The 111770-nt window shown below is 64.0% G+C and carries 115 protein-coding genes and 1 pseudogene (2 of these 116 cut by a window edge); 57 read left to right on the top strand and 59 right to left on the bottom strand.

Features of this window, described 5'->3' with window-relative positions:
- A protein-coding gene (locus NLM27_RS16100) for an ABC-F family ATP-binding cassette domain-containing protein (protein WP_254144235.1) crosses the window boundary here: on the bottom strand, positions 1–1456 show its 5' portion. It extends 359 nt beyond the left edge of the window; 1456 of the gene's 1815 nt are visible here — the first part of the coding sequence; its start codon is at positions 1454–1456; its stop codon lies beyond the left edge, outside the window.
- A 2-nt stretch (positions 1457–1458) separates the two neighbouring features.
- A complete protein-coding gene (locus tag NLM27_RS16095) occupies positions 1459–1950 on the bottom strand; it encodes a YaiI/YqxD family protein (RefSeq protein ID WP_254144234.1) in 492 nt (163 codons plus the stop codon).
- Between the two features lie 119 nt (positions 1951–2069).
- On the opposite strand from NLM27_RS16095, the gene NLM27_RS16090 reads away from it, so the two are divergent.
- Positions 2070–2870 (top strand): hypothetical protein, encoded by an 801-nt coding sequence (locus NLM27_RS16090; protein WP_254144233.1) that lies wholly within the window; start codon positions 2070–2072, stop codon positions 2868–2870.
- Positions 2871–2997: 127 nt separating this feature from the next.
- Here the strand turns inward: NLM27_RS16090 and NLM27_RS16085 are convergent, their stop codons facing one another.
- The gene (locus tag NLM27_RS16085) at positions 2998–5370 is read right to left on the bottom strand and encodes a xanthine dehydrogenase family protein molybdopterin-binding subunit (RefSeq protein WP_254144232.1); all 2373 of its coding nucleotides are present in this window, start codon (positions 5368–5370) and stop codon (positions 2998–3000) included.
- Between the two features lie 209 nt (positions 5371–5579).
- On the opposite strand from NLM27_RS16085, the gene NLM27_RS16080 reads away from it, so the two are divergent.
- Both NLM27_RS16080 and NLM27_RS16075 read left to right on the top strand, forming a co-directional pair.
- Positions 5580–6650: a Ppx/GppA phosphatase family protein gene (locus NLM27_RS16080; RefSeq protein WP_254144231.1), complete on the top strand. Its 1071-nt coding sequence runs from the start codon at positions 5580–5582 to the stop codon at positions 6648–6650.
- 1 nt (position 6651) lies between these two features.
- A complete protein-coding gene (locus tag NLM27_RS16075; RefSeq protein ID WP_254144230.1) occupies positions 6652–7338 on the top strand; it encodes an RlmE family RNA methyltransferase in 687 nt (228 codons plus the stop codon).
- A gap of 102 nt (positions 7339–7440) precedes the next feature.
- Here the strand turns inward: NLM27_RS16075 and NLM27_RS16070 are convergent, their stop codons facing one another.
- Positions 7441–8931 carry an MFS transporter gene (locus NLM27_RS16070; RefSeq protein ID WP_254144229.1) on the bottom strand — a complete coding sequence of 497 codons (1491 nt, stop codon included), beginning with the start codon at positions 8929–8931 and terminating at the stop codon, positions 7441–7443.
- Between the two features lie 401 nt (positions 8932–9332).
- Here NLM27_RS16070 and guaB point away from each other — a divergent pair, with 401 nt between their 5' ends.
- From guaB to NLM27_RS16055, 3 genes are all read left to right on the top strand, one after another.
- Positions 9333–10826, top strand: a complete 1494-nt coding sequence (gene guaB, locus NLM27_RS16065; RefSeq protein ID WP_254144228.1) for an IMP dehydrogenase — start codon at positions 9333–9335, stop codon at positions 10824–10826.
- Between the two features lie 226 nt (positions 10827–11052).
- Complete coding sequence (locus NLM27_RS16060; protein ID WP_254144227.1) at positions 11053–12075, top strand: NADP-dependent oxidoreductase; 1023 nt, start codon at positions 11053–11055, stop codon at positions 12073–12075.
- Between the two features lie 195 nt (positions 12076–12270).
- Positions 12271–12570, top strand: a complete 300-nt coding sequence (locus tag NLM27_RS16055; RefSeq protein WP_254144226.1) for a hypothetical protein — start codon at positions 12271–12273, stop codon at positions 12568–12570.
- 6 nt (positions 12571–12576) lie between these two features.
- Here NLM27_RS16055 and NLM27_RS16050 read toward each other — a convergent pair whose 3' ends face one another.
- The 10 genes from NLM27_RS16050 to NLM27_RS16005 all read right to left on the bottom strand — a co-directional run bounded on the left by NLM27_RS16050 (position 12577) and on the right by NLM27_RS16005 (position 21028).
- The gene (locus tag NLM27_RS16050) at positions 12577–13641 is read right to left on the bottom strand and encodes a LacI family DNA-binding transcriptional regulator (RefSeq protein WP_254144225.1); all 1065 of its coding nucleotides are present in this window, start codon (positions 13639–13641) and stop codon (positions 12577–12579) included.
- A 41-nt stretch (positions 13642–13682) separates the two neighbouring features.
- Positions 13683–14711, bottom strand: a complete 1029-nt coding sequence (locus NLM27_RS16045) for a succinylglutamate desuccinylase/aspartoacylase family protein (protein ID WP_254144224.1) — start codon at positions 14709–14711, stop codon at positions 13683–13685.
- Between the two features lie 62 nt (positions 14712–14773).
- The gene (locus NLM27_RS16040) at positions 14774–15118 is read right to left on the bottom strand and encodes a RidA family protein (protein WP_254144223.1); all 345 of its coding nucleotides are present in this window, start codon (positions 15116–15118) and stop codon (positions 14774–14776) included.
- Positions 15119–15177: 59 nt separating this feature from the next.
- Entirely contained in the window at positions 15178–15975 is a 798-nt protein-coding gene (locus tag NLM27_RS16035) for a transporter substrate-binding domain-containing protein (protein ID WP_254144222.1), read from the bottom strand.
- 31 nt (positions 15976–16006) lie between these two features.
- The gene (locus tag NLM27_RS16030) at positions 16007–16735 is read right to left on the bottom strand and encodes an amino acid ABC transporter ATP-binding protein (RefSeq protein WP_254144221.1); all 729 of its coding nucleotides are present in this window, start codon (positions 16733–16735) and stop codon (positions 16007–16009) included.
- Positions 16722–17372: an amino acid ABC transporter permease gene (locus NLM27_RS16025; RefSeq protein ID WP_212436543.1), complete on the bottom strand. Its 651-nt coding sequence runs from the start codon at positions 17370–17372 to the stop codon at positions 16722–16724. The genes NLM27_RS16030 and NLM27_RS16025 overlap by 14 nt, the downstream gene beginning before the upstream one ends.
- A gap of 9 nt (positions 17373–17381) precedes the next feature.
- Complete coding sequence (locus NLM27_RS16020; RefSeq protein ID WP_254144220.1) at positions 17382–18041, bottom strand: amino acid ABC transporter permease; 660 nt, start codon at positions 18039–18041, stop codon at positions 17382–17384.
- 10 nt (positions 18042–18051) lie between these two features.
- Entirely contained in the window at positions 18052–19347 is a 1296-nt protein-coding gene (locus tag NLM27_RS16015) for an amino acid deaminase (RefSeq protein ID WP_254144219.1), read from the bottom strand.
- Positions 19348–19488: 141 nt separating this feature from the next.
- Entirely contained in the window at positions 19489–20331 is an 843-nt protein-coding gene (locus NLM27_RS16010) for a metallophosphoesterase (RefSeq protein WP_254144218.1), read from the bottom strand.
- 70 nt (positions 20332–20401) lie between these two features.
- Positions 20402–21028, bottom strand: a complete 627-nt coding sequence (locus NLM27_RS16005; RefSeq protein ID WP_254144217.1) for an acriflavin resistance protein — start codon at positions 21026–21028, stop codon at positions 20402–20404.
- Positions 21029–21182: 154 nt separating this feature from the next.
- Between NLM27_RS16005 and NLM27_RS16000 the strand changes: the two genes are divergently transcribed.
- Both NLM27_RS16000 and NLM27_RS15995 read left to right on the top strand, forming a co-directional pair.
- The gene (locus tag NLM27_RS16000) at positions 21183–21605 is read left to right on the top strand and encodes an MAPEG family protein (RefSeq protein WP_166816782.1); all 423 of its coding nucleotides are present in this window, start codon (positions 21183–21185) and stop codon (positions 21603–21605) included.
- Between the two features lie 56 nt (positions 21606–21661).
- On the top strand, positions 21662–22963 hold the full coding sequence (locus NLM27_RS15995; RefSeq protein ID WP_254144216.1) for an RsmB/NOP family class I SAM-dependent RNA methyltransferase: 1302 nt from the start codon (positions 21662–21664) through the stop codon (positions 22961–22963).
- A gap of 215 nt (positions 22964–23178) precedes the next feature.
- Here the strand turns inward: NLM27_RS15995 and NLM27_RS15990 are convergent, their stop codons facing one another.
- Positions 23179–23388, bottom strand: coding sequence for a cold-shock protein (locus tag NLM27_RS15990; RefSeq protein ID WP_008141931.1), 210 nt, complete (start codon positions 23386–23388; stop codon positions 23179–23181).
- Between the two features lie 266 nt (positions 23389–23654).
- A complete protein-coding gene (locus NLM27_RS15985) occupies positions 23655–23987 on the bottom strand; it encodes a DHCW motif cupin fold protein (protein ID WP_254144215.1) in 333 nt (110 codons plus the stop codon).
- Between the two features lie 339 nt (positions 23988–24326).
- Here NLM27_RS15985 and guaA point away from each other — a divergent pair, with 339 nt between their 5' ends.
- The 4 genes and pseudogenes from guaA to NLM27_RS15965 form a co-directional block, all read left to right on the top strand.
- Positions 24327–25925, top strand: a complete 1599-nt coding sequence (gene guaA, locus NLM27_RS15980; protein ID WP_254144214.1) for a glutamine-hydrolyzing GMP synthase — start codon at positions 24327–24329, stop codon at positions 25923–25925.
- Between the two features lie 61 nt (positions 25926–25986).
- Positions 25987–27366 carry an FRG domain-containing protein gene (locus NLM27_RS15975; RefSeq protein WP_254144213.1) on the top strand — a complete coding sequence of 460 codons (1380 nt, stop codon included), beginning with the start codon at positions 25987–25989 and terminating at the stop codon, positions 27364–27366.
- A 64-nt stretch (positions 27367–27430) separates the two neighbouring features.
- Positions 27431–28087: a Shedu anti-phage system protein SduA domain-containing protein gene (locus NLM27_RS15970; protein WP_254144212.1), complete on the top strand. Its 657-nt coding sequence runs from the start codon at positions 27431–27433 to the stop codon at positions 28085–28087.
- A gap of 54 nt (positions 28088–28141) precedes the next feature.
- Positions 28142–28570, top strand: a pseudogene (locus NLM27_RS15965) (6-aminohexanoate hydrolase); the annotation flags it as partial.
- A 74-nt stretch (positions 28571–28644) separates the two neighbouring features.
- Here the strand turns inward: NLM27_RS15965 and NLM27_RS15960 are convergent.
- Positions 28645–29199 (bottom strand): YdeI family protein, encoded by a 555-nt coding sequence (locus NLM27_RS15960; RefSeq protein ID WP_254148838.1) that lies wholly within the window; start codon positions 29197–29199, stop codon positions 28645–28647.
- 75 nt (positions 29200–29274) lie between these two features.
- Between NLM27_RS15960 and NLM27_RS15955 the strand changes: the two genes are divergently transcribed.
- From NLM27_RS15955 to NLM27_RS15945, 3 genes are all read left to right on the top strand, one after another.
- Positions 29275–30531, top strand: coding sequence for a serine hydrolase (locus tag NLM27_RS15955; RefSeq protein ID WP_254144211.1), 1257 nt, complete (start codon positions 29275–29277; stop codon positions 30529–30531).
- 65 nt (positions 30532–30596) lie between these two features.
- Positions 30597–30896: a hypothetical protein gene (locus NLM27_RS15950; protein ID WP_254144210.1), complete on the top strand. Its 300-nt coding sequence runs from the start codon at positions 30597–30599 to the stop codon at positions 30894–30896.
- The gene (locus NLM27_RS15945) at positions 30893–31327 is read left to right on the top strand and encodes a PIN domain-containing protein (protein WP_254148837.1); all 435 of its coding nucleotides are present in this window, start codon (positions 30893–30895) and stop codon (positions 31325–31327) included. Before NLM27_RS15950 ends, NLM27_RS15945 begins: the two co-directional genes overlap by 4 nt.
- 185 nt (positions 31328–31512) lie before the next feature.
- Here the strand turns inward: NLM27_RS15945 and NLM27_RS15940 are convergent, their stop codons facing one another.
- Entirely contained in the window at positions 31513–33063 is a 1551-nt protein-coding gene (locus NLM27_RS15940) for a carboxylesterase/lipase family protein (protein WP_254144209.1), read from the bottom strand.
- A 104-nt stretch (positions 33064–33167) separates the two neighbouring features.
- Here NLM27_RS15940 and NLM27_RS15935 point away from each other — a divergent pair, with 104 nt between their 5' ends.
- Positions 33168–33959: a helix-turn-helix domain-containing protein gene (locus tag NLM27_RS15935; protein ID WP_254144208.1), complete on the top strand. Its 792-nt coding sequence runs from the start codon at positions 33168–33170 to the stop codon at positions 33957–33959.
- Positions 33960–34042: 83 nt separating this feature from the next.
- Positions 34043–34924 carry a GyrI-like domain-containing protein gene (locus NLM27_RS15930; protein ID WP_254144207.1) on the top strand — a complete coding sequence of 294 codons (882 nt, stop codon included), beginning with the start codon at positions 34043–34045 and terminating at the stop codon, positions 34922–34924.
- 140 nt (positions 34925–35064) lie between these two features.
- On the opposite strand, the gene NLM27_RS43780 is transcribed toward NLM27_RS15930, so the two are convergent.
- Together NLM27_RS43780 and NLM27_RS15920 are read right to left on the bottom strand one after the other, a co-directional pair.
- The gene (locus NLM27_RS43780) at positions 35065–35457 is read right to left on the bottom strand and encodes a DUF3551 domain-containing protein (RefSeq protein WP_309144748.1); all 393 of its coding nucleotides are present in this window, start codon (positions 35455–35457) and stop codon (positions 35065–35067) included.
- 159 nt (positions 35458–35616) lie between these two features.
- Positions 35617–36117 (bottom strand): peptide deformylase, encoded by a 501-nt coding sequence (locus NLM27_RS15920; RefSeq protein ID WP_254144206.1) that lies wholly within the window; start codon positions 36115–36117, stop codon positions 35617–35619.
- A 77-nt stretch (positions 36118–36194) separates the two neighbouring features.
- Between NLM27_RS15920 and NLM27_RS15915 the strand changes: the two genes are divergently transcribed.
- From NLM27_RS15915 to NLM27_RS15885, 7 genes are all read left to right on the top strand, one after another.
- Complete coding sequence (locus tag NLM27_RS15915) at positions 36195–36779, top strand: TetR/AcrR family transcriptional regulator (RefSeq protein ID WP_254144205.1); 585 nt, start codon at positions 36195–36197, stop codon at positions 36777–36779.
- A gap of 93 nt (positions 36780–36872) precedes the next feature.
- Positions 36873–37454 (top strand): DUF308 domain-containing protein, encoded by a 582-nt coding sequence (locus NLM27_RS15910; protein ID WP_254144204.1) that lies wholly within the window; start codon positions 36873–36875, stop codon positions 37452–37454.
- 869 nt (positions 37455–38323) lie between these two features.
- Positions 38324–38590: a hypothetical protein gene (locus NLM27_RS15905; RefSeq protein WP_254144203.1), complete on the top strand. Its 267-nt coding sequence runs from the start codon at positions 38324–38326 to the stop codon at positions 38588–38590.
- Positions 38591–38802: 212 nt separating this feature from the next.
- The gene (locus tag NLM27_RS15900) at positions 38803–39315 is read left to right on the top strand and encodes a hypothetical protein (protein WP_254144202.1); all 513 of its coding nucleotides are present in this window, start codon (positions 38803–38805) and stop codon (positions 39313–39315) included.
- 320 nt (positions 39316–39635) lie between these two features.
- Positions 39636–40208, top strand: coding sequence for a hypothetical protein (locus NLM27_RS15895; RefSeq protein ID WP_254144201.1), 573 nt, complete (start codon positions 39636–39638; stop codon positions 40206–40208).
- Between the two features lie 509 nt (positions 40209–40717).
- A complete protein-coding gene (locus NLM27_RS15890) occupies positions 40718–41668 on the top strand; it encodes a transglycosylase SLT domain-containing protein (protein ID WP_254144200.1) in 951 nt (316 codons plus the stop codon).
- Positions 41669–42082: 414 nt separating this feature from the next.
- Positions 42083–43588 carry a CHASE3 domain-containing protein gene (locus tag NLM27_RS15885; RefSeq protein ID WP_254144199.1) on the top strand — a complete coding sequence of 502 codons (1506 nt, stop codon included), beginning with the start codon at positions 42083–42085 and terminating at the stop codon, positions 43586–43588.
- A gap of 170 nt (positions 43589–43758) precedes the next feature.
- Here NLM27_RS15885 and NLM27_RS15880 read toward each other — a convergent pair whose 3' ends face one another.
- The 3 genes from NLM27_RS15880 to NLM27_RS15875 all read right to left on the bottom strand — a co-directional run bounded on the left by NLM27_RS15880 (position 43759) and on the right by NLM27_RS15875 (position 46309).
- A complete protein-coding gene (locus tag NLM27_RS15880) occupies positions 43759–44256 on the bottom strand; it encodes a GNAT family N-acetyltransferase (RefSeq protein WP_254144198.1) in 498 nt (165 codons plus the stop codon).
- Between the two features lie 380 nt (positions 44257–44636).
- The gene (locus tag NLM27_RS43990; RefSeq protein WP_375142251.1) at positions 44637–45470 is read right to left on the bottom strand and encodes a dienelactone hydrolase family protein; all 834 of its coding nucleotides are present in this window, start codon (positions 45468–45470) and stop codon (positions 44637–44639) included.
- A gap of 191 nt (positions 45471–45661) precedes the next feature.
- Positions 45662–46309, bottom strand: coding sequence for a VOC family protein (locus tag NLM27_RS15875; protein WP_254144197.1), 648 nt, complete (start codon positions 46307–46309; stop codon positions 45662–45664).
- Between the two features lie 488 nt (positions 46310–46797).
- On the opposite strand from NLM27_RS15875, the gene NLM27_RS15870 reads away from it, so the two are divergent.
- On the top strand, positions 46798–47655 hold the full coding sequence (locus NLM27_RS15870) for an HD domain-containing protein (RefSeq protein ID WP_254144196.1): 858 nt from the start codon (positions 46798–46800) through the stop codon (positions 47653–47655).
- Between the two features lie 65 nt (positions 47656–47720).
- On the opposite strand, the gene NLM27_RS15865 is transcribed toward NLM27_RS15870, so the two are convergent.
- The gene (locus tag NLM27_RS15865) at positions 47721–48179 is read right to left on the bottom strand and encodes a cupin domain-containing protein (RefSeq protein WP_254144195.1); all 459 of its coding nucleotides are present in this window, start codon (positions 48177–48179) and stop codon (positions 47721–47723) included.
- 419 nt (positions 48180–48598) lie between these two features.
- On the opposite strand from NLM27_RS15865, the gene NLM27_RS15860 reads away from it, so the two are divergent.
- Positions 48599–49819: an MFS transporter gene (locus tag NLM27_RS15860; RefSeq protein ID WP_254144194.1), complete on the top strand. Its 1221-nt coding sequence runs from the start codon at positions 48599–48601 to the stop codon at positions 49817–49819.
- A 21-nt stretch (positions 49820–49840) separates the two neighbouring features.
- Here NLM27_RS15860 and NLM27_RS15855 read toward each other — a convergent pair whose 3' ends face one another.
- From NLM27_RS15855 to NLM27_RS15840, 4 genes are all read right to left on the bottom strand, one after another.
- On the bottom strand, positions 49841–50227 hold the full coding sequence (locus NLM27_RS15855; protein WP_254144193.1) for an ester cyclase: 387 nt from the start codon (positions 50225–50227) through the stop codon (positions 49841–49843).
- Positions 50228–50284: 57 nt separating this feature from the next.
- On the bottom strand, positions 50285–51157 hold the full coding sequence (locus NLM27_RS15850; RefSeq protein WP_254144192.1) for a bifunctional helix-turn-helix transcriptional regulator/GNAT family N-acetyltransferase: 873 nt from the start codon (positions 51155–51157) through the stop codon (positions 50285–50287).
- 51 nt (positions 51158–51208) lie between these two features.
- Positions 51209–51622: a cupin domain-containing protein gene (locus NLM27_RS15845; RefSeq protein ID WP_254144191.1), complete on the bottom strand. Its 414-nt coding sequence runs from the start codon at positions 51620–51622 to the stop codon at positions 51209–51211.
- Positions 51623–51697: 75 nt separating this feature from the next.
- Positions 51698–52099: an Ohr family peroxiredoxin gene (locus NLM27_RS15840; RefSeq protein ID WP_254144190.1), complete on the bottom strand. Its 402-nt coding sequence runs from the start codon at positions 52097–52099 to the stop codon at positions 51698–51700.
- Between the two features lie 98 nt (positions 52100–52197).
- Between NLM27_RS15840 and NLM27_RS15835 the strand changes: the two genes are divergently transcribed.
- Positions 52198–52713, top strand: coding sequence for a MarR family winged helix-turn-helix transcriptional regulator (locus NLM27_RS15835; RefSeq protein WP_375142250.1), 516 nt, complete (start codon positions 52198–52200; stop codon positions 52711–52713).
- 74 nt (positions 52714–52787) lie between these two features.
- On the opposite strand, the gene NLM27_RS15830 is transcribed toward NLM27_RS15835, so the two are convergent.
- The 7 genes from NLM27_RS15830 to NLM27_RS15800 form a co-directional block, all read right to left on the bottom strand.
- Positions 52788–52937, bottom strand: a complete 150-nt coding sequence (locus NLM27_RS15830; protein ID WP_254144188.1) for a hypothetical protein — start codon at positions 52935–52937, stop codon at positions 52788–52790.
- A 118-nt stretch (positions 52938–53055) separates the two neighbouring features.
- Positions 53056–54237 carry a VWA domain-containing protein gene (locus NLM27_RS15825; RefSeq protein ID WP_254144187.1) on the bottom strand — a complete coding sequence of 394 codons (1182 nt, stop codon included), beginning with the start codon at positions 54235–54237 and terminating at the stop codon, positions 53056–53058.
- Positions 54234–56459: a DUF5682 family protein gene (locus NLM27_RS15820; RefSeq protein WP_254144186.1), complete on the bottom strand. Its 2226-nt coding sequence runs from the start codon at positions 56457–56459 to the stop codon at positions 54234–54236. Before NLM27_RS15820 ends, NLM27_RS15825 begins: the two co-directional genes overlap by 4 nt.
- 12 nt (positions 56460–56471) lie before the next feature.
- Complete coding sequence (locus NLM27_RS15815) at positions 56472–57548, bottom strand: AAA family ATPase (protein ID WP_254144185.1); 1077 nt, start codon at positions 57546–57548, stop codon at positions 56472–56474.
- On the bottom strand, positions 57545–58975 hold the full coding sequence (locus NLM27_RS15810) for a DUF5691 domain-containing protein (RefSeq protein WP_254144184.1): 1431 nt from the start codon (positions 58973–58975) through the stop codon (positions 57545–57547). Before NLM27_RS15810 ends, NLM27_RS15815 begins: the two co-directional genes overlap by 4 nt.
- Positions 58968–60353, bottom strand: coding sequence for an SWIM zinc finger family protein (locus NLM27_RS15805; RefSeq protein ID WP_254144183.1), 1386 nt, complete (start codon positions 60351–60353; stop codon positions 58968–58970). Before NLM27_RS15805 ends, NLM27_RS15810 begins: the two co-directional genes overlap by 8 nt.
- A gap of 55 nt (positions 60354–60408) precedes the next feature.
- A complete protein-coding gene (locus NLM27_RS15800; protein WP_254144182.1) occupies positions 60409–60825 on the bottom strand; it encodes an MmcQ/YjbR family DNA-binding protein in 417 nt (138 codons plus the stop codon).
- 69 nt (positions 60826–60894) lie between these two features.
- Between NLM27_RS15800 and NLM27_RS15795 the strand changes: the two genes are divergently transcribed.
- From NLM27_RS15795 to NLM27_RS15745, 11 genes are all read left to right on the top strand, one after another.
- A complete protein-coding gene (locus NLM27_RS15795) occupies positions 60895–61446 on the top strand; it encodes a carboxymuconolactone decarboxylase family protein (protein WP_254144181.1) in 552 nt (183 codons plus the stop codon).
- Positions 61447–61717: 271 nt separating this feature from the next.
- Complete coding sequence (locus NLM27_RS15790; RefSeq protein WP_254144180.1) at positions 61718–62341, top strand: PadR family transcriptional regulator; 624 nt, start codon at positions 61718–61720, stop codon at positions 62339–62341.
- An 18-nt stretch (positions 62342–62359) separates the two neighbouring features.
- The gene (locus NLM27_RS15785) at positions 62360–63004 is read left to right on the top strand and encodes an O-methyltransferase (protein WP_254144179.1); all 645 of its coding nucleotides are present in this window, start codon (positions 62360–62362) and stop codon (positions 63002–63004) included.
- A 264-nt stretch (positions 63005–63268) separates the two neighbouring features.
- Positions 63269–64924, top strand: a complete 1656-nt coding sequence (locus NLM27_RS15780; protein ID WP_254144178.1) for an acetolactate synthase large subunit — start codon at positions 63269–63271, stop codon at positions 64922–64924.
- Positions 64925–65032: 108 nt separating this feature from the next.
- A complete protein-coding gene (locus tag NLM27_RS15775; RefSeq protein WP_254144177.1) occupies positions 65033–66859 on the top strand; it encodes a chloride channel protein in 1827 nt (608 codons plus the stop codon).
- A gap of 25 nt (positions 66860–66884) precedes the next feature.
- Positions 66885–67232 carry a Lin0512 family protein gene (locus tag NLM27_RS15770; RefSeq protein WP_254144176.1) on the top strand — a complete coding sequence of 116 codons (348 nt, stop codon included), beginning with the start codon at positions 66885–66887 and terminating at the stop codon, positions 67230–67232.
- Between the two features lie 4 nt (positions 67233–67236).
- Positions 67237–67929 (top strand): GNAT family N-acetyltransferase, encoded by a 693-nt coding sequence (locus NLM27_RS15765; RefSeq protein WP_254144175.1) that lies wholly within the window; start codon positions 67237–67239, stop codon positions 67927–67929.
- Positions 67930–67998: 69 nt separating this feature from the next.
- Entirely contained in the window at positions 67999–69198 is a 1200-nt protein-coding gene (locus NLM27_RS15760; RefSeq protein WP_254144174.1) for a serine hydrolase, read from the top strand.
- 23 nt (positions 69199–69221) lie between these two features.
- On the top strand, positions 69222–69887 hold the full coding sequence (locus tag NLM27_RS15755; protein ID WP_254144173.1) for a DUF429 domain-containing protein: 666 nt from the start codon (positions 69222–69224) through the stop codon (positions 69885–69887).
- Between the two features lie 209 nt (positions 69888–70096).
- Entirely contained in the window at positions 70097–70243 is a 147-nt protein-coding gene (locus NLM27_RS15750) for a hypothetical protein (RefSeq protein WP_254144172.1), read from the top strand.
- Positions 70244–70333: 90 nt separating this feature from the next.
- Positions 70334–71038 (top strand): glutathione S-transferase family protein, encoded by a 705-nt coding sequence (locus tag NLM27_RS15745; RefSeq protein WP_254144171.1) that lies wholly within the window; start codon positions 70334–70336, stop codon positions 71036–71038.
- 2 nt (positions 71039–71040) lie between these two features.
- On the opposite strand, the gene NLM27_RS15740 is transcribed toward NLM27_RS15745, so the two are convergent.
- The 3 genes from NLM27_RS15740 to NLM27_RS15730 all read right to left on the bottom strand — a co-directional run bounded on the left by NLM27_RS15740 (position 71041) and on the right by NLM27_RS15730 (position 73034).
- Positions 71041–71823 (bottom strand): sulfite exporter TauE/SafE family protein, encoded by a 783-nt coding sequence (locus tag NLM27_RS15740; protein ID WP_254144170.1) that lies wholly within the window; start codon positions 71821–71823, stop codon positions 71041–71043.
- Positions 71824–71826: 3 nt separating this feature from the next.
- Positions 71827–72459, bottom strand: coding sequence for a TetR/AcrR family transcriptional regulator (locus tag NLM27_RS15735; protein WP_254144169.1), 633 nt, complete (start codon positions 72457–72459; stop codon positions 71827–71829).
- A gap of 203 nt (positions 72460–72662) precedes the next feature.
- Positions 72663–73034: a tRNA-binding protein gene (locus tag NLM27_RS15730; protein WP_254144168.1), complete on the bottom strand. Its 372-nt coding sequence runs from the start codon at positions 73032–73034 to the stop codon at positions 72663–72665.
- A 123-nt stretch (positions 73035–73157) separates the two neighbouring features.
- Here NLM27_RS15730 and NLM27_RS15725 point away from each other — a divergent pair, with 123 nt between their 5' ends.
- Positions 73158–73517, top strand: coding sequence for an ArsC family reductase (locus tag NLM27_RS15725; RefSeq protein WP_254144167.1), 360 nt, complete (start codon positions 73158–73160; stop codon positions 73515–73517).
- Here NLM27_RS15725 and NLM27_RS15720 read toward each other — a convergent pair.
- Positions 73514–74194: a hypothetical protein gene (locus NLM27_RS15720; protein ID WP_254144166.1), complete on the bottom strand. Its 681-nt coding sequence runs from the start codon at positions 74192–74194 to the stop codon at positions 73514–73516. The two genes, NLM27_RS15725 and NLM27_RS15720, sit on opposite strands and share 4 nt — an antisense overlap.
- A 321-nt stretch (positions 74195–74515) precedes the next feature.
- On the opposite strand from NLM27_RS15720, the gene NLM27_RS15715 reads away from it, so the two are divergent.
- From NLM27_RS15715 to NLM27_RS15685, 7 genes are all read left to right on the top strand, one after another.
- A complete protein-coding gene (locus NLM27_RS15715; RefSeq protein ID WP_008551999.1) occupies positions 74516–75271 on the top strand; it encodes an ABC transporter ATP-binding protein in 756 nt (251 codons plus the stop codon).
- Entirely contained in the window at positions 75264–76010 is a 747-nt protein-coding gene (locus NLM27_RS15710) for an ABC transporter ATP-binding protein (protein WP_254144165.1), read from the top strand. The genes NLM27_RS15715 and NLM27_RS15710 overlap by 8 nt, the downstream gene beginning before the upstream one ends.
- A 35-nt stretch (positions 76011–76045) precedes the next feature.
- Positions 76046–77269: an ABC transporter substrate-binding protein gene (locus NLM27_RS15705; RefSeq protein WP_254144164.1), complete on the top strand. Its 1224-nt coding sequence runs from the start codon at positions 76046–76048 to the stop codon at positions 77267–77269.
- A 72-nt stretch (positions 77270–77341) separates the two neighbouring features.
- Complete coding sequence (locus NLM27_RS15700; protein WP_254144163.1) at positions 77342–78205, top strand: branched-chain amino acid ABC transporter permease; 864 nt, start codon at positions 77342–77344, stop codon at positions 78203–78205.
- A gap of 2 nt (positions 78206–78207) precedes the next feature.
- A complete protein-coding gene (locus NLM27_RS15695) occupies positions 78208–79176 on the top strand; it encodes a branched-chain amino acid ABC transporter permease (protein ID WP_254144162.1) in 969 nt (322 codons plus the stop codon).
- A gap of 157 nt (positions 79177–79333) precedes the next feature.
- Positions 79334–79978 carry a DUF47 domain-containing protein gene (locus NLM27_RS15690; RefSeq protein ID WP_254144161.1) on the top strand — a complete coding sequence of 215 codons (645 nt, stop codon included), beginning with the start codon at positions 79334–79336 and terminating at the stop codon, positions 79976–79978.
- Between the two features lie 12 nt (positions 79979–79990).
- Complete coding sequence (locus tag NLM27_RS15685) at positions 79991–80995, top strand: inorganic phosphate transporter (RefSeq protein ID WP_254144160.1); 1005 nt, start codon at positions 79991–79993, stop codon at positions 80993–80995.
- Here NLM27_RS15685 and sugE read toward each other — a convergent pair.
- On the bottom strand, positions 80988–81302 hold the full coding sequence (sugE, locus tag NLM27_RS15680) for a quaternary ammonium compound efflux SMR transporter SugE (protein ID WP_254144159.1): 315 nt from the start codon (positions 81300–81302) through the stop codon (positions 80988–80990). The genes NLM27_RS15685 and sugE overlap by 8 nt on opposite strands.
- Positions 81303–81478: 176 nt before the next feature.
- Here sugE and NLM27_RS15675 point away from each other — a divergent pair, with 176 nt between their 5' ends.
- The 8 genes from NLM27_RS15675 to NLM27_RS15640 all read left to right on the top strand — a co-directional run bounded on the left by NLM27_RS15675 (position 81479) and on the right by NLM27_RS15640 (position 90380).
- On the top strand, positions 81479–83101 hold the full coding sequence (locus tag NLM27_RS15675) for a peptide chain release factor 3 (protein WP_254144158.1): 1623 nt from the start codon (positions 81479–81481) through the stop codon (positions 83099–83101).
- 305 nt (positions 83102–83406) lie between these two features.
- Positions 83407–83982: a hypothetical protein gene (locus tag NLM27_RS15670; protein WP_254144157.1), complete on the top strand. Its 576-nt coding sequence runs from the start codon at positions 83407–83409 to the stop codon at positions 83980–83982.
- A 69-nt stretch (positions 83983–84051) separates the two neighbouring features.
- Positions 84052–84636 (top strand): NnrU family protein, encoded by a 585-nt coding sequence (locus NLM27_RS15665; protein WP_254144156.1) that lies wholly within the window; start codon positions 84052–84054, stop codon positions 84634–84636.
- Between the two features lie 73 nt (positions 84637–84709).
- On the top strand, positions 84710–86302 hold the full coding sequence (locus NLM27_RS15660) for a class I adenylate-forming enzyme family protein (RefSeq protein WP_254144155.1): 1593 nt from the start codon (positions 84710–84712) through the stop codon (positions 86300–86302).
- Between the two features lie 163 nt (positions 86303–86465).
- The gene (locus NLM27_RS15655) at positions 86466–87119 is read left to right on the top strand and encodes a tetratricopeptide repeat protein (RefSeq protein WP_254144154.1); all 654 of its coding nucleotides are present in this window, start codon (positions 86466–86468) and stop codon (positions 87117–87119) included.
- Positions 87120–87148: 29 nt separating this feature from the next.
- Positions 87149–87694 carry a hypothetical protein gene (locus tag NLM27_RS15650; protein WP_254144153.1) on the top strand — a complete coding sequence of 182 codons (546 nt, stop codon included), beginning with the start codon at positions 87149–87151 and terminating at the stop codon, positions 87692–87694.
- Positions 87695–87744: 50 nt separating this feature from the next.
- Positions 87745–89127, top strand: coding sequence for a ribosome biogenesis GTPase Der (gene der / locus NLM27_RS15645; RefSeq protein WP_254144152.1), 1383 nt, complete (start codon positions 87745–87747; stop codon positions 89125–89127).
- Entirely contained in the window at positions 89124–90380 is a 1257-nt protein-coding gene (locus NLM27_RS15640) for a TCR/Tet family MFS transporter (protein WP_254144151.1), read from the top strand. Before der ends, NLM27_RS15640 begins: the two co-directional genes overlap by 4 nt.
- A gap of 147 nt (positions 90381–90527) precedes the next feature.
- Here the strand turns inward: NLM27_RS15640 and NLM27_RS15635 are convergent, their stop codons facing one another.
- The 16 genes from NLM27_RS15635 to NLM27_RS15560 all read right to left on the bottom strand — a co-directional run bounded on the left by NLM27_RS15635 (position 90528) and on the right by NLM27_RS15560 (position 106503).
- Complete coding sequence (locus NLM27_RS15635) at positions 90528–91754, bottom strand: ABC transporter substrate-binding protein (RefSeq protein WP_254144150.1); 1227 nt, start codon at positions 91752–91754, stop codon at positions 90528–90530.
- 168 nt (positions 91755–91922) lie between these two features.
- Positions 91923–93071, bottom strand: coding sequence for a hypothetical protein (locus NLM27_RS15630; RefSeq protein WP_254144149.1), 1149 nt, complete (start codon positions 93069–93071; stop codon positions 91923–91925).
- A gap of 81 nt (positions 93072–93152) precedes the next feature.
- Positions 93153–93893 carry an SDR family NAD(P)-dependent oxidoreductase gene (locus NLM27_RS15625; protein WP_254144148.1) on the bottom strand — a complete coding sequence of 247 codons (741 nt, stop codon included), beginning with the start codon at positions 93891–93893 and terminating at the stop codon, positions 93153–93155.
- A 136-nt stretch (positions 93894–94029) separates the two neighbouring features.
- Positions 94030–95553 (bottom strand): amidophosphoribosyltransferase, encoded by a 1524-nt coding sequence (gene purF, locus NLM27_RS15620; protein ID WP_254144147.1) that lies wholly within the window; start codon positions 95551–95553, stop codon positions 94030–94032.
- Between the two features lie 27 nt (positions 95554–95580).
- A complete protein-coding gene (locus NLM27_RS15615; RefSeq protein WP_254148836.1) occupies positions 95581–96210 on the bottom strand; it encodes a CvpA family protein in 630 nt (209 codons plus the stop codon).
- Between the two features lie 167 nt (positions 96211–96377).
- Positions 96378–97823 carry a DNA repair protein RadA gene (gene radA, locus NLM27_RS15610; protein WP_254144146.1) on the bottom strand — a complete coding sequence of 482 codons (1446 nt, stop codon included), beginning with the start codon at positions 97821–97823 and terminating at the stop codon, positions 96378–96380.
- Between the two features lie 16 nt (positions 97824–97839).
- The gene (locus NLM27_RS15605) at positions 97840–98568 is read right to left on the bottom strand and encodes a sulfite exporter TauE/SafE family protein (protein ID WP_254144145.1); all 729 of its coding nucleotides are present in this window, start codon (positions 98566–98568) and stop codon (positions 97840–97842) included.
- A gap of 382 nt (positions 98569–98950) precedes the next feature.
- Positions 98951–99397 (bottom strand): ribose 5-phosphate isomerase B, encoded by a 447-nt coding sequence (gene rpiB / locus NLM27_RS15600; protein WP_254144144.1) that lies wholly within the window; start codon positions 99395–99397, stop codon positions 98951–98953.
- A 66-nt stretch (positions 99398–99463) separates the two neighbouring features.
- Positions 99464–100258, bottom strand: a complete 795-nt coding sequence (locus tag NLM27_RS15595) for a transporter substrate-binding domain-containing protein (RefSeq protein ID WP_254144143.1) — start codon at positions 100256–100258, stop codon at positions 99464–99466.
- 19 nt (positions 100259–100277) lie between these two features.
- Positions 100278–101036 (bottom strand): amino acid ABC transporter ATP-binding protein, encoded by a 759-nt coding sequence (locus NLM27_RS15590; protein ID WP_254148835.1) that lies wholly within the window; start codon positions 101034–101036, stop codon positions 100278–100280.
- 1 nt (position 101037) lies between these two features.
- Entirely contained in the window at positions 101038–101706 is a 669-nt protein-coding gene (locus NLM27_RS15585; RefSeq protein WP_254144142.1) for an amino acid ABC transporter permease, read from the bottom strand.
- Positions 101707–101713: 7 nt separating this feature from the next.
- Entirely contained in the window at positions 101714–102397 is a 684-nt protein-coding gene (locus tag NLM27_RS15580) for an amino acid ABC transporter permease (RefSeq protein ID WP_254144141.1), read from the bottom strand.
- Positions 102398–102407: 10 nt separating this feature from the next.
- Positions 102408–103454: an NAD(P)-dependent oxidoreductase gene (locus tag NLM27_RS15575; RefSeq protein ID WP_256569977.1), complete on the bottom strand. Its 1047-nt coding sequence runs from the start codon at positions 103452–103454 to the stop codon at positions 102408–102410.
- A complete protein-coding gene (locus NLM27_RS15570; protein WP_254144139.1) occupies positions 103363–104103 on the bottom strand; it encodes a FadR/GntR family transcriptional regulator in 741 nt (246 codons plus the stop codon). The genes NLM27_RS15575 and NLM27_RS15570 overlap by 92 nt, the downstream gene beginning before the upstream one ends.
- A 237-nt stretch (positions 104104–104340) precedes the next feature.
- A protein-coding gene (locus NLM27_RS15565; RefSeq protein ID WP_254144138.1) for an IS5 family transposase occupies positions 104341–105101 on the bottom strand; the annotation gives its coding sequence in 2 pieces (ribosomal slippage) (positions 104341–104561 and positions 104561–105101; 762 coding nt in all).
- A 226-nt stretch (positions 105102–105327) separates the two neighbouring features.
- Positions 105328–106503: a succinylglutamate desuccinylase/aspartoacylase family protein gene (locus NLM27_RS15560; protein WP_254144137.1), complete on the bottom strand. Its 1176-nt coding sequence runs from the start codon at positions 106501–106503 to the stop codon at positions 105328–105330.
- A gap of 666 nt (positions 106504–107169) precedes the next feature.
- On the opposite strand from NLM27_RS15560, the gene NLM27_RS15555 reads away from it, so the two are divergent.
- The gene (locus NLM27_RS15555) at positions 107170–107946 is read left to right on the top strand and encodes a potassium channel family protein (protein ID WP_254144136.1); all 777 of its coding nucleotides are present in this window, start codon (positions 107170–107172) and stop codon (positions 107944–107946) included.
- Between the two features lie 231 nt (positions 107947–108177).
- Positions 108178–108546 (top strand): GFA family protein, encoded by a 369-nt coding sequence (locus NLM27_RS15550; protein ID WP_254144135.1) that lies wholly within the window; start codon positions 108178–108180, stop codon positions 108544–108546.
- Between the two features lie 4 nt (positions 108547–108550).
- On the opposite strand, the gene NLM27_RS15545 is transcribed toward NLM27_RS15550, so the two are convergent.
- On the bottom strand, positions 108551–109321 hold the full coding sequence (locus NLM27_RS15545; RefSeq protein ID WP_254144134.1) for an exodeoxyribonuclease III: 771 nt from the start codon (positions 109319–109321) through the stop codon (positions 108551–108553).
- Positions 109322–109360: 39 nt separating this feature from the next.
- Here NLM27_RS15545 and NLM27_RS15540 point away from each other — a divergent pair, with 39 nt between their 5' ends.
- Positions 109361–109579: a cysteine rich repeat-containing protein gene (locus NLM27_RS15540; protein WP_254144133.1), complete on the top strand. Its 219-nt coding sequence runs from the start codon at positions 109361–109363 to the stop codon at positions 109577–109579.
- Positions 109580–109591: 12 nt separating this feature from the next.
- Here NLM27_RS15540 and alr read toward each other — a convergent pair whose 3' ends face one another.
- Together alr and NLM27_RS15530 are read right to left on the bottom strand one after the other, a co-directional pair.
- Positions 109592–110869, bottom strand: coding sequence for an alanine racemase (gene alr / locus NLM27_RS15535; protein ID WP_254148834.1), 1278 nt, complete (start codon positions 110867–110869; stop codon positions 109592–109594).
- 46 nt (positions 110870–110915) lie between these two features.
- A protein-coding gene (locus NLM27_RS15530) for a replicative DNA helicase (RefSeq protein ID WP_254144132.1) crosses the window boundary here: on the bottom strand, positions 110916–111770 show its 3' portion. 657 nt of this gene lie beyond the right edge of the window; only the last 855 of its 1512 coding nucleotides appear in the window; its start codon lies off the right edge, out of view — the gene reads right to left on this strand; the stop codon is at positions 110916–110918.

Below are 111770 nucleotides of genomic sequence, written 5' to 3'. Positions count from 1 at the left end.
CGCCGGCATATTCGATCCACTTGCCGTTGCCCTCAGGCGCGATCACGGAGGTGACGACGCGGTCGAGGAAGTCGCGGTCGTGGCTGATCAGGATGACCGTGCCGTCGTAGTCGCCGAGCATCTCCTCGAGCACGTCGAGGGTTTCGAGATCGAGGTCGTTGGTCGGCTCGTCCAGCACCAGCAGGTTCGAGGGCTTTGCCAGCGCGCGCGCCAGCATCAGCCGGCCGCGCTCGCCGCCGGAGAGCACCTCCAGCGGGGTGCCACGCTGCTCCTGCGCGAATAGAAAGTCTTTCATGTAGCCGACGACGTGCTTCGGCTTGCCACCGACCATGATGTGGTCGCCGCGGCCGCCGGTGAGCGCTTCCGCGAGTGTCGCTTTGGGATCGAGGCTCTCGCGGTGCTGATCGAGGGTCGCCATCTCCAGATTGGCCCCAAGCCGTACCGTGCCGGAATCCGGCTCCATCCCGCCGGTCAGCAGGTTCACCAGCGTGGTCTTGCCGGCGCCGTTCGGTCCGATGATGCCGAGCCGGTCGCCGCGCTGGATGCGGGTGGAAAAATTCTCGACGATCTGGCGCTCGCCATAGGCCTTCGTGATGCCCTTCGCTTCGATGACAAGCTTGCCGGACTGTTCTGCTTCCGCCGCCGCAAGACTGGCGCTGCCGGCCGTGCCGCGATAGTTGCGGCGCTGGTCGCGCAGCGTATGCAGATTGGCGAGGCGTTTGACGTTGCGCTTGCGGCGGCCGGACACGCCGTGGCGCAGCCAGTGCTCCTCGTCGACGATCTTGCGATCGAGCTTGTGCTGGTCGCGCTCTTCCTCTGCCAGCACCTCGTCGCGCCAACTCTCGAAGGAGGCAAAGCCACGGTCGATCTGCTTGATCTTGCCGCGGTCGAGCCAGGCGGTCGAACGCGAGAGATTGGTGAGGAAGCGGCGGTCGTGGCTGATGATCACCAGCGCGCTGCGGCGGCTGTCGAGCTCCTGTTCCAGCCATTCGATGGTAGCGAGATCGAGATGGTTGGTCGGCTCGTCCAGCAGCAATATGTCGGGCGAGGGCGCCAGCACATAGGCCAGCGCCGTGCGGCGGGCCTCGCCGCCGGAGAGATTGTGCGGGTTCTCGTCGCCCGTGAGACCGAGCTGTTCCAGCAGATAACGCGCCTGGTGCTGATCGTCGCCCGGCGCTAGCCCCGCCTCGACATAGGCGAGCGTGGTCTTGTGGTCGCCGAAATCCGGCTCCTGCGGCAGATAGCGCACGGTCGCGCCGGGCTGCACGAAGCGCGTGCCGCCGTCGGGCTCGACGAGGCCGGCGGCGATCTTCAGCAGCGTCGATTTGCCGGAGCCGTTGCGGCCGATCAGGCAGACGCGCTCGGATGGCGCGACGTTGAGCTCGACGCCTGATAGCAGCGGCGTACCGCCAAAGGTCAGCCTGATGTCTTTCAATTGGATCAGCGGCGGCGCCATGATCAGCCCTGACCCATGGCGGTCTGGTCGGCGCGGCGGCGCTGGATCCGGCGCAGCGTCTGGTCGAGCGCCGAAAGGAAGGCGGAGCGGTCGCGCGGCGCGAACGAGCGCGGACCGCCAGTGACTTCGCCGGCCGAGCGCAGATCCGTCATCAGATTGCGCACCGCCAGCGTCATGCCGATCGACTCTTCCGTGAATGGTTTTCCATTCGGTGCAATCACGTCGGCGCCCGCCTTGACGCAACGGCTCGCCAGCGGAATATCCGATGTCACGACGACGTCGCCGGGCTTGGCGCGCTCGGCGATCCAGTCGTCGGCGGCGTCCATGCCGGCACCGGCGGCGATGCGCTCGATGAGGGGATCGTTGGGCACACGAATAAAGTTGCCGGCGACCACGCTCACGGGCACGCCGTGGCGGATCGCGACGCGGTAAATCTCGTCCTTCACCGGACAGGCGTCGGCGTCGACATAGATGCGGGTGGGAGTGTCATTCATTCGCCGCGTGGTACCGCATTCGGGCCGCAAAGGCGAGGGGATTGACCGGTGTTCCCTGATGCCTACGATTAGCCCTGATACAACAAGAATACAGGCAAGAAACTTAGGGAGATGGCCCCATGCCGAACCGGCTCGAAACCTACCGCGTCGAGGCCTACAACACCGCAAAGCAATCCGAAAACAAGATGCATGACGACACGGTGGCGCGCCGCTTCGGCTTTTCCGGCGGGCTGGTCCCCGGCGTCGATGTCTTCGCCTACATGATGCACGCGCCGATTGCCCGCTGGGGCCGTGATTTTCTGTCGCGCGGGCTGGTCGAGGCCCGCTTCATCAAGCCGGTCTATGACGGCGAAACCGCCGATGTCGACGCGACCGAGCACAATGAGCTTCTCACGATCGAGGTGTTCAGCCGTACCGAGCTGTGCGCCACCGGAACGGCCTCGCTGCCGGCGGACGTGCCGAAGGTCGCTTTGAGCGATTACATCGCGGTGCCCGTCGTGGCCGAGCGCAAGCCGGTCAGCCCGGCAACGTTCGAGACCGGCAAATGGCTGGGCGCGACGCCGCGGCGCTGGGCCGGTCAGGACGCGGCCGACTATCTCGCCGACGTCAGGGAAGCCGATCCGATCTTCACGCGTGAGGGGCTCGGCCACCCCGGCCTGATCCAGCGCGTGATGAATCGCGTGTTGGTGGACAACACCATTCTGGGTCCATGGATCCACGTCGGCAGCTGCATGCAGCTCTTGTCCGCCGCGCGCACCGGCGACGAGATCACCGCGCGGGCAAGAGTCACCGCGAACTACGAGAAGAAAGGCCATCGCTTCGTCGAGCTCGATGCGCTGGTCGTCGCCAACGGCACCACGCCGCTGGCGCATTGCCAGCACACCGCGATCTACCAGCCGCGCGAGCAGGCGGCGGCGTAGGGCGCCGGAAGAGGTACACTGGCGCTACATCGTCATGCCCGGGCTTGTCCGGGCATCCACGTTCTTGCTGCACGAAGGCGTGGATGGCCGGGTCAAGCCCGGCCATGACGGCGGAGAGGGCGTAGACTTACGCCGCCGCTCCCTTCGCATCCTGGATCGCGCGCCAGACGCGCTCCGGGGTCAGTGGCATGTCGATGTGCTTGATGCCGTGGTCGGAGAGCGCATCGAGCACCGCATTCACCACCGTCGACAGGCTGCCGGCGCAGCCGGCTTCGCCGCAGCCCTTGCTGCCGAGCGGATTCGTGGTTGCGGGCACGGGGTGATCGCCGACGGTCATGTTCGGAACGTCTTCGGCGCGCGGCAGGGCGTAGTCCATCAGCGAGCCCGTGATCGGCTGGCCGCTCTCGTCGTAACGGACGTGCTCCATCAGCGCCTGGCCGATGCCCTGGACGACGCCGCCATGGAGCTGGCCCGCAACCAGCATCGGGTTGATCACCGTGCCGAAATCGTTGACCGCGCTGTAGCGCACGATCTGCACGACGCCCGTCTCCGGATCGATCTCGACCTCGGCGACGTGGCAGCCGTTCGGGAAGGCCGAGGGTACGGGCTCGCTGGTGTGATCGACGTCGAGGTTATCAGGCACGCCGTCCGGCGTCTTGCCGTCATGAAGCTTCCTGGCGAGCTCCATGATGTCGATGCTGCGGTCGGTGCCGGCGATGGTGAAGCTGCCGTCGGCAAACTCGATGTCGGCTTCGGACGCTTCCAGCATGTGCGCAGCGGCGCGCTTGCCCTTCTCGATGACGAGCTTGGCGGCGCCCACGATCGCCATGCCACTGGCGGTGATCGAGCGCGAACCGCCGGTACCATTGCCGGTGTGCACGATGTCGCTGTCGCCCTGCACCAGCTTCACGCTATCGAAGGGCACCCCCAACTGCTCGCACAGCACCTGCGCGAACGGCGTCGCGTGGCCCTGGCCGTAATCGAGCGTGCCGGTGATCAGCTGCACGGAGCCATCGGCATCGAACACGATCTTGCCGAGCTCGGGGCTCGGCGGCGCGGTGACCTCGAGATAGGAGCCGACGGCGATGCCGCGCAGCTTGCCGGCCTTCCTGCTCTCCTTCTTGCGCTTGACGAAATTCTCGTGGTCGGAGATTTCGAGCGCCTTGTTGAAGACGGCCTGGAAGTCGCCGCTGTCATAGGTGACGCCGGAGGAGGCCGGGAACGGCATCTGGTTCGGCTTGATGAAGTTGCGCTTGCGCAGGGTCAGCCGGTTGAGGCCCATCTCGTCGGCGGCGCGGTCGATCAGCCGCTCCATGTAGTAGTTCGCCTCAGGCCGGCCGGCGCCGCGATAGGCGCCCATCAGCGTGGTGTTGGTCAGCACCGTCTTGATGTCGACCGCCATCAGCGGCGTGCGATAGACGCTGGAAAAATTCTTGCCGGTGTTGAGCGAGAGCGGCCCCGGCGCGACGCCGGTGATGTAGGCGCCGAGATTGCCGTAGCCGGACAGCTTGGCCGCGAGGAAATGCCCCTCGGCATCGAGCGCGAGCTCGGCGTGGATTTTCTGCGCGCGGCCGTGGCTGTCCGAGAGGAAGCTGGTCGAACGCTCGTCCAGCCACTTCACGGGCCGGCTCAGCGCCTTCGCCGCATACAGGATGCACATGTATTCGGGATAGTTGATGTTCTTCATGCCGAAGGAGCCGCCGACATTAGCGGTGAGGATGCGCACCTTCTCGTTCGGCACTTTCAGGTTCTTGGCGAGATTGGCGCGGTTGCCGGCGACGCCCTGCGTCGGCACCTGAAGCGTGTAGCGCTCGGCCTTCTTGTCGTAGGAGGCAAGGCCGACACGCGGCTCCATCGAGACCACGGCGACGCGGGTGTTCTCGATGTCGATCTTGGTGACATGGGCGGCGCCGGCGAAGGCAGCGTTCACCTTGTCCATGTCGCCATAATGGTAATCGAGCGCGACATTGTGCGGGATGTGGTCGTAGAGCTGCGGCGCGCCGGGCCTAGCCGCTTCCTCGGGGTCTGTCACTGCCGGCAGCGGCTCGATATCGACCTCGACCGCTTCAGCGGCATCGCGGGCCTGCGCCAGCGTCTCGGCCACCACGAAGGCGACGGGATCGCCGACGAAGCGGACCTTGTCGGTCGCGAGCGGCTGGCGGTTGGTCTGGAGCAGGGGCGAGCCGTCGCGGCTCTTCAGCGGCAGGCCGCAGGTGAAGGGGCCGTAGCCGGCTGCGTCGAGATCGGCGCCGGTCCAAACTCCCAGCACACCCGGCATCGCCTTAGCCGCGTCAATGCCGATGCCGCGGATGATGCCATGAGCGTGCGTGGAACGGACGACCACGGCATAGGCCTGGCCGGGCAGGTTGAAATCGTCGGTATAGCGGGCCTTGCCGCGCACCAGCGTGTCGTCCTCCTTGCGGCGGACGGGTTGCCCGACGCCATATTTTTGCAGTGCAATAGCGTTCTCGAGCGTGGACGATTTGGTGTGTTCTTGCATGGGAATTGACCTGAAAAGCCGGTATTTGCGCATTTTCGCGGCAGCGGGAGACCGGAGTCCTTCAGATAACCCACCACCCCGTTCACGACAACGCACGAATGGACATGGTCCTATGTGATGCGTTGTTGCGCAGGCCTGCCGCGCTGCTAATGTTTCAGGCGAAAAAGCAATTCCAGATCGGCCCATTGGGCCGCGGAAAGACAGTTTGTATGAATGACCACACGCGGCTCCGCGACGGCCATGGGCTGCACGGTGAGCTGGGGTCGATGGCGGCGGTGGCGTTGGCCACCGAACCGGCCGTCGGCGCACAGGCGCCGGGAACCGGCGTCTACGCGGCGCTGGACCTCGGCACCAACAATTGCAGGCTTCTGATCGCCTGTCCGACCCAAGACGGCTTTCGCGTGGTCGATTCCTTCTCGCGCATCATCCGGCTCGGCGAGGGCGTCTCGGCAACGGGCTGCATCAGCGATGCCGCGATCGAGCGTGCCATCGCGGCGCTCAGCATCTGCCGCGACAAGATCAATCTGCGGAAGGCGCGGCGGCTGCGGCTGATTGCGACCGAGGCCTGCCGCGCGGCCGCGAATGCGGAAGGTTTCCGCAGCCGCGTCGCAGCCGAGACCGGCATCGAGCTCGAGGTGATCGACCGTGAGACCGAGGCGGCGCTCGCCGTGCTCGGCTGCTCGCCGCTGGTCGACCCGAGGGGACGCGGGGCGATCCTGTTCGACATCGGCGGCGGCTCGACCGAGCTGGTGCGGATCGAGCGCGATCCGGAAAATCCGGAGCCGCGGATCCGGGCCTGGATGTCGATCCCGTTCGGCGTGGTCACGCTTGCCGAGCAGTTCGGTGGCCGCGACGTCACGCCGGAAATCTATGCCGCGATGGAGCGCGAGGTCGCCAATCACGTCGCGCCGTTCGCGGCAGAGCACGGCCGCGACCTTGCGGACATGCATCTGCTCGGCACGTCGGGCACGGTGACGACACTCGCGGGCATCCATCTCAACCTCCCGCGCTACGACCGCCGCCGCGTCGACAGTATCTGGATGAACGATGCCGACATCACCGCGACCATCAGCAAGCTGGTCGGGATGAGTTACGAGGAGCGCGCCGGCAACAACTGCATCAGCGTCGAGCGCGCCGACCTCGTGCTCGCCGGCTGCGCCATCCTCGATGCCATCAGGCACGCCTTTCCGCTGCCGCGGCTGCGCGTCGCCGACCGCGGTTTGCGCGAGGGCATGCTGGTCGAGATGATGCGCGAGGACGGCGCGCTCAGGAGCTGGTGAGATGGCCAAGGACACCACCGGCCGCTTGCACGTCCAGGTCAAGACCGGCGGCAAGCGCAAGCTCTCGTCGAAGCTGTGGCTGGAACGGCAGCTCAACGATCCCTATGTCGCCAAGGCCAAGGCGGCGGGCTATCGTTCGCGCGCCGCGTTCAAGCTGCTCGAGATCGACGACAAGTTTCGGCTGCTGAAATCAGGCATGGCCGTGGTCGACCTCGGTGCGGCGCCCGGCGGCTGGAGCCAGATCGCGGCCAAGCGCGTCGGCTCCACGGAAGGCAAGGGCAAGGTCGTCGCGATCGACCTGTTGGAAATGCCGGAGATTCCCGGCGTCGATTTCGCGCAGCTCGACTTCATGGACAATGACGCGCCGGCAAAGCTCACCGCGATGCTGGGCGGCGGCGCCGACGTCGTGATGTCCGACATGGCCGCCAACACCACCGGCCACCGCAAGACCGACCAGCTCCGCATCGTCGGCCTGGTCGAGACCGCCGCCGCCTTTGCCTGCGACGTGCTCAAACCCGGCGGCACGTTCCTCGCCAAAACGTTCCAGAGCGGCGCCGACGCCGAGCTGCTCGCCCAGCTTAAGCGCGATTTTGCAACGGTGCGCCACGTGAAGCCTGCGGCGAGCAGGCAGGACTCGTCCGAGCGCTACGTGCTGGCGACGGGATTTCGGGGCGGGGCGAACGCGTAGCGGTCCGTCATTGCGAGGAGCCCTTGCGACGAAGCAATCCAGACTGTTTCCGCGGAGACATTCTGGATTGCTTCGCTTCGCTCGCAATGACGAGACGAGAGACTACCCCAACCTTTGATCCCGCACGTTCTGCGTATCCTCGGTCGCCGCCTTGACCGCCGCCTTCTCCGCGCCCTTGCCCGCACCCTTGCGGCTCGCGATCTCCACCGCCTTGCGGCCGGAGATCTCGTGGCCGGCGTCGGCCGGCATCTGCCAGAAGAACCAGCTCGAGGCCGCCGAGGTCAGGCCCACCACGACGAAGGCCGGCATGAACACGGCGGCATTGAGCTCGCTGACATGGCTGAACCACATCGTCGTCTCGACGCAGGCCGCGCCGACGGCGACGCCGGCCGACACCGCGAGCTGCTGGTTGACGCTGACGAGCGTTGTGGCACGGCTCATCTGCGCGGTCTCGACGTCGGCATAGGCGACCGTGTTGATCGCGGTGAACTCGAGCGAACGGAAGAAGCCGCCGACCACAAGGATGACCATGATGATGAGCAGCGGCGTCGTCACGGTGAACAGCGCGCAGACGCCGAGGAAGAACGCGCTGACGATCGCGTTCACCGTCATCAAATTGCGGAAGCCGAAGGTGCGGATGAGGCGTGCGGCCAGCGTCTTCATGCCCATGGCGCCGAGCGAGGACGCAAAGGTGACGAGGCCGGAATGGAACGGCGACAGGCCGAAGCCGATCTGCATCAAGAGCGGCAGCAGGAAGGGCAGCGCGCCGATGCCGAGGCGGAACAGGAAGCCGCCGTAGATCGCCGCGCGCAGCGTCGGCAGCTTCAGCAGCGAGAAATCGAGCACCGGCGATCCCGTCCGCCGCGCGTGCAGGACATAGAGCGTCATCGAGATCGCGCCGCCCACGACCAGGGCCGCAACCGTGCTCCAGGGCAGCAGGTTGAGCCCGGCCACCGAAAGGCCGAATGCGATGCCGGCGAGGCCGATGCCCGCGAGCAGCATGCCGTAGAGATCGAACGGCTCCTGCGTCTCGCTCTTGATGGGGTCGATGAAGCGCAGCGCCATGAAGATCCCGAGCAGCCCGATTGGGATGTTGATCAGGAAGATCCAGTGCCAGGAGGCGTAGGTCGTGATGAAGCCGCCGAGCGGCGGCCCGATCACGGGGCCGATCAGGGCAGGGACCGTCACCCAGGCCATGGCGTTCACCAGCGCGCTCTTGTCGACCGAGCGCAGCAGCACGAGCCGTCCGACCGGCGTCATCATCGCCCCGCCCATGCCTTGCAGGATGCGCGCGAACACGAAGTCGGTGACCGAGGTCGAGAGCGCGCAGCCGACCGAGCCGACCATGAACACGCCGACCGCGATCGCGAACACCATGCGCGCGCCGAAACGATCGGCAGTCCAGCCGCTCGCCGGGATGAACACCGCGAGCGACAGCAGGTAGGACGTAATGGCGAGCTTCAGCGTCAGCGGGCTGGTGCCGATGTCGGCCGCGATCGCCGGCAGCGAGGTGGCGATCACCGTCGAATCCATGTTCTCCATGAAGAGAGCGGTGGCCACGATCAGCGGAATGACGCGTTGCTTGTCGACCATGACGGATTGGTAATGAAAATCGGAAGGAAGGGCGGAGTTGCGGCTTATCACCGCCGTTCCCCGGGGACCATTGCGGATCAACGCATAGCACCTAAATCCTGCGTGACGACGCGCCCGCTCCCTCGTCATTCCGGGCTCGCGACTTCGTCGCGCCCCCGCAATGACGGTGGCTGGGTCGCCCAGCCATCTACGTTGAACCGGCCGTCCACGCCGAATTTACTTAAAAAGCCTGTGCATGGCTGGCCGGCGGTCCGAATTGCTTTGATTCGTCACGCAGCCGTGCTATCGACCCGCGTCAACCCCACCGATGGGCTCCGATTCTCCGGCGTTGCCGCAAGGTACGCCGAGGGCGGCGCTCATCCATAAGCATTTGCGGCAGGGCCGCAGGAAGGAGTTGGCAGATGGCCACGGTGCAACTTCAAGGCATTCGCGAAGCCTTCACGTTCGACGACGTGCTGTTGAAGCCGGGCCTGTCGGACGTCATGCCGGGCGAGGTCGACATCCGTTCCCGGGTCACTCGCGCCATTCCGCTCAACATCCCGATCATGGCCTCCGCCATGGACACGGTCACCGAAGCCCGCATGGCGATCGCCATGGCGCAGGCCGGCGGCCTCGGCGTCATCCACCGGAATTTCGATCCCGAAGGGCAGGCCGCCCAGGTGCGGCAGGTCAAGCGCTACGAGTCGGGCATGGTGGTGAACCCGCTCACCATCAGCCCCGAGGCCACGCTCGACGACGCGCTCAAGCTGATGAGCGATCACGGCATCTCCGGCATTCCCGTCGTCACCGGCGCCGGCAAGTCCACGCCGGGCAAGCTGGTCGGCATTCTCACCAACCGCGACGTGCGGTTTGCGACCGACCGCCGGCAGAAGGTCTCCGAGCTGATGACGCATGAAGGCCTCGTCACGGTGCGCGAGAATGTCAGCCAGGACGAGGCGCGGCGGATGCTGCATCAGCATCGCATCGAGAAGCTGCTCGTCGTCGACGACCGGTACCGCTGCGTCGGCCTCATCACCGTGAAGGACATGGAGAAGGCGGTCGCCCATCCGCTCGCCTGCAAGGACGCGCAGGGCCGCCTGCGCGTGGCCGCCGCCACCACCGTCGGTGATAGCGGCTTCGAGCGCACCGAGCGGCTGATCGATGCCGGCGTCGATCTCGTCGTCGTCGACACCGCGCACGGCCATTCCCGCCACGTGCTGCACGCCGTGAACCGGATCAAGCGTCTGTCCAACTCGGTGCAGGTTGTTGCCGGCAACGTCGCCACCACCGAAGGCACGCAGGCGCTGATCGATTCCGGTGCGGACTGCATCAAGGTCGGCATCGGGCCGGGCTCGATCTGCACCACGCGCATCGTCGCCGGCGTCGGCGTTCCCCAGCTCACCGCGATCATGGATGCGGTGGAAGCGGCGAAGAAGTCCGACATTCCCGTCATCGCCGACGGCGGCATCAAGTTCTCCGGCGATCTTGCCAAGGCGCTCGCCGCTGGTGCCGACATCGCCATGGTCGGTTCGCTGCTCGCCGGCACCGACGAGACGCCCGGCGAAGTGTTCTTGTGGCAGGGCCGCTCGTACAAGGCCTATCGCGGCATGGGCTCGGTCGGCGCGATGGCGCGCGGATCTGCCGATCGCTACTTCCAGCAGGACATCAAGGACACGCTCAAGCTCGTGCCTGAGGGCATCGAGGGCCAGGTGCCGTACAAGGGCCCGGTCGGCAACGTCATGCACCAGCTCGCCGGCGGCTTGCGCGCCGCGATGGGCTATGTCGGCGCACGCGACATGAAGGAGCTGCACGAGAAGGCGCAGTTCGTCCGCATCACCGGCGCGGGCCTGCGCGAAAGCCACGTCCACGACGTCACGATCACGCGCGAGGCGCCGAACTATCCGGGCGGGGGTTAGATCTTCGCTCTCTCCTTCGTCATGCCCGGGCTTGACCCGGGCATGACGATGCCACGAAGCAAGACGTGGATGGCCGGGTCAAGCCCGGCCATGGCGATGGAGAATGAGGCACCGGTTTTCTCCATCTCGTCATTGCGGGCCCAGCGAAGCAATCCAGAGCTTTTGTGTTGACGCGACTGGATTGCTTCGCTTCGCTCGCAGTGACAGAAAAGTGGAGGAAGCCATCATGTCCCAAGGCAAACGCATCGTTCTCGCCGCGCGTCCCGTCGGTGAGCCCAAGCCGTCTGATTTTCGCCTGGAGGAATTCGCTGTTCCGACGCCTGCGGCGGGTGAAGTCCTGCTGCGCACGATCTGGCTGTCGCTCGATCCCTATATGCGCGGGCGCATGAGCGAGGGGCCGTCTTACGCCGCGCCGGTGCCGATCGGCGGCGTGATGGAAGGCGAGGCGGTCAGCGAGGTCGCGGCCTCCAACAATCCTGATTTCGCCAAAGGCGACATCGTCCGCATCCGCTCCGGCTGGCAGACGCATGCCATCTCCAACGGCAAGGGACTGATCAAGGTCGATCCGAAGCTCGGGCCGATCTCGACCTCCATCGGAGTGCTCGGCATGCCCGGCATGACCGCGTACACGGGCCTGCTCGACATCGGCAAACCGCAACAAGGCGAGACCGTCGTCGTCGCAGGCGCCTCCGGCGCGGTCGGCTCGGCCGTGGGCCAGATCGCGAAGATCAAGGGGGCGCGCGCGGTCGGCATCGCCGGGGGCAAGGACAAGTGCGACTATGTCGTCAAGGAGCTCGGCTTCGATGAGTGTCTCGATCATCGCGAAACCGATTTTCCGGCCAAGCTGAAGTTTGCCTGCCCAAAGGGCATTGACGTCTATTTCGAGAATGTCGGCGGCGCGGTGTTCGAGGCGGTGTTCCCGCTGCTCAATCCGTTCGCGCGCGTGCCGGTCTGCGGCCTGATCGCCCATTACAACGACACCGAGGCCAAGCCGCCGAAATGGGCCGCATCCATGATGCGCGCGACCCTGACCAAGCGGCTGACCTTCCGCGGCTTCATCGTCTCCGACTTCGCCTCCCGCCATGGCGACTTCCTGCGGGACATGTCGGCCTGGGTCCGCGAGGGCAAGGTCAAGTACAAGGAGTTCGTCACGGAGGGCCTGGAGAGCGCTCCCGGTGCCTTCATGGGCCTTTTGAAGGGCGCCAATTTCGGCAAGCAGCTGGTGCGAGTGGGGCCGGACAAGGCCTAGCTGTCAGGCCGGAAGCGGTCTCCCCAGGGCTTGGAGCGCCATGGTTGTTGCGCCGGCGTCACAACGCCGGACATCAATGGTTAACAAAGAGTAGCCGATCGGCCACACTTGCCCGCAAAACCCGCAAGTGTGACCGCCGGTTCATTGACGCCAAGTCGAAGGCATTGAATCATCGCGCATATTTTAGGTGTAGCGATGTTAGAGATCAGTGTTTTCTGCGTAATCCTGCTGGCCGCCGGTTATTGGGTGGCGATGTTCGTCATGGGCCGCCACGACGACGTCATCCATGGCAAGTTCGTTCACGCCGAGGAGGAGGGCGATTTTGCTCGACCTCCGATGCCGGCACCGCCGCCACCGTTCCCGAAGCGTCCGGTCAAGGCTGCGCAGCCGGCCAGTCAGCCGCCTGCCGATAATCTTGCGGCAAAGCCGGTGAACAGCGCGGCGCTGCAATCCCTGCTGGCCGCGATCCAGCAGGATCTCAAGAGCGTCGCGTAAACACGTTCAGACGCTGCCGCGTTCGACCAGGAACAGGTCGATCGCGAGCCGCGGCTCGGCGCGCGGTGTGCCGGACAGGCGCGCCAGCAGCAGTTCGCCTGCAATGCGCCCGATGGCTGTCGCATCGAACGAGATGGTGGTGAGGCCCGGCGTGATCTGATCGGCAACGTCATTGTCGCCGAAGCCGAGCACGGCGAGATCGCGTGGCACCGAGATGCCGCGGGCGCGGGCCTCGATCAGCGCGCCGGTCGCGAGCAGGTCGTTGGCGCAGAACACGGCATCGACGTTGCCGCCGCGCTCGAGCAGCGTGGTGAAGGCGGTGCGGCCGTCGGTCAGCCCCGCGATCTCACCGACACCGACCTCATGGACGATCTCGAGGCCCAGTTGCGCCGCCGTTGCGCGAAAGCCGTCGCGGCGCAGCGCGCCACGGCCGCTGCTGCGGCCGATGAAGGCGAGGCGGCGATGTCCGGCATCGGCCAGCCTGCGCGCGGCCATCGCACCCGCATCCGCATTGGGCAGGCCGACCAGCATGTCGATCGGATCGCGCGGAAACGCCCAGGTCTCGATCACGGGAATGCCGAGCTCGACAAGCGCCGCACGATTCTCCTCGAGCTCGATCACGCCGGTGAACATCACCGCCGCGGGTCGGATGCCGCGCAACGACTGAATCATCGCGACCTCCTTGGCGTAGGAGTAGGAGGTCTGGCCAACCAGCACCTCGAAGCCTTCAGGCTCCAGCGTGGCGGCGAGGCTGCGCACTGCGAGCCCAAACTGCTGGCTGAGGATGTTGGAGACGAAGGCAACGACCAGGTTCGACCGGCCCGAGCGTAGCGCGCGTGCATGCGGGTTGGAGGCGTAGCCGGTCGCCTCGATCACTTCCAGGATGCGCTCGCGGGTCTCGCGATTGACTTTCTCGGGATGACGCAGCACCCGCGACACCGTGATCGGCGCAACGCCCGCGCGCTCCGCGACTTCCTCGATGCGCGGCGGCCGTCCGGCCGCAGCGCTGCGGCCGGGCGGCGCCGGGATGCGCACCACGTCGTCATAGCCTGGCTTTGCCGGATCGGTCATCGATTCCCGAGATTAGTTGATGTCGGCAACGTCTCCAAAGCTCACCGTCCCATCACCTCGTCGGGCGATAGCGCGCGGCCGACCTGGACCAGGCAGTCGCCGCTCTGGCTGTCGGTGTGCAGGCGCTGCGAGATCACGATGCCGTCGGCGGGAAAGCGCAGCACCTCTTCCGGCAGCTCAGGGCGCTCGAAGTCGTGATACCAGCCGGCGACGTCGCCGGCCGCAACGCGCGCGCCGACCATGACCGCGGGCTCGAACCAGCCGCGCCGCGTCGCGAACACAGCCTGTGCGTGGCTTTGCAAGGCCAATAGCTCGGTGGCGCGTTCGACCGGCGCATGCGGTCCCAGCACCGGGGCCTGGACGAGGCCGAGCGCGAGCAGCAGCCGGTCGACGGCGCGCGCGGTCAGCGCCATGGTCTGCGGCGTGACGGTGCCGCCGCCGCCGAATTCGCCTGACAGTCCGATCGCGCCGGCGCGTGCGGCCGCGGCCATCGAGGTCGGAGCGGTCGCGCCGTTCTCGGCGACGAAGGCGAAGGGCATTCCGAGCCCCTCCATCAGGCGCAGTGCATGACCGAACATTTCGGGCGGTCCCTGCCGCTCGATCAGCGCGCAGGGCACATGCGCCATCGAGGTGCCGCCGGAGTGGATGTCGAAGACGACGTCATGCCGCGGAAACAGCTCGTGCTCGAGGAAATGCGCGAGGCGGAACGTCGGCGTTCCCGAGGCATCGCCCGGAAAGGCGCGGTTGAGATTGCCCTCGTCGAGCGGCGAGCGCCGGCGCGCTGCCATCACGGCGGGCCAATTGGCGAAGGGCAGGATGGTGATCTCGCCCTTGACGGCTTTCGCGTCGAGCCGGCGATACAGCCGCGTCAACGTGATCTCGCCCTCGTATTCGTCGCCGTGATTGCCGGCCATCAACAGCAGTTTTGGCCCGGCGCCGTTCTTGATCCGGAAGATTGGGATTTTGAGCTGATAGTAGGGGGAGCGATCGATCGAGAAAGGAATACCGAGATGGCCGGACCATTTCTGGTCCTTCTCGAAGTCGATATCGTGAAACAGTCCGGTATGCATGGGAGGCCTCGAGGCCGCGTCGTCGCCGACGCCGGCCGAAGGTTGAAAGAAGAGCGGCGCCGTTACAGCAGGGCGACCGCGGTCATCTCGACGCGCAGGTCGGGATCGGCGAGGCGGGCTTCGACGCAGGCGCGCGCCGGCGGATTGGCCGGATCGATCCAGGCGTCGTAGACCGAGTTCATGGTGTCGAAGTCGGTGATGTGCGGCAGGAAGACGTTGATCGCGATCAGCCTGGAGCGGTCGGAGCCGGCTTCCTTCAGGAGCGCGTCGATCTTGGCGAGCACCTGCTGGGTCTGCGACACGATGCCCGCCTTGCGGTCGTCGGCGACCTGGCCGGCGATGTGCACCATGCCGCCGGCGGCGACGGCCTGGCTCATGCGGGAGCCGACGACGTAACGTTTGATCATGTTGGCTTCTCCTCGTGAAGGTGAGGCTCCCGCGGTGGGCGCGGGAGCCAGTCCGAAGTTCACAGCGTCGGCAGCGTCTGCTCTTCCTTGAACCATTTCAGCTGCAAGGCGCCGAGCTTGCCGTTGAGCTTGTTGGTGAAGATGTCGGTGTTGATCCAGTTGAGCAGGTTCTGCTCGCCCTGGCGCACGCCGACATGGGCGGGCGACTGGCGGATCAGGAATTTCAGCTCGACCTCCTTGGTCGGGTTCTGCTCCTGCACCTTCAGCGCGATGGCGCTGTTCTCGGCGAAGGTATCAGCCTGGCCGGAGAGAAAAGCAGCAAGCGCCGCCGGCGTGTCCTCGAAGCGCACCAGCTTCACCTTCGGCGCGTTATCGGTGAGCCAGACGTCAAGCGTCGTACCCTTGGCGACCGCAACGGTGCGGCCCTCGAGATTGTCGGGCTTCTTGCCTGTTGCCGCTGGAATCGACTTGGCGCCGTAAACGCCGAGATTCACCACCGCATAGGGCTGCGAGAACATCACCTGCTGGGCGCGCTCGGGCGTGGCACCGAGGCCCGCGATCAGCATGTCGATCTTGTCCGAGAGCAGGCTCGGGATGCGTGCTGCGCCCGTCACCGGCACAAGCTCGAGCTTGACGCCCATGTCGGCAGCGATCAGCCGGGCGAGATCAGCGTCGAGACCTGCGATCTCGCCCTTGTCGTCCTTGAAACCCCATGGCGCGGCATCGGTCAGGATGCCGACACGCAGCTTGCCGGAGCCGAGCACGTCCTGGAGCTTGTCGGCTTGCGCAAGGGTGGGGGCAGCGAGCACGGCGAGTGCCGTGGCTGCGATCGCAAAGAGGGACTTCAATAGTGTCATGACTCTCTCCTGGTGGCGGATGGGTGGTTGATCATTTCGCGGAAGCGATGAAGCTTGCGAGCTCGGGCGTCTCAGGATTGGCGAACAGTTTGGCCGGCGGTCCCTGTTCCCAGACGCGGCCCTGGTGCATGAAGACGATGCGGTTGGCGACGTTGCGGGCAAAACCCATCTCGTGGGTGACCAGGATCATGGTCATGCCTTGCCTGGCCATTGCCTCCATCACCTTCAGCACTTCGCCGACGAGCTCGGGGTCGAGCGCGGAGGTCACCTCGTCGAACAACATGAGGTGAGGGGCCATGGCGAGGCAGCGAGCGATGGCGACGCGTTGCTGCTGTCCGCCGGAAAGCTGCTCGGGCCAGGCGTCGATCTTGTCGGCGAGGCCGACGCGGGTCAGCACGTCCTCGGCGAGCGCGCGTGCCTTAGCCTTCTCGATGCGGCCGGTGAGGAGCGGCGCGAGTGTGATGTTGCGCTCGACCTTCAGGTGCGGAAACAGGTTGAAGGCCTGGAACACGATGCCGACGCGCTGACGGAATTTCTTGAGGTCAGCCATCCCGGCGTGGACCTTCTGCCCCTCGACACGGATCTCGCCGGAATCGACGCTCTCCAGCGCATTGATGCAGCGGAGCAGCGTCGACTTGCCCGAGCCGGAGCGGCCGATGATGGTGACGATCTCGCCTTCCTCGACGTCGAGCGAGACGCCCTTGAGCACCTCGACCTTGCCGAATGTCTTGTGCACGTCGCGGATTTCAACGAGAGCCATCGAGGCGGGCCTCCAAGGAGCGGGACCAGAGCGTGAGCGGCAGGCACAGCGCGAAATAGATCGCGGCGACGAGCGCGTAAGTGAGCAGCGGCTGGAACGTCGCCGCGCTCACGACCTGGCCGGCGCGGGCAAGCTCGACGAAGCCGAGAATGGAGGCGAGCGAGGTGCCCTTGATGAGCTGCACCAGGAAGCCGACGGTCGGCGGCAGCGACAGCCGCAGCGCCTGCGGCGCGATGATGTGGCGGAATTGCTGCCACGCGGAAAGGCCGAGGCAGGCGCCGGCCTCCCACTGCGCCTGCTTCACCGCCTCCAGCCCGCCGCGCCAGATCTCGCCGAGGAAAGCGGCGGTGTAGAGTGTGTAGGCGACCGTCACGGCGATGATCGCGGGGACCTGGATGCCGAGGAACACAGGCATGCCGAAATAGAAGAAGAACAACAGGCCGAGCAGTGGCACGCTCTGGATCACCTGGATGCACGCCGCCATCGCCCAGCGCAGCCCGGCAAAGCGGCTGATACGGCCGAGCGCAAGCCCGAGCGCCAGCGGCGCGCCGAACGCGAGCGCGAGCACGACGAGCGCGACGGTCCAGCGCAGCGCGGTGAACAGCGAGACGAAATCGATGAGGGAAAAGGATCGCATCGTTTCCCCTCAGCGCCGTCGCGGCCAGCGGAAGGCGGCTGCGCCAACGACCGCGAACAGCGCCTTGAACGACATCGCCATGGCGAAATAGACCGCGCAGATCACCGCGTAGACTTCGAAGCTGCGATAGGTGCGGCTCTCGATGAAGCCGGCGACGTGAAACAGCTCATCGGCGGCGACCTGCGAGGCGAGCGAGGTGCCGAGCAGCAGCAGCACGAACTGGCTGGTCACGGCCGGATAGGCGTTGCGCAGCGCCGGCGGCAATATGATGTGGCGGAACACCTGCCAGCCCGAGAGGCCGAGGCACTGGCCGGCCTCGACCTGGCTTCGCGGAATGGAATCAAGACCCGCGCGGATGATCTCGACCGAATAGGCGCCGAAATAAAGCGACAGCGCGACAGCGGCGGCCTCGAAGGCCGGCAACTTCAAGCCGAAGTTCGGCAGCACGAAGAAGACGATGAAGATCTGGATCAGCGACGGGGTGTTGCGGAACAGCTCGATGTAACCTCGCACCAGCCAGCGCAGGGGCGCGATGCGTCCCTTCAGCGCGACCGCGCCGGCAATGCCGATCACGAGTCCCGCCAGCGCCGAGATCACCGTCAGCTCCAGCGTGACGATGGCGCCATCGATGAGCTGGTTCTGATAGCGCCAGAGTGGCAGGAAGTTCATCGCGCCCCTCTCAGCCGAACTGGGTGGGGAGGGCGCGCGACACGACGCCCTCGGCATCGAGGCCGAGGATCACGCGCCAGCGGTCGAGGCAGGTGCAGGGATGCGAGATGCCGAAGGCGATGATGTCGCCGACGGCGAGCGCGCTGTCGGGTGCGACCGAGAGGAACGCATGCTGGTCGTTGAGGCGCGTCACGGCGAGCGCAGCAGTGAGCCCTTGCTGCTCGGCGCCGTCGCGGAACACGCGCAGCGGCACCGGCAGTCCCTGGTCGAAGGAAGCGTCGCGCATGCCGAAGCCGGCGATGGCAAGGCCCGCCTCGGGGCGCGACAGCACCTCGGCCCACAGCGTGAGCGCGGGGCGGAAACTCTCCGCCGCCGAGTGCCGCGTGCCGTCGATGACGAGGCCGCCGCGCCGGTCGATCTCGGCAAAGGCGCGGGCATAGATGCCGTGATCGGCAAAGAACAGCGCGCCGGAGCGCAGGAGGACGGTGGCATTGCCGTCGGCCTGCGCCACCGGTGCCAGCGCCCGCGCGACGATATCGAAATAGGCGGAGCCGCCGGCGCTGATGATTAGCGGCTTGGCTAGGGCCGCAGCGCGCACCAGCGCGAAAGTCTCGATGGTCCGCTCCATCAGCGTCGCGATCGCGCGCGTCGTCTCGTCAGCGTCTGGCGTTGCGACCGCACCTTCGTAAGTGGCGACACCGCCGAGCACGAGCCGGTCGGCCGCAAGCACTGCGGCAATCGTTGCTTCAATCGCGGCGCGATCGCGTGCGCCGGCGCGGCCGGCGCCGAGCTCGACCAGCACGGAGAGCTCGCTGCGGTTCGCGATGCGCGCGGCTTCCGCCAGCGCCGCGACCGCCGCCGGTGAATCCGCGAAGGCGTGAAGCTCCACGTCGGGATAGGCGGTCAACAGAGCGCCGAGCCGCCGGCCGGCCGCGAGCCCGCCGATCTCATTGGCCAGCAGCAGGCGGCGTTCGCCATGGGCGAGCAGCGCGGCAGCCTGCTGGATGTTGGCGACCGTCGTGCCCCAGGCGCCGGCCTCGCGCAGAGAGCGCGCCAACTCCGGTGACATCGGGGTCTTTGCGTGCGGCGCGACCGCGACGCCCGCGCTTGCGCACCATGCCAGGAAAAGATCGCGGTTGGCCGCGAAGGCGGCCTCGTCGAGGGTGAGGGCGGGGAGCGCAAGGTCGCCGCGCGCAGGTGACCAGCGCTGGCTGCCAATGTCCTCGGTGGAGAGGCCATCGACCAGGGGAATGCCCCGAATCGTTGCCGAAAGACGTTGGCCATCCCACCGGGACAAGAACTGCATCGTTGCTCCCTCAGCGGCCCCCCGACCGCTGGAAGAACGATATGTTGGAATGACAACGTTGTCATTAGCGAATTCTAGCCAGTTGACGAGTGAATTCGGTGCAGCAAGGTATTTGGATAAGGGCTGTGCCCGCGGATTGGGCTAGTGCTCGCCGCCCATCAGGGCAAGGAGCTCCTCGATGTCGACATCGCGCTGGCCCGCTGCCCGGAGGTGTCGAACCTCGAAGCTATCAGGTCGGAAGCGGTACTCGACGAGGCCGACTTCCTTGATTGCGATCCGGTCCTGGCGCGCGTCGTTGATGACAAAGCCGGCCGACGGCGCCCAGACGTGGCGGGTGTGGCGATGGGTGAAATCGCGCCGCTGGTGCACGTGACCGCTGGCGATGAGGCGAAGGTCGACATGCGCAAACATCTCGATCAGCCGCGCCCGTGCCGGCTGCGGCACGTAGCGGATCGACGTCTGCTGTGTTTCGGCATCGTCGGGCAGGTTGAGGAACAGCGGCTTGTGCAGGAATAGCGCGACCGGCTTGCCGTTCACGCGCGAGACTTCCTGCGACAGCCAGTCGAACTGCTCGGCCTCGAAGGCGAGCCCTGAATTCATCACCAGCGTGTTGAGGCCGATGAAGCGCCAGCCGGATGCTTCGAACGACCAATGATCCTCACCGATGATCTCGCAGAATTGCCGGCGGTACGCCTCTTCGACCGGCGGCTTCGGTGCAGGCCCGATCGCGGTCGGATTGTCGCCGATGTCGTGATTGCCCGGGATGTAGCGGCAGGCGACGGGCAGGGCGTCGTGCAGGGCTTTGGCGAATTCGACATCGTCGCGGCCGGTCGGCCCGTCGAAGGAGACGTCGCCCGTATTGATGACGAGATCCGGCCTGTCGGCGTCGATATGTTCGCTGATCGCCTGGAAGTTCGCGATCAGGCCGGGAAAGCGCCGGCCGAGATGGGTGTCGGAAATCTGCGTGAGGCGAAATTCGGACATGGGCCGATCATAGGCACGGCCAGGCGTCGGAACGATGACGGCGCGCGCATCCGCCGCGGTCGAACAATGTTTAAAGCACGCGGTAGCGGATCGTGTAGCCGTCCTGCGGCGCGACGGGGCCGGCCAGCGGCGAGGCGATGCGGTCGGCGAGGTGCCAGGGGCCGAACTGCCCGCTGCGACGCGGCTCGGCGGGAAGGCGAAGGCGGAATTCGAACGTGCCCTTGCCCGGCAGATTCACCACCAGCATGCGGTCCGCGGTGCGGTGGTTGAGCGCCACTGCGCCGCGCAGCAGCGCGCGGCCGTCCGGGAGGTCGCGCACGCCATCGACCAGCGCCAGCGTCTGGTTGCGGTCGGTATGCAACTCGATCTGGCCGTCGGTGACGGCCGTCAGCATCTCCCTGGGCATGCGGATCTCGAACTCGACCGCGGGTTTTGACGGGTTGAGGCCGAGATAGGCGAGGGCGGCATGGCGCATGTCGTAGGCGGCAAAGGCGAACAGGGCGACCGCGGCAAGCGCAGCCACGCCATGCCTGACCACGTCCCGCCAAGCTAAGTAGGTCATCCGGTAGCTCAGGCGGAAATAGACCGTCATCGTCAGCGCCACCGCAAGCGCGGCCGCGATACCCGCCAGTGCGGACATCAGGACGCCGTGCCGGCCGTCGGCGGATTCGGTGAAAATGCTGGACAGTGCGTTCATGGCGGTCTCTCGCCTCGGGCCCGGAGGTCAAAATCGCTTTGATTGTCGGCATTTGGTCGCGTGATCGGGAACGCCGGTTCAAGTCGTTCATTGTCAGCGCCAACAGTCGCCGCTAATGACGGTCGGCGGCATTTCGCCTCCCGGGAAAGTTCCGATGTCCGTTCAAATGGTCTTGCTGCCGGTCTTCGTGCAGGTCGCTCTCACCTTTGCGCTGTTGATCGGCATGGTGCTCGCGCGCCGCAAGACGCTGGTCTCGGGCGAGACCAAAATCCGCGACATTGCGCTGGGCGAGCCGAACTGGCCCAAGGGCGCCACACAAATCGCCAATTGCTACCGCAACCAGTTCGAGCTGCCGGTGCTGTTCTACGTCCTGATCGCGCTGGCATTGCCGCTGCGCCGTGCCGATCTCTTCATCGTGCTGATGTCCTGGGTGTTCGTGGTGACGCGCTTTGCCCACGCGGGCGTCTTCGTCTCCTCGAACGATCTCGGCCGGCGCTCGACGGTCTGGCTCGCCAGCGTGCTGGTGCTGCTCGCGATGTGGATCTACTTCGCGCTGAAGCTGCTCTTGCTGATCTGACGCTTGCGTACGCGCATCATGCGCAACACAGAAAATTCTCGTCTGAAAGATTTGAAATGACGCCTGCTGCCCGGCTGTCCGCAGCCATCGAATTGATCGACACCATCGAGAAGGACCGCGTGCCCGCCGCCAAGGCCCTGAAGGAATGGGGCACGGCGCACCGCTTCGCCGGTTCCGGCGACCGCGCCGGCATCGGCGGCCTCGTCTGGGACGTGCTGCGCCGCTACGCCTCGAGCGCGCATCTGATGGAGTCCGATACCGCGCGGGCGCGCCTGATCGGCATGCTTCGCCTCGAGCGCAACATGGACACGGCCACCATGGCCGCGCTGTTCGACGGCGGCCGGTATGCCCCCGCGCCGCTGACCGATGCCGAGCAGGCCGCGCTCGCCTCGCGCTCCCTCGCTGATGCCCCGGCCGCGGTCGCCGGCGACTATCCCGAATGGCTGGATCCGCACCTTGCAAAGGTGTTCGGCGAAGACCGCGCTGCCGAGGCCGCGGCGATGGCAAGCCGGGCTCCGCTCGACCTGCGCGTCAACACGCTAAAATCCAATCGGGACAAGGTGCTGCGCGCCCTTGCTCATCTTCACGCGAAACCGACGCCTTGGTCCGCAACGGGCCTGCGCATCGAGCTTTCGGCCGATGCGCGCAACCCCGGCATCCAGGCCGAGGAGGATTTCATCAAGGGCGCCATTGAAGTGCAGGATGAGGGATCGCAGCTTGCAGCCCAATTCACCGCGGCAAAACCCGGCGAGCAGGTGATCGACCTCTGCGCCGGCGCCGGCGGCAAGACGCTGGCGCTCGCAGCCCTGATGCAGGGCAAGGGCCGGCTGATCGCCACCGACCGCGACAAGCGCCAGCTCGCCCCGATCCACGAACGCCTGTCGCGTGCCGGCGTCCACAATGCCGATGTCCGCACACCCAAGGGCGACGCCGACCCGCTGGCCGACATCCGCGCCTCGGCCGATCTGGTCGTGATCGACGCGCCCTGCACGGGAACCGGGACCTGGCGCCGCAACCCCGACGCCAAATGGCGGATGCGGCCGGGCGCGCTGGAGATTCGCCTGCGCGACCAGGCCGAGGTGCTGGACCGCGCGGTTCCCCTGGTGAAGCCGGGCGGCCGCATCGCCTACATCACCTGCTCGGTGCTGACTGAAGAGAACGGTGAGCAGGTGAGGGCGTTCGTCGCCCGCCATCCCGAGTTTGCGGCGATGCCGCCCGAGCAGACCGCGAGCGTGCTCTGGGACAAGGCGGAGGCTTTTGGCGAGGCCGCGCTGCAATCGCCGGAGGGCTGGCTGATGACGCCACGGCGGACGGGGACCGACGGGTTCTTCGTCTCGGTGCTGAGGAAGACGGGCTGATTGCTCCACAGTCATTCCGGGGCGCGCGTCGCGCGAGCCCGGAATCCATGGAGCCGCAGAGACCGCCATGCGATGGATTCCGGGGTCGCCCTTCGGGCGCCCCGGAATGACGGTGTCCAAAAAAACAAAAGCCCCGCGAACCGAATCCGGTCGCGGGGCCTCTGTTAGTTGCGCTCTGCCGGTACGTCCGTGGTCAGAAGCGCCGTGCGCGGGCGTTAGCCGACGCGGAGATTGTCAGCCGAGGACTTGCCGCTGCGACGGTCGGCAACGATGTCGAACGAGACCTTCTGACCCTCGTTGAGGGAGGAGAGGCCAGCGCGCTCGACGGCGCTGATGTGCACGAATACGTCTTTTTGGCCGTCGTCCGGCTGGATGAAACCATAACCCTTTTGGGTGTTGAACCACTTCACGGTGCCCATAGCCATGGGAAATTCCTTTAGTTAGTTAGAGAGAGTACGCACGCGGACCGGTACGCACCACTGCGCCCATAGCCCTGATGAGTCGATGTTTGGAGAATTCATCTGAAGCGTGCGCGCCCGTTAATAACGAAGCGAAGCGGCCCAGTCGTTCGGCCAAGTATCGATGATCACAATATAGCGAGGATTTGGGGCTACTTCAAGGCACCACCCGTGGCTCGGGATGTCGCGCGCATTTGCTATTTCGCGGTGCAATTTCACCGCGCTCGCGCATCTCAGTCGACGATGAAGAGGGTCGCGCCGACAGCCGTCGAGGACCGGTGCGCGGCGTCGCCGAAATCCGAAACCTGGTAGCTCATCCCCGCCGTCAGCTTGAATGTCCGCCCGTCGCGCAGCTCTGACTCGAGCTCCCCTTTCAGCACGTAGAGCACGTGGCCCCGGTCGCACCAATGGTCGGCCCGATAACCCGGCGAATACTCCACCATCCGCACCCGGAGATCGCCGATGTTGAGGGTGCGCCACTGGGCCTCACCGCTCTCGCCGGGATGCGTGGTCGGTTCGACCTTGCTCCAGTCGGTGACGGTGAAGGGCGAGGCGGGGAGTTTCATGGAGGAATCCTGAGGCGGTGCCGGCCAGTGCTTCCATTATCGCACGCTATCGCGCCCGTCTCCGTCATTGCGAGCGCAGCGAAGCAATCCAGTAATGCATCCGCGGCGGCAGTCTGGATTGCTTCGCTGCGCTCGCAATGACGACCTTGGGGGCCGCTCGCGCCTATGTCTCGCTGGGCGATCCAGGATTCCCGTGCTCCCCCGATCGGCCCCGTTTGAGACTGGGCGCAATTATGTCAATTATGCTTACCTATATCCATTTGTCCATGCCCAAAGAAGCATGTGGGCGCGCGCGCTCGCGCGGTTGCGGCGCGCGCGCTGCCAGCGTATCTGCTGGCCATGACAGCAGCACAGAACGACCGCTCCGCGTCGACGCCCTCGGTGGCCTCGGCGCACGACAAGATTCTCATCGTCGACTTCGGCAGCCAGGTGACGCAGCTGATCGCGCGCCGCGTGCGCGAGGACGGGGTCTATTGCGAAATCGTCCCGTTCAACAAGGCTGAAGAGGCCTTCAAGGAGATGAAGCCGAAGGCCGTGATCCTCTCCGGCGGCCCCGAGTCGGTGCATGAGGCCGGCTCGCCCCGCGCGCCGCAGCTGATCTTCGCCTCCGGAGTGCCCGTGATGGGCATCTGCTACGGTCAGATGACCATGGCGGCGCAGCTCGGCGGCGAGGTCGAGGGCGGCCATCACCGCGAGTTCGGCCGCGCCGATGTCGAGGTGAAGGCAGAGAGCAAGCTGTTCGAGGACGTCTGGTCATCAGGCAGCAAGAACCAGGTCTGGATGAGCCATGGCGACCGCATCGCCAAGATGCCGCCGGGCTTCTCCGTCGCCGGCACCTCGCCGAACGCGCCCTTCGCGATCATCCAGGACGAGAAGCGCAAATATTACGGCCTGATGTTCCACCCCGAAGTGGTGCACACGCCCGACGGCGCCAAGCTCATCCGCAACTTCGTGCGCAAGATCGCCGGCCTCACCGGCGACTGGACCATGCGCGCCTTCCGCGAGGAGGAGATTGCAAAAATCCGCCAGCAGGTCGGCAAGGGCAAGGTGATCTGCGGCCTTTCCGGCGGCGTCGATTCAGCGGTGGCGGCCGTGCTGATCCACGAGGCCATCGGCGACCAGCTCACCTGCGTCTTCGTCGATCACGGCCTCTTGCGTCTCGACGAAGCCAAGACCGTCGTCGACCTGTTCCGCCACCACTACAACATCCCGCTCGTGCACGTGGACGCTTCCAAGCAATTCCTCGGCGAGCTCGAAGGCGTCACCGACCCCGAAACAAAGCGCAAGACCATCGGCCGCCTCTTCATCGAGGTGTTCGAGCAGGAAGCCAAGAAGATCGGCGGCGCCGACTTCCTCGCGCAAGGCACGCTGTACCCTGACGTGATCGAGAGCGTCTCCTTCACCGGCGGCCCCTCGGTCACCATCAAGTCGCACCACAATGTCGGCGGTCTGCCCGAGCGCATGAACATGAAGCTCGTCGAGCCCCTGCGCGAGCTGTTCAAGGACGAGGTGCGCAAGCTGGGCCGCGAGCTGGGCCTCCCCGAAATCTTCGTAGGCCGCCACCCGTTCCCGGGCCCGGGCCTCGCCATCCGCTGCCCCGGCGACATCACCCGGGACAAGCTCGACATCCTGCGCAAGGCCGATGCCGTCTACATCGACCAGATCCGCAAGCACGGCCTCTACGACGAGATCTGGCAGGCCTTTGCCGTGCTGCTCCCCGTCAAGACCGTTGGCGTCATGGGCGACGGCCGCACATATGACTATGTGGTTGGCCTGCGCGCCGTCACCTCAACCGACGGCATGACCGCGGACTTCTACCAGTTCGACATGAAGTTCTTAGGCGAGACCGCCACGCGCATCATCAACGAGGTGAAGGGCGTGAATAGGGTGGTGTACGATGTGACGAGCAAGCCGCCTGGGACGATTGAATGGGAGTAGGGGGATAGCTAGGGCCAGCGAAGCTGTCGTAGTTTGAATCTCCGCAGTAGGACGAAGGCCCGTGTCAGAAAATTTCAACTACATTGCTTTTGGAGACAAAGAATACGTCAAGGAGATCGTTGGGGTTATCCAAATGGGGCGCGGGCGCATGTTTGAATACACGCCCATTGACATCGAGAGGCGACTTGAGACCCTCGATTCTAAATCTATCGCCTTCCTAGAGAAGCTCCCCACTTTCCTCTGTAGCGAAATCGACCGATCAGGCGCCTTGCCTTCCATGGTCATCAAGTATGGGCAGATTGGAAGCACAAGGCTGGACCGGAAGGAAGTCTCGACCACTTTCAAGACGCTCGTTGACTTTGGCAATGTCGAATTCAGCTCTGTTGACCAAGCGCGCGATATTTTTGACGCGGATGGGTTTCAGCTCTACCGCACACATTGGGCTGTCCGGAACGGGAACGCTCAACAAATCTTGGCCAAGCTGAAGGAGCTGAAGCCGAGTTTGGCTGATGCGGTCGAGGGGCTTCCGAAGCCGGATCTTACAGCTGCAGAAGCCGTCCCGCCGCCGCGCACGAAGAAAACCGCCGGCACCGCCAATAGCGTGAGAGAATTCCTTGATCTGCTGTACGGCTTGCCGCTCAAAGAATTGACTGAGACTTTTTTTCGCGGGCATGAAGACGCACAATTCGAATTAACGCCATCTTTGTTGCGGAAATGGCCGGACGGTGCTTGGCAGTTCATGCCGAACGAAGACCGACTCTGTAAGGAATTGCTCATAGCTCACTATGACGAGTTCCAGGGAGATCAGTACTGTTTCGACCGTCTCGTTCGCATGCAGCACTATGGGCTGCCAACTCGCCTTCTCGACATTTCGGGAAATCCCTTAGTTGCACTTTTCTTCGCCTGCTATTGTGCACCAAAGCTGATGGATATTGATGGTGAAGTCATCGTATTTCGAGTGTCCTCGGACAAGGTGAAGTACTACGATTCCGATACCGTCAGTTGTCTCGCAAATCTCTCAAACTTAACCTACGCACAAAAGAACGAGATTGCTCTTAAGCTGGATGTTGATGCATTTAACAAGACGGGAATCGCCGAGAAATTGCTCCATCATGTAAAGTCTGAGAAGGCGTTTTTCGAGCCTCGTATTGTGCCTGACGATCTTGGATCGATTGTTTGCGTAAAGGCAAAGCGAACCAATACTAGGATCAAATCGCAGTCGGGTGCCTTTTTGCTGTTCGGGCACGAAGCTGCGCTGCCCGAATCAGGTCAAGAGGGCATTGAGATTTCTCGCATCACGATCAAGGATAAACGACATATTCTAGATCAGTTGGAACGCATCAACATCAATGCCACAACGGTGTACCCGAGTATTGATCAGACGGCGGTCCACCTTCGCGAGCGGTACCGGCAAGCGGAAGGTTCCAAGCAGTTAGCTTAATTTGCCCAGGGGCGGTTTTGTGAACGGTGGCAGATCGAGGTTTGCTTAATTTCTGGGGGTGGCTTTGTCGAATTTCCAGTTCGAGACGGCTCAAGATCGTGAGAAGTGGCTTGCCGAACTACGAGACTATTTCCCGGGAGCTCGCTTTGGCACCATCCGCGATATTGGTAAGGAAACGTACGAGGGGCTGCTTAGCGCTTTGAATCAAGGTGGCGAGGAGAACATTCAGCGTTTCCTCACCCAAAACCCCTACGTCATTCAATATGCCATCCCGGACTCTGGTCACCACGGAGTCTGGGTATTTCCGAAGCAAGCAATCAAGCCAAGCGCGCTGAACGGTACGGCCGGTCTCATCCCCGACTATCTCGTTGCGACTCGATCGTCACTTGGATTCTTCTGGCATGTGGTCGAATTGAAGCGTTTTGATCGGCAATTTGCTAATCCACCTGGCGACAATTTTAGCTCTGATGGCGGGCGTGGTGTTGTCCAGTGTCAGAGATATTTGAGTCATTTCAGCAACTATATCGACGCCGTTCGTGCCAATATTCAAGCGCCAGAGCTTGTGCAGCCGAAAGGTGCTGTATTGATTATCGGCGATTCCAAGACGGAGAACCCTCGGCAAAACGAGATGCGTGCCAATTTTGAAAATTCAAGAATTTCCGTGGTGAGCTATCGTCGTCTCATCGAAGGGCTAGCAAACGATTTGCGCTTGGACCGCTGACGAAATATTTCGTCCACTCAACAATGTACAATTCGCATCGCCCCATCCGGAGTGATGTCCGTCGCGCCCATCGCCGCCGAACAACCCGCCGTGTCCACCAACCCCGAAACCCTAGGCTGGATGCGCGGCTTCCCACCGTCCCCCGACCGCACCATCACCTTCCAGGACGGCTCGTTCCGCAGCTTCCCTCAACTCCGCTGGGCCTGGAGCAGCATCCGCCAGCTCGTTCCCACAGTGAACGCCTGGCGCGGAGCGGGGCCGGCGTCGGTGCTGCCGCGGGCGGACCACGACATCGGTGCGGTCGCCTCGATCACGATGGACGGGCGTCCCATGACGTTCGCGAAGATGCTGGAGGAGACCTACGCCGATGGCATCGCGGTGCTGCATCGGGGCAGGCTGATCTACGAGCGCTACTTTGGCGCGTTGAAGCCGCACAAGCCGCATATCGCGATGTCGGTGACGAAGTCGTTCGCCGGCGCAATCCGCCGCTTCTTCACTTGAGCACGCTTTGCCGTCGGCGAGCTACGCTGTCGCTAACCCTCCCTACGGTCTTCGATCTACCGCCGCTCCTGAAGCCCTCGTCCTTCGAAAATCGCAGGCATCGCCTTCTCGATCCGCGCAGTCCTCGTCGCGGACTGTTTTGCACCGGTGAAGTGAAACAAATATCCCCGTTGCCGTCCCGGCGTCAGCGCCTCGAACGCGCGCTTGAACTTCGGGTCTTTGCGAAACTTCTCTTTCAGCTCGTCGGGTACGGGTAACTCCCGTGGTTTCGTCTCGACCTTCAGTCCGGCCTTCGCCGCCGCCGTGGCCTCGCGCAGGTAGGCCTTGATGGTGGACGTCTTCGCCGCGATCTCCTCGACGCCGGTGAACTTCATCACCCGGCCGGCCTGAACCTGCCCGAGCTGCACCAGCAACTTCTTCGGGTCCTTCAGCAGCGCACCCTGGAAGAAGCCCAATGCGCAATATTCCTTGAAGTCCTGAATGATGACGACGTTTTTGCCATCCAGGGTGTAGCAGGGCTTTCCCCACTTGCGCTCCTCTTTCAAGTCAAGCCCGGACAAGATCGCCTGCAGCTCGGCAATCTCGGCCTGCCACCGCTCTCGATACGCCATCTCCAAGCTGCACCTCCGTTGTTGCACCACGCCGTCCGATGATACGACAATCCATCACCTCTGGAGCAAGTGTTCATGTCAGTTCCCGCCGCCGCCAGCCAACCTGCAACCGCCACCTCCACCGACCCCGAAGCCCTCGGCTGGATGCGCGGCTTCCCGCCGGTCCCCGACCGCACCATCACCTTCCAGGACGGCTCCTTCCGCACCTTCCCCGAGCTACGCTGGGCCTGGAGCAACATCCGCCAGCTGGTGCCGACCGTGAACGTCTGGCGCGGGGCGGGGCCGGCGTCGGTGCTGCCGCGCGCGGACCACGACATCGGCGCGGTCGCCTCGACCACGATGGATGGCCGGCCCATGACCTTCGCGAAGATGCTGGAGGAGACCTACACCGACGGCATCGCGGTGCTGCACCGGGGCAGGCTGATCTATGAGCGCTACTTTGGCGCGCTGAAGCCGCACAAGCCGCATATCGCGATGTCGGTGACGAAGTCGTTCACAGGCGTGCTCGCGGGCATTCTGGTGACCGAAGGCAAGATCGATCCGCAGGCGCCCGTGACGGACTATGTGCCGGAGCTGAAGGCGAGCGCGTTCGGGGACGCGCGCGTGCACGAGGTCATGGATATGACCACGGGGCTCGTCTACACCGAAGTCTATACCGACAAGAACTCGGACGTGTGGGGGCTGCGGCGGGCCAACGGCATGGCGCCGATCCCGCCGGGCTATGAAGGCGCGACCACGATCTTCGAGTTTTTGATGGCGCAGAAGAAGCAGGGCGAGCACGGCAAGGCCTTCGCCTACAAGACCGTCAACACCGACGTGCTGGCCTGGATCGTCAGGCGCGCCAGCGGCATGACGCTGTCCGATCTTCTCTCCGAGCGCATCTGGCAGCCGATAGGTGCGGAGGAAGACGCGCATTATCACGTCGACCGCATCGGCACCGAGAGCGGCGGCGGCGGTCTCTCCACGACGCTGCGCGATCTCGCCCGCTTCGGCGAGACCATGCGCAATCACGGCCGCTTCAACGGCCGCCAGATCGTGCCTTCGTCGCTCGTCGAGGATATCGCGCGCGGCGGCGATCCCGAAAAGTTCAGGCCGGCCGGTTACACCACGCTGCCTGATGCCTCCTACCGCAATCAATGGTGGGTCAGCCACAACGCGCACGGCGCCTACATGGCGCGCGGCGTCCACGGCCAGGGCATCTACATCGATCCCAAGGCCGAGATGGTGATCGCGCGCTACGCCTCGCATCCCATGGCGGGCAACGCCGCCAACGACCCTGTCACGCTGCCGGCCTACATGGCGCTGGCGAAGGCACTGATGGCGGGCGGGTGAGGGCTCGCGGGCCGAAAAAGGCGCCGACTTGCGCGAAGTTACATATAGGTGTATGTAATTAGCCCATGAGCCATATCAGCATCCGCGATTTGCAGAAGATTTCCGGCGAGGCGATCGGCGCGTTGCCCGGTCCTACGCCCGTAAAGTCAGGTGAGCGGACCGTCGGCCTGCTGATTCCTCTCAAGGCTTCCGATCCGGATCGGCTCGCCGTTGTGCTGGCGCGGGCCGAGAAACTCGCGAAGCGACGCGATGTAGCCGCGGACGACGCGGCGCTGGCTGAATTCGGCGAAGTCGATCCGGTCAATTGGTCGGTCTCGGCCGTGAAGGCTCTCACGGCCAAGTCCAAATCCACCTCGAAGGCATGAGAAGGCCGTCGACTACGCTTGTCATCGATGCCGCCATTTTGATTTCCGCCGTACGGGGCCGGAGCTCGGGCGCGCTCTTGAGGGCGGCTGCGAACGCGATCCTGGTGACGACGGACCGCGTTGTTCAGGAAGCGCGCCGGCGCATCGCGCTGGGATTGCAGCGACCGGAATTGATCGAGGTGCTCGACGAAGTGGTGGAGTTGCTCACGATCGTTCCCGTGGCCGCATTGGAGCCCTTGCTCGCCCGATGCGAAGAGACGCTTCGCGATGCCGTGCCAAGTCGCAACGGTTCTGAGCGCGACGCGCATGTGCTGGCACTGGCCTGGAGCGTCGAGGCTGACGTCTGGACGACGGATCGCGACTTTGCCGGTACGGGTGTTGCAACATGGTCGACGCCGAACCTCATGCGTGCGCTTGCAGGTGCCGATTAGAGCAAGATCCGGAAAAGTGTGAAGCGGTTTCCCCGCGCGATAAACGCGGAACGCGTTTGCGCGGAGATCATGCTCAAGCAAAGAGCTAAAGGGCGATGACGTTTCACCCTGACCTCCTTGTGCTTCGGCATCCTCGAAGCCGGATGGCGCTGGCGAAGGCGCTGATGGCCGGCGGGTAAGCGCGCTTAACGCACCTCGCGCCAGCGCATCGGCAGCACGCCGTCCTGCCTGAAACTGTCGAGGAAGCGGAAGCGGGGGCCATGCGGATTGGGGCGGGCTTCGATCGTGGTGTCGAAATTCTGCACGATGTCGCTCTCGTCGTAGCCGGGCCAGGGCGGCAGGCCCGGTCCATTGGGATTGCCGCACCTCGCGAAATTCACCCAATAGTCCATCATCGTCCGCGCGATCGCGCGGTCCTGTTCTTCAGGCGGCGCGGTGCTGCCGATCACCTGTTGCGGCGTCAGCGTGCCGAACACGAACGGGATTTCGGTGACGTGCGAGGCGATCGGCGTGTAGGGCGAGGTGTAGCTGAACAGATAGCCGTAGACAGGCGCGCGCGTGCTGCGCCCATGCAGCCGCAGCCACTGCCAGCACTGCTCGCTGACCACCGTGTCGCCCGTGAGCGCAGCCGCCGAAGCCCTGGCCTCCGCGTCCGATCCCGCAGGATAGACCTGCACGAAATCAGCCATGTGCTCCCTGCCGAACATCCGCTCGGCTGCGGCGAGAAAGGCGGAGGCCGACTGATCGGGCAGTGATTGCGCAGGAAAAGGGAATTCCTCGGCGGCATTCCAGCCCGCCAGCAAGGGGATGTGCATCTGTTCGCCGCGCAGAAATCGCCGCGCGGGCACGTCAGGCACCACGTGTTGATCGATGCTCGGCGAGAAGGCCGCAACGACGGGGCTGCTCTTGAAGCTCCACGGCGCAGCCGCGTTCAGGCGGTCGGCCGGCATGGTGCGCAATTCCGCGATCGACGCATTGCCTTGCTGTCGCGCGAAAGCGCGACCTCGCACCCGGGCTTCATCGAAAGTCTGGAGCGGCCCATGCCTGCCATCCCAGAACGCGCCGCTCTGGCCGATCGCCCGGTGAAACAATCCCCGCGCGAGCGGCGAAGCCATGAGGATTCCGACGGCCATGGCGCCGGCGGATTCGCCGAACAGGGTGACATTATCAGGGTCGCCGCCGAAGCTCGCAATGTTGGCCTTCACCCAGCGCAGCGCCATCAATTGATCCCGCAGGCCGTAATTGCCTGACGGCGCTTCCGTGTCGAGATAGGGATGTGCGAAGAAGCCGAAGATGCCGAGACGATAGTTGAAGCTGACGACGACGACGCCCCTGGCTGCCAGCGCGCCGCCGTCGGTCGCGGGGTTGGCCGAGGAGCCGAACTGAAAACCGCCGCCGTGAATCCACACCATCACGGGCCGTTTCTCGTCCGCATGCACAGCTGCGGTCCAGACATTGAGATAGAGGCAATCCTCGTCGCGCGGTCCGGGCCGATGGTCGTTCTCCAGCGCCGAGAGGCAGCCCGCGCCAAAGGTCAGCGCATCGCGAACACCGTCCCAGGGCGCCGGTGGCCGCGGTGCGCGCCACCGCAGCGGTCCGACTGGCGGTGCCGCGTAGGGAATGCCTTTGAACGCGAGCACGCCGCGCGCATCCCGCGGGCTGCCACACACGAAGCCGGCCTGTGTGCGGATCTGCCATCCGAGTTCGGCTGCTGTCGAGGCCGTGAGGGCATGCATGGTCGTATCTCTCAATCGCGAGCGGGTTTCGGGCGGCAACCTATCGACTTTGGCCGTGGATGAATTTAGATATTCCACCAATCAATGACTAAAAACCGGCAAGCATGCGTCAGCCCCTTCGCTTTCCCTGGTCGAACCTCGATGTCGATGACCTCTCCGCGCCGGTCATTGCCGTGCGCGTTGACGTGGTCGGAACCAAGGGGGAGGTGCCCGATCACTGGCATCGCAAGGGCCAGCTCGTCTTCGCGCTGGGCGGCGGCGTCACGTGTCGCGTTCCCAACGGTCTCTGGATGGTGCCACCGCATTGCGCGGTGTGGATTCCCGGAGGCACGCAGCACAGCAATCTTGCGACGGCGAACGCCCGGCTGTTTTTCGTCTACATCGAGCCTGCCATCGTCGATCTGCCGGATCGATGCTGCACGCTGTCGATCTCGCCGCTGCTGCGTGAATTGATCGTCGATCTGTCCGGCCACGTCGCTGACGACGAGGCGAGGCGGGAGCTGCTGGCGAGCGTCCTCTTGCGCGAACTCCCGCGCATGCCGGTTCAGCAGCTCCATCTGCCGCTCTCGTCCGAGCCGCGGCTGAAGAAAATCGCCACGACGCTGGCCGAAAATCCCTCCGACCGCAGGACGCTGGCGGAATGGGCGAGGCGCGTCGGCCTCAGCGAGAGCAGCCTTGCGCGTCTCATCGTCAGCGAGACCGGTCTGACCTTCGGGCGCTGGCGCCAGCAATTGCATCTGATCGTCGCGCTGCGGGAGCTGACGTCAGGCGCAAGCGTGCAGCAGGTTTCCGCCGATCTCGGTTACGAGTCCGTCGCAGCCTTCATCACCATGTTCAAGAAAGCGCTGGGCAAGCCGCCGGCGAAATATCTGGCAAGTATCGCGCAGGATTCGTAAGTCCGTCCCTGCCACAACCGCAAGATCGGTCGAGCAAACCATTGATGTCAGCGACTAACTGGAGCCGCCACGGAGGAGGGACGATGACGGCGGCATTGCAAAACTATCAGGCCCGGATGCGCCGGGTGCTGGATCATATCGACCGGCATCTTGACGCTGATCTGGACCTGGAGACGTTGAGCGGCGTTGCGGCCTTCTCGAAATTCCATTTCCACCGGCAGTTCATGGCGACCTTCGGGCTGTCTGTGCATCGCTATGTCCAGCTGGCTCGCATGAAGCGCGCTTCGCACCAACTGGCTTACATGGATGCACAGAGCGTGACTGAGATCGCGATGGATGCCAGTTACGACGCACCCGATGCCTTCGCCCGCGCCTTTCGGCAACGGTTCGGGCAATCGCCGTCGTCGTTCCGGAAATCTCCTGATTGGGAGCCGTGGCTTGCGGCTTTCGGGCCTCTCGACATTGCCAGGAGCAAGCTCATGCAGAACACCTTCACCACTGACGACGTGACGATCCGCGATGTACCCACCACGAAGGTGGCGATCATGGAGCACCGGGGCGACCCGGCGACGCTCCCCGCCACCATCCAGCGCTTCATCGCCTGGCGCAAGGCAGCCGGCCTGCACCCCAGCACAAGTCCGACTTTCACTGTCTGGCGCTCCGAGCGGCGTCCTGCGTCGCCCGCCGATTACAGCATTGACCTGTGCGTCGGGACCGACCAGCCGATCGCGGCGAATGGCGACGAGATCAGGGCCGGCGAGATTCCCGGCGGACGCTGCGCCGTGCTGCGCGTCGTCGGCTTCACCGACAATCTGGAGCCCGCCGCGCTCTACCTCTACCGCGACTGGCTTCCGGCCAGCGGCGAGGACGCGCGCGACTTCCCGATCTATTGCCAGCGGCTGAGCTTCTTCCCGGAAGTGCCGGAGCATGAGACAGTGGCGGAGCTGTTTCTGCCGCTGAAATAGCGCACGGTGGGATCGCAACGGCTGGTTGGGCGGATGATCCGCAAGGCGTCATCCGCCGTTCTTTCCTCGTTGGATGCTCAACACCGCGGGTTACCCCGCCAGGCGACAGACGTGCGCGAACACGGTCGGCCCGTCACCCCTCACATGTATCGCCTCACGCTTTCGAGAAATCGTTCCTTTTCGCCCGGCGCGTAGCCTTGGGAAGCTCCGTAATATGGTTCGTAGAATTGATTGTACGGTGCGGCCCGGTAGTGGACCGGTGGCTTGGGCGGCGTGTACGTTTGACGATATTTATGCCGTTTGTTCCCCTTGGCCGTCCCACCGGCATAATACGGATTGAGGACGCACATCTGACCGTTGGCCGACGCTCTGCATTGGTCCATCGTCGTGTAGCTGCATCGGTAGTATGGGCTCATTCCGCGAGAGACGACGTTCAGGCAAACGGGGTAAGCCGGATCATATCTTTGAGCTTGGGCGTGCCCTGCTGTTAGGGCCATGGTCACTGTCACAATCGTCAAAGCCCATTTGCGCATTGGAACCTCCTCCAAGTCCGCACGACACGGGGTGCATTCAGGCCGCATATAGTATTGATCCAAGTCAATGCTCACGGAATTGGTTCATCCACGCGCAGGAGAGGCCGCGACAGTTCCGCGCGGCCTCCGCCGTCACCGCCGCTGCTCGGCTAACCCACCCTACAAATCCCGCGACATCTTCTCGAACTTCTTGATCAGCCGCTCCCGCTTCAGCCGCGACAGCCGCTGGATCCAGAAGATCCCGTCGAGCTGGTCGATCTCGTGCTGATGGCAGACGGCGCGCAATCCGTCGGATTCCTCGGTCTGAATATTGCCCTCGACATCCCAATAGCTGATCCGCACGCGCGCATGGCGCTGCACCTCGTCATTGACCCCCGGCATGGAAACGCTGCCCTCGCGATGCAGGATCATTTCGGGCGAGGCCCATTCGATCTCGGGATTGACGTAGGTCTGCGGGCCGTCCTTGGCGTCGAGCTCGAGCACCACGATGCGCAAGGGCACGCCGACATGCGGCGCCGTGATGCCGATGCCCGGCGCGGCGCGCATGGTCTCGAGCAGATCCTGCGCGAGTTGGCGCAAGCCGTCGTCGAAAGCGGTCACGGGGCGGGCAGGGGCTGCGAGCCGGCGGTCGGGATAGCGGAGGATGGGGCGGATGGTCATGCAGGCCTCCTACCACTCACGGATCGTTGAAGCATCCCTGCTTGATTGTCTACCAACTGGAAGGTAGATGATCCGGCATGAACGCCATGTCCTCGACCGCCGACGATATTCTCGCCTGCGCCCGCACGCTGATCATCGCGGGCGGCTATAACGGCTTCAGCTACGCCGACGTGGCTGACGTCGTCGGCATCCGCAAGCCGAGCATCCACCACCATTTCGCCAGCAAGGTCGATCTGGTCCGCACCCTCGTGTCGCGCTATCGCGAAGAGGCCCAGGCGGGATTGTCGGCGCTCGAACGCAACGTCGCTGATCCCGGCGAGCAGCTCAAAAGCTACGTCGCGTACTGGGAGGCGTGCATCAAGGATGCGACGGCGCCGTTCTGCGTGTGCGCGCTGCTTGCCAGCGAGCTTCCGATCCTGCCTGAAGAAGTGGCCCTCGAGGTCAGGGCTCACTTCCGCGCTTTGGCGTCGTGGCTGACGTCGGTGATGGAGCGGGGCAAGCGGCAGGGGCGGTTGCAGCTCGCCAGCACGGCCCGGGTCGAGGCCGAGGGATTCATGGCGACCGTTCACGGTGCGATGCTGTCGGCGCGCGCCTATGGCGATCCCAAGATGTTCGGGACCGTCACCCGGCCACTGCTGGACCGGCTTTCCCCCAGGCACTGATAGGCGAGGTCGACGAGTTGCAGCCGTCAGGGCCGCACGGCGCTTCCGCTTCATTCACGAAACTACCAACTAGTAGGTAAGGAGCAGCAGATAATGAGAGATCATGAAACCTCGGACGCGGTCGACCACGCGCAATGGCTGAAGCAGTACTATTTCCTGCGCGCAGCGTTTTCCATCGCCTGGGTCATCGCGGCCTTCGCCGTCGCGCCGTCGTCAGCGGTGATCGCCGCGACGTTGCTCATCGCCTATCCCGCGTGGGACGCCGCGGCCAACTATCTCGACGCGCTCTGCAGCGGCGGGTTGAACCAGAACCGCACGCAGGGCCTGAACGTCCTGGTGAGCCTTGTGACCACCATCGCGGTCATCCTGGCCCTGCAGGTCAGCATGAACTGGGTGCTCGGAATCTTCGGCGCCTGGGCGATCCTGTCCGGATTGCTCCAGTTCGGCACGGCCGTGCGGCGCTGGAGGCGTTTCGGCGCGCAATGGGCGATGGTGCTGAGCGGTGGCCAATCGGCGCTGGCGGGGGGCTTCTTCATCTTTCAGGCATCGATGTCTGCGGTGCCGTCGATCGCGAATGTCGCAGGCTATGCCGCGGTCGGCGCGCTCTACTTTCTGGTCTCGGCGGTTTGGCTCACCGTCAGCGAGTGGCGGCGTCGCGCAAGGCGTGTCTCCTGAAGAGCGGGCTCCTGATCGGCAGGAGGCCGCGAGCAGAGAGAACGTACCTCCGAAAAACTGCCTTGCATCGATGTTTCACCGGCCGGCGCCGCTCTGTCCAGCGCGGCGTGGTCAATTCTCGCGCCAGATCTCGCGCACGTGACGGGAAGAAGTTAACCTTCTTCGGATTTAACATAATTTAATATTGAAAATATTGAGCTGTATATAATACCACGATGCCCGAGCCGAATTTTTGGGCCAAGGCATCGCGCACACGCACATGCCCTAGTTGCCCAAGCTCGTTCTATCCGTATGGAGCTTGGCTGGCATGGATCGAGACTACCTTGACACGATGTCCATCGATGAGTTGTGGGCGCTCCACACGGAGGTCGATCAGATCCTTGCCGCGAGGCTCCTTGCCGAAAGACGCGAACTCGAAAAGCGGCTCGATCAGCTCAGCCAAGGAGCAAGCTTGAACGAAGCTACAAGGAACTCTCCGGCGAAGCACTAGAATGGGAAAGCCGGTTTCTGGCGGGAAGCGGGGTCTTGTTATATTAAGTGATTGAGCTCAATTAACATCATCTATTTAATTTAGGGCTCGGTGGTGGTTTAATTGCAATAGCCGTGAGGAGCGCCAGGAGCGCCATGTCCTCATACGAACACGAGTACCGGCGCGAGTTTTTGAAGACCTGCGGAAAATTCGCCGCCGCAACTCCTCCTGCCGTAACCATGCTGCTATCGACATCAAACTCGATCGCAGCGTCGGGCGGGCAGGGCGCGGGGGCTCACGAACACCATCATCACAAGCGCGGTGAAGACTAGCCGAGGGTCGCCGACCGGGGCGCGGCCTTACGGCTCCATCTCTTCTAGCGACGACATCGGTGGGGAGCGTGCGAAAGGTCGAACCCTCGGTACGCCCCCACGCGGAGGACCCGGCCATGAGTGGACTCCATCATCTCCAGACTTCCCCGGCGGCGCTGCTCCGAGCCGATCTCTTCAAATCGGTAAAATTGCCGGCGGGCAATCCCTGGGCGGATGCTGCTGCCGTTCTTCTTCGTCACCGTTTCGAAGCGCTCGCTTCTCAACTCGCCGAACTGGAAGCGCTTCGCGAACGAGTGCTCGAGGCGGAGCAGAAGCTCGACCCGAGTTTCAGCTGATGAACAGCTGCGCCGGGCAAGCGCCGCCTAGCTTACTGAACTCGGCCACCTCTAGCTTCTGGTGACCTATTGGCCTCTGAAGCGTGCCACCGCGCCGAACAGTAGGACTCCATTGGAGGCAGACATGCTCAGATCGGTGATCAAGTCTACTGTCATAGCAACGTTGTTGATCACCCTCATTACCCCGCCGGTCATCACCCAGGCCTTTGGCGATGGCGGCAGCGGTGGTGCTGGGGGTGCGGGTGGTGGCGGAGGTGCTGGAGGTGGCGGCGGTGGTGGCGCTGGAGGTGCTGGAGGTGGTGCTGGTGGTGCTGGTGGTGCTGGTGGTGCCGGTGGTGCCGGTGGCGCTGGAGGTGCTGGAGGAGCTGGCGGCGGTGGTGCCGGTGGCGCTGGAGGTGCTGGAGGTAGTGGCGGTGGTGCCGGTGGCGCTGGAGGTGCTGGAGCTGGCGGCGGTGGTGCCAGTGGCGCTGGAGGTGCTGGAGCTGGCGGCGGTGGTGCCGGCGGCGCTGGTGGTGCTGGAGCTGGCGGCGGTGGCGCTGGTGGTGCTGGAGTTGGTGGTGCCAGTGGCGCTGGTGGTGCGAGTGCCGGCAGCGGTGGTGCGGGTGCCGCTGGTGGCGCGGGAGCTGCCAACGGTGGTGCCGGCGGCGGTTATGGTGGGGGCCATTATTATGATGGTGCATCCAGCTTGCCCTACCCGAGCCAGCTGGGCACGAACATGCAGATGATCCGAAGGAGCACGGCTTGGCCTGGTTTTGGCTGGGTTCGTGACGATACTTTTTATGCGTTCCGCGAACGCGCGCCCCGGCTGCGGCGGGATATGTCGAGGCATGCCGCGCCCGTGTCTGACCTCCACAGGCCTCACAAGGCTCAGCGAACAAGGCTCAAGCCGCACGAAATGCGGAAGATGCTGTCTGACCAGAAATTTGTGCCATCGTCCGGGGCGCGAGCCTCATTGGACGCGCGCCGCCGGGGAGGCCATGCTGCGACGGCTTCCAGCCGAGCGGTAAATCGTTCGAGGGTCGAAGTTCACATCGCGCCACCATCCGTGATCGAGCGTAAGGAAGAGCAAACGACTGGCGTGGCGCCGGTAGATGCCCCGGCGGATGTAGTTAAGGTCACCCTGCCACCTGCTACCGAGCGCAAAAGCGAGCAAACGATCGGCATGGCTCCGAGAAAGTCCTCGGCGGATGTCGTCCAGGTCGCCGCGCCACTCCCCATCGAGCGTAAAGGCGGGCAAGCGATCGGCACGGCACTCGTAGATGCCTCGGCGGATGTCGCTCAAGTCACCCCGCCATCCATTCTCGAACAGGACGACGCGTCGACAACGAGGTCGCTCGCCGGAGTGGTCGTGATGATGATGGCACTTGTGGCACTTGGCTTTATCCCATTGCTCTTTGGCCATAGGTACGCCCAACGCGTGCTAACCTATGCTGCGATGCGTCGCTCCGAAGCACGAGTCGACGATGCTCGCCCCGTCTACTTACTGTGTCCACCGCGGATCGAAGCCGATCCCGATCTCGTATCTAATCTGGAAGCGTCCGTGAAAAGCGTTCTCAAAACAATCAAGGAGGCGGAGGCTGAGATGACGTCCTCACGAGAGCTCCGAAGACCCGCGTGAAGCCGAGCTCCCTGGCGGTCTATTCCCATCTGGTTTTTCTCGGGAACGACAAGTTTCCTCGCGCAACCGTTGGCGATATTGTGGCGGGTACGCGCGATTTCGTATGGCGGGCCACTACAGGTCGGTGATGACCTGACGTCTTTCGACATCGGCGATACAGTCACCGTGCGCCCACACAATCGGTAGGGTGCAGTTTTGCGGCTGTGCTCTTATCAACGTCAAAACCACGAGCGTGGGTGATCATCCAGGCCTTCGCAATCCCACCAAGTTTGGCAACGCGGTCGAGACTCGCCGCATCTGCGCCACAAGTGCGCCCAATTGTCATCCCCCGGCCTCCTTAATCTGCGTGCCAAGTCGGGGACATGAACGGGGGGACCGCGGCCGCGCGGCTGGCGACGTTGAAGATTTGGCAAGCAAGCTGTATTGCCGGCGCACTGACAGCGACTTCGCTTGCCGCGATTGGTCAGATCGCGGTCCCGCGCCCAAGCATAGCCACGCCGAATGCAAGAGTGGCTGATGCATTCAGCGGCATCCCGCGGAATGTGACGACGGTCCTGGCAAATGCCGGCGCCGCGTTTCCGGCCCCGGCCATCGAGACGAAATTCGATACAGGATTATCGGCTAATGCGATCGTTGCGGCGGGATTCAACGCCGCGGCGCCGGACTCAGTGCCGTCGTCCGATGTAAGCACTTCGCAAGGGCCAATGTTGCAGGTCGCCAGCCTTGAGGCGACGTCGCCCGAGAACTCGGCAACGCTACAGCAGGACCGTCCGCCCGTTGCTTTGCCCGATCCGGGCGAAGGCAAACCGTCGTATCTCAAATACTACGTCTACTCGGAAATTCCGCCGCCGGAGAAGCCCGCGAAGATCGCCTTGTCGGCGTTGAGCGACGTTCCGCTCGGAACGCCCGTCCAGGAGATCGAACGTGCAGCCGAAGCGTTCGGTGTCGATGTCAACTTCATGAAGGCGGTCGCCAAAATCGAATCCGATTTCAATCCCAAGCAACGCACCGGCTCCTATATCGGCCTGTTCCAGCTGAGCAAGTTTGAGTTCAGCAAATATGGATCGGGCGACATCCTCAATCCTCGCGACAACGCGGTGGGTGCCGCCTACAAGTTTCTCAGCGAGGCTGCGCTATTCGAAATATTGACGCAGAAGAAGCCGACCTTTTCGGACCTCTATCTGATCCACCAGCAGGGCTGGGAAGGAGCCGCCCAACACATCAGCCATCCGCAGCGGATCGCGTGGAAGTCGATGTGCGCAACCCGGGAGGGCTTGGCGAAGGGCGAGCGATGGTGCAAGCGCGCGATCTGGGGCAACACGCTGCCTGCGGTCAAACGCGAATGGAAGTCGGTCGATAGTCTCACCTCGGGCGCGTTCGTGGCGATGTGGCGGGACCGCGTCGACACGCTCTATGCCCGCTATCCTGTGCTAACTGCGGCGGCCGAACGCTCGAGATAGAACAGCCTGCGACTGCCCACACGCACACCTCTTGGCGCCAGCGGCGATCTTGGGAATAACGAACCTTTTTTGATCGGTGATCGACGCCGCCTCAAATCCCTTCTGGGTCGACGGCCGCATACTTTAGCCGGCCTAGGATGGCGCACCGGCGGAGGCTCCATGGCAATGATCGAGCGGCGGTAGGTTCGTTGATGCCATTTATCCAATCTGACGAAGGGACAGCGGATGCGCTCGTCGTTGCTGGAGAGCTAGGCGGCGAGGGACGCCTTGTGTTTGTCAAGCTGATTGAACACCGCGACTGCGTTGCTTTGCCCTATGACCACGCCACGCCAAATTCTTGCGAATGCCATCCGTTGGGATCAATCTCCAACCCAAATAGCTGACTAGTTGGTTGTTGTCGGCTCCGAGGATAAGGTGTCCGCGTTTTCCGATTTACCGATTTCGCACAAGCTAATGGCCGCGTTTGCAGCCGTGGTCGCGGTCATATTCGTGAGCGGCGCAATCATATACGACAGACTTCGCGTGACCGAAGAGGCCAAAAACTGGCGGGTCCATACCACTGACGTGTTGGACGCGCTAGAGATGGCGGTAGCGGCAATGCTGGATCAGGAAACCAGCCTGCGCGGCTATTTGATCAGCGGCGACGAGAGATTTTTGGAGCCGTACCGCAGGGGCGGCGACAACTTTAGTGCGGCGATCCGGAAATTAAGAGCACAGACTTCGGATAACCCGGTCCAGCAAGACCGGCTCGATGAATTGAATAAGCTGGCGACGACGTGGCGCATGGAGACCGCCGAACGGGAGATCGCGCTGATGGCGAATCCAGCGACCCGCGAGGAAGCGCGCGCGTTGGAAGGGTCGACCAGCAAAGCCGCCATGGACGCTATCCGCACCAAAGCGAGCGAATTCGAGAAGCTTGAGCGCGATCTGTTGGCAAAGCGTGACGCTGCTCAGAAGCAGGCATATGTCACTGCATACATGGCGACCCTGCTGGGAGCCGGAGCCTCGCTCATCATCGCGGTGTTGATGGGCATTCTACTCACGCGAGCTATCGCGACGCCGATCACGCGCATGACCGGCGCCATGGCCGCACTCGCCAAAGGCGATACCAGCATCGACGTGCCCGGGATTGGTCGGCGTGACGAAATCGGCGCGATGGCCGATGCGGTCAATGTCTTCAAGAACGGCAATATCGAACGCCAGAAGACACAGGTCGAGCTCGCTCACGTCAGTCGCGTCGCTACCATGGGGCAGTTGACGGCTTCGATTGCCCACGAGGTCAATCAGCCGATCTCCGCTGTGCTCACCAATGCCGACGCGGCCTTAAACTGGCTGGGCGCTAACCCGCCCAATCTGAATAAGGCGCGCGAGTCCCTCGAGCACATTGTCACAGATAGTCAACGAGCTGGCGAGATCGTCCACCGGATCCGCGCTATGGTCAGGAAAGCGCCGGTCCCCAGAAGCCGCCTCGACTTCAACGAAGCCGTCCTGGATGTCGTTGCCATAGTCCGAAGTGAGGCGGTGAGGCATGGAATTTCGCTGCAGACGCAACTGGCGGAGGATCTGCCGCAGATCGAAGGTGAGCGCATTCAGCTGCAGCAGGTGCTCCTTAATCTGATCCTAAATGCCATCGACGCCATGACCAGCCTCGAGGAGGGTAGCCGAGCGCTGCAGATTAGTACCGAAAGGGATGTTGCGGGCGATGTGAGCGTCGCCGTGCGGGATACCGGCCCAGGGCTCGACTCGGCGACTGCCGAACGTGTGTTCGATGCGTTCTACACGACCAAGTCTCATGGCTTAGGCATGGGTCTGGCCATCTGTAGGTCGATCATTGCGGCTCATGGAGGACGATTGTGGGTCACGGTGAATAAGCCTCGGGGCGCCGTCTTCCAGTTCACGCTCACTTCCCATCGTGATTAGACGACTCTCCACTTGGCCGTCGTCATTGTGAGCCGCCAAAGCCAGCAAAAGGGCTTACAGAATTAGGGCGCGGACTCATAAATTCTGACTATGCTCACGTCGCTCCGGATCAGTGACCACCCTTCGTGCGGGTTGCAAATAACGCGATGGGCCAGGCGCGGATGGAGGTTTCAATCCTCGATGTTGGCTTCGTAGACCTCTTTTTCGAAGATCGTTCGAAACTCGGCTTTTTGCAGGTTGTTCAGTGAGCTTTTCAAGATAGATAATGTCTCAGAAATAAGAACGCGGCAGCCGAGCGCCGCAGCGACTTCGATCCGTTTGGCGATCAGCGCCTGTTGAGCGCCTCGTCGGCGACAGGGCTCACCTGTAAATGCTGTTCCCAAGTAGCCAAGTTCTCCCTGCACATACAGTCGAGCAGTTGCGAGCGCCTGTCCGCCGTCGAAGGCTACGAAGTAGTGCCATCCGCGTTGCTCTGGCGATGACCGGGAGAAATCGGGGAAAGCGATACCGTCATGCGACTTCACAATCTGCTTGGCTTCGCTGGGAGATAGCTGCTGAACGTCAATTTTCGTAGCGATCGGCGATGAAGGGCTCGCGTGGCGTGCGAGCGTGGGATAGCGCACATAGGGGTTGGGCTTCATTCCTGCTTTGAACAGCCAGCCGCGCACGACCTCGATTTGAGGTCCCGGACTGAGCTACACAAAGTATTTTTTAATGCCAGCTTTTCTGAAAATGTCAGCAATCTGCTCAAGCCCCTCGACAGTCAATCTCTCTTCGGTCCACACAACGTAACACGATTGGAATTTGAAGACGCTACCGGTCCCTGTTCGGCGGTAGAAACGGTCACATAAGCCGAGCCGAACGGTTCATGATCGAAACAGTATTGGACGAACCCATCGGGGTCAGGTCGACGATCCATGTCAACGGCAAGCCGCTTCATCCTCAGGGCGAGTTCGACCGGATTGGAAAAATCTTGCACCTCTGGACCGCTTGTCTGGCACCGCTCGTCGCCCATATCCGTCACCCATGATCCTTTTTCGATCCCGAGCTACTTTGCCCCACCGCCCCTAGCACCGAGGTGCGCCGCCAGGAAACGTCGCACTTCGGCTTCTGAAGCGGGAGCTGCTTGCGGATCCCCGCCCACCTGATGACCGGCATAGATATGCTTTGCGACGGTCGTGTCGAAGCCATGCAGCGCGCCGGGGAAGACATGCAAGGCGAGCGAACGCCCATTGCTGTCGACACGGTCTACCCATCGCTGGCAACGCCCAGGCGGAGTCCAGTCGTCGGCGTCCCCAATCAGGATCAAAGTATCGGTCGCGAGAGGTGCTCCGGGCGCCTCGCACCCTGGATAATAGGCGACGGCTGCCGCGAAGGCTGGGCCGCCCGATGCCGAGACTGCGTCAGCCAGCACGGCTTTCAGCACGCTCCAGCCCCCGTGCGAGAAACCAATCACGCCGATTTCGTCCGCTGCTATGTCCGATCGTGTCCGAAGCCAGGCGGCTGCCCGGAACGCGTCCGCCGCCCGTGCCGATGGGTCCACGCGCCGGCCCTCACCACAAACTTCGCGGATGCCGCGAGGGCCGAAGCTATCCACCATCAATGCGGCGTACCCCCAAGCCTGTAGACGGCGCGCCCAAGTGCGGTAATGAGGCCCTACGCCGTCACAGCCATGCAGCACGATCATTGCAGGGAACGGACCACGCCCGGCAGGCAGGAATAGCTCGCCAGGCCGGGCACTCCGCGGCCCGCCTACGGTGGATGTGTCGAAAACGGGTTGCGCCTGGGCTGTTGCGACCCCGGCTAGCAACAAGACGAATACCAAGCGTATCACAAGGCCTCTCTTTCCCGATCGGCTTCGCTTCGCTCGGCTGATCGCCATGACCGTGGCCTCGGGCGCTCAAAGCACCCATTCACACTTCCTGCAAAGAGTATCAAGTTGAAGCTTGTCCCTGTTCACCCGAAGCAGACCCACATTACTCCTTTGAGTTTAGTCATTCGTAACTGGGCGTAGACAAAAAAGGCGACGCAATTGCCTTCGCCCGGAAGTGGGCTCGTTCCGAGGAGCCGCACTCAGTCAGCAGGGCCGGCGAACAAGATGAGGTTGCCGTCGGGATCAAGGACAATGAAGTTTCTTGCGCCCCAAGGTTCTTTTCTCAGTTCTTGATGGAAGCTCACGCCTGCCGATTGGAACTCCAAGAAGAGTTGCTTGATCTCCGCTGCGGTATCGACAGTGATCGAGGCAGACAAAAGGTGTTCGCGCTGGCGAACGTCCCCGACAAAGACTGGTTCGCAAACAAGCCGCATGCAAAGCCGCGCACGATCGCGCTTGATCATGCTGTAAAACGGCGGATCACCGTACGAAAATTCGATTGCAAAGCCGAGCTTGGAAATGAAGAATTCGCACGACGCCTTGACGTCAGTGACATAGAGTTGAGCCTCCGTACCGCTGAAGATCGGTGCTCTTATAGCCTGTTTAACTTGACTGCTCATGGCTGGGGTTCCTGCCTTAAGCGCCTTCCATCCACTGAAGCCCAATTGGCGAGCGACAAGCTCTTGCGCATCGCTGAGCTTGAACGTCGCATCCAGCACCTGATGATCGTCAAGGTGCTGAAATTGAGGTAGCGCAGCTCTGATCTCGGCGGCAACCGGGTGATACCGCTCACGATGCCAGCGCAAGTACTGCTTGGCCTGCTTCTTCAGGTTTTCGAGGTTCGGCATGGGCGCAACTACGGTTTACACTTCGTAGGTGGGCATTGCCCTTTCGGCCTAGCCGATGCGCCCTACTGCAACGACCGCATGATGCCCGTAACAACGATGAGTTGTCAACGGCAGCAGCGTCTCCCAGTCGGCCTTTCCGCGACATCCGCTATTCCACCGCCGTTCGCCAATAAGCGGAAATCAGACCTGCATGATCCTCGCAGCCCGATTTATGAGTACGCGCCCTAGTCCGACCCCCAAATCTATCGAAGCATACGTGACAAGTTGACCGCCGACACGCCGAAATGACTTTGGCATCATCCTGTTGATGTCCAATTTTGGACCCTAAGCGGAAGTTGCTACCGGGCACCGTGTGGCCCCGCGTCGCTGCTGTTGATCTAGGTCAAGCATCACCCATTCTTTGCCTTCACCCTTCTAGGATCGTCCTCTCCCTCCCGATCCTGCAGAGGGCCTCCTGAAGGTTGGGCGACGAAAGTGAGAGCTTGCTCATGATAACGATTCCAGAACTGACGTCCCAGGCGCTCGGTGCGTTCCTGACCTCGGAGACAAGCGGTCGCTTCGGCTCGTCCCACGCCAGCTTGCCGGAATTGCTACCCTACGCAGCAAAGCTGGCCCTTGAATGTATCGGTAACAGCGATGCACTCTACCACAACGTCGAGCACACGTTGTTGGTTACGCTGGTCGGGCACGACATCCTGATCGGGCGCTCCCTTCTGAGGCCAACGACTGCCAGCGACTATGCTCACTTTATCCTGGCGTGCCTGCTTCACGACATCGGCTACGTTCGGGGAATAGTTCACGGAGACCAGGACGGAGCCTATATTGTTGATGGTACCGGCCGAACGGTTGAATTACCGATCGGTTCCTCCGATGCAGCGCTTGCGCCCTATCATGTCGATCGCTCAAAATTATTCGCCGTGGAGCGCCTTGACCCAGTCGACGACATTGACGCCGCTCGCGTTGCCCAAGCCATCGAATACACTCGTTTTCCTTACGCAGACGAATCAGCGAACGAACTCAAGGATGATCTTGACGAAGAGGAAGGTTTGTTGCTTCGCGCCGCCGACCTGATCGGTCAGCTCGGCGATCCCAACTACATGAAGAAATCAAATGCGCTGTTCTACGAGTTCGAGGAGATAGGACTCAACAAATCGCTCGGGTACACCACGCCCGCGGACGTGGTGTACAAATATCCTCAATTCTACTGGACCAAGGTCGCACCGCACATCCAAACTGCCATCCGCTATTTGAATGTAACCTCGAGCGGAAGACAATGGATCGGCAGTCTCTATGGCAATGTCCTTCGCGCTGAACGAGAGGTCGGACTATCTGGTCCGCAGCTCTAGGCGTTTCAAAACGCGATTTCGATTGAAGCGGACTTAGTCACCAGGGACGTTTATAGGTACATGGCCTAGTCCGGGTAGGGCGTGCCATCCTTGTGCACGAACCGGCCGTCGGAATTGGCGCTCATCATGTCGATGTCGGAGCATGTCGTGAGATCGTCAGGCGAGCGCGAGCCGACTTCGAGATAGACGGCCGTCGCGTTCGACTTGTTGATCATGTGATGGCCGTTGCCGCTTGCCTTGGGGAAGGCGGCGCAATCGCCCGCGCGCAGCACGGTTTCGCCGCCGTCCTCGATCAGCGTCACTTCACCTTCGAGGATGTAGACGAACTCGTCCTCGTGCGAATGCCAGTGCCGCTGGCTGGACCAGCCGCCCGGCGGCAGGCGCATCAGGTTGACGCCGAAATCCGACAAGCCTCCGGCATTGCCGAGCCGCTGCCGGATGCGCTCGGCGCAGGGAGCGCTGAAGGGCGCGGGATAGCCGGAGCCCTTGCGGGTCGGCACTGTGGCGACGTCGATCTTCGGCATGGATCAAGCTCCTGCAATTCACGGCGCAGATAGTGGAGATGGTGGAGCGCGGCGCATCGTTGGACATAGCCGCTTGCCGCGGCCGCGCGGCCTGATCGCGAGCGACGGGACAGACAGTCACGATCGGACATCGCGAACGGGATCAGGATCTGTGGGATGATGATATTGTGCAGGTGTTTTGCCCGACGTGTCAAATCTGTCTCTGGCGGCGCCGGCGTCGGCAAGGCTTGAGCCGTCGAGCTGGTAAAATCTGAGGTCGGTAAGTCCTTGAGAACGCAGGGGCCGGCTACTGTGCATGGGGTTGTTTTGCGAGTTTTTGTTGGCAGCTCACAAAAGCGTGCAGCAAAATGCCGTCGCATTGTCGGCCGGCGCCGTTCCCATTCGTCTTCCACCAAAGACGGTTTTGACGGGAGACTAACATGAACCAATCCCCCTATCGCTGGGTGATCGTCGCCGCCGGCGGCCTGCTCGGCTGCGTCGCCATCGGCGGCATGTTCTCGCTGCCGGTGTTCCTGCTGCCAATCGCGAAGGACACCGGCTGGTCGGTGACCGGCATCTCCAGCGCGATGACGATCGGCTTTCTGGCAATGGCCTTCACCAGCATGGCCTGGGGCACGCTGACTGACAGGTTCGGGCCGCGGCCGGTGGTGCTGACGGGATCGACCGTGCTGGCGCTGAGCCTGTTCGCCGCGAGCCACGCAACCTCGCTGATCGTGTTCCAGTTCGTGTTCGGCCTCCTGGTCGGCGCCGCCTGCGCGGCGATCTTCGCGCCGATGATGGCGACCGTGACCGGCTGGTTCGAGACCCAACGCAGCCTTGCGGTGTCGCTGGTCTCGGCCGGCATGGGCATGGCGCCGATGACGATGTCGCCGCTCGCGGCATGGCTCGTCTCCGGCCACGACTGGCGCACCTCGATGCAGATCATCGCGCTGGTGGTCGGCGCCATCATGATCCCGGTCTCGTTCCTGGTGCGACGCCCGCCGGCGCTCGCGCAGGCCGCGGTCGCGCCAACAGGTGAGGGCGCCGCGCCGGGCGAGATGTCGATGGGCGAGGCGTTGCGTTCGCCGCAGTTCCTGATCCTGCTCGCCACCAACTTCTTCTGCTGCGCCACCCATTCCGGCCCGATCATCCACACGGTCAGCTATGCCGTGAGCTGCGGCATCCCGCTGATTGCGGCGGTGACGATCTACAGCATCGAGGGGTTTGCCGGCATGGGCGGCCGCATCGCCTTCGGGCTGCTCGGCGACCGTTTCGGCGCCAAGCGCGTGCTGGTGACGGGCCTGTTGTTGCAGGCGTTCGGCGCGCTCGCCTATGTCTTCGCGCATCAGCTCGCGACGTTCTACGCTGTCGGCGCCATCTTCGGCTTCATCTATGCCGGCACCATGCCACTCTATGCCGTGCTGGTGCGCGAAAACTTTCCGCTGCGCATGATGGGCGCGGTGATCGGCGGCACGGCGATGGCGGGCAGCCTCGGCATGGCAACCGGCCCGCTCGCCGGCGGCCTGATCTACGACGCGTTCTCGAGCTATGCCTGGCTCTACATTGCCTCCTGGGCGATGGGCCTCGGCGCCTTCCTGATGGCGATGACGTTCCGCCCCTTCGCAAAGCCGCAAGGCGAGGCGGCCCCGGCGCCGGCGTGACTTCGAGATCGAGGCGTGGCGTCAGAGCTGCGCCTCTATCGCCGTCTTGTCGATCACCGACCAAACCTGACGGACCTTGTCGTCGCGGAATTCGTAGAACACGTTCTCGCAGAAGGACACACGCCTTCCATTCACGGGAACCCCCAGGAACGTTCCTACCGGTGCGCAATCGAACTGCAGCCGCGCGGCGAGTCTGGGCGGGTCCGAGGCCAGCAGCGCGATGTTGAAACGCAGGTCCGGAATCTCGCGAAAATCCTGCTCCAGCATCGCGCGATAGCCGGACAGGCCGAGCGGCCGGCCGTTGTGGACGACATCGTCATGCACGAATTGGCCGAGGGCCGGCCAATCCTGCCGGTTCAGGCAGGCGATGTAGCTGCGGTAGAGGTCGCCGAGATCGCCGCTGTTCATCGTGAAGCTCCCATGCTGCAAGCACAACGCAGCAGCAGGCGAATTCGTCTCGCGGCGTCATAGCCGTTTTTCGAAGAACAGATCCGGATAGGGATCGTCGTTGTAGCGCGGGATCTCGCGCCAGCCGGTGCTGCGGTAGAGCTGGCCGGCCTCGGGCAGCGCGCTGTTGGTGTCGAGCCGCAGCAGCGTGATGCCGAGCTCGCGCGCAGCATCCTCGGTCGCATCCATCAGGCGGCGGCCGAGCCGCAATCCGCGCGCGGCGGGCGCGACCCAGAGCCGCTTGATCTCGGCGTAGCCGCGATCGGTGCCCTTCAATCCGACACAGCCGATCGGCAGCGTATCCGACATCGCAACGACGAAGGTGCCTCGCGGGCGGCGCATGTCCTTGGCATCGGGGTCGCGCGACAGCGAGACGTCAAAGCCCTGCTTGAAGCGGCGGCCGAGCTCGGCATAGTACTCGCCGAGGCAATGGCGCGCCTCCGCGCTTTGCGGGTCCATCTCGTCCAGCGTGATGCGCTCGCGCGTCAGCACGGAGGCGATCAAATCCATCGCCGCCAGCAAGGCCTCAGCTTGCGAATGCTGCGCCAGAAAGCCCTCGGCTTGCGCGTTCGACAGCGCCTCATACGCCGCGAACTCGCGCCGGCCCGTGCGCGTCAGCTTTGCCACGCGGCGACGGGCGTCGTCCGCGTGCGCGGTGGTCTCGACAAGCCCTTCGTCCTCGAGGCCGCGGAGCAGTCGGCTCATCAGCCCGGAATCGAGACCGAGATAGTCGCGGATCTCCGCGACGTCCGAACGGCCGTGCCCAATCGCATTGAGCACGCGCGCGGCGCCCAGCGGCCGCCCGCGCCCGAGAAACGAGTTATCGAGTGCTCCGACGGCAGAAGTGACGGCACGGTTGAAGCGGCGGACGCGGGCGACGGGGTCGATCATGATGTCTGACTTTAGTCAGATATCATGGCGTGTCAATCGGAACGGCCGGCCTCACTTCGCCAGCGTCAGCAGCGGCTTGTCCTTGGCGACGATATAGGTCGCAAGCTCGCTGGCGGTATCGTGGCCCACGTTCTTCGCTGCATGCACCGTGCCGGCGGGGATGAACAGCACTTCGCCGGCCTTTAGTGTCACCGGCGGCTTGCCCTCGACGTCGTATTCGATGGCACCCGCCAGCACGTAGATGATCTCTTCGCCCGGATGGGTGTGCCGGCCGAACGCAACGCCGGGGGCGAGGTCGACGCGCACCTGCACGGCCTCGCGCCCTGGCGCGCTGAGATCGTGGCGCTGCAGGTCGGTGCGCGTGACGCCGGCCTGCGCTGCCGCGGCCGGAAGTGTGAACAGGTTTGCCGCGAGCAGGACTGCGCTCGACAGCATGCGCAAGGTTCGTAGATGACGGTAGCTCATGGTCGGCTCCTTGTGATCGTTGGCTAGTCCGCGCCGCGGGCCTGGCCGACGCGGGCCGGTCCGCGTCGTGCGGTTTCAGACGAGGGTAGTGGTCACCTCGATGTTGCCGTGCACCGCCTTGGAGTAGGGGCAGATGCCATGCGCAGCCTCGATCAGCTCCTCTGCGACCGTGCGGTCGACGCCGGGAACGCTGACATCGAGACGGGCCCGCAGAAAGAAGGCGCCGCCGGCATTGTTGAGGTCGATCGCGGTGTCGACCGACGGCTCGCTCGGCAGCTTGATCTTGCGCTGGGCGGCAGCGAGCCCGAGCGCGCCGAGATAGCAAGCGGACCAAGCGGCGGCGAACAGGTTTTCGGCGGCCGGATGCGGCTGGGCCAGCCTGACGTTCAGAAAACCATCGCTGGAGCGCGCGGCGCCCTCGGGACCTGAGGTAACGTGGGTCTTGCCGGTAAAGAGAAGCTTGGCAGGTGAGGTCATGGCATCGTCCCTTCTATATAGATCGTGTCCGATCTAATCGGATGCGTGTCGCAATAAACCCGCCGAGCCTGCTGGTCAAGCCCTTCCGATTTAATCGGATGCGATTTATATCGGTCGGCAGATCACGAATTGCGGAGGTTCCCGTGGCCCGTTCCCCCAAAGCTGCCGGCAAAGGCCGAAAGCTCTCGAATTTCCTGTGCTTTGCGGTCTATTCGGCCAATCTCGCTTTCGGCCGGGCCTACAAGCCCCTGCTGGACAAGGTCGGACTTACCTACACCCAGTACATCGCCCTCGTGGCGCTATCGGACGAGGACGAGCAGACCGTCAGCACGCTCGGCGAGAAGCTCTTCCTGGAATCCAACACGCTGACTCCGATCCTGAAGAAGCTCGAGCAGATGGGGCTGATCAAGCGCCACCGCGATCCCGCCGACGAGCGGCAGGTGCGCCTGAGCCTGACGCCCGCAGGACGCAAGCTGATCGAGCAGGATCTTAGCGAGCCCCTGATCGAGGCGACCGGCCTCGGTGACGAGTTTCCGGTGGTGCAGAAGACGGTGAGCCGCCTGCGCGACAATCTGCTGCGCGCGACGCAAGCGGACGACGAGAAAAAGCGTTGATCAAGAAGGGCCGACACGCGTCCGAGGCAAGCGCTGCCTCAGGACGCGATCATGTTCGACGGGCGTTGTTCGATCTAGCCGCAGACCGCGCGCGGAATCATCCACATCGCAAAGGTCTGCCAGACTCCGTCCTCGCGACGCTGATAGGTGATGAAGTCGGCACCTTCGCCGTGCACCAGTTCATAGCGATGAGTCTTGATGGATGCAGCGTTGGACTTGGTCATGGAAAGTCTCCGTATGGAATGGACTTTCCATGCAGCTAGTTGCGGTGCAACATGAGGCCAATAGGAAGGATGGTGATCATCTCATCACGTTGTGGAGAGGGCTTGCGCCGTCTTCACGCTAGATTTCGGGCCGGATCAGCTTGATGTCCTGGTCGGCGGCCCAACCGGCGACGTCCTCGCGCTTCAGCGCGGTGGCCATCAGATCCGGAAACTGATCCGGCGTGCAGGCGAAGACGGGAATGCCGAAGCTTGCGACCTTCGCCGACAGCGCGGGATCGTAGGAGGGGTGGCCGGTGTCGGTCAGCGCCAGCAGGACGATCACGTTGATCCCGCGCGCTGCAAGCCGCGCCAACCGGTCGACCAGCTCATTCGCATTGCCGCCCTCATAGAGGTCGGTGATCAGGATCAGATGCGCTTTCGCCGGCCGTTCGATGCGCTCCTCGCAATAGGCGACGGCGCGATTGATATCGGTGCCGCCGCCGAGCTGGACGCCGAACAGCACCTCGACGGGATCAGCGAGTTCCTCGGTGAGGTCGACGATCGCGGTGTCGAAACAGACGAGCTTGGTCGCGACCACCGGCAGCGAAGCCATCACCGCCGCGAAGATCGAGGCGTAGACCACGGAGGTTGCCATCGAGCCCGACTGGTCGACGCACAGGATCACCTCGTCGAGATCGACGATGCGCCGCTGCTGGCGCTGGAAGCCGATCAGCCGTTCGGGCACCACGGTGCGGTGCTCTGGCTGGTAATGGCGCAGATTGGCCTTGATGGTGCGTGGCCAGTCGATGTCGGCAAAACGCGGACGATTGGTGCGCAGCGCGCGGTTCAGGGCGCCGCGGATCGCATCCGCCGTGCGCCGCTCGAGCCGCTCCATCAGCTCGGCCACCACCTTGGCGATCACGATGCGTGCGGTATCCTTGGTCTTCTCCGGCATCACGCCGCGCAGCGCCACCAGATCGGCGATCAGGCTGACATCCGCCTCGACGGTTGCGAGGAATTCGGGCTCGATCAGCATCTGGCGCAGGCCCTTGCGCTCGAAGGCGTCCTTCTGGATCACCTGCACGACCGGCGCGGGGAAGAATTCCCTGATATCGCCGAGCCATTTTGCGACGCGCGGCGCCGATCCACCGAGCCCGCCGCGACCCTTCTTCGGCGCGTCGTCGCCGTCGCCATAGAGTGCCGTCAGCGCTTCGGACATGCGGCGGTCGCTCGCGGACAGCGCAGAGCTATTCTCGGCGCCTTCGGCATCGACGCCGAGGGCGAGCGTCCAGCGGCGGCTGCGTTCATCGCTCTCGCTCATCGCGCAGCTCCCGATGTGAGGAGTTCGAGTACGCGGGCCTGATGCGGCGGCCAAAAATCGTTTGCGCCGGCGAGCAGCCGATATCCCTTCGCGCCATCGGTGCTCCGCGCGAACAGCGCGTCCATCAATCGGCGGCGCTCGGTGCGATCCAGTGCCGAGAAGACGCGGCGGAACAGCGGGAGGCTGGCCGTGAATGCCTCCTCGTCCAGCGTCATCAACCAGGCATCGACGGCGCCGCGGAGCGTCGCATCGTGGATCAGCCGCTGGCCGGCGCCCTCGAAAAAACCTTCAAAGAAGCCGGCCGCTTCCGCGACGGGCGTGCCGGGCGAGAGCACCCGCGTCAGCAGGTCCGCGGCATGATCGGCGGTCAAGAGCTCGGCCTCATAGAGCAGCCGTGCGGCGGTGCCGGCGATCAGCCGGGTCGCCTGATCGTCGTTCAGCAGACCGCTCAGCGCATCGCGCCAGCTGGCCACGATTTCGGCCTCGATCTGGGCAAGCTGGATTGCGGCGTCGGCGGCGAGAAGCGCGCCGCGCAGCGTGGCCGCCGCGGGACCGTCCAGATTGCGTGCAGCATAGGGCAGGGCGAGCGCCGCCTGCACCACGATACGCGGCATCAGCGCCGCCACATGCTCGACCGTGCCGCTGCGCGCTTCGCCATAGCGCAGGATGTCAGCCATCGGCGGAAGTGCGGCAAGGAGGGAGGGGCCATCACTCGTCAGCGCCGCCTTGGTCTCCAGCGCGGCGATACCGAACTCGGTGGCGCGTGCGAGGTCGGCGATCATGGCGTTGCGCACCAGCGTCGCCAACGGACCCAGCTCGGCTTCCTTGCCCATCGTCTCGATCAGGCGCCCGCTGGCGGCTTCCGCGATAGTCGAACCATAGAGCAGATTCTCCACCAGCCTCACCGCGAATTCCGGCTCCCACCGCAACTGCCAGTTCTCGCGAAACGTACCGCGGCTGCGGCCGGCGTCCGTCAGCTGTCCCCAGGGCACGTCCAGCGCGTTCAGCCGGTGCAGCAGCGTCGAGCGCGTCAAGCCGCTCTCGCTGCGCAGATCGAGCGTCAGCGACCGCTCCAGCGCCTCCGGCTTGAGCCGCGTCGCCTTCTGCTGTCGCTGGAGATCTTCGAGCAGCGGCGCGAGCGGCGTCGACGCCGGGATTGCGCCGACACCCGCGCCGATCAGGAGTTCGGCCGAAATGTCGTCCCACATGGCGCGCTCGCCGTTGCAGAGGCAGGCGATCGCCGCCTCACGCAGCTCTGCGAAGCCCGCTGCCGGGCGGCCGCGCAGCGCGGCGAGTGCCGTCCCCAAACGCTGGGCTTCGATCACCGAGGCGGTCGATACGAAATGACCGCGATCGCGCAGCATACGCGTCGCCTTGGCAAGCCACTCCGCGGCACGATCGCGGTCGCGCGTCGCCCAGACATGCGCGCACCATCCCGGCGCGACCACGCCCGCGCCATAGCCGCTGGCGCGTGCGAGGCGCGGCGCCGTCCATGGCGCCCAGGTCGCCTTGATCCTGGTCTTCGGCCGGCCCTTGAGCAATTCGCGGTCCGCGGCCAGGCTGCGGCGCTCGGTGAGCGCGGGCACGTGCCAGGCGCCGCAGACGACCGCAACAGTGCCATCGCATTCCTTGGCCGCCTTCGCGATCTCGATCCGCATATGCGCTTCGCGCGCGGCCTCGCGGGCCGACAGTGATTTTTCGTCCGCGCGCAGCGCCGTCATCGCATCGGCGACGGCCGCGAAGATCGGGCCCGTTGTGGGATTCTCCTCGATGACGTCGGACCACCAGGATTCGCCGTCGTCATAGCTGGCGGCGGTCGCGAGCGCGCCGATTGGATCGTGGCTGATCGGATCGGCGTCGGCCCGCGCCGCAATTTCCTCCGCGATGTCGCTAGCGGCGGTGCCCAGCCGGTCCGATGCCGGCAGGTCGATGAAACGCAAGGCTGCGCCGTGGCGCACCGCCCAGCATGCGGCCTGGTATTCCGGCGAATAGTCTGCAAAGGGAAAGAAGCTGGCATTCGCCGGGTCGTCCTCGGCATAGGTGAGCAGCGCCACCGGCGTCACCATATCGGGATCGGCGAGCATCGGCAGCAGCTCCGAGGCATCCGCGGGGCCCTCGATCAGCACCGCCACCGGCTTCAGCGCGTCGAGCGCTTCCACCAGCCGTCGCGCGGATCCGGGGCCGTGATGCCGGATGCCGAAGAGGGAGACTTGGCCTGCCATCGGGCGCGTCTGTCAGATCAGGTCGGTCAGCGAAGCATAATAGCCTTCGAAACCGCGCCGCTTCTTCAGCACGGTCTCGAGATATTCGCCGAGCACGGCCGTATCCTGCACCGGATCCTTGACGACGGCGCCGATCATGTTGCTGGCGAGCGTCTCCGGCGTCAGCTTGCCGTCGTTGAAGAAGGTGGCCTGGCTGATGCCGCCGATCATTACCGCGATCGCCTCGGCCGTCGACAGCCCGCCCGAGGGCGACTTCAGCGCGACCTTGCCGTCCTCGGTTGAGCCCGAGCGTAGCTCGCGGAAGATCGAGACCACGCGCGCCACCTCGTCGGCGACGTTCTTGGGCGCCGGCAGGTCGAGATTCTCAGCCATCTCGCCGACGCGCTTGACGATGATCGCCACTTCCTCCTCGGCGCTATCGGGCAGGGGCAGCACGACGACGTTGAAGCGGCGCTTGAGCGCCGAGGACAATTCGTTGACGCCCTTGTCGCGGTTGTTGGCGGTCGCGATGATGTTGAAGCCGCGCTGGGCATAGACGGCGGTGTTGAGCTCGGGGATCGGCATCATCTTCTCGGACAGCACGGTGATCAGCGTGTCCTGCACGTCGCTGCCCATCCGCGTCAGCTCTTCGAAGCGGCAGAGCTTGCCGTTCTCCATCGCGCGCATCAGCGGCGTCGGGACCAGGGCTTCGCGGCGCGGCCCGTGCGCGAGCAATTGGGCGTAGTTCCAGCCGTAGCGGATCTGGTTCTCGTCGGTCCCGGCCGTGCACTGGATGACGAGCGTGGAGTCGCCGGTGATGCCGGCGGCAAGATGCTCGGAGACCCAGGACTTGGCGGTGCCGGGCACGCCCAGAAGCAGCAGCGCGCGATCGGTCGCAAGGGTCGCAACGGCGGTCTCGATCAGGCGCTTGTCACCGACATATTTTGGCGTGATCGTCGTGCCGTCGGCCGCCTTGCCGCCCATCAGATAAGTCACGACCTGCCGCGGCGCGAGCGCCCAGCCCGGCGGGCGATGCTGATCGCCCGCAGCAAGAGCCTTCAGCTCCGCCGCATAGCTCTCCTCGGCCGGCAGGCGCAGTTTCTCGCTCATGGTTTCGCTCCCTTGTCGTCCAATGCGGCGTTGAGCCGTAGCATGTCGAGGCGCGGGTCGCCTTGCAGCAGGCCCGCGCGGGCCAGGCGTTCCAGCGCGCCTTGCGCGCCCTCGCGCGAGGCGATCAGGCCCAGCGCATGGAGCTCCTCCGCGTTATCGGAGGGCCTTGCGTCGTCGCGCTGGAGCGCGGCAAGCAGCATCTTGCCTGCAGGCGCGGACAGCGGATCTCGAAGTCGCGCCGCCGTTCCCGCAATCAGCTGCGCCAGTTCGAAGCGAACGCCGTGTGCGTTCAAAGCCGCCTCGGCGTGCCTTGCGCGCTCTGGAGGCGCAAGTCGTGTGGCCAGTGATATGGCGAGGCGAGTCGCATCGCGTTCGCTGACCGCGTCCGCCGCCTGCGTGATTTGCGCATCGGCTCCCGTCGTCACGATCAGCTCGACCAGCGCCGCATCGGCGGCCTGGTCCGCGTTCCATTCCCAGGCGGCGATCAATTCCTGCGGGGCAAGTCCGAGCGCGCCGGAAAACGACGCGAGGTCGGCGCCATCGAACAGCGCCTTTCGGCGCAGTGACTGCGCCGGCGTCTTCAGCGGTTCAGCCTGGACCACGCGCGAGCGGCGCAACAGTCCCTTGGTTTTCACGGCGAAGAATCCGGCGAGTTCTACGGCGTCTTCGCCAGCCGCGGGGCCGCGGCCGAGACGCGCGAGGAGCGAGATCGCAAGCGCCTTGACCTTGGGGGCACGATCGTTCTCCGCGATGCCTTCGAGGAAGGCGAGATCGTCATCGGACAACCGTTCCGACAGCAGCGACAACAGACGCAATCGCGTGTCGGCATTCTCGCCCGCGAGCTTTGCCTCCAGCACCGTGCGCGCCGCGGATGGGTCGCGGCGCCTGAGCTCGGCCAGCGCTACCTTGCGCGCGGCCGGCCAAAAATCGTCCCAATTGTCGGCGGTAAGCCGGTCGTCCGTCTGCTGCCGCGCGACGCTGTCGGACGCTGCGATGGCCGCCCAGTCGCGCCATGCTGCATAGACATCGGGCGTATCATCGTCATCGGCTTCGGGCGCCCAGTCTGAAGGATGGGTTGTCCAGCCGCGCGCCGCGAGAAAGTGGACGAGGTCGGTCTTGACCTTGGCCTGTTTCTTCGTGGTCAGGATCCGGCGCACCAACGGACGCAAGGTCTCGGGCATCGTCGGTAGCGCGAGCGCGGGAATATCGGGCAGGATGCGGAGCGCCGAGGCTGGCTCCATCGTCACCGAGGTGCCGAGAAACTGGCTCGCGAGGGCAAGCAGCCGCAACTCCGCCTCGGCGGGATCGTCGCCTAGCTCGGCGCGCCAGAACGAGGCTGCGGGCGCGGCCGCCGATCCCATCGTCCAGCGCGTGAGCACAGCACCCATCGCATCAAAGATCGTCTCGGTCTTGGTCACCTCAGTCATGGCCGATCCGCCCCCAGGGCGTCTGCGCGGCGAGGATCGCGAGCCGGTTGCCCGACCAGATCGCAGCGGTGCGCGTGAGGTCGGTGCCGCAAAGCAGGCCATTGACCTCGGTGGCAACAGGCAGAGTGGCGGTGCCGTCGGCAGATCGCCACCACGCGTGCCCGACATCGTCGCGCGCGATCCGCCCCGGCGGCAGCAGCAGCGGAAGGTCGATCGCCCAAGGCTCTGTCAGCAGCGGCCGCGTCAACGCGTCGGCGAGCGTTTCTTCCGGCACGGGCCATTCCATTGCCGGCATCTCCTCGGCGGCGTCGCGGTGGACGAGCAAGGCGCGGAGCGGCTGCGCCGACGGATAGAAGACGAGCTCGCCCTGAAAGCGATCCCCCGGCGTGAACACCGAGCCGCGTCGACCGGCGCTTGCCGGGAAGAAGTCGAGCAGCATCGCAAAGCGCGGACCGATCGCGGCGAGATTGAGCAGCCAGGTGGTCTGCGACACCAATCCGTCGCGGCGCGTCTGCACCTGCTCGGCCAGCACTTCCCAGTGCGCATCGACCCGTGGCGCCTGCGGGTTGGCCAGCACTGTCTCGCGCGTCTCCGATGCCGCGACGGCGCGCCTGATCTCGGCGTCGCGCGGCGCGGTGCGGAAGGCGCGCGCGAGCAGGACCAGCTTGCCGAGCTCGACCACGGCGCCGCGCGGCCGGTCGCCGGCGGAAAGCGCGAGGAGGCGGGACGGCAGTTCGTCGATCCGGCCGGCGAGCACCGCGGCCTTGCCATCGACCAGCCGCGCCGCGATCCGCCGGCACCGCGCCGTGGCATCGTCGATGAAGCCCGATAATCCCATGCGGAGCTGATCACCGATCCATTGCTCGAGCGCATCCAGCGCGTCGAGAATGGCCCGCTCGGTCTCCTCGTTGCGTTTGGCGGCCTGGGCCTCGCGCCGTGCCACGTCCTTCGGGTCTTCGGCGACTTCAGGTTCGGCGGCGCGCGCGGCACGCAAATCCTTCTCGCCGGCGGCAGGCGCATTGTTGGCGGGCTTTGCCGTGGACGTGCCCCGCCGGCGGCCCAGCCAATCGCTGACCCAGGCCGGCGTGTCCGCGGGCGCGAACGGCACGATCGCTTCGGCATTCAGCCACAACAGGCCGAGCACGTGCTTGCAGGGGAATTTGCGTGATGGGCAGGTGCACTTGTTGCCGAGGTCGCGGAGGTCAGCCATCACGCGATAGGGATTGGCGCCGGAGCCCGCGCATTCGCCCCAGATCAGTGCGCCGTCTTGGCTTGCGCCGACGCCGGACCATTTGGCGGGCTTGGCAAGGCCGGCCGCCGCGTTGAGCGAGGATTGATCGGTAGCGAGTTGCTCGACCGCTTTCAGATCAATCGCCACGCCGATGTCCCAAATCGAATCCAGGTGCGTCAGTATATCGGGGAAGGATGAAAGCTCAATGTCGCCGCGCGTGGCCGATCCGCTGCACGCGGAGATCGTCATGCTGGCCAGCCTCCGGCGACACAAGCCCAAGCTCCTTGCGCGTCTTTCGCGTCAGCTTTGCCACGATCAAGGCATGGGCCTGGGCGATATAAGCCGTGAGCTCCGCATCCGGCAGTGTGTTGTTGCTGGCAAGCTGCACCCAATTGGCCCGCGCGAGATAGGGCGCAGGCCGCGCCAGGCCGTGCTCGATCAGCATGGAATAGGCCATGTTCGAGACTTTGAACATGTAGCCACCGGAACCGGCGGTGAATCCGCCGCTGATTGCGAACATCTTGCCACCGACCTTGAACACGGAGGTGCCCTCCCACTGCACCACCTTGGTGGCGGCGGGCAGGCGCAGGCAGCGGTGTTCGAACGTTTTGGGAGTCATGCGATTGCAATAGCGGACATCGGCACACCTTTGTGGCAGCATGCATGTTCCAACCAAGGATGGAATGCCATGTCGCGCGTGTCGATCAAGACCAGGGACGATCTGCCTGAAGCATTGCGACCGCTGTGGGACAAGATGACGACCTATGGCGCGTTCGAGAACCAGGCCGGTGTGATGGCGCATCGCGCGCCGATCTTCAAGCATATGTGGTCGCTGCTGGTCGATCTCGCCAGCGAAGGCATGATCTCGAAACGGTATCTCGAGCTGGCGCTGGTTACGGTATCGCTGCTCAACAAATGCGATTACTGCGTTTCCCATCACGCGCCGAAACTCGCGGTGCAGGGCGTGTCGGAGGAGGGTGCTGCGCAGCTTATCAACTACAAGGATCATCCCGAGCTCGATGAGCTCGACAAGCTTGTCGTCGAATACTCCATCGCTGTCACCAACAATTGGAACAGGACGCGCGACGAAATCTTCACGCGCCTGCGCGCCCACTTCTCGGAAGCAGAGATCGTCGAGCTGACCTGGCGCATCGCGCTGTGCGGCGCCTTCAACCGCTTCAACGACATCCTCCAGCTCGAGGTCGAGCAGGGCGTGCTCCGCAGCGAGGCCGCGGAGTGACGGGCCGCGTGTGGACGGCGATCCCGTCTTCGCGATCTGGGACGACGCTGACATCGGCTATTTCGGCGAAGCACAGGATCGGTTCGACGGGGCTATTCAGAACCGGCCCCATTGAAGTTCCTGATCGGCCGTGAGCCGCAATCGCATCCGCCGCCGTAGTGAGCTGATTTTACCGGCGAAACAGGCCTTCAGACAAAAATTGCGGACTTCGGCCTTGTTTTTTGTATCTCAAAACGTATCTTAAGATACATCTAAAGAGGAGATGTAAGATATGTTTCGTGACAAGCACCACGGCCGAGACGACCGGGATTTCCACTTCGCCTTCGCTATGGGCCGGCACGGCGGACGGCATCGCTTCGGCCGCGGCGGGCATGGCTTTTTCGGGCGCGGCGGCGACGATTTTCCGGGCGCGCGGCGGTTGTCCTCGCAGGACCTCCAGCTCGTGATCCTGGCCCTGCTCGCCGACAAGCCCGCCCATGGCTACGAGCTGATCAAGATCATCGAGGAACGCTCGGAGGGGTTTTATGCGCCGAGCCCCGGCGTGATCTATCCGGCGCTGACCTATCTCGAAGAGGTTGGGCATGCGAGCGTCGCGCAGGATGGCGGCCGCAAGCTCTACAGCATCACACAGCAAGGCGAGGTCTATCTCGCCGAGCAGCGCGGAACCGCTGATGCGATCCTCCAGGCGCTGTCGCGGATCGGACGCCGCATGGACGAGGTGCGCGAAGCCTTTGCGGGCGTTAGCGACCTCGATGCCGATGCCTCCGACGAATTGCACCGCGCGCGCCACAACCTCAAGCGCGCGCTGCGCTCCAGGCACGGCAGCGACCCCGCCGAGGCGCGCCGCATCGCCGCGATCTTGGATCGCGCGGCCACGGAAATCCTCGGCAAGTGACGATAAGGGAAGCAAGCGATGATTGATCAGCCGCATGGCCCGATTCAAGATCCCCGCGTCAACGCCGTCATCGCGCGCCTGCAAGGCGTGGGGCAGCGGCCGTCCGGCGGCGGACCGCGCAGCTCCTTCAACAGCCGCGATCCTCACGCCTATGCCGAGCAGGGTTTTTCGATCCATCCCGAGCAGGGCGAGTTGATCTACCTGCTGTGCCGCGGCCTGCGCGCCACCCGCGTGGCGGAGTTCGCGACCTCCGTCGGCATGTCGACGCTCTATTTCGCGGCGGCCATCCGCGACAATGGCGGCGGCACCGTGATCGGCTCCGAGATCGTGCCGGCCAAGGTCGAAGCCGCCAAACGCAACCTCGCTGAAGCGGGATTGGCCGACTATGCCGAGATCCGCGAAGGCGACGCCCGCAAGACACTGCGCGATCTCGGCGCCCCCGTCGATTTCGTGCTGATCGACGGCTGGCCCGGCGAGGGTGGTCCGTCGCTCGCCCGCGAAGTGATCGAGATCGTCGCGCCGCAGCTGCGCGTCGGCGGCTACGTCATGAACGACAACGCCGAGCCCGACTATCTCGCCTACATCCGCGATCCCAAAAACGGTTTCGTGTCGATGACGCTGCCACTCAAGGGCGGTACGGAGCTGTCGTTGAAGGTGAAGTGAGGGCCTTCGCCTACAACACCTTGCGTCGCTCGTCGGACAAAACGCCCAAACCGTCGGTCAAGCCGCCGAGCCAAAATATTCCACTTCATCGCGGGCGCAGCGAAGCAACTCAGATTGCTTCCGCAGAAATATTCTAATTACTCCGCTTCGCTCGCAATGACGGTGGATCGAGCTGCGCGCCGCTTTGTGAGTTGTGCTGAAGCTGCAGTTGGCTACCATGCGCCCGCTCCCGGAGCACGGAAGCCAGCAGCAAGCGGAGGCGGCATGAGTGGGCAGGAACGGAAAGTCAAAGGATCGGACCTGTTCGTCGCGGCGCTCGAAAACGAAGGCGTCGACCGCATCTTTGGCGTGCCCGGCGAAGAAAACCTCGATCTCGTCGAATCGTTGCGCACATCGAAAATCGAATTGGTCCTGACCCGCCACGAGCAGGCCGCCGCCTTCATGGCTGCCACGCATGGGCGGTTGACCGGCAGGCCCGGCGTGTGTCTGTCGACGCTTGGGCCCGGCGCGCTCAATCTGTCCACCGGTGCGGCCTATGCGCATCTCGGTGCGATGCCGATGATCCTGGTCACCGGCCAGAAGCCGATCATGAGCAGCCGGCAGGCGCGCTTCCAGATCGTCGACGTGGTCGCGACCATGAAGCCGCTGACGAAATTGTCGCGGCAGATCGTCAGCGCCTCCAGCATCCCGACTGTGGTGCGCGACGCCTTTCGCGTGGCGATGGAGGAGCGGCCGGGGCCGGTGCATCTCGAACTGCCGGAGGACATCGCCGGCGATGAAGTGCCGCCCGTCCCCGTGATCCCGGTCCATCCGATCGAAATTCCGGTTGCCCATCGTGCCGCGCTCGACCGCGCCGCCGAGATGATCCTGGCCGCAAAACGTCCATTGGTGATGATGGGCGCTGCGACCAGCCGGCCCCGGTCGACGCATGGCATCGCAAGTTTCGTGCGGCGCACCGGCATTCCGTTCTTCACCACGCAGATGGGGAAGGGCACCGTGCCTGGCGGCACCAATCTCTATATGGGGACCGCTGCGCTGTCCGAGCGCGACTATGTCCATGACGCGATCGATGCCGCCGACCTGATCGTCGCCATCGGCCACGACCCGATCGAGAAGCCGCCCTTCATCATGGGGCCGTCGGGGCCCAAGGTGATTCACGTGAGCTACACGCCGGCGAGTGTCGAGCTGGTCTACTTTCCCGACGCCGAAGTCGTCGGCGACGTCGGCCCCAGCCTGGAGCTGCTCGCGGATCGGCTCGAAGGCAAGCTGCCGCAGGCGGCGGCGCTCTTGCCGTTGCGTGAAGAGATCCTCAGTCACATCGCCGATCGCGCCACCGAGGCGCGCTGGCCTCCGACGCCGCAGCGGATCGTGCATGATATCCGTCAGGTGATCCCGGAGAATGGCATCGTCGCGCTCGACAACGGCATGTACAAGATCTGGTTCGCGCGCAACTACCGCACCCGCGTCGCCAACACGCTGCTACTCGACAATGCGCTGGCGACCATGGGTGCCGGCCTGCCATCGGCGATGATGGCCGCGATGCTGCATCCGGACCGCCGCGTGCTCGCGGTCGCCGGCGACGGCGGCTTCATGATGAACAGCCAGGAGATGGAAACGGCGGTCCGCCTCAAGCTCAATCTGGTCGTGCTGGTGCTCGAGGACAACGCCTACGGCATGATCCGCTGGAAGCAGGCCGTTGATCATTTTGCAGACTATGGCATGACCTTCGGAAATCCGGACTTTGTCCTCTATGCGAAGGCCTACGGCGCCAAGGGACATCGGATCGCGAGCATCGACAGCTTCGGCTCAACGCTCGATGCGGCCTTCAAGGAGGGCGGCGTGCATCTGGTCGTGATCCCGATCGACTATTCGGAGAATGTGCGGGTGCTGGTCGACGAGCTGCGGGCGAGGGAGAATTAACGTCCGGGCCGTTGGGATTGGCCGCAGGGTCATACCAGCCATTCCTTGATATATATCGTGCTACGATATATTGGCTGGCGCGAAGAATCCTCCCGAAAAGAGCAATCCATGCGCCAGACCCTGGACATAACCGGCGGCCGCTCGCGTCCTCGCGGCAAGCCCGGAGATTTCACTGCCGACCGCCGGGTGCTGGTCCTGATCGGCATGGCTCTGCTGGTCGGCAGCCTCGGCGCCGGAGCCGCCTGGGTCCTGCTGAAGCTGATCGCGCTCGTCACCAATCTGGTTTGGTTCGGTCATTTCAGCACCGAGAACGTCTCGCTGGCGAATGCCCATCCGGGGATCTGGATGGTGCTGGCGCCGGCGCTCGGCGGCCTCGTGATCGGATTGATGGCGCGGTTCGGCTCGGAGAAGATCCGGGGGCACGGCATCCCCGAGGCGATCGAGGCGATCCTGATCGGCGGAAGCCGCATGCAGCCGAAGGTCGCGATTCTGAAGCCCCTGTCCTCGGCGGTGTCGATCGGAAGCGGCGGACCGTTCGGCGCCGAAGGGCCGATCATCATGACGGGCGGCGCGATCGGCTCGATCTTCGCCCAGTGTTTTCATCTCACCGCAGCCGAGCGCAAGACCCTGCTGGTCGCGGGCGCGGCCGCAGGCATGACCGCGATCTTCGGCACGCCTATTGCAGCCGTCCTGCTCGCAGTCGAGCTGCTGCTGTTCGAATGGAAGCCGCGTAGCTTCCTGCCTGTGGTGACGGGCGCGGTGATCTCGGCCGCATGGCGGCCACTGCTGTTCGGGACGGGACCGTTGTTTCCGTTCGCGGAGCGGCCGGACCTGCCGTGGTGGGGCCTCATCGCTGCGATCGGCGTCGGCATCGTGGCCGGCCTGCAATCCGGACTGATGACGCGGCTGCTCTACGCGATCGAAGATTTGTTCGATCATCTGCCGGTGCACTGGATGTGGTGGCCGATGCTCGGCGGCCTCGTCGTCGGTCTCGGCGGCCTCATGGATCCGCGCGCGCTCGGCGTCGGCTACGACGTCATCGCCGACCTCTTGTCCGGTCACATGGCGCGGGACGAGGCGATCCGGATGCTGCTGGTGAAGTCCGCCATCTGGGTGGTCGCGCTGAGCTCAGGCACGTCGGGCGGCGTGCTGGCGCCACTGCTCATCCTCGGCGGCACGGCCGGATGGATGGAAGGGTTGGTACTGCCGGGCGGCGCGTCATTCTGGGCGCTGGTCGGCATGGCCGCGATGATGGGCGGCACGATGCGCTCGCCGCTGACGGGCGTGATGTTTGCCATCGAGCTGACCGGCAATATCGACATGCTGCTGCCGCTGCTCGCGGCAACCGGTGCAGCACACGCCGTCACGGTATTGCTGCTGAAGCGCTCGATCCTGACCGAGAAGATCGCGCGCCGGGGCCAGCACATTACGCGCGAATACGCGATCGATCCGTTCGAACTGCTGCGCGCCGCCGATGTCATGGTCACCAAGGTCGACACGCTGCCGGTGGACATGCCCATCGACGCGGCGGTCGCTTTCTTCACCTCGGATCAGCGCCGTCACAAATCCTATCCCGTCATCGCCGCCGACGGGCGGCTCTCCGGCATGGTCACCCGCGCCGACGTGCTGCGCTGGCGCACCGAGGGCGATCACCAGGCCTCAACGCTCGATGACGTTGTATCGGACACCTCTAGCGTGGTGGCGCATCCCGACGACGTGCTGGGGCAGGTGGCCGATCTCATGGTCGCCTCCGATCTCGGGCGGCTGCCGGTGGTCGACCGCGCCAGCCATCGCGTGGTCGGCCTGATCGCGCGAAAGGATCTGCTGCGAATTCGCGCGGTCGTGAACGCACAGGAGGAGGACCGCAACGTATATTTCCTGCGCGAAAAGGCGCTTGTGCCGGAGGCGCGGATCGCGGAAGGTCAGCCTCTCTGAACTCCAGCACGGACAGGAATTTGAAATGACCCGCGTTCGTTGTGTCACCGAGATGGGCATGGGCGTCGACGTCCATGGCAGGGATGCCACCAAGGCGGCCAAGCGCGCGGTGTCGGATGCGATCAGGCATTCGAGCCTCGGCTTCTTCCGGATGATCGGCAAGACCGCGAACGATATGTTCGTCGATGTCACGATCGCCGTGCCCAATCCGGAAGCCGTCGACAAGGACGCGGTCGCGAAGGAGCTGCCTTACGGCACGGTCACCGTCAACGTGGTCAAGGGTGGCCTGGAGATTCCCTCGGCCACGGAAGTCGCCAACGACCCCATCCTTATCGCCAATGCTGCCGTCATCGTCAGCTTCGACAAGGACTAGACCGGTGTCCGATAGCGATGTGACTTTGCTGGATCGTCCGATCTGGAGCGCGCTGACGACGAGCCAGAAGTATCTGGCGGAGGGCGGCCCGCAAGCGTTGCGCTATCCCGTGGATATGACGCCCTTTGCGGACATGGTCGACATGTCGGCGGCGAGCTTTGCGGCGCTCGGCGATCTCATGTCGTCCTCGCAGGTCGCCGCGCTGTTCACGCCTGAGCCCGTCGACGTCCCCGCCGGCTTCAAGGTCGTGCTCGCCGACACCGGTGAGCAGATGATCGGCTCGCCCGCCGACAGCCCGCTTCGTGATGCCGAGATCGTTCCCCTGGGGGCTGCCGACGTTCCCGCCATGATGGCACTGACCGCGCTAACGAAGCCCGGTCCATTCGCGCTGCGCACGCATGAGCTCGGCACATTCCTCGGCATTCGCGCCGGCGGCGAACTGGTGGCGATGACCGGCGAGCGCATGAAGCCGGGCAATTTCACCGAGATGACGGCCGTCTGCGTGCATCCTGATCATCGCGGGCGCGGCTATGCGCAGGCGTTGCTCGCGGCGGTCGCGCGTCAGATCGAGGCGCGCGGCGAAATTCCCTTCCTGCACGTATTTTCCCACAACGCGTCCGCTATTGCACTCTATCAGCGGCAGGGTATGCGCGTTCGCCGCCGCCTGCACGTCACCGCGCTGATGAAGCAGGAATAAGCCGCAGCGCGGGCTTCATATCCGGCGAATTCGCGCTATATCCGTCCAAGCCATCATTGGGGAAAACGCATGGACGCCAGGACACCTGATTTTAGGACAGCTGATTTTTCCGCCCTGCGGAAGGCGATGCAGCGCTACGTCGATCAGGAGATCATTCCCGGCGTGTCCTGGGCGGTGCTGCGAGGCCGCGAGGTCGTCGACCAGCAATGCGTGGGCTTTGCCGACCGCGAGGCGAAGGCGGCGCTCCGGCCCGACCACATCTTCCGCGCGTTCTCCAATACCAAGATCTTCGTCACCTGCGCCATCATGCTGCTCGTCGAGGAAGGCCGCATCGGGCTCGACGACGCCGTCGAAAAATGTCTGCCGCAGCTCGGCAATCGCAAGGTGCTGAAACAGGGGGCGACGAGCCTGGCGGACGTTGAGCCCGCAAGAGGCCCGATCACGATCCGTCAGCTTCTGACCCACACATCCGGTCTCAGCTACGGCATCTTCGACCCCGGCACGGTGCTGTTCAAAGGCTACAACGAGGCGCGGATCCTCAATCCGCTGACGCCGCTCGCGGACATGATCGACCAGCTCGCCGGTCTGCCGCTGTCCTATCATCCCGGGAGCGGCTGGGAATATTCGGTGGCGACCGATGTGCTCGGCCGTGTCGTCGAGGTCGTCTCGGGCCAGCCGCTCGACGCCTTCCTCAAGGCGCGCATCTTCGATTCCCTGGGCATGACCGACACCGGCTTTTACGTGCCGGAGGCGCAGCATGGCAGGCTGGTCGCGCTCTACAATGGCGCCGATGTGCTCGATCCCATGAAGCCCGGCCTGACGCGGGCCGACCATTTGCCTTATCCGCAGGCCTATCGGCGGCCGCTGCCGCGGCTGTCCGGCGGCGGCGGTCTGGTCTCGACCTTGCCCGACATGCTGGCGCTCGTGCGGGCGCTGCTGCCCGGCTCGGACGTTCTGCTGAAGCCGGAGACGCTGAGGCAGATGATGACGAACCAGCTGCCCGCTGGCCAGACCATCCGCTTCGCCAATCTCGGGCCGATCCCCGGCAAGGGCTTTGGCCTCGGCGGCGCCGTCACCTTCGCACCGACGCCGTTCGATCCCCCGAACTCGACCGGCGAGTTCCAGTGGGGCGGTCTTGCCGGCACCCATTGGTGGATCTGCCCCGAGGCCAACACCGCTGGGGTGCTGATGACCAAGCGCTACATGGGCTTCTGGAATCCGTTCTTCTTCGAGTTCAAGCGCCTGGCCTATCAGGCGGTCGGAGGCTGATCGCAGATCTCGGAATCGATAGCTTGCCGAACTATCTCGGCCTCGACGGGTTTCGCTTCGGCTGGGTCGCAGCCTGGATCGACGAGCGCGGCGATCACGGTTTCGATTATTCACCGGGCCTGACGCGCCTGCTCGCGATGCCGCACGCGCGCGCGATGATCGACATGCCGATCGGATTGAAACCGAACGGCTATCGCGCGTGCGACCTGCATGCACGTGAGCTCGTCGGCCCCGCCGTGTTTCTCGGCGCGCGCAGGGATCTCTGGACCTTTCCCGACATGGCTGCGGCCAATCGCTGCTACTGGGAGCACGAGGGCAAGGGCAGGGGCGTGTCCGCCCAGCTCTGGAATATCAGGGACAAGATCAGGGACGTCGACGCGATCATGACGCCTGCGCGGCAAGCGATCGTTGGCGAAGCGCACCCGGAATTGATCTTCTGGAATCTCGCCGGCCGGGTCCGGCTTGAACCGAAGTCGTCGCCGCGCGGCCGCGAGCAGCGCATTGCCCTGCTGAAAGACCGCGGCTTCACCAGGATCGAAAGATGGCTGACGTGGCGCCACGGCACTGGCATCGGCCGCGACGATCTCATCGATGCCTGCGCCTGCGCGGTCGCTGCGCGCGACAGCACGCAGCGCGTCGGCGGCGACGAGATCGATCCGCGCGGGCTGAGGATGGAGATCAACTATTGAAGTCGGTCATCCCTTGCGAGCGTTTCCGTCTCCTATATAGCCGCGACGATGGTGACTTTGCTTCAGGCGCACATCAACGCTTGGAAGGCTCAATAGTCCCTGCGCGGGATGATTGAAGGGCGGGAAAAAGTAGCAATAATTTCAAGTGGGCCAGGAACACGGTCCCTTAGCGGACGTTGAGGTCAAAGATTGCTGAGGGACAGAACACCATGAACGATGTCTGCCAGTTGGCCACCGCGATGCTCGCGATTGCCTTTACGGCCGTGCTGGTGATCACGGGCCAACGGTTCATCGAGTATCGACTGCAACATGAAGCATTGACCCCGATCGTGGCGATGGCAACGCTGCCGCGATAAGCGTGGGGTTCGTCGGGACGAATAGTGACTTGCGCCGCATGGCGTCTTGCCTAGATTGAGCACGCCTCAGTCCATGCATCAAAGGTCCCGATGTCCGATCTGTCTGCTTTTCCCATCACCAAACGCTGGCCTGCCAAGCACCCGGAATTGCTTCAGCTCTATTCGTTGCCGACGCCGAACGGCGTCAAGGTCTCGATCATGCTGGAGGAGATCGGACTGCCTTACGAAGTCCATCTCGTCGATTTCGGCAAGGACGACCAGAAGACGACCGAGTTCCTCTCGCTCAATCCGAACGGCAAGATCCCCGCGATCCTCGATCCCAACGGCCCCGGCGGCAAGCCGCTGCCGCTGTTCGAGTCCGGGGCGATCCTGCAGTACCTCGCGGAGAAGACCGGCAAGCTTCTGCCAATGGACGCCGCGCGCCGCTACCAGACCATCCAGTGGGTGCATTTCCAGATGGGCGGCATCGGGCCGATGTTCGGCCAGGTCGGCTTCTTCCACAAATTCGCCGGCAAGGATTTTGAGGACAAGCGGCCGCTGGAGCGCTACGTCAGCGAGTCCAAGCGCCTGCTCGGCGTGATGGAGACGCACCTTTCCGGCCGGCAATGGTTCATGGATGACGACTACACCATCGCCGACATCTCCATGCTCGGCTGGGTGCGCAATCTCATCGGATTCTACGGCGCCGGCGATCTCGTTGCATTCAGCCAATTCAAATCGGTTGGCGCCTGGCTCGAACGCGCTCTGGCGCGTCCGGCGGTGGAGCGCGGGCTGAACATTCCGAAGCGGCCGTGAAGCTAGCTCAGCGCCTTGTAGGTCATGTAGAGCGCCATCATCGCGACGAAGCCGATCATCATCCGGCGCAGCAGCGATTTGCTGACGCCGTTGGCCATGCGTGCGCCGAAATCGGTGCCGACGTATAGACCGGCGAGGATGCCGATGATGGCGGGCCAGCCGACCACGAGGCCCTTGGTCCAGTAGATCCATGCCGGGGGAACGGTGGTCGGTACGACCGAGAAGATGAGGCTGACGAGTTGCGCCTGGTGCTGCGGCACGCGCAGGCCCGCGGCGAGGCCGACCGTTATCGCAAGACCGCCGCCGATGCCCATGAAGCCCGAGGAAAAGCCGGCGAGCGCGCCGACGAAGAGCAGGGGCAGCCAGGGCAGTTCGCGTTGGATCGTGGTCTCGCCGTCTCCGTCGCTGTGCTCACGCCGCAGGACCAGCGCTGCGATAAGCGTGACGAGATACACGACATAAGACCATTGCAGGAACGAGTCCGAGACGGCGGACGCGGCGTAGCCGCCGCTGATACCCCCGATCATGAAACCGATGCCGATCCAGATGATCCACGGCAACGGGCTGCGCTTTCCGCTCTGCCAGTAGCGGCGCACGCCCGCAAGCCCCGTCGGAGGCACCTGCGCGATCAGCGACGTGCCTTGCGCGACGTGCTGCTCGGCGCCGAGCAGCAGCACGGAAAAGATCACGAGGCCGCCACCCGGGCTCACGCCCATGAAGCCGGAGGTCAGCCCTCCGGCAAGGCCGACGCCGATCCCGGCGAGCAGTTCATGGATCCACGACATGGCTCACGCCCTGGTTCGTCGCCCGACGTTGGACCTTGTCGTGCGAAAGCCGTCGATCACGCCGGCGACGGCCGGCATGCAGGCCTCGACGTCAAAATCCTCACCCCAACATTTTTGCAGCACAAAGCCCTGGAAGATCGCGATCAGCACACGTGCGATCGCATCAGCGCCGAGGTCACGCTTGATGAGTCCGTCATGCTGGCCCCGCTCGACCAGCGCCACGATCAGCGCGCGCGGCATGTCGATGCCTTCGACGACGCTGGTGCGGACGCGACGGTTGCGCAGGGCTTCGGCCCAGCCATGGACGCCGACGCGACGCCGGGCTTCGCCTGTGGGATCAGTGAGCCATTGCGCGTAGACGCGGATCAGCGCGTGAAGACCTTCGATCGGATCGCCCGATCCCTGCGCGACCGAGTTGAGCACGGATTCGCGGCGATGCCGGTCGTCGGCGAGCGCCTCGATCAGATCGTCCTTGCTCTGAAAGTAGAGATAGACCGCGCCGTGGCTCAGCCCGGACCGCTTGACGATGTCGGCCATGCCGGTCTGGTGAAAACCGTTTTCGGCAAAGCAGGCGAGGGCGGCCTCGAGAATCTGCTGCCGCCGGCTTTCGCGTTGCTTGTCGCTGATCTTGGGCATCCGGGGCGCTCGTAAATAACTGACAGATTGATCGTTTTATGGCTTGTCAGGATTTGTCTGACTAGAGCCCAGACAGAATAAAAAACGATCGATCAGTCATTTTTATTGGAAAAAGCTCATCCTGGTCAAGTCCGCCGCCGGAAAATTGGAGGATCAAGCCGTCGCGCGGCGATGGTTACAGCGCGGGCCTTGATCGCCTGCCGTTAGAACAGCCGTCCGCCGTTCGGCACGGGCTTGCTCGGCTGTACCAGCACGACCTTGCCCTCGGCGTCGGGGAAACCGAGCGTCAGCACCTCCGAGACAACCGGACCGATCTGGCGCGGCGGGAAATTGACGACGGCGGCGACCTGTTGCCCCACCAGCGTCTCGAGCGGATGGTTTTCGGTGATCTGCACCGAGCTCTTGCGCACGCCGATCGCGGCGCCGAAGTCGATCCACAGCCGCCAGGCCGGCTTGCGCGCCTCCGGGAACGTCTTGGCGTCCACGATGGTGCCGACACGGATATCGACGGCGAGGAAGCTGTTGAAGTCGATTGTCGGCGAGGCGCTGGCCGCGGGATCGTGGGTGACGTGCATGGTCTGTCCGTTCGGAGAGTTGGCGTGGTTCGCGATATTGTCGCGCGAACCGGAGTTTCGTACAACGCCCGGGGACGTAAAACGCCCCGGCGATCACGATACGACGCATGTGCGAGGGACGATTTGCCCAACATCATCTACGGCATCAAGAATTGCGACACCATGAAGAAGGCGCGCGCCTGGCTCGACACCCATGGCATCGCCTATGATTTCCACGACTACAAGACCGCGGGGGTGGAGAAGGACAAGCTCAAGCAGTGGAGCGACAAGGTCGGCTGGGAGACGTTGCTCAATCGCGCCGGCACCACCTTCAAGAAGCTGCCTGACGCCGACAAGGAAGGCTTGAGCGAGAAGAAGGCGCTGACGCTGATGCTAGCGCAACCATCGATGATCAAGCGGCCGGTGCTGGAGGTTGGCGGCAAGCTGCTGGTCGGCTTCAAGCCTGACATCTATGCCAAGGAGGTCGGGGCAAAAGCGCGCTAGTTCAGCTCGATGATTTCGGCGGTGACGCTTGGGCCGGACTGGTCGGCGAGTTCGACCACGTCGGCAGCAGCGATGCGGCCAGGCGCGCGATGAAACAGGTCGCGGTCGATCACGGCGCGCTGCCTCGGACGCGGCGGCGCGTCATTTCCGCGCATCAGATTCTTGATCTCGAAGCCGCCGTCCTCGCAGAAGGTCTTCACCGACGCGATGACGTGGCTGACCTTGTCGTCGGTCAGGAACGGCAGCAGCAGCCGCTCATAGGCGACGATGCGTCCGTAGATGTCGTCGACGTCGGCAACGCTGTAAACCGGAAGCCCGCGCGCGACGCATTCATGATAGATGGGCATCACGAAAGGCGCGAGCCGCGGTCCGACATAGTCGTGCAGCAGGATGCCCTTGCCGGTGTGCCCATAGGCGCGCGAGATGCGCGTGCCTTCGCTCTGGATGGTCAGGTCCGGCGTCGGCCCAGAACCGTCCACCGTGTAATAGATGAGATCGGACAGCTCTTCCTCGAGCCGCGCAGGCTGGTACTCCCAGATCGCCGGTGCGACCTGCCGGCGCGCATAAAGTCGCAGCCACGTATTCAGGAGATCACGCTGCCTGATCGACTTGACGACGGAGGGTGCGGCGCTCGCGAAATCCAAAACAATATTCCCGGCATGTGAAAACCCGCACATGATCTTCGCCGCGGGAAAATTTTCTATGAAGGCTGGCGCGCGCGACCAAAGACCGTTAACGACGACTTGATGACCGGTGCTTTTGCGAACCGGGAGGCCGGGCAGGCACGACGTCAAAACATCTCCGACTAAGGGAGCATTCGTATCCCAGCCGGAGGCCTGATCTGCTCAGCTTTCCGCCTTGCCTAACCCCCGTCACCTCCGGCATATTCCGCGCCCGGAGGCGGCGTTCCGGATGGGCTCCAAGGCCCTCCGGAAAGCCGAAGTAAACAAGGACAGCCACGCGCGGCCAGCGCGTCGTGCGGGCAGGGGGAAATCTGTTTGGCCGATGAGTTCATTCTCGAAACGGAAGGCTTGACCAAGGAGTTCGCGGGCTTCTTCGCCGTCCGCGACGTTGCGCTCAAGGTTCGCCGTGGGAGCATTCATGCGTTGATCGGCCCGAACGGGGCCGGCAAGACGACCTGCTTCAATCTTTTGACCAAGTTCCTCAAACCGTCCGCCGGAAAGATCCTGTACAAGGGGCAGGACATCACTGCGATGGCGCCGGCCGACGTGGCCCGCATGGGTCTCGTTCGTTCATTCCAGATTTCAGCGGTGTTTCCCCACCTCACCGCGCTGGAAAACGTCCGCGTCGCACTTCAGCGCCAGCACGGCTCTTCGTTCGACTTCTGGCGTTCCAAATCCGTGCTCAACCGCTTCAACGATCGCGCGCGCGAGTTGTTGAACGATGTCGGCCTCAGCGAGTTTGCTAACACGCCCGCGGTCGAGATGCCTTACGGGCGCAAGCGCGCACTGGAGATCGCAACCACGCTCGCGCTCGACCCTGAGATGATGCTGCTGGACGAGCCGATGGCCGGCATGGGTCACGAGGACATCGACAAGATCGCGGCGCTGATCAAGCGCATCTCCGCGAAATATACCATCCTGATGGTCGAGCATAATTTGAGCGTCGTGGCCAATCTCTCCGACATCATCACCGTGCTGACGCGCGGGCAGGTGCTCGCGCAAGGGCATTACTCCGAGCTCACCAAGGACGAGCGCGTCAAGGAAGCCTATCTGGGAGCCGGTCATGCCTGACACTGCGATCGCCGAGGCTCCGGCAAAGGCTGCGACCGGCGGAAACATCCTTCAAGTCCGCAACCTGGAAGCCTGGTACGGCGAGTCTCACATCCTGCACGGGATCAACTTCGACGTGAATGCGGGCGAGGTCGTCACCCTGCTCGGGCGCAACGGCGCCGGCAAGACGACCACGCTGAAGTCGATCATGGGCATCATCGGCAAGCGCTCGGGTTCGGTGAAGTTCAACAACCAGGACATCATCCGCGCGACCTCCGACAAGATCGCGCGCATGGGCATTGCGTTCTGCCCGGAGGAGCGGGGGATATTCTCCAGCCTCGACGTGCGGGAGAATTTGCTGCTGCCTCCGGTCGTACGTGCAGGCGGACTGCCGCTCGATCAGATCTTCGACCTGTTTCCGAACCTGAAGGAACGGCTCAACAGCCAAGGCACAAAGCTGTCGGGCGGCGAGCAGCAGATGCTGGCGATCGCGCGCATCCTGCGCACCGGCGCGAGCTTCCTGATGCTGGACGAGCCGACCGAGGGCCTTGCGCCTGTCATCATCCAGCAGATCGGCCACACCATTGCGCGGCTCAAGAAGGAAGGCTTCACGATCCTCCTGGTCGAGCAGAACTTCCGCTTCGCATCGACCGTGGCCGACCGATATTACGTGGTCGAGCACGGCAAGATCATTGACGGGTTTTCCAACGCCGAGCTTGCCGCCAACATGGACAAGCTCCACACCTATCTCGGCGTCTAGAACTGCCAACGAGAAAATTCAAAAAGGAAAGTTGCATGAACACCAGGTCGATTGCGTCATTGCTGCTGACGACCGCGCTTACCTTCGCCGCAGCAGGCGTTGCGTCCGCGCAGGACAAGACCGTCAAGATCGGCGCGCTGTCCGATCAGTCCGGGCTCTATGCCGACCTCGGCGGACCGGGCTCTACTCTCGCCGCGCAGATGGCCGTTGAGGATTCCGGCCTTGCCGCGAAGGGCTGGAAGATCGACATCATCTCGGGCGATCACCAGAACAAGCCCGACATCGGCACCGCGATCGCGCGGCAGTGGTTCGACGTCGACAAGGTCGACGTCATCGTCGACGTGCCGAACTCGGGCGTCGCGCTCGCCGTCAACAACGTCGTCAAGGAAAAGAACGGCGTCTACATCAACTCCGGTGCGGCGACCTCGGACCTCACCAACGCGCAGTGCTCGCCCAACACGGTGCACTGGACCTATGACACTTACATGCTGGCCCACACCACCGGTCAGGCGCTGGTGAAGGCCGGTGGCGACACCTGGTTCTTCCTGACCGCGGACTACGCCTTCGGCGCGGCGCTCGAGCGCGACACCACGGCGGTCATCACCGCCAACGGCGGCAAGGTGGTCGGCGGCGTCAAGCATCCGCTGAACACGCCGGACTTCTCCTCGTTCCTGCTTCAGGCGCAGGCTTCCAAGGCCAAGATCATCGGCCTTGCCAATGCCGGCGGCGACACCACCAACACCATCAAGCAGGCGGCCGAGTTCGGCATCGTCAAGGGCGGCCAGAAGCTGGCGGCGCTGCTGCTGTTCCTCACCGACGTCAAGGCGATCGGCCTGGAGACGGCGCAGGGCCTCAACTTCACCGAGACCTTCTACTGGGACATGAACGACCAGACCCGGGCGTTCTCCAAGCGCTTCGCCGCGAAGATGAAGAACAATGCACCGCCGACCATGGTGCAGGCCGGCGTCTATGCGGGCGTGCGTCACTATCTCAAGGCGCTGGAAGCGCTTGGCGGCAACTCGCATGACGGCGTCAAGGTCGTCGAGAAGATGAAGTCGATGCCGACCGAGGACGATCTGTTCGGCAAGGGCGAGATCCAGCCCAACGGGCGCACCATCCACAACGCCTATCTGTTCGAGGTGAAGAAGCCTTCGGAATCCAAGGGGCCGTGGGACTTCTACAAGCTGGTCGGCACGGTGCCGGGTGACCAGGCCTTCACGCCGCTGTCCGAGAGCAAGTGCGCGCTCTTGAAGAAGTAAGATGACGGCCCGCAGGCCTTCAGGCCTGCGGGCGACTTTCAGGGAACGCCGAAGGGACCGGGTGCGGGATCGATGCAGGCTCTTTACGCTCAGCTACTGGTGGGACTGATCAACGGCTCGTTCTACGCGCTGCTCAGTCTTGGGCTTGCCGTGATCTTCGGCATGCTCAACATCATCAATTTCGCCCATGGCGCGCTCTACATGATGGGCGCCTTCGTCGCCTATTTCCTCCTCAACCTCGGCGGCATCAACTACTGGTGGGCGTTGCTGCTGGCGCCGATCATCGTCGGCATCTTCGGCATGATCCTGGAGCGGACCATGCTGCAATGGCTGACCGGGCTCGACCATCTTTACGGCCTGCTCCTGACCTTCGGCATCGCGTTAATCGTGCAGGGCCTGTTCCAGAACTATTTCGGCTCCTCCGGCCTGCCTTACGCCATTCCGGACCAGCTCAGGGGCGGCATGAATCTCGGCTTCATGTTCCTGCCGATCTATCGCGGCTGGGTCGTCGTGTTCTCGCTGGTGGTGTGCTTTGCGACCTGGTTCCTGATCGAGAAGACGCAGCTCGGCGCTTACCTGCGCGCCGCCACTGAAAACCCGACGCTGGTGCGCGCCTTCGGTATCAACGTGCCGCGCATGATCACGCTGACCTATGGTCTCGGTGTCGGCCTTGCCGCGCTCGCAGGCGTGCTCTCGGCGCCGATCAACCAGGTGCGGCCGCTGATGGGCGCCGATCTCATCATCGTGGTGTTCGCGGTGGTCGTGATCGGCGGCATGGGATCGATCATGGGCTCCATCATCACCGGCTTTGCGCTTGGCGTGATCGAGGGCCTGACCAAGTATTTCTACCCCGAGGCCTCCAACACCGTCGTGTTCGTGCTGATGGTGCTGGTACTCCTGGTGAAGCCAACGGGATTGACGGGAAGGGCGGCCTGACTATGACAACCCTGACAGACGACACGCTGTCGGCAAACCCGCGCGCGATGCGCGACGAGATGATCGTCTTCGTGGTGATGGCACTGCTGCTGGCGGCGGTGCCATTCACGGGCGTCTATCCGTTCTTCGTGATGCAGGCGTTGTGCTTTGCGCTGCTTGCCTGCGCGTTCAATCTGCTGGTCGGCTATGGCGGGCTGCTGTCGTTCGGCCACGCGATGTTCCTGGGAACCGCAGGCTATTGCAGCGCGCATGCGCTGAAGGTCTGGGCGCTGCCGCCCGAGCTCGGCATCCTCGTCGGCATCGCCGCGGCGTTCGTCCTGTCGATCATCACCGGCTACATCTCGATCCGCCGCCAGGGCATCTACTTCTCGATGATCACGCTGGCGCTGTCGCAGCTGTTGTACTTCATCTATCTCCAGGCGCCGTTCACCCATGGCGAGGACGGCATCCAGGGCATCCCGCAGGGGCGCATGTTCGGCGTGTTCGATCTCTCCAAGCCGACGGTGCTATATTACGTCGTGCTGGTCGGCTTCCTCGCTGGCTTCCTGCTGATCTTCCGCATCATCAACTCGCCGTTCGGCGAGGTGCTGAAGTCGATCCGCGAGAACGAGCAGCGCGCGATTTCGCTCGGGTACCGCACCGACCAGTACAAGTTCCTGGCCTTCGTCCTGTCAGGCACGCTGGCCGGGTTCGCCGGATCGCTGAAGGTGTTTGTGGCGCAGAATGCCTCTCTTACCGACGTCCATTGGACGATGTCGGGCGAGGTCGTGCTGATGACGCTGGTCGGCGGTCTCGGCACCGTCTTCGGCCCCGTGGTCGGCGCCTTCGTGATCATCGCCATGCAGCAATATCTGGCGGGTTTCGGCCAGTGGGTGACGGTGATCCAGGGCTCGATCTTCGTGATCTGCGTGCTCACCTTCCGCCGCGGCGTCATCGGCGAAATCGCCCATTACTTCCGCCGGTCGCTCTAAATTATTGATATCGCACCAATTTCGTTGGTGCGATAATCCGGTGGATGACCCGGCTCCGTGGGCGTGAGGTGACACGCGCGCGGATCGAAAATGGTCTATGACAGTTTTATGACGGCCCTGACAGGGCCGGGCCATTTCCAACCGGTAGCCTATCCCCATGATGCGATGGTTTCGTGCTTTCCTGCCCAAGGAAGAACGGTTCTTCGACCTTTTCGACCGTCACGCTCAGACCGTGATCCAGGGTTCGATCGCGCTCCAGGGTATGCTGAACGGGGGCGAGGAGACGCCGGTTTATTGCCAGCGCGTCAACCAGTTCGAGAACGACGCCGATAACATCACCCGTGAGGTGCTGACGGCGGTGCGCCGCACCTTCATCACCCCATTCGACCGCGGCGACATCAAGAACCTGATCACCTCGATGGACGATGCCATCGACCAGATGCAGCAGACCGCCAAGGCGGTGATGCTGTTCGAAGTTCGTGCCTTCGAGCCACCGATGCGCGAGATCGGCGGGCTCCTGATCGAATGCGCCAATCTGGTCGGCCGCGCGCTGCCGCTGATGCAGTCGATCGGCCCGAACGTCGCCATGCTGACCGCGATCACGGAGGAGCTGGGTAAGCTGGAGGGCCGCGTGGACGACCTTCATGACATCGGGCTGAAGGAGCTTTTCCTCAAGCATCGCGACGGCAATGCGATGGACTTCGTCGTCGGCGCAGAGATCTACGACCATTTGGAGAAGGTCGCCGATCGCTTCGACGACGTCGCCAACGAGATCAACAGCATCGTGATCGAGCAAGTTTAGGGCAGGGCCGTCGTGGATGCTGCGTTGGGTTTTCCCATCCTGGTCGGCTTGATCGCCGTCGCACTGCTGTTCGATTTCCTGAACGGCCTGCATGACGCCGCCAATTCGATCGCGACCATCGTCTCGACCCGCGTGCTGCGGCCGCAATTCGCGGTGTTCTGGGCCGCGTTCTTCAATTTCATTGCCTTCATGGTGTTCGGGCTGCATGTCGCCCAGACCATCGGCACCGGCATCATCGATCCCGCGGTGGTCGATGCCCAGGTCATCTTCGCGGCTCTCGTCGGCGCGATCGTCTGGAACCTCGTGACCTGGGGGCTCGGCATTCCCTCTTCGTCGTCGCACGCGTTGATCGGCGGTCTCGTCGGCGGCGGCATGGCCAAGGCAGGGATCTCGGCGGCTGTGTGGAGCGGCCTGTCCAAGACGGTGCTGGCCATCGTGCTGTCCCCGCTGGTCGGCTTCCTGCTCGCGATGATGCTGGTGGCCATCGTGTCCTGGGCCTCTGTGCGCTCGACCCCGTTCGCGGTCGATCGCGCCTTCCGCATCCTGCAATTCGCCTCGGCCTCGCTCTATTCGCTCGGTCACGGCGGCAACGACGCCCAGAAGACCATGGGCATCATCGCGGTGCTGCTCTATTCGCAGGGCCATCTCGGCGGCGAATTCTCCGTGCCGTTCTGGGTGGTGCTGTCCTGCCAGGCGGCGATGGCGCTGGGCACGCTGATGGGCGGCTGGCGGATCGTCCGCACCATGGGCCTGCGCATCACCAAATTGACGCCCATGCAGGGCTTCTGCGCCGAGACCGGGGGCGCTGCGACCCTGTTCATGGCGACGTTCCTCGGCGTTCCCGTCTCGACGACACACACCATCACCGGTGCCATCGTCGGCGTCGGCGCCGCCCGCCGTGTTTCGGCGGTGCGCTGGAACGTCGCGAGCTCGATCGTCTATGCCTGGGTGATCACGATCCCGGCCTCCGCCATCGTCGCCGCGCTGACCTGGTGGGCGGTCCAGATCATCAAGTAACGAACTTCAGCCCGGCAATCCCCGCGACGATCAGGGCGATGCTGGCGAGGCGGAACGCGGTGGCCGGCTCGCCGAACAGGATGATGCCGAGCGTTGCGGTGCCGACCGCGCCGATCCCGGTCCAGACCGCATAGGCGGTTCCGACGGGCAGCGATTTGAGCGCGAGTCCGAGCAGGATGACGCTGCCGGCCATGGCCACGAGCGTGATGACGGACGGAACCAGCCTGGTAAAACCCTCGGTGTATTTCAGGCCGATAGCCCAGGTGATCTCGAGAAGACCGGCGACGAACAAAATGCTCCAGGCCATGACGACCCTCCGTACCAAGGCAGGGTCGTCCCCGCGGCTGAGGTGCTGAGAAACGGGAAGGTCGTCCTTCCCCCCAAGGCCAGTATGGCCAAGGCCGATATGGGACTGGCCGGAAGGCTCCGCAATCACCAAATGAGGCTTGATCAGGCCCATTTTCCCTGCCAAACGCTCCCGCCATGTCCGACATCGCCACCACCACAGCCGAATCGCCGGCCCGTTCCCCGCTTGCCGCTGAAGTGTCGCGGCGACGGACCTTTGCGATCATCTCCCACCCCGACGCCGGCAAGACCACGCTGACGGAGAAGCTGCTGCTGTTCGGCGGCGCCATCAACCTGGCTGGGCAGGTCAAGGCCAAGGGCGAGCGGCGCAACACGCGCTCGGACTGGATGAAGATCGAGCGCGAGCGCGGCATCTCGGTCGTGACCTCGGTGATGACCTTCGAGTTCGAGGGCCTCGTCTTCAACCTCTTGGACACGCCGGGCCACGAGGACTTTTCGGAAGACACCTACCGCACGCTCACGGCGGTCGATTCCGCCGTCATGGTGATCGACGCTGCCAAGGGCATCGAGGCGCGCACCCGGAAGCTGTTCGAGGTGTGCCGCCTGCGCGACATCCCGATCATCACCTTCATCAACAAGATGGACCGCGAGAGCCGCGACGTCTTCGAGCTGCTCGACGAGATCGAGAAGACGCTGGCGCTCGACACCACGCCGATGACCTGGCCGGTCGGCCGCGGCCGCGACTTCCTCGGCACCTATGACGTCGTCAATGGCGGCGTGCGCCTGCTCGAAGGCGGCGGCGCCAAGACCGGCGCGGCGCAGCAGATCGAGATCGCGGAGCTTGCCAAGCTCAACGGCAATCTCGACGTCTCCGCAGTGAAGGACGAGCTCGAGCTTGTCACCGAGGCCTCAAAGCCGTTCGAGCTCGAAGCGTTCCGCGAGGGCCATCTGACGCCGGTCTATTTCGGCAGCGCGCTGCGCAATTTCGGCGTCGGCGATCTCCTCGAAGGCCTCGGCAAGTTCGCGCCCGAGCCGCGCGCGCAGGACAGCGACCAGCGCAAGGTCGAGGCGACCGATCCGCGCATGAGCGCCTTCGTGTTCAAGATCCAGGCCAACATGGATCCGAACCATCGCGACCGCATCGCCTTCGCGCGGCTCTGCTCGGGCAAGCTCAGCCGCGGCATGAAGGCGAAGCTGGTGCGCACCGGCAAGAGCATGCCGCTGTCGAGCCCGCAATTCTTCTTCGCGCAGGACCGGTCGGTTGCGGACGAGGCCTTTGCCGGCGATGTCGTCGGCATTCCCAATCACGGCACGCTGCGCATCGGCGACACGCTGACCGAGGGCGAGGATTTCAACTTCGTCGGCGTGCCGAGCTTTGCGCCGGAGATCGTCCGCCGCGTGCGTCTCACCGACGCGATGAAGGCGAAGAAGCTGAAGGAAGCGCTTCAGCAGATGTCGGAAGAGGGCGTGGTGCAAGTGTTCCGCCCGCGCGACGGCGCGCCTGCGCTGGTCGGCGTGGTCGGTGCGCTCCAGCTCGACGTGCTCAAGGCGCGGCTGGAGGCGGAATATTCGCTGCCGGTCGAGTTCGAGGTCAGCGAGTTCCAGCTCGCGCGCTGGGTCTCCTCGGAGGACCGCAAGAAGCTCGATACCTTCATCGCGGCCAACACGTCGAGCATCGCCGACGATGTCGACGGCGATCCCGTGTATCTGGCGCGGAACGAGTTCTATCTCGGCTATACCAGGGAACGCGCCGAGGGCATCGAGTTCACCAACGTCAAGGACGTCAAGAAGAAGGGGTAGGGTGCTCGTCGCGCTCACCGCTGTGCGCCCGCACCCCCGCTGTCATGTCCCGGCTTGCCGCCTTCGCTAAAGCTTCGGCGGCCGAGCACCCTTGGGGCCCCGGCGTAGCCTTGGCGGAGACGGGACCGGGGCATCCAGTACGCCGCGGCCCATCGACTTGATCACAAACGTCTCTGGAATACTGGGTCGCCCCGCCAAGCCGGGCGACGACAGTGTGCACTGAACGCGAGCATGTGAACAGCCGCGGGCTTGACGCGTTCATTGACGATGCCACGTCTTTCCAAACATCATCGCGAGCTCAAGGCATGTGGCGCGGCATCCTCATCTTTCTCCTGATGGCGGCACCGGTCGCCGCCGACGAGCGACCCCGGCAGATCAATCCGATCCCGTTCTCGCACGAGCCGTGCAGCGTGCTCGACGGCAGGCCCTGCACGCCGTCTTATTGCAGCCCGCTCGAGCCCGGCCCCTGCATTCCCGAGATGGACTATCCCTATGGCCAGAACCTCCAGCTCACGATCGAAAGCATGCCTGCGGAGGCCGACCGCGCCAAATACCGGAAGCCGGACCACGACCTCGATACGATCGGCGATCTCTTTGCAGAGTTGCGCAGTTGCTGGTCGCCGCCATCGACCAATGCGCGCGAGGGCATGCAGATGTCGGTGCGCTTCAGCTTCAACAAGACGGGTGGCCTGATCGGCCCGCCGCGCCTCACATACGCGACCGCTGGCGTGCCGGCCGGCACCCGCACGACCTATCTCGACGCCATCAACGCATCGCTGAACGCGTGCCTGCCGCTGAAGTTCACCAGCGGCCTTGGCGGTGCGCTGGCGGGCAGGCCGATCGCGATCCGCTATGTAGATAATCGCGGGCTTGCGAAGTAGCGCATCAGTTGCGAGCAGCTGCCAATCGATGATACCTCAGAGACGGGGGCTGCTTGAGGGGAGGATGATGTGGGTCTGCTTGTCATGATCCTGGGGCTGGTGGTGTTTTTCGCGGCCCATATTTTCACTACGAAACGCAAGGCGCGCGCGCAGGCGATCGCAAGGCTGGGCGAGGGAACCTACAAGATCCTCTATTCGCTTGTTTCGCTCGCGGGCCTTGCGCTGATCATCTGGGGCTATGCTCATTACCGCAGCTCCGGCTGGATCGACGTCTGGTATCCGCCGAAGGCGCTCAAGCACATCACGCTCGCCTTGATGCTGCCCGCCGTCATCCTGGTGGTGGCCTCGTATTTGCGCGGCCGCATCTATGCGACACTGAAGCATCCGATGCTGGCCGGCATCAAGCTGTGGGCGGCCGCGCATCTGCTCGCCAATGGCGACCTTGGTTCGATCATCCTGTTCGGCTCGTTCCTGGGTTGGGCCGTGTATGACCGCATTTCGCTGAAGCACCGTACCGATTCCGGCGGCCCGCCTATACCGGTGGGCGGCGTCACCAACGATTTGATCGCAGTCGCGGTTGGCGTCGTTGCCTATCTGGCGCTGGCCTTCGCGTTCCATCCGGTCGTGATCGGTGTGCCCGTGATAGGCGTCTAGCCGGTCAGCACAAGACGCGACCCGGATGTCCATGCGCGCAAGGTAACAAGAGCAACAAGCCGAGGGCCCTTCGATGGATTGGTCGCAATCTCAGATCCCGCCGATGCGGTTCGAGGCGCGCTTTGACGATCGGGTGGTGCCGGCATTTTCGGATCGGCCAGCGAGCTTGTGGGCGATGATCGCGGAAGCGCGCGGCCGCAACGCCGATGGCGAAGCGCTGATCGCAGGCGATGTCCGGCTGAGCTGGCGGCTAGCGGTAGAGCAGGCCGCGCGGATTGCGGCGGGATTTCGCAAGCTCGGCCTGCAACGCGGCGACCGCGTCGCCATCCTGCTCGGCAACCGCATCGAATTTCCGCTGCTGCTGTTCGCCGCCGCGCATGAGGGGCTGGTCACGGTCTTGCTCGGTACGCGCCAGCAAAAGCCGGAGATCGCCTATGTGCTCAACGATTGCGGCGCCAGGATCCTGATCCACGAGGCAGCGCTCGCCGAGCGGCTGCCCGATGCGAAAGATGTGCCCGATGTGATCCATCGCATTGCCATCGACGACGATCCGGCACGGTCGGGTTTTTCCGTGCTCGCCGACAACGCGCCGGCCTCCGCGCCGGTCGAGGTGAGTGAGGAGGACACCGCGATGATCCTCTACACCTCGGGCACGACAGGCAAGCCGAAAGGCGCAATGCTGGCCCATTGCAACATCATCCATTCCTCGATGGTGTTCGTGTCCTGTCTGCAATTGACGGCGGCGGATCGGTCGATCGCCGCGGTGCCGCTCGGCCATGTCACCGGTGTCGTCGCCAACATCACGACCATGATCCGCAGCAGTGGTGCGCTGATCATCATGCCGGAGTTCAAGGCCGCCGATTACCTCAAGCTCGCCGCGCGCGAGCGCGTCACCTACACGGTGATGGTGCCGGCGATGTACAATCTCTGCCTGCTCCAGCCCGATTTCGACGGCCATGATCTGTCGAACTGGCGCATTGGCGGCTTCGGCGGCGCCCCGATGCCGGTCGCCACCATCGAGAAGCTCAAGATCAAGATCCCCGGTCTGAAGCTGATGAACTGCTACGGCGCGACCGAGACGACGTCGCCTTCGACGATCATGCCGGGCGAGCTGACGGAGAGCCATATCGACAGCGTCGGCCTGCCGTGCCCGGGCGCGCGCATCGTCGCGATGGGGACAGATGGGCGCGAGCTGCCCCATGGCGAGATCGGCGAGCTCTGGATCCAGAGCGCCTCCGTCATCAAGGGCTACTGGAACAACCCGAGGGCCACCGCCGAAAGCTTCACCAGTGGATTTTGGCACTCCGGCGACCTCGGCTCCGTTGATGCCGATGGCTTCGTCCGCGTGTTCGACCGGCAGAAGGACATGATCAACCGCGGCGGCCTGAAGATCTATTCGGCCGAGGTCGAATCCGTGCTGGCCGGCCACCCCGCCGTGGTCGAAAGTGCGATCATCGCCAAGGCGTGCCCGGTGCTGGGCGAGCGCGTCCACGCCGTGGTGGTGACGCGGAGCCCGGTCGCCGGCGAGGCCTTGCGTGCCTGGTGCGCTGAGCGGCTGTCCGACTACAAGGTCCCCGAAACCATGGCGATCACCTCCGAGCCGCTGCCGCGCAACGCCAATGGCAAGGTGCTGAAGCGGCAGCTGCGGGAGCTCCTGGGGACCTGAGCCGGCCAGTCCTCCGGGCTCTCCCGGGTGGTTAACGCCTTGATCGGGCTCGCTTTGCCTTGCCACCGCCATATCATTAGGGTACCTCGCCGCCACGTGGGGACGGGATTCCTGACGCGAACGCTTTGGCGCGCGCACCCGGACGGGTATGGGATTAGCATAAGTGTCTGATTTATTTGACGAAGTCGACGAGGAAGTACGTCGCGCACAGCTCAAGAAGCTGTGGGACAAGTATTCGATCTACTTCATCGCCCTGATGGTGCTGATCGTGGCCGGCGTCGCCGGTTGGCGCGGCTACCAATATCTTGAAACCAAGAAGGCCGCCGAGGCCGGCGCGGCCTTCGACAAGGCCGTCGAGCTCTCCGAGCAGGACAAGCACGCGGACGCCGAGAAGGCCTTCACCGAGCTCGCCGCCAAGGCTCCGTCCGGCTATCGCACCCTGGCGCGGCTGCGCGCTGCGGCCGAGGCCGCCAGCCGCGATCCCAAGGCCGCCGCGAAGATGTATGACGACATTGCCGCCGACCGCAGCGTTGGTGGCGAGTGGCAGGATCTGGCCAAGCTCCGGGCCGCCGGCCTGCTGCTCGACACCGCCAGTTACGCCGACATGCAGCAGCGGCTGGACGCCTCGGCCGCGCCGAAATCGACCTTCCGCCACAGCGCCCGCGAGATGCTGGCGTTGTCGGCCTGGCGCAACAACGACATGACCGCAGCCCGCAAATGGCTCGACGCGATTGCCGAGGACGGCGAAACGCCGCCCGGCCTGCGCTCGCGCGCCGAAGCGCTCCAGGCTCTGCTGCCACCCGTCGCCAAAAGCTGACGGCTCTCTGACGTAAACGAGACACCAAGATGCGCCGCACGCCACGCTTGATCGCAGCCGTCGTCCTGATCGTCTTCACGGGCGTTCTGGGCGGCTGCTCCAGCTTCGATCCAAGCGACTTGCTCGACTTCCTCGACACCAAGAAGAAGCTGCCAGGCGACCGCAAGCCGGTGTTTCCGGAGGGCGTGCCGGGCCTCGAGCAGGGTGTGCCGAGGGACCTGTACAAGGGCGCGCAGCAGCAGCCCGATCCGAACGCGCCCGCAGTCGCGGCTCTCCCCGCAGAGCCGCCGCCCGAACCGGCCAAGCCAGCGAAGGGGGCCAAGGCGACGAAGTCCAGGCAACCAGCCGCCACGGCGGCCGCGCCGGCTGCCGGCGAGGTTGACGGGGAAGTCCAGCCGGAGGCCGCGCCGCCCACGGCCGCTCCGCCGCCCAAGCACAAGATTGTCCGCAAGCGCACCACCGCGCCGCCGCCGGATCAGCCGGTTCAGCAGCAGGCGCAACCGACCCAGACCACGCAGCAGCAATCGCAGGGCGCTTTCCCCGCGCCGCTGCCGAGCGGCAGCTTCTCGCGCTGATACCCTTCATTGCATTGACAGGCGCAGCCCCGGCAGCGCACGAATGACCGATGTCCTTCACGATCGCCATCATCGGCCGGCCCAATGTCGGCAAATCGACGCTGTTCAACCGCCTGGTCGGACAGAAGCTCGCGCTCGTCGATGATTTGCCGGGTGTCACCCGCGACCGCCGCGAAGGTGAGGCAAGGCTCGGCGATCTCCAGTTCACCATCATCGATACCGCTGGGCTCGACGAGGGCGCCAAGGACTCGCTGACCGCGCGCATGCAGGAGCAGACGGAGACCGCGATCGCGCAGGCCGACGCGCTGTTCTTCGTCATCGACGCCCGCATCGGCCTCACGCCCACCGATCGCGCCTTCGCCGATTTCGCCCGCAAGGCCAACAAGCCGGTGCTGCTGGTCGCCAACAAGAGCGAGGGCAAGCATGGCGATGCGGGCGCGATGGAAGCCTTTGCGCTCGGCCTCGGCGATCCCATCCAGATCTCGGCTGAGCATGGCGAGGGCATGGGCGAGCTTTACGACGAGCTCGCAAAGCTCATGCCGGAGCCTGTCGACGACGATGAGGCCGAGGACGACGAGCCGATCTCCGAGGAAGAGGCCGCGACGCGTCCGATCCGGGTCGCCATCGTCGGCCGGCCCAATGCCGGCAAGTCGACGCTGATCAACCATCTGCTCGGCGAGGAGCGCCTGCTGACGAGCCCCGAGGCCGGCACCACGCGCGATTCCATCGCGGTCGAGATCAACTGGAAGGGCCGCGATTTTCGCGTGTTCGACACCGCAGGTCTGCGCCGGCGCTCGCGCATCGAGGAGAAGCTGGAGAAGCTCTCGGTCGCTGATGCTTTGCGCGCGGTGCGCTTTGCCGAAGTCGTCGTGCTGATGATGGACACGCAGAACCGTTTTGAGGAGCAGGATCTTCGTATTGCGGATCTGATCGAGCGTGAGGGTCGCGCGGTCGTGCTTGCCGTCAACAAATGGGACCTGATGGAGACCAAGGGCGGCGGCGCCATCTCGGGTCTGCGCCGTGACGCCGACCATTGGCTACCGCAGGTCAAGGGCGTGCCTGTTGTCGCCGTGTCGGGACTGATGGGCGAGGGCATCGACCGCCTGATGCAGGCAATCCAGGACGCCTATGCGATCTGGAACCGGCGCGTGCCGACCGCCGCGCTCAATCGCTGGTTCGAGCAGGCGATCCAGGCCAATCCGCCGCCGGCTGTATCCGGCCGCAGGCTGAAGCTGAACTACATCACCCAGACGAAAGCGCGCCCGCCGAGCTTCGTGCTGTTCTGTTCGCGCGCCGACGCGGTGCCGCAGTCCTATTTGCGCTATTTGACCAACTCCATGCGCGAGACCTTCGAGCTGCCGGGCACGCCGGTGCGCATCACCCTGCGCGAGAAGGCCAATCCCTTCGCGCACAAACGCAAGCGGCCATCGTGAGCAACGATGCCGGCGAGGCGATGGCGCAGAGCGCAGCGCCGGTCCGGCGCGGTGCGGTCGCCTTCATCTTCGTCACCATCCTGCTCGACATGCTCGCGCTCGGCGTGATCATGCCGATCCTGCCGAAGCTCATCGAAAGCTTCGTCGATAATGACACCGCGCACGCGGCCCGCATCTTCGGCCTGTTCGGCACGGCCTGGGCGCTGATGCAGTTCGTGTTCTCGCCGGTGCTCGGCGCGCTGTCGGATCGCTTCGGGCGCCGGCCGGTGGTGCTGCTGTCGAATTTCGGGCTCGCGGCTGACTACGTGTTGATGGCGCTGGCGCCGTCGCTGGTCTGGCTGTTCATCGGCCGCGTGATCTCCGGCATCACCTCGGCCAGCATCTCGACCGCATTCGCCTATATCTCGGATATCACGCCGCCGGAGCGGCGCGCGGCGATCTTCGGCAGGATTGGTGCTGCCTTCGGCGCCGGCTTTATCTTGGGGCCGGCGCTCGGTGGCCTGCTCGGCGACGTCGATCCGCGCCTGCCGTTCTGGGCCTCGGCGGCCTTGAGCCTCGCCAACGCGCTCTATGGGCTGTTCGTGCTGCCGGAGTCGCTCGCGCCTGACAAGCGAGCGCCGTTCCACTGGAGGAGCGCCAATCCGATCGGCGCGCTGCACTTGCTGCGGTCAAACGCGGTGCTTGCCGCGATGTCCGTCGTCAATTTCATCGCGCAGGTCGCGCATGTCGTGCTGCCCTCGACCTTCGTGCTCTATGCGACCTATCGCTATGGATGGGATTCCAAGACGGTCGGACTGACGCTCGCGATGGTCGGCATCTGCGCCATGGTGGTGCAGGGCCTCGCCATCGGCCCGATCGTGCGCGTGCTCGGCGAGCGGAACGCGCTGGTGCTGGGCCTGTGCTGCGGCGCGCTCGGATTCGTGATCTTCGGCGCGGCGCCAACCGGACCGCTGTTCTGGATCGGCATTCCCGTGATGTCGCTGTGGGGCATCTCGGGCGCTGCCATGCAATCGCTGATGACGCGGCTGGTCGCGCCCGATCAGCAGGGCCAGTTGCAAGGCGCGACCGCGAGCGTGCAGAGCGTGTCGCAGCTCGTCGGCCCGTTCCTGTTCACGCTGACGTTTTCCTATTTCATCGGCGCCAGCGCGCCGCTGCATCTGCCTGGTGCCCCGTTCCTGCTCGCGGCTGTGTTGATGGTGGTGTGCGTTGCGATCGCGGCGCGGTCGCTGGGTGCGACGAAGACGGTCTCGTAGCGTGGGCAAAGCGACTCGTGCACCGTAGCTCGTAGAGCAAAGGCGGAAGCGTGCCCACTGTGTCTTGATCCGTCAAAAGAATAAGGTGGGCACGGCGCTTAGGCGCCTTTGCCCACCCTACGGCATCTGTGCGCGACCGCTACGCGGTCACTTCTTCACAAGCGGGCAATCGCTGTCCTTGAGCGGCTTGGCCGCATCTTCCGGTGCGATCGTGGCGAGCTGCTTGTAATAGTCCCACGGCCCCTTCGACTCCTCGGGCTTCTTCACCTCGAACAGGTAGGCCGGGATGAGGCGGCGGCCGTCCTCGCGCAGCGGGCCCTTGCCGAACAGCGGGTCGTCGGTCGGCAGCTCCTTCATCTTGGCAACGACCTTGGCTCCGTCATGCGGATTACCGCCGAGCGCTTCCATCGCCTTGAGATAATGCAGCACCATCGCGTAATTGCCGGCCTGGGTCATCGAGGGCATCGCATTCTTGTTGGCGAGTGCCGCGAAGCGCTTGGACCAGGCGCGGGTCTGGTCGTTCATGTCCCAGTAGAAGGACTCGGTGAAGGTCAGGCCCTGGGCGGTCTTCAAGCCGAGCGAATGCACGTCATTGATGAACAGCAGCAGGGCCGCGAGCTTCTGGCCTGCGGAGACGATGCCGAATTCGGCCGCCTGCTTGATCGAGTTCGTGGTGTCGCCGCCGGCGTTGGCGAGCCCAACCACCTTGGCCTTGGACGATTGCGCCTGCAGCAGGAAGGACGAGAAGTCCGCGGTATTGATCGGGTGCTTGACGCTGCCGAGCACCTTGCCGCCATTCGCGGTCACGACCGCCGTGGTGTCGCGCTCGAGTGCGTGGCCGAAGGCATAATCCGCGGTCAGGAAGAACCAGCTGTCGCCGCCGGCCTTGGTCAGCGCTTTGCCGGTGCCATGGGCCAGCATGTAGGTGTCATAAGTATAAGAGATCGTGTTCGGCGTGCAGGCCTTGCCGGTCAGGTCGGCGGAGGCGGCGCCGGAATTCAGCAGCACCGAATTCTTTTCCTTGACGAGGTTGCTGACCGCCAGGGCGACACCGGAGTTCGGCGTATCCGCGATCGCGTCGACCTTCTCGTTGTCGATCCACTGCCGGGCGATGTTGACGCCGACGTCAGGCTTGTTCTGATGATCACCGCTGATGACGTCGATCTTCCAGCCCTTTTTGAGCAGGCCGGAATCCTCGACCGCCATCTTGATGGCCACGACCGAATTCGGGCCGCCGATGTCGGCATAGAGGCTCGACATGTCGTTGAGCACGCCGATCTTGACGGTCTTGTCCTGGGCGTAGGCGGATGTGGCAAAACCGAAAGCGGCACAGGCCAGAAGGGCCGCGGTGCGGCGTGCGAACGTCGTCGTCATGAAAGGTTTCCTCCATTGTCAAATATGCGGACGGCCCTCTTGCGGAGCCTTGTTTCCGGCTGATGGCTCTAGCCTGTCCCACGGGCGGCGGCAATCCGCCTAAAGCCGGATGACGCTGCGTCGTAGCGTCATCCGTCCGTTAACTTTTGGGCAAAATGCGTCAAGACGCTATTTGAGGGCGTCCGATGTCAGCTTGAATTTCTGGATGCGCTTTCCGGTATCGACCTCGGCGGTATAGACGTTACCCTTGGCGTCGATCGCCATGGCATGCACCCAGTGAAATTGCCCGGCATTGCGGCCGTTATGGCCGAAGCTGCCGACAACGCTGCCGTCGTCGCGCTTGATCACCCGGATCTCGTTGTTCTCGCCGTCGGCGCTCAGCAGATAGGTCTGCTTCGGATCGGGCCAGATCGCGATGTCCCACACCGAGCCATTACCAAGCGTATTCTTCTCGAAGAAGAACTCCTTCACGAACGAGCCGTCCTTCCTGAACACCTGGATGCGGTTGTTGATGCGGTCGCAGACGTAGACCAGCCCGTCATTGGCGAGCTTTACGCAGTGAACGGGATTGCCGAATTGTTGGGCAACCGGCGCCTTGGGATCATAGGGTGCTTGCTTGGCGTCATCAGGCTTGTTGCCATAGGCGCCCCAATGCCGCTTGTAGGCCAGCGTCGTCGCGTCGAACACGATGACGCGGTGGTTGCCGTAGCCGTCGGCGACGTAGATCTCGTTCGCGTCCTTGTCGAGCGCGGTCTCGGCGGGCTTGCCGAGCTGCGTTGTGTCGTTGCTACCGAGGCTCGGCGCGATCTTGCCGATCTGGCCGACGAACTTGCCGTCGAGCGTGAACTTCAGGATCGCATTGTCGTTGTCGGCGTTGCCGCCGATCCAGACGAAGCCGCGCTCGTCGACCTCGATGCCGTGCTCGCGGCCGACCCATTCATAGCCCTGGCCCGGACCGCCCCATGAGCGCAGCAGATTGCCGTCGCTGTCGAATTCGAGCACGGGCGGCGCCGACACGCAGCACTTGGAGCGCGGCGGATTCAGGCTCGCGCCTTTCTCGTCGTCGGTGAGCGAGCGCGGACGATGTATCACCCAGATGTGGCCCTGCCAGTCGACGGTGATGCCGCCGACCTGGCCGAGAATCCAGTTGTTCGGCAGCTGCTTTGGCCAGGAGGCGTCGACCGCGAAGGTAGGGACATCGCCGGCGGATGCCGTGCCCGGAAGCACAAACGCAATGGCTGCGATCAGGATGGAGAAGGCGCGAAAAACGTTTCCGAGCGCAGGGCTGAAGCCTGCGCGATCATGCCATGGCGCCATGGCAACCTCCCATTTTTGTTGGCTTGCGGCTTGCTGCCGCCTGAGCGCGGGCAGTCAATCGCGGGGAGGCTATGGAGTCAATCAGGCCGGTGCGCGGAAGCTCATCAAGCTGCGCGTCTTGTAATCGTAGAACTTGCCGGTCTCGGTCCAGTCCGGCGCGCACATCGGCACGATGAATTCGGCGACCTGCTCGGGCGTGTCGAGCGTCGCCGGGTCCTCGCCCGGCATCAGTGTGGCGCGCATGCGGGTGCGGATCGGGCCCGGGTTGAACAGGTTGATGCGCAGCTTCGTGTTCGCCGTCTCCTGCGCCCACGCGCGCGCCAGCGTTTCCAGCGCGGCCTTGGATGCGGCGTAGGGGCTGACATAGGCGGTCGCCTTGTTGGCGGCGCCCGAGGTGATGAATACGGCGCGTCCCGCATCGGACTGCTTCAGCAGCGGCTCCATGCAGCGGATCAGCTGGAAGTTCGCGGAGACGTTGACGGCCATCACGTCGTTGAAGGCCTTCAGCTCGATATGGCCGACCGGCGAGGAGGGGCCGAGCACGCCGGCATTGCCGACGAGGATGTCGAGCTTGCCGTAGCGCTCGTGCAGGCCGGCGCCCAGCCGCGCGATGCCGTCGGAATCGGTGAGGTTGAGCGGCACCAGCGTGGCGCTGCCGCCATCTTTGCGGATCTCGTCGTCGAGCTCTTCCAGCCCGCCCTGCGTGCGCGCCACCGCCACGATATGCACGCCGGCCTTAGCCAGTGCTTTTGCCGTGGCGAAGCCGATGCCGCGCGAGGCGCCGGTGACGAGAGCGATGCGGTCGGCGAGGGGTTTTGTCATGGCGGGGTTTTACAGGCGTGGATGGCCGGGACAAGCCCCCAAGACTGTCATTCCGGGGCGGTCCGCAGGACCGAACCCGGAATCTCGAGATCCCGGGCTCGATGCTTTGCATCGCCCCGGGATGACGGCTCCGCCGTCAGCTCGCCTCCGCCAACAGCGACAATTGCCGCGGCTGCTGCTCGGTCTGGGTCTGGTCGGTGAGGTGGGTCGGATACGCCCCGGTGAAGCAATGGTCCGAAAACTTCGGATTGGCGGGGTCGCGGCCGGGCTCGCCCATGGCGCGATACATGCCGTCGATCGACAGGAACGCGAGCGAGTCGGCGCCGATGATCTCGCGCATCTCCTCCAGCGAATGCGTCGCGGCCAAGAGGCCGCCGCGGTCGGGCAGGTCGATGCCATAATAATCAGGGTAGAGGATCGGCGGCGAGGCAAGACGGAAGTGCACTTCCTTGGCGCCGGCGTCGCGCATCATGCGCACGATCTTCTTCGAGGTGGTGCCGCGCACCAGCGAGTCGTCGATCAGGATGATGCGCTTGCCTTCGATCGCGGCGCGGTTGGCCGAATGCTTCATGCGCACGCCGGATTCGCGGATCGCCTGCGTCGGCTGGATGAAGGTGCGGCCGACATAGTGGTTGCGGATGATGCCGAGCTCGAACGGCACGCCGGAATGCTGGCTGTAGCCGACTGCGGCGGGCACGCCGGAATCCGGCACTGGCACCACGACATCGATCGGCACGTGGCTCTCGCGCGCGAGCTGCGCACCAAAGGCCTTGCGCACTTCGTAGACCGAGCGGCCGTGGACGATGGAATCCGGCCGGGAGAAGTAGATGTATTCGAAGATGCAGGGGCGCGGCGCCATCGGCGGGAACGGCTTGTGAATGTCCTGGCCGTTCTCGTCGAACACGATGACTTCGCCAGGCTCGATGTCGCGGATGAAGCGCGCGCCGATGATGTCGAGCGCGCAGGTCTCCGAGGTCAGGATCGGGCAGCCGTCGAGTTCGCCGAGCACCAGCGGGCGGATGCCGCGCGGATCGCGCGCGCCGACCAGCTTCTTGTTGGTCAGCGACACCAGCGCATAGGCGCCTTCGATCTCGCGCAGCGCGTCGATATAGCGCTCGATGAAGCGCGCGCGCTTGGAGCGGGCGACCAGGTGCAGGATCACTTCGGTGTCGGTGGTCGACTGCATCATCGCACCGTGCCTGACGAGCTCGCGGCGCAGCGTCAGGCCGTTGGTGAGGTTGCCGTTATGGGCGACCGCGAGGCCGCCGGCATTGAGCTCGGCGAACAGCGGCTGCACGTTGCGCAGGATGGTGGCGCCGGTGGTGGAATAACGGACATGGCCGACCGCGACATTGCCGGGCAGGCGGTCGATCACCTCGCGGCGGGAGAAAGTGTCGCCGACGAGGCCGAGGCGGCGTTCTGAGTGGAAACGGCTGCCGTCGTAGGAGACGATGCCGGCGGCTTCCTGGCCGCGGTGCTGGAGGGCGTGGAGACCGAGCGCGGTGATGGCGGCGGCGTCGGGGTGACCGTAGATGCCGAAGACGCCGCATTCCTCGCGCAGCGTATCCCCCTCCAGATCGTCCTGAACCTCCAGCGTGGCCGGGCCCAAACCGGCCCTAGGATCGAGATCAAGTTGTGCGTCCTGGTCGGGGTGTCGCATCTCGTCCGCGCCTCTCTTTAGGGCCAATCAACGCGCCGCAGGTTTCTCGATCAGCTTTTTCAGGCTGTCACGAGCAGGTTTACTGTATCCGTCGCCGCCGCCCGAAGGCTGCTGCTCGGATTCAGCTTGATCATCATCTGGTTTGTTTTTCTTGAATCTCTTCAAGATGGTGTTCTCGGGGTCGTCGGGCAAGAGGGCCATCAGCCAATCCCCGGTTCCCTGGAGCACGACGCGGGACTTGGCCCCGGTGACCCAGTCCGGGCGCTGCTTGTCCGGAACCAGCCAGGTGAAGAACAGGAAGGCGACCACGACGATCAAAAGCCCGCGAGCCAGGCCAAACAGGAAGCCAAGGGTGCGGTCCAGCGCGCCGATGCGCGAATCGAGGATCATGTCGGAGATGCGGACGGTGATCACGGAAACCACGACCAGGGTGCCCACGAACACGCCGGCGACCACGACCACGCTCGCGACCGTGTCGTTGTTGAAATAGGTCTTGGCGGTCGGCAGCAGCTTCGAGAACGAGTACAGCGTCACGATCGCGGCCGCGCCCCAGGCTGCGATCGACAGGATTTCGCGCATGAAGCCGCGGACCATCGCGAGCAGGCCCGAGATCAGCATCACACCGAGCAGGATCAGGTCGAGGAGTGTAACTGGCATCGGCTGGTCTGGTCCGCTCGTACTCTCAAGGGTGCTCAGCGAATCGGTGCTTGGCCGCTGCCCTAAAAGAAGGGCAGACGACGTTCCCGGCAAGGCCGCAACCACGCAATCCCGTGCTGCTTTTGTGACGGCTGTATAGCGGCGGGGGCCTCCGGCGTCACCTCCGGCTAACCATCTCCACGGCGGAATCTTGCCGGTGTGGCATTTTTCTCTGCCGGTCCGTTCGATTCACCCCGGCGGGAGCCGCGGGCGGCGATTTCGGCGACCAGCGTCGTCAGGCTGTTGACCGCGTTCAGCGACAGTCCGGCGTCTCCGCCGGCATCGCCGCGGGCCGATTCGGGCAGCACGGCACGCTGGAAACCGAGTTTTGCCGCTTCCTTCAGCCGGGCCGGGGTCTGCGCCACCGGGCGGACCACGCCGGAGAGCGAGATTTCGCCGAAATAGACGGCATCAGTGGGTAACTGCGCGTTAACCAGGGACGATACCAGCGCCGCGGCAGCGGCAAGGTCCGCCGCAGGTTCGTGGATGCGCAGGCCGCCGGCGACGTTCAGATAGACGTCGTGTCCCGACAGCTTGACCCCGCAATGGGCCTCCAGTACCGCCAGCACCATCGACAGCCGGCTCGGGTCCCAGCCGACCACGGCCCGGCGCGGGGTGCCGAGCGAGGTCGGCGCCACCAGCGCCTGTAATTCGACCAGGACGGGCCTCGTGCCCTCGATGCCTGCGAAGACGGCGGTGCCGGGGGTGCCGAGATCGCGCTCGGACAGGAACAGCTCGGAGGGGTTGGTGACCTCGCGCAGACCAAGACCGGTCATCTCGAACACGCCGATCTCGTCGGTCGGCCCGAAACGATTCTTCACGGCGCGCAGGATGCGGAATTGCTGCGAGCCTTCGCCCTCGAACGACAGCACCGCATCGACCATGTGCTCGACCACGCGGGGCCCGGCGATCTGGCCGTCCTTGGTGACGTGGCCGACCAGGATGATGGCAGCGCCGGTCTTCTTGGCAAATCGTATCAGCGCCTGCGCCGAGGCTCGCACCTGCGTCACCGTGCCGGGCGCCGATTCCACCGTGTCGGTCCACATGGTCTGGATCGAGTCGATGACGATCAGCCGGGGCACCGCGCCCTCCGACAGCGTCGAGACGATATCCTCGACCGAGGTCTCGGCGGCGAGTTGCACCGGCGCATCCGACAGCCCGAGCCGCTCGGCGCGCAGGCGCACCTGCGCGACCGCCTCTTCGCCGGAGATGTAGACGATGCGGTGGCCGGCGCGTGCCAGCATGCTGGTGGCCTGCGTGAGCAGTGTCGATTTGCCGATGCCGGGATCGCCGCCGACCAGCAGCACCGAGCCGCGCACGAAGCCGCCGCCGGTGACGCGGTCGAGCTCGCTCATCCCCGAGGACAGGCGCGGCGCATCCGGGCTCTTTCCGGCGAGGCTCTCCAGCGCGAACGTTCGTCCCTTGCGCTTGGAGCGGATCGACACCGGGACGCTGCCGCTGGTGTCCTCCTCGGCGAGCGTGTTCCACTCGCCGCAGGATTCGCACTTGCCCTGCCAGCGGTTATAGGCCGCGCCGCAGTTCTGGCAGACGAAGGAGAGGGTGCTCTTGGCCATCAGCGTAAAATCTTGCTCAGGGGGAGTGCGTCGCGTTCCATAGCATGGAGAGCCCGGCCGCGACCATGATCGCATCCATCACCAGCTGGAAGGTTTCCGGTTTCAGATGCAGCACGAAGCGCTTTGCGATGAACGCCCCTGACATCAACGAGGAACCGGCAACCAGGCCCTTGATGAAGACATCCATGGTCAGCGCGCCGAAGCGCTCGAAGGTCACGGATTTCGCGAAATAGAGTCCCAGCGACGAGGCGGCTTCGGTGGCGAGGAAAGCGCCCTTGCTGAGCCCGTAGAACAGGAACAGCGGCACGCTGAGCGGGCCGGTCGAGACCACGATGCCGGTGAGATAACCGATGATCGCGCCGCCGATGGCGAGGTGCCAGAGATTGGCCTTGAGGTCGTGCCGCGCCAGCCAGTGCCGCACCGGCACCATCGCGATCAGGAAGATGCCGATGGTGAGATCGACGGCGTGCGAGGGCAGTGCCAGCAGCGTCCGCGCGCCGAGCGCTGCGGCCGGAATGCCCGTCACCGAATAGGCCGCGCAGGCTCGCCAGTCGACCTCGCGCCACCAGGCGAGGATGCGTGAAAAATTCGCCATGACGGAGGCCACCGCCATGATCGGCACGGCCTCCTTCGGCCCATAGGCATAGACCAGCACCGGCATCAGCATGATCGACGAGCCGGTGCCGACGATACCGGAAATGGTGCCGGCGATGAGGCCGATGGTGAGGACGAAGAGAAGGGCCAAAGCCAGGGCTCCAGGAATCGGAGCAGTCTAGCCGGAGAAGAGGGCATGAGTGAATGGCGGGCACCCTGGTTCCCTCTCGCGTCCCGAACGCGGTGCGGCACGCAGTGACGCTCCGCTGCAGAGCCTGGGCACGAGAGCGGAGTTTTAGCGCGCAGCTGCTTCCACCTCGTCATTGCGCGCGCAGCGAAGCAATCCAGAAAATGCATCCGCGGCAAGACTCTGGATTGCTTCGCTGCGCTCGCAATGACGGAAGGTAGGCTGCAGGCACGTCCTCAGTCGCGTAGCCCGGATGGAGCGAAGCGTAATCCGGGGCCTTTTGTCCGCATGGACTGTCCCGGATTGCGCTGCACTCCATCCGGGCTACGGCTCCGTGAGCGGCCCCTCAGCCTTGCTCGTCCATGACGCGCAGCTTCTCGACGCGGCGGCGGAAATCCTCGTCGGTGGAGAATTCGGCGGAGAGGTAGGAGGACACGAGATCTACGGCGAGCCAGGCGCCGACGATCTGCGCACCGATGCACATGACGTTGACGTCGTCATGCTCGACGCTTTGATGGGCGGAATGGACGTCGTGGCAGACGGCGGCGCGGATGCCCTTCATCTTGTTGGCCGCGATCGAGGCGCCGACGCCGGTGCCGCACACCATGATGCCGCGCGCGGCTTCGCCCGATGTCACCTTCGCCGCCACGGCCCGTGCGATGTCGGGGAAATCCACCGGCTTGTCATCATAGGAGCCGACGTCGACGACGTCGTGGCCGAGCTTGCGGATGTGGTCGATGACGGTCTGCTTGAGCGGCCAGCCGGCGTGGTCGGATCCGATGACGAGACGCATGTGATGTCCTTCTTGATCTTGCAATAGCCGTGACAGTCGCGTGCGACTGTCACGGCGTTCTTCCGTTCAGCTGCGCATGTCGGGTGGCAGCTCCACCCCGTGGAATTTCTTGTAGATTGCGTTGAGCTTGCCGTTCTTGACGTTCTCGGTGATCCAGGCGTTGAGCTTGTCCATCAGAGGCTGCTCGCCCTTCTTCAGGCCGATGGCGAGATCGAAGGTCGCCAGCGGAATCCTGGATTCGAACACGCGCGAGGGATTCTTCACCCCGATCTGGTTGATGATCGTCGCGGACGATGCGACGCAGTCGACCTGGCCGGAGACCGCCGCCGTCACCATGGTGGCATCGTCGTCGTAGCGCGCGATCTTCAGGTCCTTGTCCTTCATGTTGGACAGCGTGGTGTCCTGCGTGGTGCCGCGCGAGACGCCGATCGATTTGTCCTTCAGGTCGGGCCAGTCCTTGACGGTCGACGACTTCAGGCAGCCGACATCGGATTGCAGCGTCGCATAGCGCTTGGTGAAGTCGATCACCTTGGCGCGGTCCGGCGTCACCGACAGGGTCGAGATGATGATGTCGGCCTTGCCGGTCAGGACGTTCGGGATGCGGGTCGCGCCGGTGGTCTGGATGAATTCCAGCTCCAGCCCCCAGTCCTTGGCGAGCAGCTGGGCCACTTCGACGTCGGAGCCGGTCGGCTTCATGCTGGAATCCATCATGCCCGAGGGCGGAATGGCGAGATCCGTCGAGATGCGGATCTTTTTCGCCTTCATGATGTCGTCGAGCAAATTGGCCGATGCCGGCGTCGCCGCCATCATCACGAGGCCGAATAGCGCGGCGGCCGTGCCCAGCAATCTCTTGTTTGTCATCCCTAGTTCTCCTCTCCTGTTATGATTTTAGGTTTCCAGTGCCCACGAATTGGGTGAGCTCCGGTGTCGTTGGTGACGTCAGGATCGAGGCGGGTCCGGTCTCGTGGACCTTGCCGCGATGCATGAACACGATCCGGTCGGCGATGCCCTTGGCAAAGCCCATCTCGTGGGTGACCATCACCATGGTCATGCCGTCCGCCGCCAGCTGCTCGATCACCTTCAGCACCTCGCCGGTGAGCTCGGGATCGAGCGCAGAGGTGACCTCGTCGAACAGCATCACCTTGGGCTGCATCGCCAGCGAACGGGCGATCGCCGCGCGCTGCTGCTGGCCGCCCGAGAGCTGCTCGGGATAGGCATGCAGCTTCTCCTCGAGCCCGACCTGCGCGAGCACTTTTCGTGCGAGGTCCCTGGCCTGCGAGCCGGTCATGCCCTTAACCGCGCAGGGCGCGAGCGTGATGTTCTGCTCGATCGTGAGGTGCGGAAACAGATTGTAGCTCTGGAACACTATGCCGACATCCTGTCGCAGCGCGCGCAGGTCGACATCGGGACGGTCGACCCGATGTCCGCAGACGACGATCTCGCCGCCGTCGACCTTCTCGAAGCGGTCGATGCAGCGCAGCGCCGTGCTCTTGCCGGAGCCGGAGCGGCCGATCAGCGCCAGCACCTCGCCACGTGCGACGGCAAAGGAGACACCGTCGAGCACGCGGAGCGAGCCGAAGCTCTTCTGCACGTCGCGGAGCGACACGATGGGTTCGGAGGAGGAGAGGTTCTGCTGCATGTCAGGCCGGCGCGAGGTTGGATCTGCCACGCCCCATCCGCCGTTCCAGCCTTTGGCTGACCAGCGACAGCGGATAGCACATGGCGAAATAGGTGACGGCGATGATGGCGTAGATGGCGAACGGCTCGAACAGCGAGTTGTTGACGATCTGGCCCGAGCGCATCAGCTCGACGAAGCCGACCACGGAGGCGAGCGAGGTGTTCTTGATGATCTGCACCATGAAGCCGACGGTTGGCGGCGTCGCGATGCGGATCGCCTGCGGCAAGATCACCTTCGTCATGCGCTGGGTCCGGCTCAGCGCCAGGCCTTCGGCGGCTTCCCATTGCGGCTTCGGCACGGACTGGATGCAGCCGCGCCAGATCTCGCCGAGATAAGCGGCGACATACAGCGTCAGCGAGGCGCCGGCAGCCGCGAGCGGCGAGACCTGCAGGCCGATCGCGGCGAGACCGAAATAGCCGAGGAAGAGGATGACGAGCAGCGGCGTGCCCTGGATGAGCTGGACATAGACTGCGCTGGCGATCCGGACCGATCTAAGCGGCGAGATGCGCGCCAGCGCAATCACGAAGCCGACGATGCCGCCGCCGATCAGCGCGATCACGGATAGGCCAATGGTCCACAGCGCGCCGTGGCCGAGGAACATCAGGTGATTGACGTTGAGATGTCCGCCCATGGTCATCTCACAACGGCGTGCCGAGCCGGCGACGGCGCGGAAACAGCACGAGGCCGAGGCCCCAGAAGCCGGCGCGCATCACCAGTGACAGGATGACGTAGAGCACGGCGACGATGATGTAGGTCTCGAACGCGCGATAGGTGTCCGATTGGATATAGTTGGCGACCGCGGTGAGCTCCTCCGCCGAGATCTGCGAGCAGACCGAGGAGGCCAGCATCAGCAGCACGAACTGGCTGGTGAGCGCGGGATAGACCTTCTCGATCGCCGGCAGCAGGATGATGTGCCAGTAGATCTGCAGGCGTGACAGCGCCAGCCCTTCGGCGGCCTCGATCTGTCCGCGCGGGATCGCCTCGAAGCCGGCGCGCATGATCTCGGCGGTATAGGCGCCGACATTGATCGTCAGCGCGGCCACGGCCACGGTGAAGGCGGAGTACTTCAGGCCAAGGCTGGCGAGGCCGAAATAGACCAGGAAGATCTGCACCAAGAGCGGGGTGTTGCGGATGGTCTCGACATAGACCTTGCAGGCGCCCGCGATCAGCGAATTGTGCGTGCCGCGCCCGACCGCCGCAAGCGTGCCGAGCAGGGCACCGAGCACGGTCGCGAAGAATGCCAACTCCAAAGTGAGCGCGGCGCCGGCCAGGAAACTTGGCCAACGCTCCAGCACTGCAGGAAAGTCGAGTTGGAGGCTCATCGTAGCAGGTTCAGCCGGTTGTCTGGTTGGTCATGCGGTCGTAGACGCGGAACAGCGCCTGGTTGCCGTTGCTGCCTTCGCCATGTGCGCGCGCGTCCACATATTGACTGGTGACGAGCGCGGTGCCGGGCAGCGGCACGCTCAGCGCCTGCGCGTGCTCCTGCACCAGGCGAAGATCCTTGAGCTGCAGATCGATCCGGAAGCCGGCGGAGACGTCGCCCGCGATCATCGCGGGGCCGAGCTTGTCGAGCATCCATGAGGCGGCGGAACCACCGAGCAGCACCCGGCGTAGCAGATTGAGGTCGAGGCCCGAAGCGCGACCAAGCGCGAGGGCCTCGCAGATCGCCTGGATGTTGATGCCGCAGATCAGCTGATTGCAGAGCTTGACGGTCTGGCCGGCGCCGGACGCGCCGACATGCGTGATGGTCGTGCCCATCGCGCGGAAGAACGGCTCGGCCTTGGCAAATGCTTCAGCATCGCCACCGGCCATGATCGAAAGCGCAGCGTTCTTCGCGCCGACGGGGCCGCCCGAGACCGGCGCGTCGATGAAGCTGACGCCGGCCTTTTGCAGGTCGGCATGGATGCGGCGGACGGCGACCGGCGAGATCGTGCTCATGTCGACGATGAGCTTGCCGGGGGGAGGCGACTTCAGCAGGCCGTGTTCACCGTAAATCGTCGCCTCGACATGGGGCGTGTCGGGCAGCATGGTGATGACGATGTCGGCGCCTTGCGCGGCATCGGCAGGGCTGTTGGCGCGGGTCGCGCCTTCCTTGACGCTGTCAGTCAGCGCGGCTTCGTTCAGGTCGAAGACGCGGACCGCGTGGCCGGCCGCCAGCAGGTTGCGCACCATCTCCCGGCCCATCGTGCCGATGCCGATGAAGCCGGCCTTGCCCTTGTCGTTCCGTCCCATGTTGTCAGTCCGTTTCTTGGTTGATTGGCGTCTTGATCGTCTGGCCTGTCCGCAATCAGCCTGAGGCGCTGGTCTTGTCGATGTCGCCGACCACGGCACGCCGCCGATATTCGTCGCCGATGGCAAAATGCTTGCGCAGCGTCGCATCCGCGCGTTCCGGATCACGCGCAATGACAGCTTCGAAGATGCGGCGGTGATCGTCGATCAGATAGGTCTTCATCGAAGGGAAAGCCTGCACCAGTTCGCGGCGGCTGCGATGCGAATGCGTCAAAAGGCCCGCCATCGAGCTGTGCAACACCGTCAGCGTCTCCGAATGCGAGGCGACGACGATGGCGCGATGGAAGTCGAAGTCGGCCATGCCCCCGGCGTCCGCTTCGTCGATGGTCTCTCCGATCTTCGCCAGCGCGCGCTGGAGCCGTTCGAAATCGGCGATGTTGGCGCGTTCGCAGGCGAGCCGGATCGCCTGGCATTCGATCGCGACGCGCGCCTGCATGACATCGTCGAGCATGTCCGCCTGCTGAGCGAGCGCGAAGGTGAAGAAGTCGTTCAGCACCGAGACGTCCGGCCGCGTCACCACGGTGCCGATGCGGTCGCGGATCTCGACGATGCCGAGCACGGTGAGGGCACGCAGCGCCTCGCGCACGATCGGCCGGCTGACGCCGAGCAGGGTCGCCAGCTCGCGCTCGGAGATCAGGCGGTCGCCAGGCCTAAGCGAGCCCGCCAGCAGGCGTTCGCGCAAGAAGGCGAACACCTTCTCGAAGCCTTTTTCGCCTTCGGCTACCCGCTTGAGTTCCATCCCGGTCTCTTTGGTCTGATCTTGGTCAGACCAGTATGATGACCAAGGCGCAGAGGTCAAGAGGCTTGAGTCAAGTTGGCTGGGAAGATGGGCGAACCGCTTTCAGGCGACAGGCCTGCCAACATTCGCGGTCAGCGCCAGTGAAGCGGCCCTTACGAGAGCTGGACCGCAACGATCTCCTCGTCGATTTCGGGACCACACGTGCCGTGGGCAGGCTGGTCAACACCATCACGACCACTAGGGCGCGGACTCATTAGCCGGTAGCCAAAAGCGGATGGATGCGAGCTTGATAAACGCCAGGTAGTTGGCTGCCAGCTTGTCATACCGGGTTGCGATACGCCGACATTGCTTGATCTTGTTGAAGAACCGCTCGACCAAGTTGCGCGCGCGGTACAGATACGGGCTGAAGCAGACGGGGGCTTTGCGATTGCGCTTCGGCGGGATGTTGGCCCACGCACTTGCTGGCGGGCCAATTCCCTGATCCAGTCTGCGTCATAGCCACGATCCGCGAGTAACATCGATTTTGGATGCAATGCGCCGAGAAGAACCGAACACAGCCGCTTGTCGTGCGCCTCACCCGGCGTGAGGGCGAGATGCACCGGCAGGCCATTGGTATCCACTACTGCGTGAATCTTGCTCGTCAGGCCCCCTCGCGAGCGACCCATATCTTGGCGATCGTTGTCCGCGATGCAGGCCCTGTGCTGGTGCACGCGCACGACGGAGGTATCGATCATCCGTATCGCCACATCATGACCGGCAGCCAGTGCATCCATGATCCGATCCCACACGCCAGCCTGTCGCCAACGAACGAAGCGATTATAGCAAGTGGTGCGGGGACCGTAGGATTCCGGCAGATCGCGCCACGGAGCACCGGAGCGTAAGACCCAAAAGATCCCGTTCAGCGCGCGCCGGTCGTCAACATGGGGAATGCCACGCGGCTTGTTCGGAAGGAGCGACCGGATGGCACTCCATTCAAAGTCTGTGAGTTCATAGCGCATGATTCGAGGCCCCGGTTTTGGACGCTTGAATCACCTCCAAAGACGAGGCCTTCAATTAGCATGACGGACAATCGGCATTTTGGAGATTGCCCCCTTACCTGACATGCTGGGGACATGCAAAATCGACGCAGATGAGCAGGAGCGCAAAGTTCGTTTGGGGCTTCTCGGTCGCCAGGGAAAGGGAGGTCATAGGCGTTACATTCGTTCTGGAACGTGCTCGGGCGAACTACTCGGGATAAGACTCCATGCCCTCCCGCGTCGGCTTCTCGAAAAGAATAAACAGCAGAGGATTGCCGGGCTCAGATGTCATGTCAGTACGCAGTGCAAAGATTTCCCCCGTGACGCTGCTCTTATATTCGGCAACAATCTCGCCAAAGCTGTTGCGCTGTATAGCGACCTTCTGCCCAGGGTTGACCCTGTCGTGAAGCTTAACCAGAGGCTCGACGAAGCCGGCTTCGGTCGCAATAATCGGGAAGCCACTGTTGCCAATGAAAACAGTCACGTCCTTGCCGGTTTTGCCCATCGGGCCGGATACGATACCGTGGTGTTTGAGTACGTTCATCGTACCCTCAACGAACAGATCGATCATATCAGGAGTGAGTACCCGAGCAGGGCCAATCTCTGAGCAGAACGCAGGAATGCCCACGTCGATCAGAGCGTTATGGAGAACAACCGGATACACCGGATTATTGAAGATCTGGGTAACGGGAAAGAGTTCCAGCATCGCCTTGACCTGCGGAATATTCATATCGCCGAGATTGAAGGCACTGGCACTAAAGCCGGTGGCTCCGGTGTGGAAATCGATGGCGAAGTCGGCGTTCGGCCGTAGCAGACGATTGAACAGCAACCCCGCATGTCGGCTGGTTGGGGTGAGGCCGTTTTCGTCTCCCGGCCATACTCGGTTCATGTCTACGAAGTCGGCACCCAACCCCACGTTGGACCATCGCCGCTGCATGCTTTCCAAGGCGGGGCGAGACACATCGGTGACCGCCATCACCGTGCCCGACATACTTTTGGGGTCGAGCTGGTTCATCACGGTCATGACCGTATGGATTGAGCTCATCTCGTCGCCGTGCACACCACTGATCAGAAGGGCGCGCTTGCCTGGCCTTACCCCCTTCGCGACCACCACCGACACATTCCAGTGTTTACCCGTAGGCATCTGCACGCCCTGAAAATAGAGGAGATGCTTCTGCCCGGGCTCAAGGTCGTTGACGTCCAGCGCGCTGATGACCTTCTTCCCCTGGATCACATCGCCGGTATAGACGGTTCCCCCCGACGCGGCCGGCGCTTCGCCAGCAGCGTTAGCGTTGACAGCGAAGGCGGCCGAGGCTCCAGCGGTGGCGATAGATGCAATCAAGAAGTTGCGGCGATCGAGACCTTTTTCGGAATTGTCTGGCATGGTGTCAATTCTCCCTTTTTTACGATGGTACGATCAGAGAATGAAACGCATAATGGTCGCGACATCCCGCGACTGCAGGGTAACGAGTCTGCTGCTGATCTCATCAGGGTGCAAGATTGTTGCGCGAGCTATGTTGGAATTGGCTCGGACTAGGGACTTTGCAGCGTTGTTCGCCAAACTCCAGGATGGCAGGCCATCAGAGAGGGACCGGCCTCGCGTCGGTTTGCTGCTATAGCAACAATGCGTGGGCTATCGGGCGGACACTGACAACGCGTCAGCGCGGCGCGTTTATGGGTTCACGGCCTAGTCCGACATCGGCACGTGTATCGCGTCGGCCCATTGGTGGCGAAGTATTGAGGGCTTCGTTTGGGAGTCGTCGTTTTCAGTCCACTCCACTCAGGGCATCAGGCTGCCCCTTCAACGCAGCGGACGCTCCTCTCAGGAAGCCAACGGACTGCCTTCACCGCACCGACAAGCTTAAGGCTTTCCGCCGCAGTCCTGCCGAACTCGCTCGCGCCAGATCATGCACTGCGGCTTGCCCCGACTGTCGGTATGGCAGACGTTCGTTTCGTTCGTCACCCAACATGAGCGGCCACGCGATTAGGCTAGATCTTGCAGCGCGCTTTCCGAGTTGCAATCATCCGTGCAAACCGCGATCATGATGCGGTGACCCTCACGTCCCTGAGAAGCAGCGTCCGCCGCCTTTACGAGGGCGCAACGCCGACCGGCGTGCGTTTCCGCTATGCGCTGCTCGCGTTCGATCTGGTGACGGTGCTGTTCATCATCGGAACCTCGTTCCTGCATCCCAGTGAGATCATCGAAGCGTTCGATGTCCTGTTTGGCGTCATGCTGCTTGCTGACTTCTCGGCGCGGCTCCTCGTTGATCGGCATCCGTTTCGAAAATTCAGTCAGCTCGCGACGTGGGCCGACATGGTCGCGATCGTATCCTTCCTGGCACCACTCGCGGGCGAGGCGGGCGGCTTTCTCCGGATCCTGCGGACATTGGGGCTGCTTCGTGACTACCAGATGCTGGTGAGGTTGCGGATCGATTCTCCGTTCTTTCGTCGCAACGAGGAAGTCATCTTCGCCGTCACGAACCTCGCCGTTTTCATCTTCGTCATGACCGGGATCGTCTACGAGACCCAGAAGTTTCGCAACGACGAGATCAGGAACTATGCCGATGCCCTGTATTTCACCGTCACGGCGCTGACGACGACCGGCTTTGGCGACATTACCCTGTCGGGTACGGTCGGTCGTCTGATCACCGTCGTGATCATGATTTTTGGCGTCACTCTGTTCTTCAATCTCGCCCGCGCGCTCCTCAGTCCCCACAAGGTGCGATTTCCGTGCCCGGCATGCGGGCTTCAGAGGCACGATGCCGACGCCGTGCATTGCAAGGCCTGTGGCACCGTTCTCAATATTCCGGATGAAGGGGCGACCTGAGCTCGCACTGCCGACGATGCAGGTGGAAGTCTTCGAGGCTGACATCATGCCAGTGTTTTGCCCGACGGGTCAACTTGAAGTTCGGAATACCAGTAAGCCATTGACCGGACAGGGGTCGGCTACTGTGCATGGGGTTGTTTTTCATGTTTTTGTTTCGACGTCCCGCTGCTGACAGCATGTTGGCAGCAGGGAGCGGCTACGACCATCTCCTGACAAAACGGAGAGTGGGTCATGCCGATCGAGGCAAGCTGTCATTGCGGTGAGAAGGTGTTCGAGGTGACGGAGCCGCCTTCGGGCCTGACGCGCTGCACATGCACGCTCTGCGCCAAGCGAGGCGCGCTGTGGGCCTATTACAAGCCGGCGCAGTTCCGCCTGCTGTCGCCCGCCGACAACGTCGCGACCTATCTCTGGGGCAGCCGCACCGTCAAACATCATTTCTGCGCGAGTTGCGGCTGCGGCACCTATTCGGAGTCGCCGGACTGGTCGACCGGCAAGCCCGATTTCGATAATCCCAAGGTGGCCGTGAATGCGCGCCTGTTCGACGATTTCGACCTGGAGGCCGTGCCGGTGAACGTGATCGACGGCCGGACTTTGTGGTGAGAGGTCACCGCAGCACCACCCATGCCGGCGCGTGGTCGCTCGCGCCATCCTCGCCGCGGATCTTCTTGTCGACGCCGGCCTTCGCCAGGCGCGAGACGAGGGCAGGGCTGAGCAGGAGATGATCGAGCCGCAGACCCGCATCGCGCGGCCAGCGGTTTCGCTTGTAATCCCAGAACGTGTAGATGCGCTGCTCCGGGTGCTGCTCGCGGATCGCGTCGCACCAGCCCTGCGCGACCAGCGAGGCAAACGCCGCGCGGCTCTTCGGCTGGATCAGAGCATCCTTGTCCCATGAGCGCGTCGGGTAGATGTCGATCTCATCAGGCGCGACGTTGTAATCACCGGCGAGCACGACCGGCAGGTCCTGCTTGATGAAGGTCTTGGCGTGGCGCTTGAGCCGCGCGAACCAGTCGAGCTTGTAGTCGAATTTCGGCCCCGGCTGAGGATTGCCGTTCGGCAGGTAGATGCTGGTGACGATGACACCGCGCACGGCGGCCTCGATGTAGCGAGCCTCGTGATCTCCGGGTCGTCCCGGCAACCGGTCGCGCGTCAGCACAGGCTCGGCGTTGCGGGCGAGGATGGCGACGCCGTTCCAGGTCTTCTGTCCACACCACACCGCGCGATAACCGGCCTTTTCGATGGCGGCTGCCGGAAATTCGCCATCACTTGCCTTCAACTCCTGAAGCGCGACGACATCGGGCTTCGCCACACGCAGCCATGCCAGGAGATTGGGCAGGCGGCGATTGATGTTGTTGATGTTGAATGTCGCAATCTTCATGTAGGGCTAACGCTTCTGCCTTCCGTTACCGGAGACACAATGTCCAAGTTGAGCTTTGTTGCCATCGCACTCGTCATCGCGTTCTCCGGAGGCGCAGCGGCACAATCGTCCGATCCGCGCGGTGCGTGCAAGGCGGACTATGACAAATTCTGCGCCGGCATCGCGCCGGGCGGCGGCATCGTCGCATGTCTCAACGCCAAGCGCGATCAGCTCAGCGCGACCTGCAAGGCGGCGCTGGATAATCGGAAGAAGAAGTAAGCGGCGAGTTGTTCAGCCCGGCAGCGGCGGCGGGGCCGCGGGCTGCTCGATCGGCGGCGGTGAGGGAGGTTGCTCGGCCGCCTGCGTGGGAGCCGGCTTTGCCAGCGGCTCCTCCACATTGCCGCCCCTGTAGACGCGGGCGTAGCGGTGGCCGAGGCTGGTCAGCACCTCGTAGCCAATCGTGCCGAAATGATGCGCGAGCTCGTCGACGGTGATGCCCTCGCCAAGCAGCGTCACCATGTGGCCGCGCCGCACGGCGTTCGGCGGCAGGTCGGTGATGTCGATGGCGATCAGGTCCATGGAGACGCGGCCCGCGACCGGGCAGCGCTTGCCGGCCACGATGACCTCGGCGCCGCGGGTGCCGTCATTGGAGCTGGCGGCGCGGAAGTAGCCGTCGGCATAGCCGACCGCGATGATCGCGAGCTTGGTCGGCCGCCGTGCGGTCCAGGTGCCGCCATAGCCGACGGTCTCGCCGCGCTCGACATTGCGGATCTGCACGATGCGCGCTTTGAGGTCGACCACCTGCTGCATCGGATTGTCGGCCTCCGGCGTCGGGTTGACACCGTAGAGCGCAGCCCCCGGCCGCACCAGGTCGAACTGGAAGGGCGCGCCCAGGAAGATGCCGGAGGAGTTGGCGAGCGCTGCCGGCACGCCCGAGAACTCGCTGGCGATGCCGCGGAAGGAAGCGAGCTGTCGTGCATTGACCGGGCTGTTGAGTTGCTCGGCCGAGACCAGGTGGCTCATCACCAGGGTGATGCCGTGATCGCCGGCATTGATGCGGGGGATGATGGCCTGCGCGTCCGCAAGCGTAAGGCCCAGCCGGTTCATGCCGGTATCGATGTGAACGGCGGCGCCGCCGTTCCAGCCGGTGCGGCGGCAGAACACGTCCCATTCGGCGAGCTCGTTGAGATCGCCGATCACCGGTCGGCAGTTGATCTTTGCATAGTGCTCGCCGGTGTTCTGGAAGTAGCCGCCGAGCACGTAGATCGTGGGCTCCGGCACGGCCGCGCGCACCTTGCGCGCCTCCTCGATGGTCGCAACGAAGAAGGTCTTGCAGCCGGCCTTGCTCAGCGCACGCGCGACCTCGGCGGCGCCGCAGCCATAGGCGTCGGCCTTGACCACCGCAGAACATTCGGCCGGCACCGCCGTCTTCTCGAGCTTGCGCCAATTGGCGATGATGGCGTCGAGATCGACGGTGAGCACGCCGCCATAGGCAGCGAGTGCGGCAGCCTGGTTGGCCTCCGCGGAGAGAAGGCCGGATTGCGGGGTCATTTTCGGGTCGGACGCCATTGTCATGGCGCCGTTTTACGCAAGAGGCAGGTCCGGTTCAAGGAACTCAGTAGTCGTTGCCGCTGCGAGCCGGCAGCTGACTGTCAGGCGCGAGGTCGCCGAACCGCGTGACCGAAGCTTCGAACGCCAAATCGACGGTGCCAGTCGGGCCGTGGCGCTGCTTGCCGATGATGACCTCGGCCTTTCCGTGCGCAAGACTCATGTCAAGTTGCCACTTCTCGTGCTCAGGCGTGCCCGGGCGGGGCTCCTTCATCGCGAGGTAATATTCCTCGCGGTAAACGAACAGCACGACGTCGGCGTCCTGCTCGATTGATCCGGATTCACGCAAGTCGGAGAGCTGCGGCCGCTTGTCGTCGCGGGATTCGACTTGACGCGAGAGCTGCGACAGCGCGATCACGGGGACGTTGAGCTCCTTCGCCAGCGCCTTCAGGCTCGTCGTGATCTCCGTGATTTCCTGCACGCGGCTGTCGCTGGCGCGCTTGCCTGAGCCGGAGAGCAGCTGGATGTAGTCGATCACGAGCAGATCGAGGCCCTTCTGGCGCTTCAGCCGGCGCGCACGCGCCATCAGCTGCGCGATCGACAGGCCGCCGGTGGCGTCGACATAGAAAGGCAGCGACTGCAGCTCAATCGAGACCTCCCGGATCTTGTCGAAATCGGCTTCCGAGATGCCGCCGCGACGGATGTGGGAGGAGGGGATGCCGGTGCGCTCGGCCACGATACGGGTGGCGAGCTGGTCGGCCGACATTTCGCAGGAGAAGAAGCCGATCACGCCGCCATTGGCGGCCTTCATGGTGCCGTCGGCCTGGAGCTCGCCGACATAGGCCTTGGCGACGTTGTAGGCGACGTTGGTCGCCAGCGACGTCTTGCCCATGCCCGGGCGTCCGGCCACGATGATGAGGTC

The organism is Bradyrhizobium sp. CCGB12 (assembly GCF_024199845.1).
In the GTDB taxonomy this organism is placed as follows: domain Bacteria; phylum Pseudomonadota; class Alphaproteobacteria; order Rhizobiales; family Xanthobacteraceae; genus Bradyrhizobium.
Note: the sequence above shows the minus strand (reverse complement) of the source record. Positions and strands in the feature narration are given on the sequence as shown.

What these genes read in the sequence shown, in the direction of transcription:
- NLM27_RS15700 (WP_254144163.1), top strand. Translation starts at nt 77,342, where the DNA reads ATGCAGGCTCTTTACGCTCAGCTACTGGTGGGACTGATCAACGGCTCG.
- NLM27_RS16075 (WP_254144230.1), top strand. Translation starts at nt 6,652, where the DNA reads ATGGCCAAGGACACCACCGGCCGCTTGCACGTCCAGGTCAAGACCGGC.
- NLM27_RS15560 (WP_254144137.1), bottom strand. Translation starts at nt 106,503, where the DNA reads ATGCCAGACAATTCCGAAAAAGGTCTCGATCGCCGCAACTTCTTGATT.
- NLM27_RS15710 (WP_254144165.1), top strand. Translation starts at nt 75,264, where the DNA reads ATGCCTGACACTGCGATCGCCGAGGCTCCGGCAAAGGCTGCGACCGGC.
- NLM27_RS16035 (WP_254144222.1), bottom strand. Translation starts at nt 15,975, where the DNA reads ATGACACTATTGAAGTCCCTCTTTGCGATCGCAGCCACGGCACTCGCC.
- NLM27_RS15735 (WP_254144169.1), bottom strand. Translation starts at nt 72,459, where the DNA reads ATGCCCAAGATCAGCGACAAGCAACGCGAAAGCCGGCGGCAGCAGATT.
- NLM27_RS16030 (WP_254144221.1), bottom strand. Translation starts at nt 16,735, where the DNA reads ATGGCTCTCGTTGAAATCCGCGACGTGCACAAGACATTCGGCAAGGTC.
- NLM27_RS15840 (WP_254144190.1), bottom strand. Translation starts at nt 52,099, where the DNA reads ATGACCTCACCTGCCAAGCTTCTCTTTACCGGCAAGACCCACGTTACC.
- NLM27_RS16045 (WP_254144224.1), bottom strand. Translation starts at nt 14,711, where the DNA reads ATGCATACCGGACTGTTTCACGATATCGACTTCGAGAAGGACCAGAAA.
- purF (WP_254144147.1), bottom strand. Translation starts at nt 95,553, where the DNA reads ATGCGACACCCCGACCAGGACGCACAACTTGATCTCGATCCTAGGGCC.
- NLM27_RS15950 (WP_254144210.1), top strand. Translation starts at nt 30,597, where the DNA reads ATGAGCCATATCAGCATCCGCGATTTGCAGAAGATTTCCGGCGAGGCG.
- NLM27_RS15720 (WP_254144166.1), bottom strand. Translation starts at nt 74,194, where the DNA reads ATGTGCGGGTTTTCACATGCCGGGAATATTGTTTTGGATTTCGCGAGC.
- NLM27_RS15745 (WP_254144171.1), top strand. Translation starts at nt 70,334, where the DNA reads ATGTCCGATCTGTCTGCTTTTCCCATCACCAAACGCTGGCCTGCCAAG.
- NLM27_RS15945 (WP_254148837.1), top strand. Translation starts at nt 30,893, where the DNA reads ATGAGAAGGCCGTCGACTACGCTTGTCATCGATGCCGCCATTTTGATT.
- NLM27_RS15900 (WP_254144202.1), top strand. Translation starts at nt 38,803, where the DNA reads ATGGCGGCAGCGGTGGTGCTGGGGGTGCGGGTGGTGGCGGAGGTGCTG.
- NLM27_RS15705 (WP_254144164.1), top strand. Translation starts at nt 76,046, where the DNA reads ATGAACACCAGGTCGATTGCGTCATTGCTGCTGACGACCGCGCTTACC.
- NLM27_RS15835 (WP_375142250.1), top strand. Translation starts at nt 52,198, where the DNA reads ATGCGATTTATATCGGTCGGCAGATCACGAATTGCGGAGGTTCCCGTG.
- NLM27_RS15690 (WP_254144161.1), top strand. Translation starts at nt 79,334, where the DNA reads ATGATGCGATGGTTTCGTGCTTTCCTGCCCAAGGAAGAACGGTTCTTC.
- der (WP_254144152.1), top strand. Translation starts at nt 87,745, where the DNA reads ATGTCCTTCACGATCGCCATCATCGGCCGGCCCAATGTCGGCAAATCG.
- NLM27_RS15860 (WP_254144194.1), top strand. Translation starts at nt 48,599, where the DNA reads ATGAACCAATCCCCCTATCGCTGGGTGATCGTCGCCGCCGGCGGCCTG.
- NLM27_RS15815 (WP_254144185.1), bottom strand. Translation starts at nt 57,548, where the DNA reads ATGAGCGAGAAACTGCGCCTGCCGGCCGAGGAGAGCTATGCGGCGGAG.
- NLM27_RS15865 (WP_254144195.1), bottom strand. Translation starts at nt 48,179, where the DNA reads ATGCCGAAGATCGACGTCGCCACAGTGCCGACCCGCAAGGGCTCCGGC.
- NLM27_RS15855 (WP_254144193.1), bottom strand. Translation starts at nt 50,227, where the DNA reads ATGAACAGCGGCGATCTCGGCGACCTCTACCGCAGCTACATCGCCTGC.
- NLM27_RS15845 (WP_254144191.1), bottom strand. Translation starts at nt 51,622, where the DNA reads ATGAGCTACCGTCATCTACGAACCTTGCGCATGCTGTCGAGCGCAGTC.
- NLM27_RS15940 (WP_254144209.1), bottom strand. Translation starts at nt 33,063, where the DNA reads ATGCATGCCCTCACGGCCTCGACAGCAGCCGAACTCGGATGGCAGATC.
- NLM27_RS15825 (WP_254144187.1), bottom strand. Translation starts at nt 54,237, where the DNA reads ATGAGCGAGAGCGATGAACGCAGCCGCCGCTGGACGCTCGCCCTCGGC.
- NLM27_RS15960 (WP_254148838.1), bottom strand. Translation starts at nt 29,199, where the DNA reads ATGGCGTATCGAGAGCGGTGGCAGGCCGAGATTGCCGAGCTGCAGGCG.
- NLM27_RS16000 (WP_166816782.1), top strand. Translation starts at nt 21,183, where the DNA reads ATGTCCGTTCAAATGGTCTTGCTGCCGGTCTTCGTGCAGGTCGCTCTC.
- rpiB (WP_254144144.1), bottom strand. Translation starts at nt 99,397, where the DNA reads ATGCGTCTCGTCATCGGATCCGACCACGCCGGCTGGCCGCTCAAGCAG.
- NLM27_RS16080 (WP_254144231.1), top strand. Translation starts at nt 5,580, where the DNA reads ATGAATGACCACACGCGGCTCCGCGACGGCCATGGGCTGCACGGTGAG.
- radA (WP_254144146.1), bottom strand. Translation starts at nt 97,823, where the DNA reads ATGGCCAAGAGCACCCTCTCCTTCGTCTGCCAGAACTGCGGCGCGGCC.
- NLM27_RS15875 (WP_254144197.1), bottom strand. Translation starts at nt 46,309, where the DNA reads ATGCCGAACCTCGAAAACCTGAAGAAGCAGGCCAAGCAGTACTTGCGC.
- NLM27_RS15540 (WP_254144133.1), top strand. Translation starts at nt 109,361, where the DNA reads ATGTCCAAGTTGAGCTTTGTTGCCATCGCACTCGTCATCGCGTTCTCC.
- NLM27_RS15625 (WP_254144148.1), bottom strand. Translation starts at nt 93,893, where the DNA reads ATGACAAAACCCCTCGCCGACCGCATCGCTCTCGTCACCGGCGCCTCG.
- NLM27_RS15545 (WP_254144134.1), bottom strand. Translation starts at nt 109,321, where the DNA reads ATGAAGATTGCGACATTCAACATCAACAACATCAATCGCCGCCTGCCC.
- NLM27_RS16090 (WP_254144233.1), top strand. Translation starts at nt 2,070, where the DNA reads ATGCCGAACCGGCTCGAAACCTACCGCGTCGAGGCCTACAACACCGCA.
- NLM27_RS15870 (WP_254144196.1), top strand. Translation starts at nt 46,798, where the DNA reads ATGATAACGATTCCAGAACTGACGTCCCAGGCGCTCGGTGCGTTCCTG.
- NLM27_RS15935 (WP_254144208.1), top strand. Translation starts at nt 33,168, where the DNA reads ATGCGTCAGCCCCTTCGCTTTCCCTGGTCGAACCTCGATGTCGATGAC.
- NLM27_RS15995 (WP_254144216.1), top strand. Translation starts at nt 21,662, where the DNA reads ATGACGCCTGCTGCCCGGCTGTCCGCAGCCATCGAATTGATCGACACC.
- NLM27_RS16010 (WP_254144218.1), bottom strand. Translation starts at nt 20,331, where the DNA reads ATGTCCGAATTTCGCCTCACGCAGATTTCCGACACCCATCTCGGCCGG.
- NLM27_RS15740 (WP_254144170.1), bottom strand. Translation starts at nt 71,823, where the DNA reads ATGTCGTGGATCCATGAACTGCTCGCCGGGATCGGCGTCGGCCTTGCC.
- NLM27_RS15750 (WP_254144172.1), top strand. Translation starts at nt 70,097, where the DNA reads ATGAACGATGTCTGCCAGTTGGCCACCGCGATGCTCGCGATTGCCTTT.
- NLM27_RS15590 (WP_254148835.1), bottom strand. Translation starts at nt 101,036, where the DNA reads ATGCAGCAGAACCTCTCCTCCTCCGAACCCATCGTGTCGCTCCGCGAC.
- NLM27_RS16040 (WP_254144223.1), bottom strand. Translation starts at nt 15,118, where the DNA reads ATGATCAAACGTTACGTCGTCGGCTCCCGCATGAGCCAGGCCGTCGCC.
- NLM27_RS15695 (WP_254144162.1), top strand. Translation starts at nt 78,208, where the DNA reads ATGACAACCCTGACAGACGACACGCTGTCGGCAAACCCGCGCGCGATG.
- NLM27_RS16085 (WP_254144232.1), bottom strand. Translation starts at nt 5,370, where the DNA reads ATGCAAGAACACACCAAATCGTCCACGCTCGAGAACGCTATTGCACTG.
- NLM27_RS15630 (WP_254144149.1), bottom strand. Translation starts at nt 93,071, where the DNA reads ATGGCGCCATGGCATGATCGCGCAGGCTTCAGCCCTGCGCTCGGAAAC.
- NLM27_RS15775 (WP_254144177.1), top strand. Translation starts at nt 65,033, where the DNA reads ATGCGCCAGACCCTGGACATAACCGGCGGCCGCTCGCGTCCTCGCGGC.
- NLM27_RS15800 (WP_254144182.1), bottom strand. Translation starts at nt 60,825, where the DNA reads ATGACTCCCAAAACGTTCGAACACCGCTGCCTGCGCCTGCCCGCCGCC.
- NLM27_RS43780 (WP_309144748.1), bottom strand. Translation starts at nt 35,457, where the DNA reads ATGCGCAAATGGGCTTTGACGATTGTGACAGTGACCATGGCCCTAACA.
- NLM27_RS15955 (WP_254144211.1), top strand. Translation starts at nt 29,275, where the DNA reads ATGTCAGTTCCCGCCGCCGCCAGCCAACCTGCAACCGCCACCTCCACC.
- guaB (WP_254144228.1), top strand. Translation starts at nt 9,333, where the DNA reads ATGGCCACGGTGCAACTTCAAGGCATTCGCGAAGCCTTCACGTTCGAC.
- NLM27_RS15785 (WP_254144179.1), top strand. Translation starts at nt 62,360, where the DNA reads ATGATTGATCAGCCGCATGGCCCGATTCAAGATCCCCGCGTCAACGCC.
- NLM27_RS15930 (WP_254144207.1), top strand. Translation starts at nt 34,043, where the DNA reads ATGACGGCGGCATTGCAAAACTATCAGGCCCGGATGCGCCGGGTGCTG.
- NLM27_RS15760 (WP_254144174.1), top strand. Translation starts at nt 67,999, where the DNA reads ATGGACGCCAGGACACCTGATTTTAGGACAGCTGATTTTTCCGCCCTG.
- NLM27_RS16060 (WP_254144227.1), top strand. Translation starts at nt 11,053, where the DNA reads ATGTCCCAAGGCAAACGCATCGTTCTCGCCGCGCGTCCCGTCGGTGAG.
- NLM27_RS16055 (WP_254144226.1), top strand. Translation starts at nt 12,271, where the DNA reads ATGTTAGAGATCAGTGTTTTCTGCGTAATCCTGCTGGCCGCCGGTTAT.
- NLM27_RS15770 (WP_254144176.1), top strand. Translation starts at nt 66,885, where the DNA reads ATGACCCGCGTTCGTTGTGTCACCGAGATGGGCATGGGCGTCGACGTC.
- NLM27_RS15650 (WP_254144153.1), top strand. Translation starts at nt 87,149, where the DNA reads ATGCGCCGCACGCCACGCTTGATCGCAGCCGTCGTCCTGATCGTCTTC.
- NLM27_RS16005 (WP_254144217.1), bottom strand. Translation starts at nt 21,028, where the DNA reads ATGAACGCACTGTCCAGCATTTTCACCGAATCCGCCGACGGCCGGCAC.
- NLM27_RS43990 (WP_375142251.1), bottom strand. Translation starts at nt 45,470, where the DNA reads ATGGCGATCAGCCGAGCGAAGCGAAGCCGATCGGGAAAGAGAGGCCTT.
- NLM27_RS16050 (WP_254144225.1), bottom strand. Translation starts at nt 13,641, where the DNA reads ATGACCGATCCGGCAAAGCCAGGCTATGACGACGTGGTGCGCATCCCG.
- NLM27_RS16025 (WP_212436543.1), bottom strand. Translation starts at nt 17,372, where the DNA reads ATGCGATCCTTTTCCCTCATCGATTTCGTCTCGCTGTTCACCGCGCTG.
- NLM27_RS16070 (WP_254144229.1), bottom strand. Translation starts at nt 8,931, where the DNA reads ATGGTCGACAAGCAACGCGTCATTCCGCTGATCGTGGCCACCGCTCTC.
- NLM27_RS15920 (WP_254144206.1), bottom strand. Translation starts at nt 36,117, where the DNA reads ATGACCATCCGCCCCATCCTCCGCTATCCCGACCGCCGGCTCGCAGCC.
- NLM27_RS15580 (WP_254144141.1), bottom strand. Translation starts at nt 102,397, where the DNA reads ATGAGCCTCCAACTCGACTTTCCTGCAGTGCTGGAGCGTTGGCCAAGT.
- NLM27_RS15830 (WP_254144188.1), bottom strand. Translation starts at nt 52,937, where the DNA reads ATGACCAAGTCCAACGCTGCATCCATCAAGACTCATCGCTATGAACTG.
- guaA (WP_254144214.1), top strand. Translation starts at nt 24,327, where the DNA reads ATGACAGCAGCACAGAACGACCGCTCCGCGTCGACGCCCTCGGTGGCC.
- alr (WP_254148834.1), bottom strand. Translation starts at nt 110,869, where the DNA reads ATGGCGTCCGACCCGAAAATGACCCCGCAATCCGGCCTTCTCTCCGCG.
- NLM27_RS15780 (WP_254144178.1), top strand. Translation starts at nt 63,269, where the DNA reads ATGAGTGGGCAGGAACGGAAAGTCAAAGGATCGGACCTGTTCGTCGCG.
- NLM27_RS15585 (WP_254144142.1), bottom strand. Translation starts at nt 101,706, where the DNA reads ATGGGCGGACATCTCAACGTCAATCACCTGATGTTCCTCGGCCACGGC.
- NLM27_RS15795 (WP_254144181.1), top strand. Translation starts at nt 60,895, where the DNA reads ATGTCGCGCGTGTCGATCAAGACCAGGGACGATCTGCCTGAAGCATTG.
- NLM27_RS15660 (WP_254144155.1), top strand. Translation starts at nt 84,710, where the DNA reads ATGGATTGGTCGCAATCTCAGATCCCGCCGATGCGGTTCGAGGCGCGC.
- NLM27_RS15615 (WP_254148836.1), bottom strand. Translation starts at nt 96,210, where the DNA reads ATGCCAGTTACACTCCTCGACCTGATCCTGCTCGGTGTGATGCTGATC.
- NLM27_RS15550 (WP_254144135.1), top strand. Translation starts at nt 108,178, where the DNA reads ATGCCGATCGAGGCAAGCTGTCATTGCGGTGAGAAGGTGTTCGAGGTG.
- sugE (WP_254144159.1), bottom strand. Translation starts at nt 81,302, where the DNA reads ATGGCCTGGAGCATTTTGTTCGTCGCCGGTCTTCTCGAGATCACCTGG.
- NLM27_RS16015 (WP_254144219.1), bottom strand. Translation starts at nt 19,347, where the DNA reads ATGCAGTTCTTGTCCCGGTGGGATGGCCAACGTCTTTCGGCAACGATT.
- NLM27_RS15595 (WP_254144143.1), bottom strand. Translation starts at nt 100,258, where the DNA reads ATGACAAACAAGAGATTGCTGGGCACGGCCGCCGCGCTATTCGGCCTC.
- NLM27_RS15675 (WP_254144158.1), top strand. Translation starts at nt 81,479, where the DNA reads ATGTCCGACATCGCCACCACCACAGCCGAATCGCCGGCCCGTTCCCCG.
- NLM27_RS16020 (WP_254144220.1), bottom strand. Translation starts at nt 18,041, where the DNA reads ATGAACTTCCTGCCACTCTGGCGCTATCAGAACCAGCTCATCGATGGC.
- NLM27_RS15730 (WP_254144168.1), bottom strand. Translation starts at nt 73,034, where the DNA reads ATGCACGTCACCCACGATCCCGCGGCCAGCGCCTCGCCGACAATCGAC.
- NLM27_RS15790 (WP_254144180.1), top strand. Translation starts at nt 61,718, where the DNA reads ATGTTTCGTGACAAGCACCACGGCCGAGACGACCGGGATTTCCACTTC.
- NLM27_RS15850 (WP_254144192.1), bottom strand. Translation starts at nt 51,157, where the DNA reads ATGATCGACCCCGTCGCCCGCGTCCGCCGCTTCAACCGTGCCGTCACT.
- NLM27_RS15810 (WP_254144184.1), bottom strand. Translation starts at nt 58,975, where the DNA reads ATGACTGAGGTGACCAAGACCGAGACGATCTTTGATGCGATGGGTGCT.
- NLM27_RS15985 (WP_254144215.1), bottom strand. Translation starts at nt 23,987, where the DNA reads ATGAAACTCCCCGCCTCGCCCTTCACCGTCACCGACTGGAGCAAGGTC.
- NLM27_RS15915 (WP_254144205.1), top strand. Translation starts at nt 36,195, where the DNA reads ATGAACGCCATGTCCTCGACCGCCGACGATATTCTCGCCTGCGCCCGC.
- NLM27_RS15575 (WP_256569977.1), bottom strand. Translation starts at nt 103,454, where the DNA reads ATGCGACGCTGCGCAAGCATTTTGCCATCGGCGACGAATATCGGCGGC.
- NLM27_RS15910 (WP_254144204.1), top strand. Translation starts at nt 36,873, where the DNA reads ATGAGAGATCATGAAACCTCGGACGCGGTCGACCACGCGCAATGGCTG.
- NLM27_RS16095 (WP_254144234.1), bottom strand. Translation starts at nt 1,950, where the DNA reads ATGAATGACACTCCCACCCGCATCTATGTCGACGCCGACGCCTGTCCG.
- NLM27_RS15570 (WP_254144139.1), bottom strand. Translation starts at nt 104,103, where the DNA reads ATGGAACTCAAGCGGGTAGCCGAAGGCGAAAAAGGCTTCGAGAAGGTG.
- NLM27_RS15635 (WP_254144150.1), bottom strand. Translation starts at nt 91,754, where the DNA reads ATGACGACGACGTTCGCACGCCGCACCGCGGCCCTTCTGGCCTGTGCC.
- NLM27_RS15990 (WP_008141931.1), bottom strand. Translation starts at nt 23,388, where the DNA reads ATGGCTATGGGCACCGTGAAGTGGTTCAACACCCAAAAGGGTTATGGT.
- NLM27_RS15670 (WP_254144157.1), top strand. Translation starts at nt 83,407, where the DNA reads ATGTGGCGCGGCATCCTCATCTTTCTCCTGATGGCGGCACCGGTCGCC.
- NLM27_RS15820 (WP_254144186.1), bottom strand. Translation starts at nt 56,459, where the DNA reads ATGGCAGGCCAAGTCTCCCTCTTCGGCATCCGGCATCACGGCCCCGGA.